At 72.2% G+C, this 113414-nt stretch carries 110 protein-coding genes, 4 tRNA genes, 2 pseudogenes and 1 riboswitch (1 of these 117 only partly in view); of the genes and pseudogenes, 93 read left to right on the forward strand and 23 right to left on the reverse strand.

Features of this window, described 5'->3' with window-relative positions; translation table 11 throughout:
• Positions 1–64: 64 nt before the first annotated feature.
• Positions 65–292 (reverse strand): DUF3107 domain-containing protein, encoded by a 228-nt coding sequence (locus tag ACTMS0_RS10480; protein WP_441154953.1) that lies wholly within the window; start codon positions 290–292, stop codon positions 65–67.
• A gap of 64 nt (positions 293–356) precedes the next feature.
• Positions 357–995 (reverse strand): TetR/AcrR family transcriptional regulator, encoded by a 639-nt coding sequence (locus ACTMS0_RS10485; protein WP_441154954.1) that lies wholly within the window; start codon positions 993–995, stop codon positions 357–359.
• 147 nt (positions 996–1142) lie between these two features.
• Here ACTMS0_RS10485 and ACTMS0_RS10490 point away from each other — a divergent pair, with 147 nt between their 5' ends.
• The 6 genes from ACTMS0_RS10490 (at position 1143) to ACTMS0_RS10515 (ending at position 9326) form a co-directional block, all read left to right on the forward strand.
• Entirely contained in the window at positions 1143–4058 is a 2916-nt protein-coding gene (locus tag ACTMS0_RS10490; RefSeq protein WP_441154955.1) for a hypothetical protein, read from the forward strand.
• A 50-nt stretch (positions 4059–4108) separates the two neighbouring features.
• Positions 4109–5089: an alpha/beta fold hydrolase gene (locus ACTMS0_RS10495; protein WP_441154956.1), complete on the forward strand. Its 981-nt coding sequence runs from the start codon at positions 4109–4111 to the stop codon at positions 5087–5089.
• Positions 5090–5433: 344 nt separating this feature from the next.
• Positions 5434–6222 carry a DUF3152 domain-containing protein gene (locus tag ACTMS0_RS10500; protein WP_441154957.1) on the forward strand — a complete coding sequence of 263 codons (789 nt, stop codon included), beginning with the start codon at positions 5434–5436 and terminating at the stop codon, positions 6220–6222.
• 70 nt (positions 6223–6292) lie between these two features.
• Complete coding sequence (locus ACTMS0_RS10505) at positions 6293–7087, forward strand: DUF3152 domain-containing protein (RefSeq protein ID WP_441154958.1); 795 nt, start codon at positions 6293–6295, stop codon at positions 7085–7087.
• A gap of 74 nt (positions 7088–7161) precedes the next feature.
• On the forward strand, positions 7162–8382 hold the full coding sequence (moeZ, locus tag ACTMS0_RS10510) for an adenylyltransferase/sulfurtransferase MoeZ (RefSeq protein WP_441154959.1): 1221 nt from the start codon (positions 7162–7164) through the stop codon (positions 8380–8382).
• A gap of 113 nt (positions 8383–8495) precedes the next feature.
• Positions 8496–9326, forward strand: coding sequence for a prenyltransferase/squalene oxidase repeat-containing protein (locus tag ACTMS0_RS10515; RefSeq protein ID WP_441154960.1), 831 nt, complete (start codon positions 8496–8498; stop codon positions 9324–9326).
• A gap of 99 nt (positions 9327–9425) precedes the next feature.
• Here the strand turns inward: ACTMS0_RS10515 and ACTMS0_RS10520 are convergent, their stop codons facing one another.
• Both ACTMS0_RS10520 and proB read right to left on the reverse strand, forming a co-directional pair.
• Positions 9426–10667 (reverse strand): glutamate-5-semialdehyde dehydrogenase, encoded by a 1242-nt coding sequence (locus ACTMS0_RS10520; RefSeq protein ID WP_441154961.1) that lies wholly within the window; start codon positions 10665–10667, stop codon positions 9426–9428.
• A 67-nt stretch (positions 10668–10734) separates the two neighbouring features.
• Positions 10735–11844 carry a glutamate 5-kinase gene (gene proB, locus ACTMS0_RS10525; protein ID WP_441154962.1) on the reverse strand — a complete coding sequence of 370 codons (1110 nt, stop codon included), beginning with the start codon at positions 11842–11844 and terminating at the stop codon, positions 10735–10737.
• A gap of 61 nt (positions 11845–11905) precedes the next feature.
• Here proB and ACTMS0_RS10530 point away from each other — a divergent pair, with 61 nt between their 5' ends.
• Positions 11906–12220, forward strand: coding sequence for an MGMT family protein (locus ACTMS0_RS10530; RefSeq protein ID WP_366598220.1), 315 nt, complete (start codon positions 11906–11908; stop codon positions 12218–12220).
• A 372-nt stretch (positions 12221–12592) separates the two neighbouring features.
• On the opposite strand, the gene ACTMS0_RS10535 is transcribed toward ACTMS0_RS10530, so the two are convergent.
• Together ACTMS0_RS10535 and ACTMS0_RS10540 are read right to left on the reverse strand one after the other, a co-directional pair.
• The gene (locus ACTMS0_RS10535; RefSeq protein WP_441154963.1) at positions 12593–13372 is read right to left on the reverse strand and encodes a hypothetical protein; all 780 of its coding nucleotides are present in this window, start codon (positions 13370–13372) and stop codon (positions 12593–12595) included.
• Positions 13365–13916 (reverse strand): RNA polymerase sigma factor, encoded by a 552-nt coding sequence (locus ACTMS0_RS10540; RefSeq protein ID WP_441155165.1) that lies wholly within the window; start codon positions 13914–13916, stop codon positions 13365–13367. The genes ACTMS0_RS10535 and ACTMS0_RS10540 overlap by 8 nt, the downstream gene beginning before the upstream one ends.
• Positions 13917–14087: 171 nt before the next feature.
• On the opposite strand from ACTMS0_RS10540, the gene ACTMS0_RS10545 reads away from it, so the two are divergent.
• Together ACTMS0_RS10545 and ACTMS0_RS10550 are read left to right on the forward strand one after the other, a co-directional pair.
• Positions 14088–14669: an NADH-quinone oxidoreductase subunit B gene (locus ACTMS0_RS10545; RefSeq protein WP_441154964.1), complete on the forward strand. Its 582-nt coding sequence runs from the start codon at positions 14088–14090 to the stop codon at positions 14667–14669.
• Between the two features lie 121 nt (positions 14670–14790).
• A complete protein-coding gene (locus ACTMS0_RS10550; protein ID WP_441154965.1) occupies positions 14791–16107 on the forward strand; it encodes a DUF2252 domain-containing protein in 1317 nt (438 codons plus the stop codon).
• Between the two features lie 20 nt (positions 16108–16127).
• Here ACTMS0_RS10550 and ACTMS0_RS10555 read toward each other — a convergent pair whose 3' ends face one another.
• Positions 16128–17174: a glucose 1-dehydrogenase gene (locus ACTMS0_RS10555; protein WP_441154966.1), complete on the reverse strand. Its 1047-nt coding sequence runs from the start codon at positions 17172–17174 to the stop codon at positions 16128–16130.
• A gap of 195 nt (positions 17175–17369) precedes the next feature.
• Here ACTMS0_RS10555 and ACTMS0_RS10560 point away from each other — a divergent pair.
• Positions 17370–17972, forward strand: a pseudogene (locus tag ACTMS0_RS10560) (NADH-quinone oxidoreductase subunit C); the annotation flags it as partial.
• 344 nt (positions 17973–18316) lie between these two features.
• On the forward strand, positions 18317–19279 hold the full coding sequence (locus tag ACTMS0_RS10565) for a complex I subunit 1/NuoH family protein (protein ID WP_441154967.1): 963 nt from the start codon (positions 18317–18319) through the stop codon (positions 19277–19279).
• A 6-nt stretch (positions 19280–19285) separates the two neighbouring features.
• On the opposite strand, the gene ACTMS0_RS10570 is transcribed toward ACTMS0_RS10565, so the two are convergent.
• The gene (locus tag ACTMS0_RS10570; RefSeq protein ID WP_441154968.1) at positions 19286–20344 is read right to left on the reverse strand and encodes a glutathione S-transferase family protein; all 1059 of its coding nucleotides are present in this window, start codon (positions 20342–20344) and stop codon (positions 19286–19288) included.
• A 146-nt stretch (positions 20345–20490) separates the two neighbouring features.
• On the opposite strand from ACTMS0_RS10570, the gene ACTMS0_RS10575 reads away from it, so the two are divergent.
• The 10 genes from ACTMS0_RS10575 (at position 20491) to ACTMS0_RS10620 (ending at position 30762) form a co-directional block, all read left to right on the forward strand.
• Positions 20491–20928, forward strand: a complete 438-nt coding sequence (locus ACTMS0_RS10575; RefSeq protein ID WP_441154969.1) for an ester cyclase — start codon at positions 20491–20493, stop codon at positions 20926–20928.
• 50 nt (positions 20929–20978) lie between these two features.
• On the forward strand, positions 20979–21629 hold the full coding sequence (locus ACTMS0_RS10580) for a NuoI/complex I 23 kDa subunit family protein (RefSeq protein WP_441154970.1): 651 nt from the start codon (positions 20979–20981) through the stop codon (positions 21627–21629).
• Positions 21626–22210: an NADH-quinone oxidoreductase subunit J family protein gene (locus ACTMS0_RS10585; RefSeq protein WP_441154971.1), complete on the forward strand. Its 585-nt coding sequence runs from the start codon at positions 21626–21628 to the stop codon at positions 22208–22210. Before ACTMS0_RS10580 ends, ACTMS0_RS10585 begins: the two co-directional genes overlap by 4 nt.
• Positions 22207–22578, forward strand: coding sequence for an NADH-quinone oxidoreductase subunit NuoK (gene nuoK / locus ACTMS0_RS10590; protein ID WP_441154972.1), 372 nt, complete (start codon positions 22207–22209; stop codon positions 22576–22578). The genes ACTMS0_RS10585 and nuoK overlap by 4 nt, the downstream gene beginning before the upstream one ends.
• A complete protein-coding gene (locus ACTMS0_RS10595; protein WP_441154973.1) occupies positions 22575–24527 on the forward strand; it encodes an NADH-quinone oxidoreductase subunit 5 family protein in 1953 nt (650 codons plus the stop codon). Before nuoK ends, ACTMS0_RS10595 begins: the two co-directional genes overlap by 4 nt.
• 55 nt (positions 24528–24582) lie before the next feature.
• Positions 24583–26109, forward strand: coding sequence for a complex I subunit 4 family protein (locus tag ACTMS0_RS10600; protein WP_441154974.1), 1527 nt, complete (start codon positions 24583–24585; stop codon positions 26107–26109).
• On the forward strand, positions 26106–27647 hold the full coding sequence (locus ACTMS0_RS10605; protein ID WP_441154975.1) for an NADH-quinone oxidoreductase subunit N: 1542 nt from the start codon (positions 26106–26108) through the stop codon (positions 27645–27647). Before ACTMS0_RS10600 ends, ACTMS0_RS10605 begins: the two co-directional genes overlap by 4 nt.
• A gap of 200 nt (positions 27648–27847) precedes the next feature.
• Complete coding sequence (htpX, locus tag ACTMS0_RS10610; protein ID WP_441154976.1) at positions 27848–28714, forward strand: zinc metalloprotease HtpX; 867 nt, start codon at positions 27848–27850, stop codon at positions 28712–28714.
• A 147-nt stretch (positions 28715–28861) separates the two neighbouring features.
• Entirely contained in the window at positions 28862–30121 is a 1260-nt protein-coding gene (locus tag ACTMS0_RS10615) for an MFS transporter (RefSeq protein ID WP_441154977.1), read from the forward strand.
• Between the two features lie 170 nt (positions 30122–30291).
• Positions 30292–30762 (forward strand): GNAT family N-acetyltransferase, encoded by a 471-nt coding sequence (locus ACTMS0_RS10620; protein WP_441154978.1) that lies wholly within the window; start codon positions 30292–30294, stop codon positions 30760–30762.
• Positions 30763–30868: 106 nt separating this feature from the next.
• On the opposite strand, the gene ACTMS0_RS10625 is transcribed toward ACTMS0_RS10620, so the two are convergent.
• A complete protein-coding gene (locus ACTMS0_RS10625; protein ID WP_441154979.1) occupies positions 30869–31363 on the reverse strand; it encodes a YajQ family cyclic di-GMP-binding protein in 495 nt (164 codons plus the stop codon).
• Positions 31364–31513: 150 nt separating this feature from the next.
• Between ACTMS0_RS10625 and ACTMS0_RS10630 the strand changes: the two genes are divergently transcribed.
• The 44 genes and pseudogenes from ACTMS0_RS10630 to rplO all read left to right on the forward strand — a co-directional run bounded on the left by ACTMS0_RS10630 (position 31514) and on the right by rplO (position 65365).
• Positions 31514–31597: transfer RNA gene (locus ACTMS0_RS10630), tRNA-Tyr, on the forward strand.
• Positions 31598–32171: 574 nt separating this feature from the next.
• Entirely contained in the window at positions 32172–32303 is a 132-nt protein-coding gene (locus ACTMS0_RS10635) for a hypothetical protein (protein ID WP_441154980.1), read from the forward strand.
• Positions 32304–32353: 50 nt separating this feature from the next.
• Positions 32354–34876, forward strand: a complete 2523-nt coding sequence (locus tag ACTMS0_RS10640) for a putative bifunctional diguanylate cyclase/phosphodiesterase (RefSeq protein WP_441154981.1) — start codon at positions 32354–32356, stop codon at positions 34874–34876.
• Positions 34877–34967: 91 nt separating this feature from the next.
• Positions 34968–35040, forward strand: a tRNA-Thr gene (locus ACTMS0_RS10645).
• Positions 35041–35065: 25 nt separating this feature from the next.
• Positions 35066–35138: transfer RNA gene (locus ACTMS0_RS10650), tRNA-Met, on the forward strand.
• A 132-nt stretch (positions 35139–35270) separates the two neighbouring features.
• Positions 35271–35438 carry a 50S ribosomal protein L33 gene (rpmG, locus tag ACTMS0_RS10655; protein ID WP_012184342.1) on the forward strand — a complete coding sequence of 56 codons (168 nt, stop codon included), beginning with the start codon at positions 35271–35273 and terminating at the stop codon, positions 35436–35438.
• 124 nt (positions 35439–35562) lie between these two features.
• Entirely contained in the window at positions 35563–36009 is a 447-nt protein-coding gene (locus ACTMS0_RS10660; protein WP_441154982.1) for an FAS1-like dehydratase domain-containing protein, read from the forward strand.
• Position 36010: 1 nt separating this feature from the next.
• Positions 36011–36403 carry a MaoC family dehydratase gene (locus tag ACTMS0_RS10665; RefSeq protein WP_441154983.1) on the forward strand — a complete coding sequence of 131 codons (393 nt, stop codon included), beginning with the start codon at positions 36011–36013 and terminating at the stop codon, positions 36401–36403.
• Positions 36404–36531: 128 nt separating this feature from the next.
• Positions 36532–36604: transfer RNA gene (locus ACTMS0_RS10670), tRNA-Trp, on the forward strand.
• A gap of 215 nt (positions 36605–36819) precedes the next feature.
• Positions 36820–37203 (forward strand): preprotein translocase subunit SecE, encoded by a 384-nt coding sequence (secE, locus tag ACTMS0_RS10675; protein WP_441154984.1) that lies wholly within the window; start codon positions 36820–36822, stop codon positions 37201–37203.
• A gap of 38 nt (positions 37204–37241) precedes the next feature.
• Entirely contained in the window at positions 37242–37964 is a 723-nt protein-coding gene (gene nusG, locus ACTMS0_RS10680; RefSeq protein ID WP_441154985.1) for a transcription termination/antitermination protein NusG, read from the forward strand.
• Between the two features lie 184 nt (positions 37965–38148).
• The gene (gene rplK / locus ACTMS0_RS10685) at positions 38149–38580 is read left to right on the forward strand and encodes a 50S ribosomal protein L11 (RefSeq protein WP_168004131.1); all 432 of its coding nucleotides are present in this window, start codon (positions 38149–38151) and stop codon (positions 38578–38580) included.
• An 82-nt stretch (positions 38581–38662) separates the two neighbouring features.
• Positions 38663–39379 carry a 50S ribosomal protein L1 gene (rplA, locus tag ACTMS0_RS10690; RefSeq protein WP_441154986.1) on the forward strand — a complete coding sequence of 239 codons (717 nt, stop codon included), beginning with the start codon at positions 38663–38665 and terminating at the stop codon, positions 39377–39379.
• Positions 39380–39757: 378 nt separating this feature from the next.
• Positions 39758–40303, forward strand: a complete 546-nt coding sequence (rplJ, locus tag ACTMS0_RS10695) for a 50S ribosomal protein L10 (RefSeq protein WP_130320445.1) — start codon at positions 39758–39760, stop codon at positions 40301–40303.
• A 53-nt stretch (positions 40304–40356) separates the two neighbouring features.
• Positions 40357–40740, forward strand: a complete 384-nt coding sequence (rplL, locus tag ACTMS0_RS10700) for a 50S ribosomal protein L7/L12 (protein ID WP_441154987.1) — start codon at positions 40357–40359, stop codon at positions 40738–40740.
• 575 nt (positions 40741–41315) lie between these two features.
• A complete protein-coding gene (gene rpoB / locus ACTMS0_RS10705; RefSeq protein ID WP_441154988.1) occupies positions 41316–44747 on the forward strand; it encodes a DNA-directed RNA polymerase subunit beta in 3432 nt (1143 codons plus the stop codon).
• A gap of 84 nt (positions 44748–44831) precedes the next feature.
• A complete protein-coding gene (locus ACTMS0_RS10710; protein WP_441154989.1) occupies positions 44832–48719 on the forward strand; it encodes a DNA-directed RNA polymerase subunit beta' in 3888 nt (1295 codons plus the stop codon).
• A gap of 145 nt (positions 48720–48864) precedes the next feature.
• A complete protein-coding gene (locus ACTMS0_RS10715) occupies positions 48865–49239 on the forward strand; it encodes a hypothetical protein (protein ID WP_441154990.1) in 375 nt (124 codons plus the stop codon).
• 999 nt (positions 49240–50238) lie between these two features.
• Positions 50239–50619 (forward strand): hypothetical protein, encoded by a 381-nt coding sequence (locus ACTMS0_RS10720; protein ID WP_441154991.1) that lies wholly within the window; start codon positions 50239–50241, stop codon positions 50617–50619.
• 495 nt (positions 50620–51114) lie between these two features.
• Positions 51115–51316, forward strand: a pseudogene (locus tag ACTMS0_RS10725) (hypothetical protein).
• A 1-nt stretch (position 51317) separates the two neighbouring features.
• Positions 51318–51788: a 30S ribosomal protein S7 gene (gene rpsG, locus ACTMS0_RS10730; RefSeq protein WP_076466673.1), complete on the forward strand. Its 471-nt coding sequence runs from the start codon at positions 51318–51320 to the stop codon at positions 51786–51788.
• A 72-nt stretch (positions 51789–51860) separates the two neighbouring features.
• Positions 51861–53957, forward strand: coding sequence for an elongation factor G (fusA, locus tag ACTMS0_RS10735; protein ID WP_441154992.1), 2097 nt, complete (start codon positions 51861–51863; stop codon positions 53955–53957).
• Positions 53958–54183: 226 nt separating this feature from the next.
• On the forward strand, positions 54184–55377 hold the full coding sequence (gene tuf / locus ACTMS0_RS10740; RefSeq protein WP_441154993.1) for an elongation factor Tu: 1194 nt from the start codon (positions 54184–54186) through the stop codon (positions 55375–55377).
• A 349-nt stretch (positions 55378–55726) separates the two neighbouring features.
• Positions 55727–56035, forward strand: coding sequence for a 30S ribosomal protein S10 (gene rpsJ / locus ACTMS0_RS10745; RefSeq protein ID WP_007073037.1), 309 nt, complete (start codon positions 55727–55729; stop codon positions 56033–56035).
• Between the two features lie 11 nt (positions 56036–56046).
• A complete protein-coding gene (rplC, locus tag ACTMS0_RS10750) occupies positions 56047–56712 on the forward strand; it encodes a 50S ribosomal protein L3 (RefSeq protein ID WP_441154994.1) in 666 nt (221 codons plus the stop codon).
• Positions 56709–57359 (forward strand): 50S ribosomal protein L4, encoded by a 651-nt coding sequence (gene rplD, locus ACTMS0_RS10755; protein ID WP_441154995.1) that lies wholly within the window; start codon positions 56709–56711, stop codon positions 57357–57359. Before rplC ends, rplD begins: the two co-directional genes overlap by 4 nt.
• Positions 57356–57658 (forward strand): 50S ribosomal protein L23, encoded by a 303-nt coding sequence (gene rplW / locus ACTMS0_RS10760; protein ID WP_076466668.1) that lies wholly within the window; start codon positions 57356–57358, stop codon positions 57656–57658. The genes rplD and rplW overlap by 4 nt, the downstream gene beginning before the upstream one ends.
• Positions 57659–57670: 12 nt before the next feature.
• Positions 57671–58510 carry a 50S ribosomal protein L2 gene (gene rplB, locus ACTMS0_RS10765; protein WP_441154996.1) on the forward strand — a complete coding sequence of 280 codons (840 nt, stop codon included), beginning with the start codon at positions 57671–57673 and terminating at the stop codon, positions 58508–58510.
• A 12-nt stretch (positions 58511–58522) separates the two neighbouring features.
• Entirely contained in the window at positions 58523–58804 is a 282-nt protein-coding gene (rpsS, locus tag ACTMS0_RS10770; protein ID WP_091125151.1) for a 30S ribosomal protein S19, read from the forward strand.
• Positions 58805–58844: 40 nt separating this feature from the next.
• Complete coding sequence (gene rplV / locus ACTMS0_RS10775; protein WP_441154997.1) at positions 58845–59303, forward strand: 50S ribosomal protein L22; 459 nt, start codon at positions 58845–58847, stop codon at positions 59301–59303.
• Entirely contained in the window at positions 59303–60169 is an 867-nt protein-coding gene (gene rpsC, locus ACTMS0_RS10780) for a 30S ribosomal protein S3 (protein WP_441154998.1), read from the forward strand. The genes rplV and rpsC overlap by 1 nt, the downstream gene beginning before the upstream one ends.
• Before the next feature lie 3 nt (positions 60170–60172).
• Positions 60173–60598, forward strand: a complete 426-nt coding sequence (rplP, locus tag ACTMS0_RS10785) for a 50S ribosomal protein L16 (protein WP_441154999.1) — start codon at positions 60173–60175, stop codon at positions 60596–60598.
• A complete protein-coding gene (gene rpmC, locus ACTMS0_RS10790) occupies positions 60598–60834 on the forward strand; it encodes a 50S ribosomal protein L29 (RefSeq protein WP_441155000.1) in 237 nt (78 codons plus the stop codon). The genes rplP and rpmC overlap by 1 nt, the downstream gene beginning before the upstream one ends.
• Positions 60831–61106, forward strand: coding sequence for a 30S ribosomal protein S17 (gene rpsQ, locus ACTMS0_RS10795; protein WP_168003797.1), 276 nt, complete (start codon positions 60831–60833; stop codon positions 61104–61106). The genes rpmC and rpsQ overlap by 4 nt, the downstream gene beginning before the upstream one ends.
• Before the next feature lie 97 nt (positions 61107–61203).
• A complete protein-coding gene (rplN, locus tag ACTMS0_RS10800) occupies positions 61204–61572 on the forward strand; it encodes a 50S ribosomal protein L14 (RefSeq protein ID WP_007465279.1) in 369 nt (122 codons plus the stop codon).
• Positions 61569–61889, forward strand: coding sequence for a 50S ribosomal protein L24 (gene rplX / locus ACTMS0_RS10805; protein ID WP_441155001.1), 321 nt, complete (start codon positions 61569–61571; stop codon positions 61887–61889). The genes rplN and rplX overlap by 4 nt, the downstream gene beginning before the upstream one ends.
• On the forward strand, positions 61889–62458 hold the full coding sequence (gene rplE, locus ACTMS0_RS10810; RefSeq protein WP_441155002.1) for a 50S ribosomal protein L5: 570 nt from the start codon (positions 61889–61891) through the stop codon (positions 62456–62458). Before rplX ends, rplE begins: the two co-directional genes overlap by 1 nt.
• A gap of 1 nt (position 62459) precedes the next feature.
• Entirely contained in the window at positions 62460–62645 is a 186-nt protein-coding gene (locus ACTMS0_RS10815) for a type Z 30S ribosomal protein S14 (RefSeq protein ID WP_007465272.1), read from the forward strand.
• 93 nt (positions 62646–62738) lie between these two features.
• Positions 62739–63146, forward strand: coding sequence for a 30S ribosomal protein S8 (gene rpsH / locus ACTMS0_RS10820; RefSeq protein WP_441155003.1), 408 nt, complete (start codon positions 62739–62741; stop codon positions 63144–63146).
• Between the two features lie 16 nt (positions 63147–63162).
• The gene (gene rplF, locus ACTMS0_RS10825; RefSeq protein ID WP_441155004.1) at positions 63163–63705 is read left to right on the forward strand and encodes a 50S ribosomal protein L6; all 543 of its coding nucleotides are present in this window, start codon (positions 63163–63165) and stop codon (positions 63703–63705) included.
• Positions 63702–64091, forward strand: a complete 390-nt coding sequence (gene rplR, locus ACTMS0_RS10830; protein WP_441155005.1) for a 50S ribosomal protein L18 — start codon at positions 63702–63704, stop codon at positions 64089–64091. The genes rplF and rplR overlap by 4 nt, the downstream gene beginning before the upstream one ends.
• Positions 64092–64125: 34 nt before the next feature.
• Complete coding sequence (gene rpsE, locus ACTMS0_RS10835) at positions 64126–64740, forward strand: 30S ribosomal protein S5 (RefSeq protein WP_091102580.1); 615 nt, start codon at positions 64126–64128, stop codon at positions 64738–64740.
• Complete coding sequence (gene rpmD / locus ACTMS0_RS10840) at positions 64740–64922, forward strand: 50S ribosomal protein L30 (protein ID WP_441155006.1); 183 nt, start codon at positions 64740–64742, stop codon at positions 64920–64922. Before rpsE ends, rpmD begins: the two co-directional genes overlap by 1 nt.
• The gene (rplO, locus tag ACTMS0_RS10845; RefSeq protein WP_441155007.1) at positions 64922–65365 is read left to right on the forward strand and encodes a 50S ribosomal protein L15; all 444 of its coding nucleotides are present in this window, start codon (positions 64922–64924) and stop codon (positions 65363–65365) included. Before rpmD ends, rplO begins: the two co-directional genes overlap by 1 nt.
• Before the next feature lie 253 nt (positions 65366–65618).
• Here rplO and ACTMS0_RS10850 read toward each other — a convergent pair whose 3' ends face one another.
• A complete protein-coding gene (locus tag ACTMS0_RS10850; RefSeq protein WP_441155008.1) occupies positions 65619–66011 on the reverse strand; it encodes a hypothetical protein in 393 nt (130 codons plus the stop codon).
• 704 nt (positions 66012–66715) lie between these two features.
• On the opposite strand from ACTMS0_RS10850, the gene secY reads away from it, so the two are divergent.
• The 12 genes from secY (at position 66716) to truA (ending at position 75298) form a co-directional block, all read left to right on the forward strand.
• Positions 66716–68050 carry a preprotein translocase subunit SecY gene (gene secY / locus ACTMS0_RS10855; RefSeq protein ID WP_441155009.1) on the forward strand — a complete coding sequence of 445 codons (1335 nt, stop codon included), beginning with the start codon at positions 66716–66718 and terminating at the stop codon, positions 68048–68050.
• Complete coding sequence (locus ACTMS0_RS10860; RefSeq protein ID WP_441155010.1) at positions 68051–68704, forward strand: adenylate kinase; 654 nt, start codon at positions 68051–68053, stop codon at positions 68702–68704.
• Between the two features lie 77 nt (positions 68705–68781).
• Positions 68782–69627, forward strand: a complete 846-nt coding sequence (gene map / locus ACTMS0_RS10865; protein WP_441155011.1) for a type I methionyl aminopeptidase — start codon at positions 68782–68784, stop codon at positions 69625–69627.
• Positions 69628–69718: 91 nt separating this feature from the next.
• Positions 69719–70315, forward strand: coding sequence for a DUF1707 SHOCT-like domain-containing protein (locus ACTMS0_RS10870; protein ID WP_441155012.1), 597 nt, complete (start codon positions 69719–69721; stop codon positions 70313–70315).
• A 231-nt stretch (positions 70316–70546) separates the two neighbouring features.
• The gene (gene infA / locus ACTMS0_RS10875; RefSeq protein ID WP_007073013.1) at positions 70547–70768 is read left to right on the forward strand and encodes a translation initiation factor IF-1; all 222 of its coding nucleotides are present in this window, start codon (positions 70547–70549) and stop codon (positions 70766–70768) included.
• Positions 70769–70860: 92 nt separating this feature from the next.
• Positions 70861–70974 carry a 50S ribosomal protein L36 gene (gene rpmJ, locus ACTMS0_RS10880; protein ID WP_012184307.1) on the forward strand — a complete coding sequence of 38 codons (114 nt, stop codon included), beginning with the start codon at positions 70861–70863 and terminating at the stop codon, positions 70972–70974.
• Between the two features lie 268 nt (positions 70975–71242).
• Positions 71243–71623 (forward strand): 30S ribosomal protein S13, encoded by a 381-nt coding sequence (gene rpsM, locus ACTMS0_RS10885; RefSeq protein ID WP_441155013.1) that lies wholly within the window; start codon positions 71243–71245, stop codon positions 71621–71623.
• Between the two features lie 18 nt (positions 71624–71641).
• Entirely contained in the window at positions 71642–72049 is a 408-nt protein-coding gene (gene rpsK, locus ACTMS0_RS10890) for a 30S ribosomal protein S11 (protein WP_441155014.1), read from the forward strand.
• Positions 72050–72063: 14 nt separating this feature from the next.
• Positions 72064–72690, forward strand: a complete 627-nt coding sequence (gene rpsD, locus ACTMS0_RS10895) for a 30S ribosomal protein S4 (protein WP_441155015.1) — start codon at positions 72064–72066, stop codon at positions 72688–72690.
• A gap of 96 nt (positions 72691–72786) precedes the next feature.
• Positions 72787–73809 (forward strand): DNA-directed RNA polymerase subunit alpha, encoded by a 1023-nt coding sequence (locus tag ACTMS0_RS10900; protein ID WP_441155016.1) that lies wholly within the window; start codon positions 72787–72789, stop codon positions 73807–73809.
• A gap of 32 nt (positions 73810–73841) precedes the next feature.
• Positions 73842–74402: a 50S ribosomal protein L17 gene (gene rplQ, locus ACTMS0_RS10905; protein WP_168003793.1), complete on the forward strand. Its 561-nt coding sequence runs from the start codon at positions 73842–73844 to the stop codon at positions 74400–74402.
• A gap of 65 nt (positions 74403–74467) precedes the next feature.
• Positions 74468–75298, forward strand: coding sequence for a tRNA pseudouridine(38-40) synthase TruA (gene truA, locus ACTMS0_RS10910; protein WP_441155017.1), 831 nt, complete (start codon positions 74468–74470; stop codon positions 75296–75298).
• A gap of 63 nt (positions 75299–75361) precedes the next feature.
• On the opposite strand, the gene ACTMS0_RS10915 is transcribed toward truA, so the two are convergent.
• Positions 75362–76444, reverse strand: a complete 1083-nt coding sequence (locus tag ACTMS0_RS10915) for a hypothetical protein (protein ID WP_441155018.1) — start codon at positions 76442–76444, stop codon at positions 75362–75364.
• Positions 76445–76550: 106 nt separating this feature from the next.
• Between ACTMS0_RS10915 and ACTMS0_RS10920 the strand changes: the two genes are divergently transcribed.
• The 3 genes from ACTMS0_RS10920 to ACTMS0_RS10930 are packed head-to-tail and all read left to right on the forward strand — an operon-like array spanning position 76551 to position 79860.
• Positions 76551–77156 carry a class I SAM-dependent methyltransferase gene (locus ACTMS0_RS10920; RefSeq protein WP_441155019.1) on the forward strand — a complete coding sequence of 202 codons (606 nt, stop codon included), beginning with the start codon at positions 76551–76553 and terminating at the stop codon, positions 77154–77156.
• Positions 77157–77195: 39 nt separating this feature from the next.
• Positions 77196–78875: an ABC-F family ATP-binding cassette domain-containing protein gene (locus tag ACTMS0_RS10925; RefSeq protein ID WP_441155020.1), complete on the forward strand. Its 1680-nt coding sequence runs from the start codon at positions 77196–77198 to the stop codon at positions 78873–78875.
• Between the two features lie 16 nt (positions 78876–78891).
• Positions 78892–79860, forward strand: a complete 969-nt coding sequence (locus ACTMS0_RS10930; protein WP_441155021.1) for an aldo/keto reductase — start codon at positions 78892–78894, stop codon at positions 79858–79860.
• Positions 79861–79922: 62 nt separating this feature from the next.
• On the opposite strand, the gene ACTMS0_RS10935 is transcribed toward ACTMS0_RS10930, so the two are convergent.
• Positions 79923–80465 carry a hypothetical protein gene (locus ACTMS0_RS10935; RefSeq protein ID WP_441155022.1) on the reverse strand — a complete coding sequence of 181 codons (543 nt, stop codon included), beginning with the start codon at positions 80463–80465 and terminating at the stop codon, positions 79923–79925.
• A gap of 66 nt (positions 80466–80531) precedes the next feature.
• A complete protein-coding gene (locus tag ACTMS0_RS10940; RefSeq protein ID WP_441155023.1) occupies positions 80532–86381 on the reverse strand; it encodes a ThuA domain-containing protein in 5850 nt (1949 codons plus the stop codon).
• A 322-nt stretch (positions 86382–86703) separates the two neighbouring features.
• A riboswitch (TPP riboswitch) is annotated at positions 86704–86812 on the forward strand.
• Here ACTMS0_RS10940 and thiE point away from each other — a divergent pair.
• The 7 genes from thiE to thiC all read left to right on the forward strand — a co-directional run bounded on the left by thiE (position 86807) and on the right by thiC (position 92653).
• Positions 86807–87433: a thiamine phosphate synthase gene (gene thiE / locus ACTMS0_RS10945; RefSeq protein ID WP_441155024.1), complete on the forward strand. Its 627-nt coding sequence runs from the start codon at positions 86807–86809 to the stop codon at positions 87431–87433. (Overlaps the previous riboswitch by 6 nt.)
• On the forward strand, positions 87427–88572 hold the full coding sequence (thiO, locus tag ACTMS0_RS10950; RefSeq protein ID WP_441155025.1) for a glycine oxidase ThiO: 1146 nt from the start codon (positions 87427–87429) through the stop codon (positions 88570–88572). Before thiE ends, thiO begins: the two co-directional genes overlap by 7 nt.
• Complete coding sequence (gene thiS / locus ACTMS0_RS10955) at positions 88563–88763, forward strand: sulfur carrier protein ThiS (protein WP_441155026.1); 201 nt, start codon at positions 88563–88565, stop codon at positions 88761–88763. Before thiO ends, thiS begins: the two co-directional genes overlap by 10 nt.
• Entirely contained in the window at positions 88760–89536 is a 777-nt protein-coding gene (locus ACTMS0_RS10960; protein WP_441155027.1) for a thiazole synthase, read from the forward strand. Before thiS ends, ACTMS0_RS10960 begins: the two co-directional genes overlap by 4 nt.
• Before the next feature lie 71 nt (positions 89537–89607).
• A complete protein-coding gene (locus ACTMS0_RS10965) occupies positions 89608–90258 on the forward strand; it encodes a thiamine phosphate synthase (RefSeq protein ID WP_441155166.1) in 651 nt (216 codons plus the stop codon).
• Positions 90255–91043, forward strand: a complete 789-nt coding sequence (gene thiD / locus ACTMS0_RS10970) for a bifunctional hydroxymethylpyrimidine kinase/phosphomethylpyrimidine kinase (protein WP_441155028.1) — start codon at positions 90255–90257, stop codon at positions 91041–91043. Before ACTMS0_RS10965 ends, thiD begins: the two co-directional genes overlap by 4 nt.
• 17 nt (positions 91044–91060) lie before the next feature.
• The gene (gene thiC, locus ACTMS0_RS10975) at positions 91061–92653 is read left to right on the forward strand and encodes a phosphomethylpyrimidine synthase ThiC (protein WP_441155029.1); all 1593 of its coding nucleotides are present in this window, start codon (positions 91061–91063) and stop codon (positions 92651–92653) included.
• A gap of 227 nt (positions 92654–92880) precedes the next feature.
• Here thiC and ACTMS0_RS10980 read toward each other — a convergent pair whose 3' ends face one another.
• The 4 genes from ACTMS0_RS10980 to ACTMS0_RS10995 form a co-directional block, all read right to left on the reverse strand.
• A complete protein-coding gene (locus ACTMS0_RS10980; RefSeq protein ID WP_441155030.1) occupies positions 92881–95937 on the reverse strand; it encodes a hypothetical protein in 3057 nt (1018 codons plus the stop codon).
• Positions 95938–96013: 76 nt separating this feature from the next.
• Entirely contained in the window at positions 96014–96316 is a 303-nt protein-coding gene (locus ACTMS0_RS10985; RefSeq protein WP_130320408.1) for a cupin, read from the reverse strand.
• Positions 96313–97263 (reverse strand): LLM class F420-dependent oxidoreductase, encoded by a 951-nt coding sequence (locus ACTMS0_RS10990; protein ID WP_441155167.1) that lies wholly within the window; start codon positions 97261–97263, stop codon positions 96313–96315. The genes ACTMS0_RS10985 and ACTMS0_RS10990 overlap by 4 nt, the downstream gene beginning before the upstream one ends.
• Positions 97264–97265: 2 nt before the next feature.
• Positions 97266–98051: an ABC transporter ATP-binding protein gene (locus ACTMS0_RS10995; RefSeq protein ID WP_441155031.1), complete on the reverse strand. Its 786-nt coding sequence runs from the start codon at positions 98049–98051 to the stop codon at positions 97266–97268.
• Between the two features lie 266 nt (positions 98052–98317).
• Between ACTMS0_RS10995 and ACTMS0_RS11000 the strand changes: the two genes are divergently transcribed.
• Positions 98318–99349, forward strand: coding sequence for an ABC transporter substrate-binding protein (locus ACTMS0_RS11000; RefSeq protein WP_441155032.1), 1032 nt, complete (start codon positions 98318–98320; stop codon positions 99347–99349).
• Positions 99350–99444: 95 nt separating this feature from the next.
• Positions 99445–100311, forward strand: coding sequence for an ABC transporter permease (locus tag ACTMS0_RS11005; RefSeq protein ID WP_441155033.1), 867 nt, complete (start codon positions 99445–99447; stop codon positions 100309–100311).
• Between the two features lie 76 nt (positions 100312–100387).
• Here ACTMS0_RS11005 and ACTMS0_RS11010 read toward each other — a convergent pair whose 3' ends face one another.
• On the reverse strand, positions 100388–101569 hold the full coding sequence (locus ACTMS0_RS11010) for an ABC transporter substrate-binding protein (RefSeq protein WP_441155034.1): 1182 nt from the start codon (positions 101567–101569) through the stop codon (positions 100388–100390).
• A 446-nt stretch (positions 101570–102015) separates the two neighbouring features.
• Here ACTMS0_RS11010 and ACTMS0_RS11015 point away from each other — a divergent pair, with 446 nt between their 5' ends.
• The 4 genes from ACTMS0_RS11015 to ACTMS0_RS11030 all read left to right on the forward strand — a co-directional run bounded on the left by ACTMS0_RS11015 (position 102016) and on the right by ACTMS0_RS11030 (position 106547).
• Positions 102016–105084 (forward strand): nitrate- and nitrite sensing domain-containing protein, encoded by a 3069-nt coding sequence (locus ACTMS0_RS11015; protein ID WP_441155035.1) that lies wholly within the window; start codon positions 102016–102018, stop codon positions 105082–105084.
• Complete coding sequence (locus ACTMS0_RS11020) at positions 105081–105488, forward strand: roadblock/LC7 domain-containing protein (RefSeq protein ID WP_030329975.1); 408 nt, start codon at positions 105081–105083, stop codon at positions 105486–105488. Before ACTMS0_RS11015 ends, ACTMS0_RS11020 begins: the two co-directional genes overlap by 4 nt.
• A gap of 89 nt (positions 105489–105577) precedes the next feature.
• Complete coding sequence (locus ACTMS0_RS11025; RefSeq protein WP_441155036.1) at positions 105578–105943, forward strand: DUF742 domain-containing protein; 366 nt, start codon at positions 105578–105580, stop codon at positions 105941–105943.
• Positions 105924–106547 carry a GTP-binding protein gene (locus ACTMS0_RS11030; protein ID WP_441155037.1) on the forward strand — a complete coding sequence of 208 codons (624 nt, stop codon included), beginning with the start codon at positions 105924–105926 and terminating at the stop codon, positions 106545–106547. Before ACTMS0_RS11025 ends, ACTMS0_RS11030 begins: the two co-directional genes overlap by 20 nt.
• 88 nt (positions 106548–106635) lie before the next feature.
• Here ACTMS0_RS11030 and ACTMS0_RS11035 read toward each other — a convergent pair whose 3' ends face one another.
• From ACTMS0_RS11035 to ACTMS0_RS11055, 5 genes are all read right to left on the reverse strand, one after another.
• A complete protein-coding gene (locus tag ACTMS0_RS11035; RefSeq protein WP_441155038.1) occupies positions 106636–107724 on the reverse strand; it encodes a uroporphyrinogen-III synthase in 1089 nt (362 codons plus the stop codon).
• Complete coding sequence (gene nirD / locus ACTMS0_RS11040; protein ID WP_441155168.1) at positions 107725–108102, reverse strand: nitrite reductase small subunit NirD; 378 nt, start codon at positions 108100–108102, stop codon at positions 107725–107727.
• 26 nt (positions 108103–108128) lie between these two features.
• Positions 108129–110645, reverse strand: coding sequence for a nitrite reductase large subunit NirB (gene nirB, locus ACTMS0_RS11045; RefSeq protein ID WP_441155039.1), 2517 nt, complete (start codon positions 110643–110645; stop codon positions 108129–108131).
• A gap of 151 nt (positions 110646–110796) precedes the next feature.
• A complete protein-coding gene (locus tag ACTMS0_RS11050) occupies positions 110797–112236 on the reverse strand; it encodes an FAD-dependent oxidoreductase (RefSeq protein WP_441155040.1) in 1440 nt (479 codons plus the stop codon).
• Positions 112233–113414 carry the 3' portion of a molybdopterin oxidoreductase family protein gene (locus tag ACTMS0_RS11055; RefSeq protein ID WP_441155169.1) on the reverse strand. Its footprint extends 888 nt past the window's final position, so 1182 of the gene's 2070 nt are visible here — the last part of the coding sequence; the start codon falls outside the window, past its right edge; its stop codon occupies positions 112233–112235. The genes ACTMS0_RS11050 and ACTMS0_RS11055 overlap by 4 nt, the downstream gene beginning before the upstream one ends.

Genomic DNA, 113414 nt, shown 5'->3' on the forward strand with positions numbered 1-113414 from the left:
GGTGGCGGGCACGCGCCGCGGCGTCGGGCCGGTGTGGTCGGTGTGGAGCGGGTGCGCCCGCGGCTCAGCGGACGGTGAACCCGACCGCCCGGGGGGACGCCTCGGCGATCTCCACGTAGGCGACCTTGTCGACCGGCACGATGACCCGCCGGCCCTTCTCGTCGGTGAGGGAGAGCGTGCCGGCGTTGCCGGCGAAGGCGTCGGTCACGATCTGCTCGATCTCGGCCGGCGACTGCGCGCTCTCCAGAACCAGCTCGCGCGGCGCGTACTGCACGCCGATCTTGACCTCCACAGTGCCTCCTCAACTGGGGCGAAAATGCCGCCGTGCGAAGGCTATCCGATCACGTGGGTGACGGTCAGGCTGACTCACCTTGCAGCGGGAAGCTCGCGATGCCACGCCAGGAGAGCGCGGCGACCAGGGCCTCGGCCTCCGCCTTGGCCACCTGCCGGCCACTGGCCAGCCAGAACTGCGCGGCGGTCTCGGCCGCACCGACCAGCCCGGACGCGAGCAGCTCCGCGTGCGCCCGACTCACGCCGGTGTCCGAGATGATCGTGTCGGTGATGGCCGCGATGCAGCCCTGCTCGACCCGCTCGACCCGCTGGCGCACGGCCGGGTCGTTGCGCAGGTCCGACTCGAAGACGAGGCGGAACGCCTCGCTCTCGTGGTCGACGAAGTCGAAGTACGCGCGGACCGAGGCGCCGACCCGCTCCTTGTTGTCGGTGGTGCCGCGCATCGCGTCCTGCACCTTCGCCACGATGGCGTCGCAGTGCGTGTCGAGCAGCGCCAGGTAGAGCTCCATCTTGCCGGGGAAGTGCTGGTACAGCACCGGCTTGGAGACTCCCGCCCGCTCGGCGATGTCGTCCATCGCGGCCGAGTGGTAGCCCTGCGCGACGAACACCTCCTGGGCCGCGGCGAGCAACTGCTTGCGGCGGGCGGAACGGGGTAGGCGGGTGGGCCGGCCGGCGGTGTGTGCACCGTTCCCCACAGCGGTCATGGGAACCTCCGAGTTCTTCGTACGAGCCGGCATTTTTCACCCGAACCGGTCGGGGCTGTTCGCCCGTCGCGGAATTGGCCCGCCGCTGTAACTTATCGCCACTGTCACCACACGGTAGCCTCAGCGGGGGCGACCAAGGAGCGCGCGGTGAGTGAAGCAGGGCAACCCGGTGCCGCCACCCCGGGAGAGCACGGTGATGGGACCGGTCCGCACGAGGACCATTCCCGCTCCGGCGGCGGGTGGATGTCCCCGGCGGCCGGTTGGCCCCCGGAGCCGGCAGCGCCCTGGCGTCGGTCCGACCCGACCCCGGGCTGGGCTGTCTCCTCCCCGCGCCACGGTGACCTGCCCGCTCCGGTGCCCGCCGGTGCCGAGCCGCGGCCCCACGCCAACGGCCACCGGGTCAACGGCTTCCCGCACGCCCCCGCCGAGGCGCCGGCCGCCCGCCAGTCCCCGGTGAGCGCCCCGCCCGGCATTTCCGGCGAGCCGCGCCGGGACACCGACGGTGACCGCCTGGTGGTGCCCTCCCCGCGTCCCGCGCCCGCCGTCGAGCAGCAGCCCGGGCCGGCCGAGCCGGAGTCGGGTCCCGCGCGGCACGCCTCCGAGGAGCCGCCGGTGACGCGCGCGTCCCGGTGGGCCGAGCCCGGACTGCCGACGTCGGCGCCGCCGGCCGTGCAGGTCCCGCCGGTCGGCACGGCCGCGAGCGGCTTCGAGGTGCCGCCCGGCCTCCACGCGCCGACGGCCGACCGGTCGCCGGAGCCGCCGTCCGCCCGGGACGAGCCGCGCGCCTGGGACCCGTCGTACCCGCCCGATCCGGCGCCGCGCGACCCGCGTTCGTTCCCGCCGTCCACCGAGCCCCGCGCCGGTGACGGCGCCGAGCCGCCGACCGCCGGTGACCGCCCGTTCGGCCAGGCTCCGGGGAGCCGCGCCGCGGCCGACGGTCCGGCCGGCGACGGGGAGCCGGCGTACGACGCCGACCGCCCGCGGACCCGGTGGGAGTCCGGCGACCGGGTGTCCGGAATCGACCGCGCGCTCGGCGCCGACGACGCCGACCGCGGTCCGACCAGCTCACGGTTCGGCGCGTCGGCCAGCCCCGCGGAGCCCGGATCGGCCCCGGTGGTCGACCGCCGCGCGGCGCCGCCCGAGCCGGACTGGTCCGGCCCGAGCTGGAACCGGCCGAGCTGGGGGAGCGAGTGGGCACCCCCGTGGGCCCGGGCCGAGCCGGAGGCGTCCGGCCGCCGGGCACGCGACGAGTCCGAGCCGTCCGGGCGTGACGAGCCGGGTGACCGGTGGGAGCCGTCCGGGCGTCGGGTCCGCGACGCGGCCGAGGCCTCGTCGTCCGGTCCGGAGGTGTCCGGCCGCCGGGCCCGCCCGGAGCCCGAGACCCGCGACGCGGAGCCCGGCGCGGGCCGCCGCGCGCGCGACGAGCGGCCCGGCTGGGCGGCCGAGCCGCAGCGGGCGTACGAGCCGGTACGTGCCGACCCGTACCCCGCACCTGCCGAATCGGGCCGCGGGCCCGACATCCGGCCGGTGTACGAGCCGCCGGCCGGCCGGGCGCCGGCAGCGTCCCCGGTCCCGCCGGCCGACCGGTCCGCCTGGGCGCCGGAGCGGCCGGCCAGCGCGCCCCCCGTCGCGGCCGCGGGCACCCCCGACGGAGACGACGCCACCCTGGAGAGCCGCCGGCCGTTCCGCCTCCGCCCGGAGGCGCCCGCTCCGGCGGACCCACCCGCCACCGGAACGACGGCCGCCGGTCCCGCCACGAGCGGTCCGAGCGCCGCGTCCGCCACGAGCGGCGCCGGCGGCCGCGACCGCATCCCCACCGCGCCCGCCCCGACGAGCGCACCCCCCTACGCGGCCCGCCGATCCGCCCCGGAACCGGCACCGACGGCCGGGCCGGTCGGCGACGACCGGCTGCCGGACCCTGCGTCGGCGGTGTTGCCGCAGCGCGTCCCCGCCGAACCGGACGTGCCCGTCGTGCCGGAGCCGCCTGCCGTGGAGCCACCCGCCGAGACCCCGGAACTCGCCCGCATCGCCACCCATCTCCGCCGCGACGACGAGCCGGCCCCCCTGCGCGACCGTCCCGAGGGCTTCGACGTGGACGCCATCCTCGCCGCCGTGCGCGGCGTGGCGGGCGTCCGGGACGCCGAGTTGCGCCGCACCCAGGCCGGTGCGCACAGCCTCCGGCTCGACCTCGCCGACGGTGCCGACGCCGCCGAGGTGAGCCGACAGGTCGCCCGTCTCCTTCAGGAGCGGATGGGCCTCGCCGCCGCCCCGCAGAACGTGCCCGGTATGGCCGCCGAGCCGCCGCCTCCGGTCCGCCGGCGGTCCGCCGAGCCGGCCCGCGCCGAGCCGGCCCGCGCCGAGCCGGCCCGCGCCGAGCCGCGGCCCACCGAGTCCCGGGTGCCCCGCCCGCCGGCCGGACGGGACGCCCTGCCGTCCCGCTCCGAGCGGTGGGAGGCGGCCCTGCCGGAGACCCCGCGGCGTCGCCGGCAGTCCGCCGGGCCGCACCGGGGCCGGGCCACCGTCGACGAGCCGGGCTCGATCGCCGCGCCGGCCGGGCCCACCGGCAGCCCGGTGACGGTCGGCACGTCGTACACCGGGGGGCAGGTCACCACGACGGAGGCGGCGCCGTCCCGCCCGCTCGACACCGGCGGCCGGCCGGGCCCGCGGGTGGTGATCGACCACGTGCAGGTCAGCACGTTCGGGCTCGACGCCACGGTGGAGGTGCGGCTGATGACGGCCGGCTCGCCCGCCGCCGGGTACGCGACCGGCCCGGCGGTCGACGGGTACGTGCTCCGCCTGTGCGCGGTGGCCGCCGCCGCCGCGGTCGACGAGCTGCTGCGCGCGTCCGGGCCGGAGTCGGACCGGGGACGCTGCTTCGTCGAGCACGCGGCGGTGGTGCCGTTCGGCAACTGCGAGGTGGCCACGGTGGTGGTCCTGCTCGTCTGCGACGGCTGGGTCGAGCAGCTCGCCGGCTCCGCGCTGGTCGCCGGCGACCCGCGCCAGGCCGTCGTCCGGGCGACCCTGGCCGCGGTGAACCGCCGCCTCGAGGCGCTGCTGGCCTGACCGCCGCCGGATGAGCTGCCGGTTCCCGCCACCGCGGGCAGACTGGAGCCATGAAGCGCGCCACCCTCTGGCCGGATGACCTGCTTCCCGAACACTCCGTCCCACCCCCCTGGCCCGGTCGGGAGGTACGCCTCGACGGCACCGTCACGTACGTGCGAGACACCCCGCCGACCGCGCCCGGCGCCGAGCCCGCGCTCTACGTCCACGGCCTCGGCGGCTCCTCGCAGAACTGGACCGACCTGGCCGCCCTGCTCGCCGACCGGCTGGACGGGCAGGCCATCGACCTGCCCGGCTTCGGCCGCAGCGAGCCGGGCCGCAGCTACACGATCCGCGCGTTCGCGCAGCGGGTGATCCGCTGGATCGAGCACTCCGACCGCGGCCCGGTGCACCTGTTCGGCAACTCGCTGGGCGGCGCGGTCTCGGTGCAGGTGGCGGCCGTCCGACCGGACCTGGTCCGGACCCTGACCCTGATCTCGCCGGCCCTGCCGTTCCTCGACTTCCGGCGGTCGTTGCAGGGCCGGATGCTGCCGCTGCTGGCGATCCCCCGGGGCGAGCGGCTGGCCGCCTGGCGGCTGGCGCAGATGGCGCCGGAGGTGATGGCCCAGCAGGTGATCGAGGCGTGCGTCGCCGACGTGAGCCGGATCAGCGAGCAGCGCCGGTTGGAGGCGCTGGAGGAGATCCGGGTCCGCTACGAGGCCGCGCACTACGCCGCCGCGTACGTGCGGACGTTCCGGGGACTGGTCTCCTGCTTCCTGCGGTCGTACCTGCCGGGGTCCGGGTCGATGTGGCGGCTGGCCGGCATGGTCCAGGCGCCGACGCTGGTCGTCGGTGGCCGGCACGACCGCCTGGTGGACGTACGCGTCGCGCCGCAGGCCGCGCGGGCCATCCCGGACAGTCGGCTGCTCATGCTGGACGGGGTCGGTCACGTCGCGCAGCTCGAGGTGCCGCGCCTGGTCGCCCGCGCCGTCCTGGCGCTGCTCGCCGAAACCGAAACAGAGGACTCCGCGAAGTGGCCGGACATGGCAGGCTGAGCTGGATGCCCGCCGCCCGTAGCACCGCCAGTTCCTCGAAGCACCCTCGTATCCCCGCCGTCCCGCCGGGCACCCGGGGCGGCCGGGCCGCGGTGCCGGCCTCCCCACCGGCTGGCGGTCGGGCGACCGCACCGGCTGGCGGTCGGGCCACCGCACCGACCGGCGGTCGGGTGACCGCACCGGTTGGCCGGGCCGGGAATCCGCTCGTCCAGCGCTCGGGTGGTCGGGCCGGGACGTCGACTGCCCAGCGGTCCGGGGGCCGTGCGCCGTCCCGTCGGCCCGCCGACGCGGTCCGTGGCCGGCACCGTTGCCGGAGCAGACGGAGCCGGCGGGTCCTGGAGGCGATGGCGCTCGTGCTGGCGGTCGTCGCGGCGGTGGCGGTGGTCGCCGACCAGCGCGGCGCCGACGTCGGTGCGGAGGCCGTCACCGCGCCGAGCCCGGTCCCGACGCCCACGGCGGCGCCCATGTCGGCCGCACCCAGCCCGTCCCCGCCGGCGGTGGTGGCGGAACCGTCGGCGTCCCCGGTGTTCCAGATCGCCGGGCCGGTGCCGTCGGCCGGGCGGGGCACCTTCGGGTACGACGACCGCGTCGGGCCGCTGCTGGGGGAGGCGGGCACGCTGCGGCGGTACCGGGTCGCTGTGGAGAACGGGGCGGAGGAGGACGCGGCCGAGTTCGGCGCCACCGTCGAGGAGGCGCTCGCCGGGCCGGGGAGCTGGGTCGACGGTGGTCGGCTGCGGTTGCAGCAGGTGCCGGGCAACGCCGCCGCCGACTTCACGGTCTACCTGGCCACCGGGCAGACGGCCGGCCGGATGTGCCTCGCGGGCGGGGTGAACATCCGCATCGGCGGCCGCCCGTACACGTCCTGCCGGGCGCCGGGCCAGGTCATCATCAACCTCGACCGCTGGCGCCTGTCCGTGCCGCACTTCGTGGCGATGAAGGTGCCGCTGTCGGTCTACCGGCTGTACGTCGTGAACCACGAGGTCGGGCACCAGTTGGGCAACCGGCACGAGCGCTGCCCCGGCGCCGGCCGACCGGCTCCGGTGATGATGCAGCAGACGCTCTTCCTCGACGGCTGCGTCGCCAACCCCTGGCCGTACGTCGACGGGCGGCGGTACACCGGCCCGCCGGTCTGACCTCGACCGTTCCGGATCGTTTAGCCCCCGGTTGCGGGGCATTGCCCGATTGGTCTGCGACGCTGGGGCCATGGCCACGTCGTCCCCTCCCGGCCCGTCCGCGCGCCCCCCGCAGCGGCCGGGCCCCGTCCGCGTGCGACGCCGGCACCGCCGCGCCGTGTGGCTCGGCCTGGTCCTGCTGCTCGCCGCGGCCGCGTCCGTGGCGCTGGTCCGGGCCGCCGGAGGGCCGGCGGACCGCCCACCCGGCCGCACCTCGTACGGGGCGGCCGAGCGGCCGCAGCCCGGCGGCTACCCGCGCGCCGGGGTGGGCAGCTTCGAGACCGCGACCGGCGACGCCGAGGTCCGGGGCGGCGACGGGCCGCTGTACCGCTACCGGGTGGCCGTGGAGCGCGACATCGGCCAGGACACCGACGCCTTCGCCGCGACAGTCGACGAGGTGCTCGGCGACCCGCGCAGCTGGATCGGCTCCGGAGAGCTGCGCGTGCAGCGGGTCGAGGACGTGGACCTCGCCGACTTCACCGTCTACCTGGCCACCCCGGACACGTCGGAGCGGATGTGCGCCGAGGGTGGGCTCACCACGGAGGGCTACACCTCCTGCCGCCTGCCCGGCCACGTGATCATCAACCTGGCGCGCTGGATGGAGGGGGTGCCCGACTACGGGGCGCCGCTCGCCGTCTACCGCAGCTACGTGATCAACCACGAGGTCGGACACGAGTTCGGCGAGTGGCACGAGGCCTGCCCGGGCCCGGGACGGCCCGCACCGGTCATGCAGCAGCAGACGTACGGGCTGGACGGCTGCGTCGCCAACCCCTGGCCGTACCTGGACGGGCAGCGGTACGCGGGCGAGCCGGTCCCCGGCACGTAGGGCGGCTATTCCCGTTCCCGTACTTCGGGCGACGTGTCCCTCCTCATGGCCGATCGGCCGTCCAGCGAGCGACAATGGCGCGGTTCGCCACCGCCGATCCCGGGGAGTCCACCGTGTCGCTGCCCCCGCTCGTCGAGCCCGCCGCCGAGCTGACCGTTGACGAGATCCGCCGCTACTCGCGCCACCTGATCATTCCGGACGTCGGCGTCGAGGGCCAGAAGCGGCTGAAGAACGCCCGGGTGCTCTGTGTCGGCGCCGGTGGCCTCGGCTCGCCGGCCCTGATGTACCTGGCCGCCGCCGGGGTCGGGACGCTCGGCATCATCGACTTCGACACCGTCGACGAATCCAACCTCCAGCGCCAGATCATCCACGGCGTCTCGGACGTCGGCCGCTCCAAGGCCGAGTCGGCCGCGGCCTCCATCCGCGAGATCAACCCCCTGGTCAACGTGGAGATCCACAACACCGCGCTGGACCGGGACAACGTCCGCGAGATCTTCGCCCAGTACGACCTGATCGTCGACGGCACCGACAACTTCGCCACCCGGTACATGGTCAACGACGCGGCGGTGCTGCTCGGCAAGCCGTACGTCTGGGGGTCGATCTACCGGTTCGACGGCCAGGCGTCGGTGTTCTGGGCCGAGCACGGCCCCTGCTACCGCTGCCTCTACCCGGAGCCCCCGCCGCCCGGCATGGTGCCGTCCTGCGCCGAGGGCGGCGTGCTCGGCGTGCTCTGCGCGTCGATCGGCTCGATCCAGGTCAACGAGGCGATCAAGCTGCTCGCCGGCATCGGCGAGCCGCTGGTCGGCCGGCTCATGGTGTACGACGCCCTGGAGATGACCTACCGCAAGATCAAGGTCCGGAAGGACCCGAACTGCGTTCTCTGCGGCGAGAACCCGACGGTCACCGACCTGCTGGAAGACTACGAGGACTTCTGCGGCGCGGTGTCGGTCGAGGCGCAGGAGGCGGTGGTCGACTCGACCATCACCGCCCTGGAGCTCAAGGAGTGGCAGGACGCCGGCAAGGACGTGTTCCTGGTCGACGTCCGCGAGCCGGCCGAGTACGAAATCGTGCGGATCCCCGGTGCCAGGCTGATCCCCAAGGGCGAGATCATCTCCGGCGACGCGCTGGCGGAGTTCCCGCAGGACAAGCAGATCGTGCTGCACTGCAAGTCCGGTGTCCGCTCGGCCGAGGCGCTCGCCGCCCTGAAGGCGGCCGGCTTCCGGGACGCGGTGCACGTCCAGGGCGGCGTCCTCTCCTGGATCAAGCAGATCGACCCGTCGCTGCCCGCGTACTGAGGTGAGTGAGGAAGGGGTCCACGGGCCCCTTCCTTAACACGCCCGGAGCCGGTGCGGAGGGGTCGCGTCGGGTGGCCGATTCACCGAGGCGGGATCGCGTTTGCACAGGTAGCGTGTCCGCCGTGGTGGACATCGACGCCGCGATCGGCTTCGTGGTGGCGCACGGGGACGTGGTGGACCGTGCCCGGCTCTCCCGGTTGCGCACCGGCACGTCGCCCGGCCCGGAGGTGCTCGACGTGGCCGAGGGCGGGCAGCTGCCGGACGGCGGCTGGCCCGCGTACCTCGAGGGGAAGGTGCCGTCCGTCGACGCCACCTGCTTCCGCCTCGCCGAGCTGGACGACCTCGGCGCGATCGGCCGGCCGGCGGCCCGGCGGGCGCTCGACTGGCTCGCCTTCCGCCAGCTGCCCGACGGCGGCTGGGAGGAGGACGCCGCGCTGGCCGACAGCGCCCCGGAGTGGGCCCGGCCCGGCGACCCCGAGGCGGGGTTCTACCTGACGGCGAACGCCGCGTTCTGGCTGACCGTCGCCGGGCTGGACGCGCGGGCCGCCGGGCCTCTGGACCACCGGGTCGGCGGGGTGTACGCGGGCGTCGTGCACGCCGCCGCGTTGTCGCTGGTCGCCCGGTTGAACCCGGACGGCAGCTGGCCGTCCTTCCTCGCCGCCGGGTGGCTGAGCGCGGGCGTGCTGTTCCGGCAGGAGATGTTCCACGAGTCGGCGCGGATCCAAGTGGCGCTCGCCGAGCGGATTGCCGACATGTCGCCGGCCAACGTCGCCTGGCTGGCCGCGACCCTGCGCCGGGTCGGCGTCGACGACCAGGACTGGATCCTGGTGCGGGCCCGCCGCCGGCTGGCCGAGACGCAGCGCAGCGACGGCAGCTGGGAGAGCGACGACGGGCACCAGTTCGACGTGCACGTGACGCTGACCGCCATCCGCGCCTGCCACTGACGCTCGACGTGCGGCGCTCGGCCCGCCGTGCGGTGTGCGGACGTCAAGAAGGGGCCCCTCCTATCCGCCCGGCGTTGACAAGGGGCCCTTCCTTGCAGTTCAGCGCAGGTGGCCGTCCCCGGTGACCACGTACTTCGTGCTGGTCAGCTCCGGCAGCCCCATCGGGCCGCGGGCGTGCAGCTTCTGCGTCGAGATGCCGATCTCCGCGCCGAAGCCGAATTCGCCACCGTCGGTGAAGCGCGTGGACGCGTTCACCATCACGGCTGCCGCGTCCACCCGGGCCACGAACTCCCGCGCCGCCGACTGCGAGTCGGTGACGATCGCCTCGGTGTGCCCGGTGCCGTACCGCCGGATGTGCGCGACCGCCGCGTCCAGCGAGTCGACGACGGCGACCGAGATGTCCGCCGACAGGTACTCGGTGGCGAAGTCCTCGTCGGTGGCCGGCACCACCGCGTCGGAGTGCCGCGCCACCTCGGCGGTGCCGTGCACGGTCACCCCGGCCTCGGCGAACGCGGCCAGCATCGGCGGCAGGAAGGCGTCCGCGACAGCGGCGTGCACCAGCAGCGACTCGGCGGTGTTGCAGGTCGAGAGGCGCTGCGTCTTGGCGTTCAGCGTGATCGCCACGGCCTTCGACACGTCGGCCGCGGCGTCCACGTAGACGTGGCAGTTGCCGACGCCGGTCTCGATCACCGGAACGGTCGACTCCTCGACCACGGTGCGGATCAGCGACGCGCCGCCACGCGGGATCAGCACGTCGACCAGGCCCCGGGCGCGCATCAGTTCCTTGACCGAGTCGCGGGAGGTGGCGTCGAGCAGCTGCACCGCGTCCGCCGGCAGGCCGGCCCCGGCCACCGCGTCCCGCAGCACCGCGACCAGCGCCGCGTTGGAGTGCGCCGCGGAGGACGAGCCGCGCAGCAACGCGGCGTTGCCGGACTTCAGGCAGATGCCGGCCGCGTCGACGGTCACGTTCGGCCGCGCCTCGTAGATGATGCCGACCACCCCGAACGGCACCCGGACCTGCCGCAGCTCCAGGCCGTTCGGCAGGGTCGAGCCCCGGACGACCTCACCGACCGGGTCCGGCAGCGCGGCCATCTGGCGCAGCGCGTCGGCGATGCCCGCCACGCGCCCCTCGTCGAGGGCGAGCCGGTCCAGCACGGCCGCGCTCAGCTCGGCCTCGCGCCCGGCCGCCAGGTCCGCGGCGTTCGCGGTCAGGATCTCCGGCGTACGCGCCACCAGCGCGTCGGCCATCGCCACCAGCGCGGCGTCCTTGACGGTACGCGTGGCGACCGCGAGGGCCTCCGCCGCAGTCCGGGCCCGGCGCGCCTGCTCGACGACGCTCATCCTGCACTCCTTGACGTGTTAGGAAGGGCCCCTTCTACAACACCAGGCGTTAATAGGGGGCCCCTGCTTACAACAACACCAGGTCGTCGCGGTGGACGACCTCCCGCTCGTACGCCGGGCCGAGCGCCGCGGCGAGTTCCGACGTGGAGCGCCCGAGCAGGCCGGGCAGCTCCACCGCGTCGTAGTTGACCAGCCCCCGGGCCACCGGCGCGCCCTCGGTGTCGACCAGGTCCACCGGGTCGCCGGCGGTGAACGCGCCGTCCACGGCGGTGATCCCGGCCGGCAGCAGCGACTTGCGCCGCCCCACCACGGCCTGCACCGCGCCCGGGTCCAGGTGCAGCCGGCCCCGGGGCGAGGTGGCGTGGGCGAGCCAGAACAGCCGGGCGGCCGGTCGCCGCCGGCTGGGGTGGAAGAGGGTGCCGACCGGTTCCCCGCCCAGCGCCTCGGTGGCCACGCCGGCGGCGGTGAGCACCACCGGGATGCCGAAGCCGGTGGCGATCCGGGCCGCCTCCACCTTGGTCACCATGCCGCCGGTGCCGACCCCGGCCCGGCCGGCGCCGCCGATCGTCACGCCGGACAGGTCGCGGTCGTCGCGTACCTCGGCGATCCGCGCCGAACCCGGGCGGGTCGGGTCGCCGGTCCAGAGCGCGTCGACGTCGGAGAGCAGGACCAGCAGGTCGGCGTCGACCAGTGCGGCCACCAGGGCGGCGAGCCGGTCGTTGTCGCCGAACCGGATCTCCTCGGTGGCGACCGTGTCGTTCTCGTTGACGATCGGCACCGCGCGCAGGTCGAGCAGCTTGCGCAGGGTCCGGTACGCGTTGCGGTAGTGCGCCCGCCGGGTCACGTCGTCGACGGTGAGCAGCACCTGCCCGACGGTGAGCCGGTGCCGGGCGAAGGCCGTCGCGTACCGCCCGATCAGCAGGCCCTGCCCGACACTTGCGGCCGCCTGCTGGGTGGCGAGGTCGCGCGGGCGGCGGGCCAGCCCCAGCGGGGCGAGCCCGGCGGCGATCGCGCCGGAGGAGACCAGCACGACCTCCCGGCCCTGGCCGGCGAGGGCGGCGAGGGTGTCCACGAGCGCGTCGACCCGCCGGTCGTCCAGGCCGCCCGCGGCGGTGGTCAACGAGGAGGATCCGATCTTGACGACCACCCGCCGGGCCGTCGTCACCAAGTCGCGCACCCGCCCATTCTGCGTGGTCGGTCCCGCGCCGCCCGTCCGCGGTCCCATATCGTGGCGCGTCGTGGGACCGGAGGAGTACGTCGAAGCGGTGCTGGAACTGGTCGAGCGCATCCCGCCCGGCCGGGTGATGTCGTACGGGGCGGTGGCCGACGCGCTCGCCGAGCGGTCGGGCCGGTCGTCGGCGCGGCTGGTGGGATCGATCATGGCGCGGCACGGCGGCGGGGTGCCGTGGCACCGGGTGGTGACGTCGTCCGGGCGGCTGCCGCCCGGTCACGAGCGGGAGGCGCGGGCGCGCCTGCTCGCCGAGGGGACGCCGCTGCGGGGTGCCGGCGTGGACATGCGGGCGGCGAGCTGGTCCCCGGAAGAGGGGATGTGACGCGCACCATAACATGAGTAACATTCGGCGCCATGGACGCGCCGCCGGCTGGGACCGGATCGCCCGCCGCCGGCCCGTCCGGCGGCCCCACCGCCGACGCGGCTCCGGTCGGCGCCCCCCGGGCGGCCACCATGGCCGGGCCGGCGATCGGCCCGGCACGGCGGCTCGCCGGCGGGGCCACCCGCGGCGATCTCTCCCGGGGACAGAGCTGGCCGGTCTTCCCCGACCCGCTGACGCCGGCCGCCGGTCCGGTCGTCCAGACGGGGTCGCCGTCAGCCCCCGATTGCTGCCCCGTGCCACCGGGAGAGAGCGCTGTGGCGGTACGGACACGCCCGACCGTCGCCGCCGGTTGCAGCCGGCCGGAAATCGCGGTCAGTCCCGTGCCCCGGGGAAGCGGGTCGGACCGCCCACCTGCGGGAAGGCGGTGCCGTCCCAGCGGTAGCTGCGCCACTGCCGGTGTGACCGCTCCGGCACCTCGCCGTCGCTGTGCACGGCGTCCGTCACCTCGATCCGGATCAGGCCGTCGGGTCGGACGTCCAGCGCGTACAGCCACTCCGGCCGGCCCGGGTCGGAGCGGAAGACCTGGCCGAGGACGACGATCCGGCCGTCCGTGGTGCGGTCGAGGACGACCACCTGCTCGGGGTACATGCCCTCGTCGACCAGGCAGCGGAGCAGGGCCACCGGCTCGGCGACGCCGTCCCGGTCGATGTCGCCGTAGCCCCCCGCGAAGATCGACAGGATGACGTCACCGGGCCGGCCGGGCGGGTCGACCAACCGGGTGGGACCGGGAGGGCACGGTGACCCGGCCGGCCAGTCGGGCACGTCGACCATGGTCGCGAGCAGCTCCGCCCGGCTGATCCGGCCGGCCGGCGACCCGGTCGGGCCGGCGGTCGCCGTGGGCGCGCCGGACGTCGCCGGACCGACGGCGACGGGCGTGTCCGGCGCGTCCCGGGTGAGCTGCCGCCAGGAGGCCAGCGGGACGGTGGCGGCCAGCACTGCCACGGCCGCCGCCAGCACAGTGGCCCGTCGCCGGCGGCGCTGGCGGACCGCCTCCCGGACGGCGTCCGGACCCGCCGGCCGGACCGCCGCCCACAGGCTGTCCCGGTACGCCACGAACTCGCCGTCGAGCCGGTCGTCCTCCCGGTCAGGCATCGTCGTTCACCTCGTCCGCGGGGTTCAGGTGACCGGCCAGGGCCGTGCGGGCGCGGTGGAGCCAGGACTTGACCGTGCCCGTCGCCACCTGCTCCTGCTCGGCGATCTCCGCCACGCTCAGGTCGGCCAGGTAGTGCAGGACCACCGCCCGCCGGTGGCGGGACGGCAGCTTGGCCAGCGCGCTGTGCAGCGCCACCCGGTCGGGGCTCGGGCCGGGGACGTGCTCCTCACGCTGCCGCCGGAGGAAGGACTGGGCGGTACGCAGCCGCCGCCACCGGCTGGTGGCGAGGTTCCAGGCGACCCGCCGCACCCAGGCGACCGGATCGTCGTACCCCGCGATCGTCGACCAGCGGGCGAACGCGCGGCAGAACGCCTCCTGCGTCAGATCCTGGGCCAGCGAGAGGTCGCCCACGTACGCGGTGAGCTGGGCCGCCAGGGGCCGGAAGTGCGCGTCGTACACCGCGTCGAAGCTGGCCGGCCCGTCCGGCCGGTTCCCCGCCCCGGTCTCCGCCGGCCCGACCTCCACCGGATTCACCTCCGCCATCTCCTGCGGAGGGTCGTCGAGCAGCGCGTCGATGGTCACGAACACGGTGCCTCCCCTGGCCGCGGACCCGGCAACTCTTCTCACACGTCCGGGCCCCCCGAGCGGTTGCGGGGACCGTAACGAAATCCTGTGGTTGACTGTCAGGCCGGGGATACGCGAGGGAGGCCCGAGGTGCAGTTGCCGGCGGTGCTCGGGGAGCCGATCCGGTTCGTCCTGAACTGGGGTCGACGCTACTCGCTCTGGGTCTTCAACTTCGGCCTCGCCTGCTGCGCCATCGAGTTCATCGCCACCAGCATGAGCCGGCACGACTTCATGCGCCTCGGGGTGATCCCGTTCGCCCACGGCCCCCGCCAGGCGGACCTCATGGTGGTCTCCGGCACGGTCACCGACAAGATGGCGCCCGCGATCAAGCGGCTGTACGACCAGATGCCCGAGCCGAAGTACGTCATCTCGTTCGGCGCCTGCTCCAACTGCGGCGGGCCGTACTGGGACTCGTACTCGGTGACCAAGGGCGTCGACCAGCTCATCCCGGTCGACGTGTACGTGCCGGGCTGCCCGCCCCGGCCGGAGGCGCTGCTGCACGGCATCCTGCGCCTGCAGGAGAAGATCGCCGCAGAGAGTTCGGGCGTGGGCGGCGTCGCCCGCCCGGACGTGCTCGCCCCGCCGGTCGCCGCCCCACCCGCCGACGGCTCCGCGCGGCGCTCGGCCGAGTCCCTCACCGCCCCGCCGGTCCGCCCGCCCGCGTCGGCCTGACGCCCCCTCCGCGCCGGAGTCCGCGCCGCTCGGTGCGGGAGTCCCGGTGGCCGATCCGGTGAGGTGGACTGGGCGGTCGGCCGACGGTTCGGGGTGGTCCGCGGGCGCTAGCGTGCGCAGCATGACCGACTCCGCGGACCGGCGTTCCGCCTTCATCGTCGACGTGCTCACCGAGGAGTTCGGGGAGTCGATGGCGCTCGACCCGGCGGCGTTCCGCCGCAAGTTCCGCAAGATGGCGGCCTCGCCGTTCGCCTTCTACCGGGGCAGCGCGGCCCTCTTCTACGCCGACCAGCGCGGCGACTTCGCCGACGACGCGTTCCTGGACGGGAGCACCAGCCGGGTGTGGATCCACGGCGACCTGCACGCGGAGAACTTCGGCACCTACATGAACGCCTCCGGGCAGCTCGTGTTCAACGTCAACGACTTCGACGAGGCGTACGTCGGGCCGTTCTCCTGGGACCTGAAGCGCTTCGCGGCGAGTGTGGCGCTGCTCGGGTACGCCAAGGCGCTCTCCGACGACGTGATCAGCGACCTGGTCGGCGTCTTCGCCCGGTCGTACCTGGCCGAGCTGCGCGGCATCGCCACCGGCGGGGACGACGCGATCGGCTCGATCACCCTGGACACCGCCGACGGGGTGCTGCTGCGGGTGCTCCAGCGGGCCCGGCTCAACACCCGGGTCGAGCTGCTGGCCGGGCAGACCACCATCGACAACTTCGAGCGGCGGTTCTCCCTCGCCGACGGGGTCTTCGAGATCGACCGGGACACCCGCGACAAGGTCTGCGCCGCCTACGAGGACTACCTGGACACCCGGCCGCCGTCGGCGGCGAAGCTGCGGCCGGTCGCCGCGCAGATCAAGGACGTGGTGCTCCGCAAGGGCGTGGGCATCGGCTCAGCCGGCCTCCCGTCGTACAACCTGCTGCTGGAGGGGCACACGCAGGCCCTGGAGAACGACGTCGTCCTCTACATGAAGCAGGCGCAGGTGCCGGCGGTGGCGCGGCACATCACCGACGAGACGGTCCGCGGCTACTTCCGGCACCAGGGGCACCGCACGGCCGAGTCCCAGCGGGCCCTCCAGGCGTACGCGGACCCGTGGCTGGGCTTCACCGAGCTGGACGGGGTCGGGCAGCTCGTCGCCGAGGTCTCCCCGTACGCCGCCGACCTGGACTGGGCGGACGTCAACGAGCCGGAGGAGCTGACCAACGTCCTCGGCCACCTGGGTCACGCGGTCGCCCGGATGCACTCGGTCGCCGACGACGAGTCCAGCCACGACCTGGTCGACTACTCCACAGAGGAGGCCATCGTCGCCGCGGTGGGTGACGAGACCGACGCGTTCGTCGCGCACCTGGTCGAGTTCGCCCACGTGTACGGCGCCCGCACCCGGCAGGACCACCAGCTCTTCGTGGACGTGTTCCGCAACGGCCGGCTGCCGGGCATCTGAGCGGGACGGCCCGGTGCCGGTCAGGAGGTGAAGTCCAGCACCACCTTGATGTCCTCGCCCGTGTGCTCGTACGCCATGGCGAAGTGGGACATCGGAACCCGCCGGGTGATCAGCGAGTTGAGCCATGCCTGGTCGGCCTGGGCCAGCGCGTGGGCGGCCTGGTCCCAGTGCCTCCGGTTGGCGTTGACCGAGCCGAAGACCACGTTGTTCTCCAGCACCAGAGCCCGGTTCAGGGCTCCGGCGTCGAAGTCGATGGTGCGGCCGCCGCTGGAGACGCCGGTGAGGCACACGATCCCGGTCGGCCCCACCTTGCACATCGCGTCGAGCACCACCACGGGCGCGCCGGTGCACTCGACCACGACGTCCGGCTCCATGTCCAGCTCGTGCACCGGCACCGAGTGGTACGTGGCGCCCAGCGCCCGGACCAGGTCGGGCTTCGGCCCGGTGGTGTTCCGGTCGAGCACGTGCACGGTCAACCCGCGTTGGGTGGCGAGCAGCGCGGCCAGCAGGCCGATCGGTCCGGCACCGGTGACCAGCACGGTCTGCGGGTTCCACTCGGCGCGGGTACCGATCCGCTCGATGTGGTCCCAGGCCTTGGCGACCACGCTGGCCGGCTCCAGGAGCATCCCCACCGGGGCGAGGACCGGGTCGAGCCGCACCGCGAACTTCTGCTGCACGCGCCACCGGTCCCGCGCGAAGCCGGACAGGCCTTTGATGCCGTGCTCGGTGTACCGCCCGTTGCGGCACATGTCCCACTGGCCCACGGCGCAGTTCGGGCAGGGCACGGGGTCGGGGTGCCGGACCACGCCGGCCACCAGGTCACCGGGTTGCAGGGCGCCGGTCGGGTCCTCCAGCACCCGGCCCAGCGACTCGTGCCCGATGACCAGCCGCTCCTGGCCCGGTGGGGCCTCGCCGTAGTGCCCGGCGATGATCTCCTGGTCGGTGCCGCAGATGCCCACCGCGAGCGCCTCGACCAGGATCGCCCCCTCCTCGGGGGCCGGCTCGGGCCAGTCCTCGACCAGACGCAGCGACTCGGGGACACCGGGAGACACAGTCACAGCGCGCACGCTCCTCATCTTTCCCCGGGCGGCGGCCGTCCGCGCCGGGAATGCGGCAGAAGCCGGCGACGTGGGCGGTTCGCGCCGGGACGCGCTGCTCCCGTCGAACGTTCGAGACCCGCACCGGGGCGTGTCTCCCGGTCCGCCGCCCGGGCCTGGTCTCGGCTCGACGGGATCCCGGATACACGCCATAGGATCAGCGGCATGACTCCGGACGAGGTTGGCCAGCGGCTGGCCGCGCTGCTCGCGCCGGCCGAGGTCAGCACATCGGTCTCCGGCGGCCAGGCGCACGCCCGCGCCACGGTCGACGTACCGCCGGCGAGCTGGCCCGATGCGCTCCGCGCGGCCCGCGACGACACCGCGCTGGCCTGCGACTTCTTCGACTGGCTGTCCGCCGTCGACGAGCTGGCGGGCGGGTTCGACGTGGTCGCGCACCTGTGGTCCACCACGCACCGGCACGGCATCCTGCTGCGCACCCGGGTGCCCCGGGAGGCACCGATTGTCCCCTCGGTGGTCACCGTCTACCCGGGCGCGGCCTGGCACGAGCGCGAGACGCACGAGATGTTCGGCATCGACTTCGCCGGCCACGCCGATCTGAAGCCGCTGCTGCTGCCGCCGGAGTTCGAGGGGCATCCGCTGCGCAAGGAGTTCGTCCTGGCCTCCCGGGTCGCCAAGCCCTGGCCGGGCGCGAAGGAACCGGGTGAGTCGGAGGCCGGGGGCGGCCGCCGCCCGATCCGCCCGCCGGGCGTACCGGCTCCGGGTGAGTGGGGCACCACGCCGGCGCCCGCCGGAGCGGCCGGCGTCGGTGAGGGCCCACGCGGCGGGGTGCCGGCCCGGCCGGCCCGGGAACGACCCGCCCGACCCGCCCCGGGCGCCCGTCCGGCGCGTACCCCTCGCACGGGCGGCGCCGCCGACGGCCCGGCGCCCGCCGACCCGCGCGCGCCCGGCGCCACGGAGCCTACCGCCGGAGCCGGTCCGGCTGAGCCGGCCGCGCGGGGTGACCGGCCGGCCGGGACGGACGCCGGTCCGCTGCCGGGCGCCACGGGCGGCCCGGGGGACGGCCCGGCACGCTCGGGCCCGCCGGCCGACCGGCCGTCGGCGCGGGGCCCGGCGGCGACCGAGCGGGCCGACGACGACGGAGGTACGACCTGATGCCGCTGTGGGTGGAGCTGCTGCTGCGGGTGGGCGGGGTGCTCGTCGCCTTCCTCACCCTGCCGCTGCTCGTCGGCCAGGCCGAGCACAAGGTGATGGCCCACATGCAGGGGCGCCTCGGCCCGATGTACGCCGGTGCGTTCCACGGCTGGGCGCAGCTCGTCGCCGACGGCGTCAAGTTCGTGCAGAAGGAGGACGTGACGCCGCGCGAGGCGGACCGTCCGGTGTTCCGGCTGGCCCCGGTCGTCGCCCTGGTGCCGTACCTGCTGGTGCTGCTGGTCATCCCGCTCGGCCCGGGCGACCTCGTCGGGCAGCCGCTGGACATCGGGCTCTTCTTCGTCCTGGCCGTGGTCGGCGTCGGCGTGGTGGCGGTGCTGATGTCCGCGTGGGCGTCGGCCAACAAGTACAGCCTGCTCGGCGGGCTGCGCGGAGCCGCCCAGCTGCTCGGCTACGAGCTGCCGCTGGTGCTCGCCGCCGCGTCGGTGGCCATGGCGGCCGGCACGCTCAGCCTCTCCGGCATCGTCGAGGCGTGGGAGCCGTGGTGGCTGCTCTGGCAGGCCCCCGCCATGGTCGTCTTCTTCGTCGCCGGGCTCGCCGAGATCCGCCGGCCGCCCTTCGACATGCCGATCGCCGACTCGGAGCTGGTCTTCGGGTACATGACCGAGTACACCGGGCTGCGGTTCGCGTTCTTCCTGCTCGCCGAGTACGTGGGGATCGTGGTGATCGCCGCGCTGACCACGGTGCTGTTCCTCGGCGGCTGGCAGGGCCCGTTCGCCGACGCGCAGCTCGGCTGGCTCTGGACCCTGCTCAAGGTCTTCGCGGTCAGCTTCGTGATCATCTGGCTCCGCGTGAGCTACCCGCGCCTGCGCGAGGACCAGCTCCAGCGCCTCTGCTGGCTGGTCCTGGTCCCCGCGTCCCTGGCCCAGCTGGTCCTCACGGCGGCGGTCCGCGTCGCCCTCTGAGACCGCTCAGCGCAGCGGGGTGTTCGCCGGGTCGACGCGTTCCGCCGCGGGCGGGGGTGGTGGGGGAGTGCCGTCGCCGAAGGGGCGGCCGCCGAGCGCCTCCCGGCCGTGCGGCGTGAGCCAGCCGGACAGGTCGGGGCCGAGCGGGACGACGCCGGTCGGGTTGATGTCGCGGTGCACCTCGTAGTAGTGCCGCTTGATCTGGTCGAAGTCGACCGTGTCGCCGAAGCCGGGCGTCTGGAACAGGTCCCGGGCGTACGCCCACAGCACCGGCATCTCGGTCAGCTTGCTCCGGTTGCACTTGAAGTGCCCGTGGTAGACCGGGTCGAAGCGCACCAGCGTGGTGAACAGCCGCACGTCCGCCTCGGTGATCGTGTCCCCGACCAGGTAGCGCTGCCCGGCCAGCCGATCGCTGAGCCAGTCCAGCCGGTCGAACAGCCGCCGGTACGCCTTCTCGTACGCCTCCTGGCTGCCGGCGAAGCCGCACCGGTAGACGCCGTTGTTGACGTCCCGGAACACCGCGGCGTTGACCTCGTCGATCTCGTCGCGCAGCCGCTCCGGGTAGAGGTCGGGCGCCCCGTCGCGGTGGTACGCCGTCCACTCCGTCGACAGGTCGAGGCTCATCTGCGTGTAGTCGTTGGTCACCACCTGCCCGGTCGGCACGTCGACGATCGCCGGCACGGTGATGCCCCGGTCGTACCCGGGGAAGCGCCGGAAGTACGCCTCCGCCAGCCGCTCGATGCCGAGCACCGGGTCCCGCCCGCCCGGGTCGAGGTCGAAGGTCCAGCTCCGCTTGTCGTGCGTCGGTCCGGCCATTGCCATGGAGATGGCGTCCTCCAGACCGAGCAGCCGCCGCACGACGACCAGCCGACTGGCCCACGGGCAGGCGCGGCTAATTGCCAGCCGGTACCGTCCCGGCTCCACCGGCCACCCGTCGCGCCCGTCGGCGGTGATCCGGGTGGCGATGTAGCGCTGGTCCCGGGTGAACTCACCGCCCGGCTCGACGTACTTCCCGCCGGTGCGCATCAGCACCTCGTCGTTGCTGGCCGTCGTACTCTCGGTCACGCCGCCTCCTCCGAACTCCGCGAGCCCCCGTCCCATCATGGCCGCCCCCGCCCACCCCGCCCCGCCGATTGGGGCTTGTCGTCGCGAGTTGCTCCGATCGCCAACGATCTTCCCTGGATCGACGGGGGTCGGGCTAGGCTGCCGCGATGACCGGTGTGGAGGCGGCGGCGCGGCGCTTCGTCGTGGACGTGTGGAACGCGGGGCGCGAGGAGTCGGCGTACGACCTCGTCGCGCCCGAGTGCCCCGGGCTCGGCGGCACCGGTCCGGAGGCGACGCTGGCCTGGCACCGGGACCGGCGCGCGGCCTTCCCGGACCTGCGCTACAAGATCGTGGACCTGGTGGCGGCCGGTGACCGGGTGGCCGTCCACTGGCGGGCCGCCGGCACCCAGGCCGGCCAGTTCGGTCCGGTGCCGCCGACCGGTCAGGTGGTCAGCTACTCGGGGGCGACGTTCCTGCGCTTCGACGACGCCGGCCGGATCGTCGACGTGTGGAGCTGCAACGAACTGTTCCAGCTCCTTCAACAGCTCGGCGTCGAGATGCTCCCACCCGCTCCGGGCGGGTCGCCCGGTCCGCGCACGCCCTAGGATCACCGACCGCCGGGTGGTGGTCGCGCGCGCCGGGAGCACAGGGCAGGATGGTCCGCATGAGCGACCCCAGCGAGCGCACCGACGCCGGCGAGCGCAGCCTGCCCGGAGCGGGTCTGGTCAAGGGGCTCGCGGTCACGCTGAAGACGATGACCCGCCGCTCGACCACCCAGCAGTACCCGGACGTCGCCCCCGAGCTGCCGCCGCGCTCGCGCGGGGTGATCGCGCTGCTCGAGGAGAACTGCACGGTCTGCATGCTCTGCGCGCGCGAGTGTCCGGACTGGTGCATCTACATCGACTCGCACAAGGAGGAGGTGGCGGTGCCCGGCGCCGCCCGCCCCCGGCAGCGCAACGTGCTCGACCGGTTCGACATCGACTTCTCGCTCTGCATGTACTGCGGCATCTGCGTCGAGGTCTGCCCCTTCGACGCGCTCTACTGGTCGCCCGAGTTCGAGTACGCCGAGTACGACATCAAGGACCTCCTGCACGACAAGGACCACCTCGGCCAGTGGATGGGCAGCGTGCCGCCGCCGCCCGCGCACGACCTGAACGGTGAGCCGGCCAAGGAGGAGACCGCCGCCGCGCGCAAGGCCGCGGTCCCGGCGAGCCCCGCCGCCCGTCCGGCCGCCCCGGCGGTACGCCCCGAGCGCGGTCCCGGCACGGACGCCGCCACCGGCGACGGGGAAGGCGCCCCGTCGTGACCGCCGCGGACGTGCTGCTGCTCGCCCTGGGCGCGGTGGCGGTCGGCTCCGGCGTCCTGGTGGTGGCCACGAAGCACCTGGTCCGGGCCGGCCTCTACCTGGTTGTCTGCCTCGGGGCGGTCGCCGGGATCTACCTGGTGCTCACCGCCGAGCTGGTGGCCTGGGTGCAGGTGCTGATCTACGTCGGCGCCGTCGTGGTGCTGCTGCTCTTCGCGGTGATGCTGACCCGCGCCCCGATCGGCGCCTCCGACGACCTGGACCGGCCGGGCTGGCCGGCCGCCCTGATCGGCGGCGGCACCGGGCTCGGGCTGGCCGCGCTGCTGGTCGACGCGTACCGGTGGTCGTCGGTGGAGCTGCCCACGGCGGGCACGGCGGACCGCATCGGCGACCAGATCTTCCGCAGCTGGGTGCTGCCGTTCGAGGTGCTGTCGGTGCTGCTGCTCGCCGCCCTGGTGGGGGCGATCATCCTGTCCCGGCCGGACATCGGCCGGCCGCCGGGCGCCCGAGCCGCGGACAGTGGCCGTGTCCCGTCGGGCCGCACCGGCGCCGCGTCGGCCACCGGGGACGGGCGGTCGCGATGAGGCCGGTCATCCCGTACGTCACCGCCGCGCTGCTGTTCGGTCTCGGCGTGTACGGCGTGCTCCGCCGCCGCAACGCGGTCCTGGTGCTGATGGCGGTCGAGCTGATGCTCAACGCGGTGAACCTGGTCCTGGTCACCGCCGACACCACGGTCCGGTCGGAGCTGCCGCACGGCGGTCAGGTCTTCGCGCTGTTCGTGATCGTGCTGGCCGCCGCCGAGGTGGGCGTCGGGCTGGCCATCGTGCTCCAGCTCTACCGGCTGCGCGCCAGCGTCGCCGTCGACGAGGTGCCGCTGACCGAGCCGCCGCCGACCGAGCCGCCGGCCACGCTGGCCCCGGCCGGTGCCGGCACGATCGAGGAGAACCGGTGAGCACACCTGTCCTGCTCGGCGCGCTGCTGCCGGTCGTACCCCTGGTGGCCGGCCTGCTCGGCCTCCTCCTCCCGCCCGCGCCGCGCCGTGCCGACACGGGTGAGGCGCCGGCCCGGCGGACGGCGATCGCGCTCGGCGTGGCCGGCGCGGCGGCGGCCCTGGCGCTCGCGTCGGCGCTGCTGGCCACCCTGGACGGGCCGGCCGAGGCCTCCGCGACCTGGATCGACCTCGGCGGGCTGACCGTCACTCTCGGCGTCCGGCTCGACGGGGCGGTGGCACTGGTGGCGGTCGCGGTCACCGCCGTGGCCCTCGCGGTGCAGGTCTACTCGGTCGGCTACCTCAAGCGCGGCCCGCACGACGACGTGGACGTCGACCACCGCTACCCGCCGTACGCGGCGCAGGTCAGCCTCTTCACCGCCGCGATGCTGCTGGTGGTGGTCTCCGGCGACCTGATCCTGCTGCTGGTGGGCTGGGAGGTGATGGGCCTCTGCTCGTACCTGCTGATCGCCCACGACCGCCGGCTGCCGGAGGCGCCCGCCGCCGCGATGAAGGCGTTCCTGGTCACCCGCGTGGGTGACGTCGGTTTCCTGCTCGGCATCGCGCTGCTCGGCGTCTCCGCGGGCAGCTTCCGGATCGCCGACGTGCTCGCCCACGACCACGCCACCGGCACGCTCACCGCGGCCTGCCTGCTGCTGCTCGCCGGGGTGGCCGGCAAGAGCGCCCAGTTCCCGCTGCACACCTGGCTGCCGGACGCGATGGCCGGCCCCACCCCGATCTCCGCGCTGATCCACGCCGCGACGATGGTGGCCGCCGGCGTGTACGTGGTGGCCCGCCTGTTCCCGCTCTTCGCGCGGGTCCCGGTCGCGCTGGCCGTGCTCGGCGTGCTGGCGTCGGTGACGCTGCTGCTCGGCGCGCTCGCCGCCACCGCACAGGACGACCTGAAACGGGTGCTCGCCTGGTCGACGGTCTCCCAGATCGGCTACATGACCGGAGCCCTCGCGGTGGGCGCCCCCGAGGCGGCGCTGTTCCACCTGCTCACGCACGCCGCCTTCAAGGCGCTGCTGTTCCTCGCCGCCGGTGCGGTGATCCACGCGGTGGGCACCACGCTGATGTCCCGGATGGGCGGCCTGCGGCACACGATGCCGGCCACGTTCTGGTGCACCCTGGTCGGCCTCGGCGCCCTGGCCGGTGTGCCGCCGCTCTCCGGCTTCTTCAGCAAGGACGGCGTCCTGTACGTGGCGGAGGAGGCAGCGCTGCACGGTGCCGGCCCGACCGCCGCCTGGGTGGGGTGGCTGGTCTGGCTCACCGGCCTGGTCGGCGTCGCGGTCACCGCCTGGTACGCCACCCGTCTCCTGCTGCGCACGTTCCTCGGCGATCCCCGCACCCCGCTGGTCGAGCCGCACGACCCGCCCGCGGTGATGCGCTGGCCGGTGCTGCTGCTGGCCGTCCCGGCCGCTCTGCTCGGCCTGGCCGGCTTCGCCGGGGCGTTCGCCGAGCGGCTCCGGCCGGTGACCCCGGCCACCCGGGAGCAGCCGTCCGACCTGCTGCCGCCGGAGCCGCTGGTCCACCTCGGCCCGGCGGTGCTGCTGCCGCTCGCCCTGCTGGTGCTCGGAGCCGGGCTCGCCTGGGCGCGCTGGCGGCGCGACCCGGCCGGCGACCCGGCCACCACGCTGGGTCCGCTCCGGCCGCTGTTCGCCCGCGCGTTCCGGCTCGACGACGTCCAGCACGCCCTCGTCGTACGCCCGACGACCGCGCTCGCCGCGACCACGCGTACCGCCGACGAGGTGGTGGTGGACGGCGCGGTCACCGGCAGCGGCCGGGCCGCGTTCGGCCTCGGCGGCGGGCTCGCCGCGCTCCACCGCGCCGCGCTGCCCCGGGCCGCCGCCGGCGTGCTCGCCGGAGCGTTGCTGATCGGCCTGGCCGCCGCCCTGATCGGAGGGGCGCCGTGAGCGCGAGGAGTGAGCCGGGTTTGCGAGCCCCGCAGTCGCGAACAGAGGTGGCGCCGTGAGTCTCGGGGAGTTCCTGCTGGTGGCGGTCCTGGCGGTGCCGGCGCTCGGCGCGGTGGCGGTCGCCGCGACCCCGCACGACCGGGCGGCACGGGTCGTCGGCGTGGTGGCCGCCGCGCTGACCCTGCTCGCGACGCTGCCGCTGCCCGCCGGCCGCGAGCGTGGCTGGTTCGCCTACGCGCCGCTGCCACCCTCGCCGGAGGCCGCAGTGGCCATCCACCCGTGGCACCAGATCGACCTGCCCTGGGTGCCCGGCCTGGACCTGCGCTTCCACCTCGGCGTCGACGGGATCTCCTGGCCGCTGGTGGTGCTCACGGCGCTGCTCACCCTGCTGTGCTGCACCTACACGCTGTGGAAGGTGCCGGAGGGCGGCACCGGCCGGGCCCTGGTCGCGCTGCTGCTGGTGATCGAGGTCGGCATCCTCGGCACCTTCCTCGCCTTCGACCTGGTGCTGTTCTTCGTCTTCTTCGAGGTCGTCCTCCTGCCCATGTACGCGATCATCGCCGGCTGGGGCGGGCCGGACCGGCGGCGGGCGGCGCGGAAGTTCGCCCTCTACACGCTGTTCGGTTCGGTGCTGCTGCTGGTCGGCGTCTTCGTGGTGGTCGCCGCCGCCGGCACCGCCGACATCCTGGCGCTCACCGGCGGCGCCGGGATGTCCCGGGGTACGCAGCTCGCCGCGTTCACCCTGGTGGCGCTCGCCTTCGCGGTGAAGAGTCCGCTGTGGCCGCTGCACTCCTGGCTGCCCGACGCGCACACGCAGGCACCCACCGTCGGCAGCGTGATCCTCGCCGGGGTCCTGCTCAAGATGGGCACGTACGGGCTGATCCGGATCGCGGTCGGTGTCGCCCCCGAGGGCGCCCGCTGGGCCGCGCCGGTGCTCGGCGTCCTCGCCGTGGCGGCGATCCTGGTCGGCTCGCTGGTCTGCCTCGCCCAGACCGAGCTGAAGCGGCTGATCGCGTACTCCAGCGTCGGGCACATGGGCTTCGTGCTGCTCGGGATCGCCACGCTCACCGCCACCGGTCTCCAGGCGGCCCTGATCGGCAACGTCGCGCACGGCGTGATCACCGGCCTGCTGTTCTTCCTCGCCGGTGCCGTCAAGGACCGTACGCACACCGGCGACCTGGGCGACCTGTCCGGGCTGCGGGAGACCGCACCCCGGCTCGCCGGGCTGCTCGGCTTCGCCGCCGTCGCCTCCCTCGGGCTGCCCGGCCTCGCCGGCTTCTGGGGCGAGGCCTTCGCCGTGGTGGCCGCGGTGGAGGTCGGCGGGGCGCTGTGGACCACGCTCGCCGTCCTCGCCGCCGTCGGCGGGGCGCTCACCGCCGCGTACTTCCTCCGGCTGCTGCGCCAGGTCACCCACGGGCGGCCCAGCCCCGCCGTCGCGCGACTCACCCCGGGCCTGGCCGGTGCGGAGCTGGCCGCCTGGGCGCCGCTGGTGCTGCTCGCACTCGCCGTCGGCCTGGCCCCGACGCTGGTGCTCGGCGTCGCCGAGGCCCCGGTCGACGCCCTGTTGGAGGTCCTGCCGTGAGTGTGGTGCAGAGCGTCGACAACGTGGCGCTGCTCCCGGCGTACCTGGCCGCCGGCACCGCCGTGCTGGTGCTGCTCGCCGACCTGCTGATCGCCCGCGCGCGGGTCACCGTCGCGGCCGCCGCGCTCGGCGCCACCGCCACGGTGGTCGGCGCCGTTCTCGTCGGCTCCGGCGGGGAGCGCCGGACGTTCTGCGTCGGCGCCGACTGCTCGTACGTCTTCGACGGCCGGGCCGCCCTGGTCGCCGCGGTCGTCGCGCTGCTGACCCTCGGGGTGCTCGGGCTGTCCGGGCCGTTGCTGCGGGCCGGGACGTCGCCGGCGGGGGAGTACTGCTTCCTGCTCGCCGCCTCGATGACCGGCGGCGTGGTGCTCGGCGCGGCCGGCGACCTGATCACCCTGATCGTGGCCCTGGAGACCCTGACCCTGCCGCTGTACGTCCTGGTCGGGCTGCGGCGGGGGAGCCTGGCCAGCATCGAGGCGGCGGTGACGTTCTTCGTGGTGAGCGTGGTCGCCACCACGCTCACGCTCCTCGGGGCGGCCCTGCTCTACGCGGCCACCGGGGCGCTGCACCTCGGACGCCTCGGCGCGCTGTTCGTCGAGCGGCCGGAGCTGCTGGACCTGCCGCTGACCTCCGCCGCGGTCGCGCTGGTCGTGCTGGGCCTGGCGTTCAAGGTGGCGGCGGTGCCGTTCCACGCCTGGGCGCCGGCCACGTACGACGGCGCGCCGCTGCCGGTGGCCGCGTACCTGTCGACCGCCTCGAAGCTCGGCGGCGTGGTGGCCCTGTTGGCCGTGGTGCAGCGGGCGCTGCCGGCCGAGGTCACCGGCCCGGTGCTCGCCCTGCTCGCGGTGCTCACGATGGCCGTGGGCAACCTGGTGGCGCTGCGCCAGCGGCGCACCGTCCGGCTGCTCGCCTGGTCGTCCGTGGCCCAGGCCGGCTACATCCTCGCCCCGCTCGGCGCGCTGGCCCTCGCCGCGGGCCGCACCGACGACGCCCGGGCCGCCGCGTACGCGGCCGCTGTCGCGTACGCCGTCTTCTTCGTGGTCCTGGAGCTGGGAGCCTTCGCGGCCGTCGTGGCGCTGCGCCCGGCCGGCGCGGACGGCGGCACGCTCGACGACCTGCGCGGCGCGGCCCGCCGGCGTCCCTGGCCGGCGGTGGCGCTCGCGCTGGCGCTGATCGGCCTCGCCGGGCTGCCGCCGGGGCTCGCCGGGCTCTTCGCGAAGGTGACCGTGGTCCGGTCGCTGCTCGACGGGGGTGCCGGCTGGCTCGCCCTGGTGGTGGCGGTCAACGCCGTGATCGGCCTCGCCTACTACCTGAAGATCACCGCCGCGCTCTGGGCCGCTCCGGCGCCCGTCCCCGGTGCGGTCGCCGGGCCGGCGGCGCCGCGGCCCGGCGAGCCGGTGCCGATCGGCACCGCGCCGGCCGCCGCGGCGCCGGTCGGGCGGGCCTGGCCGGTGGCGGCGGTGCTGGTGGCGGCGACAGCGGCAGCCCTGGTGCTCGGCGTCGCACCGCAGCTCGTCCTCGACCTCGCCGCGCGCTGACGCCGGCGCTTCCACCCCGCGGGATGCGGCGTCCGGCGGTCTCCGCGCGACGGGACACCGCAGCCTGCCGCACCCCTGAGCTGGGAGCCCGCTGGCAGCGCTCCCAGCCATTTCACAGCCATACGACGGATGGTTGACGGGTACCGGTGGTGTTGAACCGGTCAGCGGATCCCCGCGATCCGCGCACCGAAGGAGTCATCGTGCATCACAACCGTCTGAAGACGGCCGCGCTGCTCGGCCTGCTCACCGCGTTGATCCTGGCGGTGGGTTACTGGTTCGGCGGCAGCGGCGGACTGGTCATCGCCGTCATCCTCTCGCTGGTGATGAACGGCGTCAGCTACTTCTTTTCCGACAAGCTCGCGCTGCGCGCGATGCGGGCGCAACCGGTCAGCGAGGCACAGTTCCCCGAGCTGTACCGGATGGTGCGGGAGCTGGCCACCGAGGCCCGGCAGCCGATGCCCCGTCTCTACGTCAGCCCGACGGCGCAGCCCAACGCGTTCGCGACCGGTCGTAACCCGCAGAACGCGGCTGTCTGCGTCACCCAGGGGATCGTCGAGATCCTCGACCACCGCGAGCTGCGCGGTGTGATCGGCCACGAGCTGTCACACGTCTACAACCGCGACATCCTCATCTCCAGCGTGGCGGCCGGCCTCGCCGGCATCATCACCGCGCTGGCGAACCTGGCGTTCTTCATTCCGCTCGGCGGCGGGGACGACGAGGACGCCCCGAACCCGGCGGTCCTGCTGCTGACCATCATCCTGGGCCCGATCGCGGCCACGGTGATCCAGCTCGCGATCAGCCGCAGCCGCGAGTTCCAGGCGGACGCCTCCGGCGCCCAGCTCACCCGCGACCCCCTGGCGCTGGCCAGTGCCCTCCAGAAGATCCACCGCGGTACGCAGCTACGGCCGCTGCCGCCTCAGGGCCAGCTCACCAGCACCGCCCACCTGATGATCGACAACCCGTTCAAGGGCGGCGGCGTGGCGGCGCTCTTCTCCACCCACCCCCGGATGGAGGAGCGGGTCGCCCGACTGGAGCGGATGGCGGCCGGCGCCGGGCCGGTCCAGTAACCGCTGACGCACGTCACGTCCGCACCCCGCGCCGCACCCGGCGCGGGGTGCGGACGTGTCCGGGGTAGGCGATAACACGTTTGCCGCCGGGCCCGCCGGCGTTAGGGTCGATACGCTCCCCACTCATTACAGCTCCGGAGGTCGACCGTGGCCGCACTGCGCCAGTACCTGGGCGTCTGGCGGATCCCCGGGGCGCCGATGCTGCTGGTCACCGGCATCCTCGGGCGGCTCGGGATCGGCATGACGCCGCTGGCGCTGCTGCTCGTCGTCGAGCAGGTCACCGGCCGCTACTCCCTCGCCGCCGTCGCCGGCGGCATCTACGCCCTGGCCGGTGCCGCGCTCAGCCCGGTCGCCGGGCGGATCGCCGACCGGATCGGCCCGAGCCCGGTGCTGCTCGGCACCGCCGTCGCTCACCCGCTCGCCCTGCTCGGGCTGCTCTGGGCGGCCCGCACCGAGGCGGGCAGCCTCGCCATCGTGTTCGTCGCCGCCGGCGTGGCCGGCGCCACGTACCCGCCGCTGACGGCCGCGATCCGGGGCGCCTGGAACGACCTCACCGCACCCGCCACCGGCCGGTGGCACCTGCGCAACACCGCCCTCGCGGCCGAGACCACCCTGTTCGAGCTGGTCTTCGTGCTCGGCCCCCTGCTGGTCGCCGCGTTCGTGCTGCTCGCCGACGCCGGCGCAGCCCTGGTCGGCTCGGCCGTGGTCACGTTCGCCGGCACCACCGCCGTGGCGCTCGGCCGGGTCATGCGCGGCTGGCGGCCGCACCCGCACGAGCACCACACGAGAGGCCTCGGGCCGCTGCGCGTCGCCGGCTTCCCGGCCCTGCTGGTCTGCGTGGCGAGCCTCGGTATCGCCTTCGGCGCGGCGGGTGTCATCGTGCCGGCCTTCGCCACCGCCTACACCTCCGACGACCCGGACAGCCTCGCCGGGGTCCTCCTGGCCGTCTGGGGCATCGGCAGCGCCCTGGGCGGGCTGTGGTTCGGCACCCGCCAGCCGGCGAGCAACATGAGCCGCCAGTTCGCGCTGCTGCTCGGGGCCGTCGCGGCCACCTTCGCCGTGTTCGCGGTGATGCCCACCCCGGCCGCACTGGGCACCGCCCTGGTGATCGGCGGCGCCACCATCGCGCCCGCGCTCACCCTGGAGAACACCCTGATCGGGCGGATCTCGCCGACCAGCATGCTGAACGAGGCGTACACCTGGGTGGTGACCATGTCGGTCGGCGCGAGCGCGGCCGGCGGCGCCGTCGCCGGCCTGATCGTCGACCACGCCGGTGGGGTGCCGTGGGCCTTCCTCTTCGCGGGGGCGGCCGTCGCCGTCGGGGCCGTGGTCGCGGGCCTGCCCGCCGGGCCCGTCGCCCGAGCGGAGGCCGACGCGGTACGCGCCGAGCAGCCCGTCCCCGCGTGATTCCCGTCGGGACGGGTACACCGTCCGGATGTTCGTCTTCTTCTCCAACCGGATCGGCTGCCTCGGCTCGCTGCTGATCAGCGCGGTTCTCACGGTGATCCTGCTGCTCGTCTTCGCCCGCTGAGCAGATAGCATCTGCCGCCCGGTCACGGCGGCGGAGGGGATGCGCGGTGGAGTTGACGGCGTTCGAATCGTCCCATGCGGCGAGGGTCGCCGGCTGGGCCCGATCGGCCGAGGAGGCACGGCGCTGGTGCTCGCGGAACGAGGTGACACCCGACGTGGTAAGCGGCTGGTCCGCCGCCTCCGACGTGGTCGCGTACGTCGCGGTAAAGGACGATGAGCCCGTCGCGTACGGCGAGCTGTGGCTCGACGACGACGAGGCCGAGGTCGAACTGGCGCGCCTGATCGTCGCCCCCAGGCACCGCGGCCGGGGGCTCGGCCGGGAACTCGTCGGCCGGCTGACCGCGGCGGCCCTCGGCCACCACCCGGCCGTGTTCATGCGGGTGCACCCCGAGAACCAGCCGGCACTGCGCTGCTACGCCGGGGCCGGGTTCGTGCCGGTGCCCGCCGAGCAGGCGGCGGACTGGAACGCCGGGCAGCCGGTCCCGTACGTCTGGCTCCGCCACGCCGACGGCACCTGACCGCCCCCGGCCCGTGGCCGGCTCCGCTTCCTCCTCAAGCCCGGACGAACGGCGCCGTCCGTGACGACGTTGCCGAGGTCCGACCACCAATTGGGACTATCCGGCCTTACCGGTAGTTGGTGAATTGAAGGGCGACGCCGAAGTCCTCGCCCTTGAGCATCGAGATGACGGCCTGGAGGTCGTCCTTCTTCTTGCCGGTGACCCGGAGCTGGTCGCCCTGGATCTGCGCCTGAACGCCCTTCGGACCCTCGTCGCGGATCTTCTTGCTGATCGCCTTGGCCTTGTCCGAGTCGATGCCCTGGATGACCTTCGCGTCGATCTTGAAGACCTTGCCCGAGGGCCGCGGGTCACCGGCGTCCAGCGACTTGAGCGAGATGTTCCGCTTGACCAGCTTCTCCTTGAAGACGTCCAACGCGGCCCGCACGCGTTCCTCGGTCTCCGCCTGGAGGCTGATCGCCTCCTCGCCCGACCAGGAGATCTCGGCGCCGGTGCCCCGGAAGTCGAACCGCGTCGCGAGCTCCTTCTCCGCCTGGCGGAGGGCGTTGTCGACCTCTTGGCGGTCGACCTTGCTCACGATGTCGAACGACGGGTTGGCTGCCATGCTGATGCTCCTGTTGTCCGGGCGGTCTGTCCTGTTCCGTGCACCACTGACCAGTGGTACGACCCCCTGACGGTACCCGGTTGCACCAGCGGCGGGGGGAGCCGCTATCCTTGCTTCCGCATGCCGCGTCAACGACGCGGCAGGTGCCCTGGCGGGTTGCCCGAGCGGCCAATGGGAGCGGACTGTAAATCCGTCGCGAAAGCTTCAGAGGTTCGAATCCTCTACCCGCCACCAGGCAATGACAAAGGCCCTTGACCTGCGGAAATGCGCGTCAGGGGTCTTTGTCGTTCGCTTCTGCCGATGACCGCCACCACATGCGCCGCGCCTGTCGGTCGGGCTCCCGACGGGCTTGCGCCCGGTTCGCGCCCGTTCGCGTCTCCCGGGGCCTCGGCCGCTCCGGCCCGTCCGGTCATCAGCACGGGAACCGGTCGGCCTGATCCGACCGGTGCCACCGTGGGCAACAGCGATGGTACGGCGGGTGTTCCGGTCCGCTGTGGGCGGGAGTATGGTGGGCGTCGATGTCCTCGGGTCGGCCGCATCAACGAGGGACCACCACGACGCCGGCACACCGCATGATGCAATTTGCGCCGAAGGTCGGAATCGGCGCCAGGTGAAGCGCTGCGCCGGCCGCCACGGCGCTGATCAGGGCCGCCCGACGGCGCGGCTGGGCCGAACGGTGCGACCTACCCAACGCACGGTCGACCCGAAGCTTCCACGGCTTTTTCCCGGCGCCTGCCTTGTGGCACGATCGTGGAACCCACCATCCCGTGACACTCACTCGACAGGAGCACTCATGTCTGGTCGAAGGTTGGGCCGACTGCTTGGCTCGCTCCTCGTCCTCGCCGCCGTCGCCGCCGGCGGGGTGATCGGTGTCGACGTCCTCCCGACCCAGGAGGCCAAGATGGCAGACGTCATCTGGTCGATGGGCGCGTCGCGCTGACCGCGTAGCCGTCCCTCGGCCTCGCGACGACGTCTTTCGTAGGGAGTGGCATGGCCAGCCGAGATCGGCGACGCAGGTCCACGGAAGACGCCTGGTTCGTCACCGCGCCGCTGGCTCTGCTCGCGATCGCCTTCAGCACCGCGGTAGCGCTGCTCTCCGACGGTCCCGTCGGCGACTGGGGGCTCGCTCTCCTGCTCTTCCTGGTGATGGCGGGCACGAGCATCCCGGTCCTGAACGTCGTCGTCCGTCGGCAGGCGGTCGGGGTGACCCTGACCGAGGTGCCGCTGATCGTGGCCCTCTTCTTCCTGCCGCCGCTCACGGTCGTCCTCATCTACACGCTGTCCCACGTCGCATCGAGCGTCTGGCACCGCTTCTCGCCGACCAAGCTGTGGTTCAACGTCGCCAAGGCCGCGGCGGCCACGTCCCTGGCCGGCCTGATCCTGCTCGCCCTCCCGCCGCTGGAAGGGGTGGGGCCGGGCACGTGGGGCAGCCTCTTCCTGGCCGTCGTGAGCATCACGCTGGTCAGCCTCGTGTCGGTGGTCTGCGTACACGTGCTGATCCAGGGCTGGCCGGTCGGCCGCGAGGCGCTCCGCTCGACCCCGTCGGTGCTCCTGACCACGTCGATCAACGCTTCGGTCGGTCTGCTCGTCCTCATCGCGCTGCGGGAAACCTGGTGGTCGGTGCTACTGCTGGGGGCGCTCTTGGTGGCGCTCGCGCAGGTCTACCGCTCGTACTCGCAGTTCTTCCGCCAGCACCGCACCCTCACCGGGATGTACGACCTGGCCCGCCTCATGACGACCAGCACCGAAGGGGCGCTGGCCGACGTCCTGCTCGACCGGGTCCGGGCCATCATGCAGGCCGAGTACGCCACGCTCTGGCTGCCGGCACAGGGACGGCACCCCGAGGTGCTGCTGACCGCCCGGGTCGACACGTCCGGCCTGCTGGACGTGGCGCCCACTCCGGCGGTCCTCCGGGAGCAGGCCCGTGACCTCGGGCAGACGGTCGCGATCGGGCGGTTGCTCGGAGACGAGACGGCGCTGCGCAAGCAGGTGAGCGCGAAGCAGGTCAAGGACGCGATCGTCGTGCCCCTGCGTTCGGGGCAGGCGGTCATCGGGACGCTGGAGGTCACCAACCGGCTCAGCGACGTCGGCCACTTCACCTCCGCCGACATCCCCGTCTTCGAGACCGTCGCGGCGCACGCGGCGGTGGCGCTGGAAAATACCCGGCTGGTCGACCGCCTGCGGCACGACGCGTACCACGACTCCCTGACCAAGCTGCCCAACCGCCGACGTGTCACCGGCGCGCTCGAGGAGGCGGTCAAGATCAGGGCGCCGGGCGAGGTGGTGGCGCTGCTGCTCTTCGACGTCGACCGGCTGCGCGAGGTCAACGAGTCGCTCGGGCACGCCGCCGGCGACAAGGTCCTCGTCGAGGTCGCCGAGCGCCTGCGGTCGTGCGCCCCGTCGTCGGCCCTCGTCGGCCGGATCGGCGGCGACGAGTTCCTGGTGACGCTGCGGCTGGAGAGCGCCGACGCCGCACTGGAGATGGCGGCGCGGATGCGTGAGCAGATCCGCGCCGAGATGGTCTTCGACGCGCTGACCCTGGACGTCGACACCGCGGTGGGCGTCGCCGTGCATCCCGACCATGGCAGTGACCCGGCCGTGCTGCTCCAACGGGTCGACCTGGCGGCGACGGCGGCCAAGTCCGTGCCGGGGAGTGTCCAGCTGTTCAACGCGGCCCTGGAGTCCCGGTCGCTGCGGCGCCTCGGTCTCGCCGGCGACCTGCGGCGGGCGTTGGACGACGGGGGGCTCGAGGTCTACTTCCAGCCGAAGGTCACCCTGCGGGACCGCCGGCTGGTCGGCGTCGAGTGCCTGGCCCGGTGGGAGGATCCGGCGCACGGGACGGTCTCGCCGGAGGACTTCGTGGCGGTCGCGGAGCACACCGGCCAGCTGGGCCGGCTCACGGAGTTCGTGCTGCGGGAGGGCCTGCGGCGCAGCCGGGACTGGGCGCACGGGGGCCACCCGCTCTCCGTCGCGGTCAACCTCTCCCCGCGTACGCTGACCGACCCGCACTTCCCGGCCCGCGTGGCCGAGCTGCTCGACGAGTACGGCGTACCGCCGCAGCGGCTCACGCTGGAGATCCGGGAGTCCGGGGTCCTGGACGGCACCGACCGCCCGATACCGACCCTGCGCCGCCTACGGGACCTGGGCGTACGCCTCTCCGTGGACGACTTCGGCACCGGTGACTCCTCGTTGGCGCACCTGCGGCGACTTCCGGTGCACGAGGTGAAGGTCGACCGCTCGTTCGTGCAGGGCATGGCCACCGACCCGGGTGACCTGGCGATCGTGAACGCCGTGGTCACGCTCTCCCAGCAGTTCGGGCTGGCCGTGGTGGCCGAGGGCGTGGAGAGCGAGCTGACCCTGGAGCTTCTGCAGGACATCGGCTGTGAGATCGGCCAGGGCTTCCTGTTCAGCCGGCCGCTGCCGTACGAGCGGCTGGAGGCCTGGTTCGGCGCCCAGGTCGACCCCGAAGCAGTCCCCGCCGGGGAGCTTCCCCGTCTCCGCGTTGTGCCCTGAGCTGGGGTACGTGTCACAGGGGGATCCGATTTCACCTCGGCGAGCCGGCCGTGTACTCTTACCTCTGCGCGACCACCGAGTGATCGTGCAGGCCCCCTTAGCTCAGTCGGCAGAGCGTCTCCATGGTAAGGAGAAGGTCTACGGTTCGATTCCGTAAGGGGGCTCAGAGGGTCCGGCTGGACCCGCCACGGCGGTGTAGCTCAGATGGCAGAGCAAGCGGCTCATAATCGCTGTGTCGCCGGTTCAAGTCCGGCCACCGCTACTCTCGTCCACCGGGCTGCTCCCGGCGGTCGGTGGGATGGGCGCCCCGGGCGCCCACTTTGCATGTGCGCGTAATCAGCGCGTAGGCTGATGCGCCGTAGTTGTCACCCATTAGCGAGGAAGGCACTCCGCCGTGGCGAAGGCGACCGATGTCCGGCCGAAGATCACTTTGGCGTGTGTGGAGTGCAAGGAGCGCAACTACATCACGCGCAAGAACCGTCGTAACGACCCGGACCGCATCGAGCTGAAGAAGTTCTGCCCGCGCGACGGCCGGCACACGATCCACCGCGAGACCCGCTGACCTGCGGCCGGCCCTGCCGGCCCGGTCCTGAGCACGTCCGATCGCCGATCCGCCAGTCCCGGCGTGGCCCCGAGCCACCGCCGGCCGGGCGGATCGGCGATCGTGTTTCCGGTAGGTTCGCGGCATGTCCCTGGACCCGTCCTTCGTCGGCCGGACGTACCCGCCGACCGCCCCCTACCAGGTGGGCCGAGAAAAGATCCGCGAGTTCGCGACGGCGATCGGCGCCACCGACCCGGCCCACCACGACCCGGAGGCCGCCCGCGCGCTCGGCCACCCGGACGTGGTCGCGCCGCCGACCTTTCCCGTGGTGCTCACCATGGCCGCCAGCCGGCAGATCATCGAGGACCCGGCCCTGGGCGTCGACTACAGCCGGGTCGTGCACGGCGACCAGCGCTTCGCGTACACCCGCCCGGTGATCGCGGGTGACGAGCTGATCTGCGCCAACACCATCGAGGACGTCAGCAACCGGGGTGGGCACGGCTTCCTGACCACCCGGACCGAGGTCACCACGGCCGCCGGCGAGCCGGTGGTCACCGTCTGGTCGAAGATCGTCGTACGCGGGGAGGGCTGAGATGGAGCTGCCGGCCAGGACGTTCCGGGTGACGCGCGCGGACCTGATCCGCTACGCGGGCGCCTCGGGCGACTTCAACCCCATCCACTGGAGCGACCGGATCGCGACGAAGGTCGGGCTGCCCGGCGTGATCGCCCACGGCATGTTCACTATGGCGCTGGTCGGCCGGGCGGTGAGCGAGTGGGCCGGTGCTCCGGACGCGGTGGTCGACTACAGCGTCCGGTTCACCCGTCCGGTGGTGGTCCCCGACGACGACCAGGGCACCGAGATCGAGGTGACCGCCGTGGTGCGCGAGGTCACCGAGGACGGTCTGACCAGGCTCGACGTCACCGCCACCTGCCTGGGGGAGAAGGTGCTGTCGCAGGCGAAGGCGACCATCCGCACCCCCGCCTGAGCGATCTCGCGACGCGCGAGGGGTGGACCGGTTGGGAAAGTCGTGGCACTACCCGTACACTGGTCCGCCGTGGGGCTCGTGACCCCTGCCCGGCCGAATGTGGCGGGGTGGGGCGATCGTCGCCGCACAGGGGTGTAGCTCAATTGGCAGAGCAGCGGTCTCCAAAACCGCAGGCTGCAGGTTCAAGTCCTGTCACCCCTGCGCCTCAGGCCTGACCGTTCCCGTGGGTCGCGCCGCCGTCCGGCGGCGTCCGGCCCGTGGTGGTGGCATCGACGGGGTGGTTCCGAGGCAACTCGGGCCCTCCGGTTCGATCCGCCGGCCGCGGCCCGTCGCGGGACGGTCGGGCCGGCCGGCGTGACCAGGCGCCGCGCACGCTGCGACGGCGTGCGAACCGACATCCCGCGACGGAGGGCGAAGTGGCCGACAACAAGCGGCGCGGCGAGGACGCCGACGACGAGCGTCTGGACGACGAGTTCGACGCCGCCGGCGACGACGCCGAGGACGCCGAGGAGCCGGTCTCCCGGGGCGGTACCGCGACCCGGTCGCGGGCCCGGGCGGAGTCGGCCGACCGGCCGAAGACCCGCACCGAGACCGAGAAGGTCGGGCTGTTCGGGCGCATCGCCCGATTCATCCGCGAGATCGTGGCCGAACTGCGTAAGGTCATCTGGCCAACTCGCAAGGAGCTGCTGACCTACACCGCCGTGGTGGTGGTATTCGTTACGGTGGTTACCGCCCTCGTCGTCGGCTTCGACTACGTGTTTGCCAAGGGCGTGCTGTGGGTCTTCGGCAACCCCAGCTGACCGGCGAGACCTGCCGATAGTGACGGAAGTGAGCGAGCGTGCCTGAGTACGACGAGACCGCCGGACCCGCGGACGAGCAGTCCACGGTCGCGACGGCGGCTGGTGACGAGTCGATCGGGGCCGCCAGCGAGCCGGAGCTCCCCACCAGCGGGGCCGCCGAGGAGGAGGAGTTCGACCCGGTCGCCGAGCTGCGCCAGAAGCTGCGCTACGCGCCGGGCGACTGGTACGTGGTGCACTCGTACGCCGGCTACGAGAACAAGGTCAAGACCAACCTCGAGACCCGGATCACGTCCCTCGACATGGAGGACTACATCTACCAGGTCGAGGTCCCGACCCGGGAAGAGGTCGAGGTCAAGAACGGCAAGCGGTCGCAGGTCCAGGCCAAGGTCTTCCCGGGCTACATCCTGGTCCGCATGGAGCTGACCGCGGAGTCCTACTCCTGCGTACGCAACACGCCGGGCGTGACCGGGTTCGTGGGCGCCACCGACCGGGCCGACCGCCCGGCGCCGCTGAGCCTCGACGAGGTGCTCAAGTGGCTGGCGCCAACCGTCGAGGCCGAGCAGAAGAAGGCCAAGCCCGAGGTCAAGGTCCTCGACTTCGAGGTCGGCGACTCGGTCACCGTCACCGACGGGGCCTTCGCGTCCCTCCCGGCGACGATCAGCGAGATCAACGCGGACCAGCAGAAGCTCAAGGTGCTGGTGTCGATCTTCGGCCGGGAGACGCCGGTCGAGCTGAACTTCAACCAGGTCGCCAAGATCTGACATCCGGTACGCCGGCGGCGGGTGCCAGCCCACCGCCGGCGTACGCGTTTCCGCCCCCGGCCGGACCTCGGCGGACGGGATGGTGGAGCGCTGCGCTACCCTAGGACGTCGCCGTCTTCGCGGCGCGCTGACCGTGCGCGTCCACTGCCGGTGCGAATCCCCGATCCAAGTCCCAGGAAGAGACATGCCTCCGAAGAAGAAGCTCGTCAAGACGTTCACGCTTCAGCTGCCGGCGGGCCAGGCCACCCCGGCGCCGCCGGTCGGCCCCGCGCTCGGCCAGCACGGCGTGAACATCATGGAGTTCTGCAAGTCCTACAACGCGCAGACCGAGTCGCAGCGGGGCGACATCGTCCCCGCCGAGATCAGCGTCTACGAGGACCGCACGTTCACCTTCGTGCTGAAGACCCCGCCCGCCGCCCGGCTGCTGATCAAGGCCGCCGGCGTGCAGAAGGGCTCGGGCGTCCCGCACAAGGAGAAGGTCGGCCAGGTCACCCGCGCCCAGGTGCGGGAGATCGCCGAGAAGAAGATGTCGGACCTCAACGCCAACGACCTCGACCAGGCCGAGAAGATCATCGCCGGCACCGCCCGGTCGATGGGCCTGAACGTCGTCGACTGATCTGTCGGCCCACCAGCCGATCCCGTTCGTGGGAGGGCACGCGAGCGTTGCGGCCCGCCATCAACCACAGGAGTTACCACAGATGCAGCGCAGCAAGAACTACCGCAAGGCCGCCGATGTCATCGACCGGTCGAAGCTCTACACCCCGGCCGAGGCCGTGAAGCTGGCCAAGGAGACCACCTCCCTCAAGTTCGACGCCACGGTCGAGGTCGCGATGCGCCTCGGCGTCGACCCCCGCAAGGCGGACCAGATGGTCCGCGGCACGGTCAACCTGCCGCACGGCACCGGTAAGACCGCCCGCGTGATCGTGTTCGCCGCCGGCGCGAAGGCCGAGGAGGCCGCCGCCGCCGGTGCGGACGAGGTGGGCACCGACGAGCTGGTCGCCCGGATCCAGGGCGGTTGGCTCGACTTCGACGCGGCGATCGCCACGCCGGACCAGATGGCCAAGATCGGCCGGATCGCGCGGATCCTGGGCCCGCGCGGTCTCATGCCGAACCCGAAGACCGGCACGGTGACCATGGACGTCACCAAGGCCGTCTCGGACATCAAGGGCGGTAAGATCACCTTCCGGGTGGACAAGCACTCCAACCTGCACCTGATCATCGGCAAGGCCTCGTTCTCCGAGGCCCAGCTGGTCGACAACTACGCGGCGGTCCTCGACGAGGTCCTCCGGGCCAAGCCGTCGGCCGCCAAGGGCAAGTACCTGAAGAAGGTCACCCTCACCACCACGATGGGCCCGGGCGTCCCGGTCGACCCGAACGTGGTGAAGAACCTGCAGGAGACCTCGGCCGAGGGCTGAGCACGACTGCGCCGACGGGGCCCCGCCACGGTGTGGCGGGGCCCCGTCGTCTGTCTTCCGGTCCCGGGTGAGCGGGCGCACTCCGGGGCGATTTGGTGGTTACGGCGGGTGTCGCGTAACCTTGGCGCGAAGTTCCACCCAGAGACCGCTGGTCACCGTGCTCTGGCACGGTCGAAGGTCCCGCGACGACGGGCGACCCGCGCAGGGCGGTAAGCGAAAATCGGCTCTTCCTGTGGTCCGCCGACCATGGTGATCGTGCCGGCCCTCGCCCCGTGCGCCCTGCGCCGGGGCTTTTCTCGTTGCCGCGGATTCCTCCGCCCCGTCGACGGCTCACGGCCGACGACGGTGACCAGCCTGGAGCAACGAGAGAGGAGGGACATGGCGGACAAGCCGATCCGGGCCGACAAGGCCACGGCCGTCGCCGAGCTGACCGAGAGCTTCCGCAACGCGGGCGCGACCGTGCTGACCGAGTACCGCGGTCTGACGGTCTCCCAGCTCACCCAGCTGCGGCGCTCGCTCGGCAAGGAGACCAGCTACACGGTCGCCAAGAACACGCTGGCCAAGCGTGCTGCGGCGGACGCGGGCATCTCCGGCCTCGACGAGCTGTTCACCGGTCCTACCGCGCTGACTTTCGTTTCGGGCGACGTCGTCGAGGCGGCGAAGGGGCTTCGCGACTTCGCGAAGGCCAACCCGAAGCTCGTCATCAAGGGCGGCGTCTTCGAGGGCAAGGCCATCTCTGCGGCCGAGGTCACGAAGCTCGCCGACCTGGAGTCCCGCGAGGTGCTGCTGGCCAAGCTGGCCGGCGCCATGAAGGGCAACCTGAGCAAGGCCGCGGCCCTGTTCCAGGCTCCGCTCGCCAAGACCGCCCGCCTGGCGGCCGCCCTGCAGGACAAGCGCGAGAAGGAGGGCGCCGAGGCGGCCTGAGGCCCTCCCGGCGCACCACGTTCTTAGTCACCATTTGAGAAAGGACGCCAGACATGGCGAAGCTCAGCACCGAAGAGCTGCTCGACGCGTTCAAGGAGATGACGCTGATCGAGCTCTCCGAGTTCGTGAAGCAGTTCGAGGAGACCTTCGAGGTCACCGCCGCCGCCCCGGTCGCCCTGGCCGCGGGTGCCCCGGCCGCCGCCGCCGCCGAGGCCGAGCCGGAGAAGGACGAGTTCGACGTCGTCCTCGACGCCGACGGTGGCAAGAAGATCCAGGTCATCAAGGTCGTGCGTGAGCTGACCGGCCTGGGCCTGAAGGAGGCCAAGGACCTGGTCGAGGCCGCGCCGAAGCCGGTCCTGGAGAAGGTCAACAAGGAGACCGCCGAGAAGGCCAAGGCGAAGCTCGAGGGCGAGGGTGCCAAGGTCACCCTCAAGTGACCTGAGGTACGACCTGGCGCGCGTCCGGCTCACGTGAGCCGGGGCACACCGCGTCACGGCGGGCGGCGATCCGGGAAGCGGATCGCCGCCCGCCGCGTTGGTGGCACCGGCGGCAGCGCACGTGACCTGGGCGGTCGGCGTCCGGTGTGGCGGGCCGCCGGGGCGCCGGGCGGTGACCCGGTGGTGGGAAAGGCACGGCGAGCCGGACGCGAGCCCTTGACGCGGCCCGTGCCCGACAGGCACGCTGACACCAGCAAGACCTTCCGCGCTTGCAACGGCCACCACTTGGGTAATGGCAGCGGCGAAGCCGTCATCTGCAACACCTGAGTGGCCCGGCGGGAACGTCGCGTTCCGAGCGGCCCGGTGCGACCCGTACGAGGGGTCCCGAGGCACGTTCCGCGACGACCTGCGGGGTGGGCTGGACAGCGGTTAGCCTCTCGGCTACACTGCTAGTTTGCGCTGCCTTCCGACTTGACCCCTGCTCGGAAATGTCCGTTTGTGGATATTTCTGGTGGGGTCATTGGAGTGCACGCGTACCAGCCGTTCTGCAGCACCGGTCCTCGGAAGGACGCATCTTGGCAGCTTCCCGCCCTGCGAAGACCAGTCGTACGTCGAGCGCTTTCGCTCCCCGCCGAGTTTCCTTCGGCCGGATCACCGAACACCTCGAGGTCCCCAACCTCCTCGCCATCCAGACCGAGTCCTTCGACTGGCTGGTCGGCAACGAGGCGTGGCAGGGCCGGTCGGCCGACGACCCGCACGCACGCTCGGGTCTCGCGGAGATCCTCGAGGAGATCAGTCCCATTGAGGACTTCTCCGGCACCATGTCGCTCTCCTTCTCGGCTCCGCGCTTCGACGAGGTCAAGGCCTCGATCGAGGAGTGCAAGGAGAAGGACCTCACCTATTGCGCCCCGCTCTTCGTGACCGCGGAGTTCACCAACAACACCACCGGCGAGATCAAGAGCCAGACGGTGTTCATGGGTGACTTCCCGATGATGACGCCGAAGGGCACCTTCATCATCAACGGCACCGAGCGGGTCGTCGTCAGCCAGCTCGTCCGGTCCCCGGGCGTGTACTTCGACAAGCAGCCGGACAAGACCTCCGACCGCGACCTCTCCAGTGTCAAGGTCATCCCGAGCCGGGGTGCCTGGCTGGAGTTCGACATCGACAAGCGCGACACGGTCGGCGTCCGCATCGACCGCAAGCGCCGGCAGGCCGTCACGGTGCTGCTCAAGGCCATCGGATGGTCGGCCGAGCAGATCCGCGAGAAGTTCGGCTGGTCCGAGCTGATGATGACCACGCTCGAGAAGGACCACATCGCCGGCCAGGACGAGGCGCTGCTCGACATCTACCGGAAGCTCCGCCCTGGCGAGCCGCCGACCCGTGAGAACGCCCAGACCCTGCTCGACAACCTCTTCTTCAACCCGAAGCGGTACGACGTCGCCAAGGTCGGGCGCTACAAGTTCAACAAGAAGCTCGAGGTGGACGTGCCGATCACCACGGGCACGCTCACCGAGGACGACATCGTCGCCACCGTGGAGTACCTCTGCCGGCTGCACGCCGGTGAGGAGGGCTACGAGGCCGACGACATCGACCACTTCGGCAACCGACGCCTGCGTACCGTGGGCGAGCTGATCCAGAACCAGGTCCGGGTCGGCCTGTCCCGGATGGAGCGCGTCGTCCGTGAGCGGATGACCACCCAGGACGTCGAGGCGATCACGCCGCAGACCCTGATCAACATCCGTCCGGTGGTGGCGGCGATCAAGGAGTTCTTCGGCACGTCGCAGCTGTCCCAGTTCATGGACCAGACCAACCCGCTGGCGGGCCTGACCCACCGGCGCCGGCTGAGCGCGCTCGGCCCGGGTGGTCTGTCCCGGGAGCGGGCCGGCTTCGAGGTCCGTGACGTGCACCCGTCCCACTACGGCCGGATGTGCCCGATCGAGACGCCGGAAGGCCCGAACATCGGTCTGATCGGCGCGCTGTCCACCTTCGCCCGGGTCAACCCGTTCGGCTTCATCGAGACGCCGTACCGGAAGGTCGTCGACGGTCGGGTCACCGACCAGATCGACTACCTGACCGCGGACGAGGAGGACCGCTTCGTCAAGGCGCAGGCCAACGCGCCGCTGAAGGCGGACGGCACGTTCGCCGAGGACCGCGTCCTCGTCCGCCGTAAGGGCGGCGAGACCGAGGACGTCCCGCCGGCGGCCGTGGACTACATGGACGTATCGCCGCGGCAGATGACCTCGGTCGCGACGGCGATGATCCCGTTCCTCGAGCACGACGACGCCAACCGCGCGCTCATGGGCGCGAACATGCAGCGCCAGGCCGTGCCGCTGGTCAAGGCCGAGGCGCCGCTGGTCGGCACCGGCATGGAGTACCGGGCCGCGGTCGACGCCGGTGACGTCGTGGTCGCCGAGGTCGGCGGTGTCATCGAGGACCTGTGCGCCGACTACATCACCGTCCACCAGGACGACGGCCACCGCCGGACGTACCTGCTGCACAAGTTCCGCCGCTCCAACGCCGGCTCCTGCGTCAACCAGAAGCCGGTCGTCTTCGAGGGTGACCGGGTCGAGGCCGGCCAGGTCATCGCCGACGGTCCCTGCACCGACGACGGCGAGATGGCGCTCGGGCGCAACCTGCTCGTGGCGTTCATGACCTGGGAGGGCCACAACTACGAGGACGCGATCATCCTGTCGCAGCGCCTCGTGCAGCAGGACGTGCTCACGTCGATCCACATCGAGGAGCACGAGGTCGACGCGCGGGACACCAAGCTCGGCCCGGAGGAGATCACCCGCGACATCCCGAACGTCAGCGAGGAAATGCTCGCCGACCTCGACGAGCGCGGCATCATCCGGATCGGCGCCGAGGTCGTCCCCGGCGACATCCTGGTCGGCAAGGTCACGCCCAAGGGTGAGACCGAGCTGACCCCGGAGGAGCGGCTGCTCCGCGCGATCTTCGGCGAGAAGGCGCGCGAGGTCCGGGACACCTCTCTGAAGGTGCCGCACGGCGAGACCGGCACGGTCATCGGCGTCCGGACGTTCTCCCGCGAGGACGGCGACGAGCTGCCGCCGGGTGTCAACGAGCTGGTCCGGGTCTACGTCGCCCAGAAGCGGAAGATCCAGGACGGTGACAAGCTCGCCGGCCGCCACGGCAACAAGGGCGTCATCTCCAAGATCCTGCCCGTCGAGGACATGCCGTTCCTCGAGGACGGCACGCCGGTCGACATCGTGCTGAACCCGCTCGGCGTTCCCTCCCGGATGAACATCGGCCAGGTGCTGGAGACGCACCTCGGCTGGGTGGCCAAGACCGGGTGGAAGGTCGACGGCGAGGACGCCGACTGGAAGCGTCAGCTCCAGGCGATCGGCGCGGACGAGTCCGAGCCGGACACCAACGTGGCCACTCCGGTCTTCGACGGTGCCCGCGAGGAGGAGATCTCCGGTCTGCTCTCGTCGACGCTGCCCAACCGGGACGGCAAGCAGCTGATCGGCTCGTCCGGTAAGGCGCAGCTGTTCGACGGTCGCTCCGGCGAGCCGCTGCCGGACCCGATCGCGGTCGGCTACATCTACATCCTGAAGCTCAACCACCTGGTCGACGACAAGATCCACGCCCGGTCGACCGGCCCGTACTCGATGATCACGCAGCAGCCGCTGGGTGGTAAGGCGCAGTTCGGTGGTCAGCGCTTCGGTGAGATGGAGTGCTGGGCGATGCAGGCGTACGGCGCCGCGTACGCCCTGCAGGAGCTGCTGACGATCAAGTCCGACGACGTCCTGGGCCGGGTGAAGGTCTACGAGGCGATCGTCAAGGGCGAGAACATCCCCGAGCCGGGCATCCCGGAGTCGTTCAAGGTGCTGCTCAAGGAGCTGCAGTCGCTGTGCCTCAACGTCGAGGTGCTCTCCAGCGACGGTGTGGCCCTGGAGATGCGCGAGACCGACGACGAGGTGTTCCGGGCTGCGGAGGAGCTGGGCATCGACCTGTCCCGGCGCGAGCCGAGCTCGGTCGAAGAGGTCTGAGGTGAGCGGTCGGGAGCCGGCTCGCCGCCGGCTCCCGACCCCACCCACTAGCTAAGCAGTACAGACGACGACATAGGGGACATAGTGCTCGACGTCAACTTCTTCGACGAGCTGCGCATCGGCCTCGCCACCGCTGACGACATCCGTCAGTGGTCCCACGGCGAGGTCAAGAAGCCTGAGACGATCAACTACCGCACCCTGAAGCCGGAGAAGGACGGGCTCTTCTGCGAGAAGATCTTCGGTCCTCAGCGGGACTGGGAGTGCTACTGCGGTAAGTACAAGCGGGTCCGCTTCAAGGGCATCATCTGCGAGCGCTGCGGCGTCGAGGTGACCCGGTCCAAGGTCCGTCGTGAGCGGATGGGGCACATCGAGCTGGCCGCTCCGGTGACCCACATCTGGTACTTCAAGGGCGTGCCGAGCCGGCTGGGCTACCTGCTGGACCTCGCCCCGAAGGACCTCGAGAAGATCATCTACTTCGCCTCGTACGTCGTGACGAGCGTGGACGCCGAGGCGCGTCACCGTGACCTCTCGACGATCGAGAACGAGATCCTGGCCGAGAAGCGGCAGGCCGAGAACAGCCGCGACTCGGAGATCGAGAAGCGGGCCGCCAAGCTCGAGGCCGACCTGGCCGAGCTGGAGGCCGAGGGTGCCAAGGCGGACGTCCGGCGCAAGGTCAAGGAGGGCGGAGAGCGCGAGATGCGCCAGATCCGCGACCGGGCCCAGCGCGAGATCGACCGCCTGGACGAGGTGCTGGACACCTTCCGCAAGCTGGAGCCGAAGCAGCTGGTCACCGACGAGCTGCTCTACCGGGAGCTGCGCGACCGGTTCGGTGAGTACTTCACCGGCGGCATGGGCGCCGAGGCCATCAAGGCGCTCGTCCAGAACATGGACCTCGACGCCGAGGCGGAGAGCCTGCGGGAGACCATCCGCACCGGCAAGGGGCAGCGGAAGATCCGGGCGCTCAAGCGGCTCAAGGTCGTCGCGGCATTCCTGAACACCCGCAACTCGCCGCTCGGCATGGTGCTGGACTGCGTCCCGGTCATCCCGCCGGACCTGCGGCCGATGGTGCAGCTCGACGGTGGCCGCTTCGCGACCTCCGACCTGAACGACCTGTACCGCCGTGTCATCAACCGGAACAACCGCCTCAAGCGGCTGATCGACCTCGGTGCGCCCGAGATCATCGTCAACAACGAGAAGCGGATGCTCCAGGAGGCCGTCGACGCGCTGTTCGACAACGGCCGCCGTGGCCGGCCGGTGACCGGCCCGGGCAACCGTCCGCTCAAGTCGCTGTCCGACATGCTCAAGGGCAAGCAGGGCCGGTTCCGCCAGAACCTGCTGGGCAAGCGCGTCGACTACTCCGGCCGTTCGGTCATCGTGGTCGGCCCGAAGCTCAAGCTGCACCAGTGCGGCCTGCCCAAGCAGATGGCGCTGGAGCTGTTCAAGCCGTTCGTGATGAAGCGGCTGGTCGACCTCAACCACGCGCAGAACATCAAGTCCGCCAAGCGGATGGTCGAGCGGCAGCGGCCGGTCGTGTGGGACGTGCTGGAAGAGGTCATCGGCGAGCACCCGGTGCTGCTCAACCGGGCGCCGACCCTGCACCGGCTGGGTATCCAGGCCTTCGAGCCGCAGCTGGTCGAGGGCAAGGCCATCCAGATCCACCCGCTGGTCTGCACCGCGTTCAACGCCGACTTCGACGGTGACCAGATGGCGGTCCACGTGCCGCTGTCCGCCGAGGCCCAGGCCGAGGCGCGGATCCTGATGCTCTCGTCGAACAACATCCTCAAGCCGGCCGACGGCAAGCCGGTGACCATGCCCACCCAGGACATGATCATCGGTCTCTACCACCTCACCCACCTCACCGCCGGTGAGCGTGGCGAGGGCCGGGCGTTCAGCTCGGACGCCGAGGCGCGGATGGCGTTCGACAACGGCGAGCTGCACCTGCAGGCTCCGGTGAAGATCCGGCTGCGCGGGCTCGTCGGCGTCGACAACGGCCCCGGCGTCGAGGCGTGGACCGCTCCCGAGGGCTGGGTCGAGGGTGACGCGGTCACCGTGGAGACCACGCTCGGCCGGGTCCTGTTCAACGAGACGCTGCCCCCGGGCTACCGCTTCGTGAACTACGAGATCCGCAAGGGCCAGCTCTCCGCGATCGTCAACGACCTCGCCGAGCGCTTCCCGAAGGTGGCCCTCGCGGCCACCCTGGACGGGCTCAAGGAGGCCGGTTTCCACTGGGCCACCTGGTCCGGCGTGACGATCGGCATGGAGGACGTCATCGCTCCGCCGCGCAAGCGGGAGATCCTGGAGCGGTACGAGAAGGAAGCCGACCGGATCGACAAGCAGTACCAGCGTGGTCTGATGACGGCCGAGGAGCGCCGTGGCGAGCTCATCGAGATCTGGACCAAGGCGACCAACGAGGTCGCCAAGGAGATGGACACCGCGCTGCCGCAGGAGAACCCACTGTGGAAGATGATCAACTCGGGTGCCCGCGGTAACCTGCTCCAGCTCCGGCAGATCGCGGCGATCCGTGGTCTGGTGGCCAACCCGAAGGGCGAGATCATCCCGCGGCCCATCAAGGCCAGCTACCGGGAGGGTCTGTCCGTGCTGGAGTACTTCATCTCCACGCACGGTGCCCGGAAGGGTCTCGCGGACACGGCGCTGCGTACCGCCGACTCGGGTTACCTGACCCGCCGTCTGGTGGACGTCTCGCAGGACGTCATCATCCGCGAGGAGGACTGCGGCACCGACCGCGCCATCCCGATGCAGATCGGGCAGCGGCGGGACGGCCAGCTGATCGTGCACGAGCACGCCGAGACCAGCGTGCACGCCCGTACCCTGGCCGACGACATCAAGGGGCCGGACGGCACCGTCGTCGCCGAGCGGGGCGCGGACATCAACTCGATCCTGGTCGACAAGATCGTCGCCGCCGGGGTGGAGACCGTCCGGGTGCGCAGCGTGCTCACCTGCGAGTCGAAGCTGGGCGTCTGCGGTGCCTGCTACGGCCGCTCGCTGCCGACCGGCAAGACGGTGGACGTCGGCGAGGCGGTCGGCATCATCGCCGCCCAGTCGATCGGTGAGCCCGGTACGCAGCTGACCATGCGTACCTTCCACACCGGTGGTGTCGCCGGTGAGGACATCACCCAGGGTCTGCCGCGTGTCCAGGAGATCTTCGAGGCCCGCGTGCCCAAGGGCAAGGCGCCCATCGCCGACACCCCGGGTCGCGTCCGCATCGAGGACGGCGAGCGGTCGCGGAAGATCATCGTGGTGCCGGACGACGGCAGCGACGAGATCGTCTACGACAAGATCTCGAAGCGGGTCCGGCTCCTGACCAATGACGGCGACCACGTCGAGGTCGGCGAGAAGCTCACCGTGGGTACGGTCGACCCGCACGAGCTGCTGCGCATCCTCGGCCCGCGCGCGGTCCAGGTCCACCTGACCCAGGAGGTTCAGGAGGTCTACCGCTCGCAGGGTGTGCTCATCCACGACAAGCACATCGAGATCATCATCCGCCAGATGCTCAAGCGGGTGACGGTCATCGACTCCGGCTCGACCGAGTTCCTGCCGGGCGTGCTGGTCGACCGGGCGCTGTTCGAGTCGGAGAACCGCCGGCTCGTGTCCGAGGGCGGCGAGCCCGCCGCCGGTCGCCCGGTGCTGATGGGTATCACCAAGGCCTCGCTGGCCACGGACTCTTGGCTGTCGGCGGCCTCCTTCCAGGAGACCACCCGGGTGCTGACGGACGCGGCGATCCACGCCCGCAGCGACTCGCTGATCGGCCTCAAGGAGAACGTGATCATCGGTAAGCTCATCCCGGCCGGTACGGGCATCAGCAAGTACCGCAACGTCCGGGTCGAGCCGACCGAGGAGGCGAAGGCCAAGGTCTACTCGATGACCGGCTACCCGGAGACCGACTACGGCTTCGGGCCGGCCAGTGGCCAGGCGGTCCCGCTGGACGACTTCGACTTCGGGTCGTACCGCTAAGGAACGCACGCACGAGGCCCCCGGCATCCGCCGGGGGCCTCGTCGCGTCTCCGGAGACCGCCGGTGCGGCCCGAGGGGGCGCGGGCATGCCGGAGAGTCCGCCGCGCAAGGTCGACACCGACGTGATCGAGGCATGATGGAGGGCATGACCACCGCTCCCGGGCCCGCGCCGGTCGCTCCGCTCGCGGGGCCGCCACGGCATCCGCTCGACCCGGATCCGACCCGGGCCACGAAGGCGCGGGCGGTTTTCGCGCTGGGCCTGATCGGTGCGCTGACCGGCCTGTTCATCGGGGGAGTGGTGCCGGCGACGGTGGCCCTCCACCTCGCGCGGCAGGCGCGCCGTGAGGCGTACGCCTCGGGGGGTTTCCTCACCGGCGCGGCCTGGCTGCGGCGGGGGGAGCACCTGGCCTGGACGGGCCTGGTGCTCGTCGCGGTCGCCGTGTTCGCCGCGGTGGTGGTCGGCGTGATCCGGCTCGCCGAGGCGCCCTACGGGCAGGATTTCGCGCCGAACGTGAACTGACCGGCCGAGGGAACCGCCCGCGCCGGGCGTCGCCGACTCGCCCGACGGCGGTAGCCTGGCCGGTGTCCGTCGCCCGTGCGTGGACGCCGACTCCCGACAGGAGGACCTGTGACCGACCCGGCGCGCCCGCAGGGCACCGACCCGACGACGCCCGGTTGGCCGGCCGCCCCCTCCGCGTCGGACGGGTGGGCGCGCCCGCACGGTTCACCGGCGTCTCCGGCACCGACCTCCGACCCCTGGTCCCGACCCGCGGCCGGCGGCTCCGCAAGCCCGAGCGCCACGCCGGCCAGCCCGGTCGCCACGCCAGGCAGCCCGGCCGCGACGCCGGCCAGCCCCGCCGCGACACTAGGCAGCCCCGCCGCGACGCCAGGCAGCCCGGCCGCCGCGCCCGAGGGCGTCCCGAGTCTGCGGTCGGCGTACCCGCTGCCCGCGCCCGACCCGTGGGCCCGGCCCCCGGCCGGCGACCCGAGCGGCCGGACCGCCGCGACGGGCACTCCGCCCGGCCCCCCTTCGGGGTACGCGATGGCGGCGTCCGACCCGTGGGCGCGCCCGCCGGCCGGCTCCGCCGATCCGTCCGGCCCACCCGCCACGCCCGCCAGTCCACCGGCGTCACCGGCCTCGCAAGGCGGTCCGGCCGGCTCGCCCGCCGGGTCGCCGTCGGGTCCGTCATCTGGTCCGGCGAGCCCGCCCGCCGGTCCACCCGGCTCGCCCGCCGGTTCACCCGCCTCACCGGGGTCACCCACCTCACCCGCCGCTCCACCCGCGTCACCGGCCTTCCCGGCCGTCTCGCCGGCCTCACCCGCCACGCCCGTCGGCCCGGCCGCTGGACCGACGAGTCCGCCGGCCGGGACTCCGACAGCTGCCGGGACGGTCTCCGGAGCGGGGTGGGGCGTCCCCACGGGGCCGGGCGGCACGCCGCCGACGACCGCGCCCGGATGGGGGTCGCTGCCCGCCGCGCCGCCGCCCCCGCCGCGGGACGCGATGGGGCGCCCGCGAAGGGTGGACCCGGTGCCCGGCACACCCTTCGCTGTGGTGCACCTCGACGTGCCTCCGGTCACCTCCGGCCTGGCGGTGGGTTCGCTGGTGGCCGGTATCGTCTCGATCCTGGTCTCGCTGCTGGTGATCTGCTTCGGGGCGGTGGGGCAGGACTGGGACGGCGTCTGGGCCGCCGGCGCCTTCACCGTGCTCGGCGTCCTGGCCGGGGCGGGCGCCATCGGTGCCGGTCTGCTCGGGCTGCGGCAGATCCGTCGGCCCGCGGCGCCGCCGGCGGTCCGGTTCACGGGGCGCGGCCTGGCCATCTCGGGCGTCAGCTGCGGCGGCGCCGGGCTGCTGCTGAGCCTGCTCGGGCTGGGGCTGGCGTTGCTGGTGTCGCTGGCGTGACCAACGGGGCGACGGCCGGGCGGGAGCCCGAGGGAACCCCGGGGCCGAGGGGCCACTTCCCGGTGCAGCCGGTACACTTGTGTCCGTAGGTGCCCATCGCGGGCGCGCAGGCAGCACGGTTCCGATCGGCGGGCGCTGAGACGCTCCGCCGGACGCCCCGTTTTGACCGGCGCGGTTGTGGTAGGTACTCTTTCCCCTTGTGCCCGGGCCAGCCCGGGCAACTCGTGCGTGCGCTGGATCCGGTCAGCCGGTGGTCCTGCGGCAGCGCGACGAAGCCAGAAGATCCGGCGCACGGCCTGCCGCGTGCCGGTGACACACCCCCCGGGTTCCGCGCGAGCGACGATCCGGGAACCGTGAGCCGGGCGACACGCCCGACCGCGGGTGCTGGGACCCCGTCAGGTGGCCCTGGTTGGAATGTAGGAGAGCCGTCCATCAGGCCGGCTAGAGCAGACGGCGCGGTCGCCTCGCAGCGGCCGAAGGGAGCGGAGAAACCCGGTGCCCACCATTCAGCAGCTGGTCCGAAAGGGCCGCCAGGCCAAGACGACCAAGACCAAGACCCCGGCGCTCAAGGGGTCTCCCCAGCGGCGCGGCGTGCGGCGTGCGGTACAAGATCGTTCGCGGCTCGCTGGACACCCAGGGTGTCCGCAACCGCAAGCAGGCGCGCAGCCGCTACGGCGCGAAGAAGGAGAAGAGCTGACATGCCGCGTAAGGGACCCGCTCCGCGGCGGCCGCTGGTCGCTGACCCGGTGTACAACTCGCCGCTGGTCACCCAGCTGGTGAACAAGATCCTGCTGCGCGGCAAGCGTCAGCTCGCCGAGAGCATCGTGTACGCGGCCCTCGAGGGCTGCCGCGAGAAGTCCGGCACCGACCCGGTCGTCACCCTGAAGCGGGCGATGGACAACGTCAAGCCGACCCTCGAGGTGCGCAGCCGCCGTGTCGGTGGCGCCACCTACCAGGTGCCGGTCGAGGTGCGCCCGGCCCGCGCGACCACCCTCGGTCTGCGCTGGCTGGTCACCTACTCCCGCGCGCGGCGCGAGAAGACCATGGTCGAGCGGCTGATGAACGAGCTGCTGGACGCGAGCAACGGCCTCGGTGCCGCCGTCAAGCGCCGCGAGGACACCCACAAGATGGCCGAGTCCAACAAGGCCTTCGCGCACTACCGCTGGTAACACCCTGGTTCCGGCGCCCACGAGGCGCCGGAACCGCCAGTTGTGTCGAGACGACGATAAGTAGGGATTGAAGTGGCCGCCGCAGACGCGCTCGCCAACGTACGCAACATCGGCATCATGGCGCACATCGATGCCGGTAAGACCACTACCACCGAGCGGATCCTGTTCTACACCGGCATCACCTACAAGATCGGTGAGGTCCACGAGGGCGCTGCCGTCATGGACTGGATGGAGCAGGAGCAGGAGCGCGGTATCACCATCACTTCCGCCGCCACGAAGTGCGAGTGGAAGGGCCACACGATCCAGATCATCGACACGCCCGGCCACGTCGACTTCACGGTCGAGGTCGAGCGGTCGCTGCGTGTTCTGGACGGTGCGGTCGCGGTCTACGACGGTGTCGCCGGCGTGGAGCCGCAGACGGAGAACGTCTGGCGTCAGGCCGACAAGTACAACGTCCCCCGGATGTGCTTCGTCAACAAGCTCGACCGGACCGGTGCCGACTTCTTCCGCTGCGTGCAGATGATGATCGACCGGCTCAACGCCACGCCGCTCGTGCTGCAGATCCCGATCGGGACCGAGGGTGACCACATCGGTGTCATCGACCTGATCGGCATGCGCGCCCTCACCTGGCGCGGGGAGACCCAGAAGGGTGAGGACTACGCGATCGAGGAGATCCCGGCCGACCTGGCCGACTCCGCGGCCGAGTGGCGCGAGAAGCTGATGGAGACCCTGGCCGACGTCGACGACTCGGTGATGGAGAAGTACCTGGAGGGCGAGGAGATCTCCGTCGAGGAGATCAAGGCCGCCATCCGTCGGGCCACCATCACCGGCAAGGCCAACCCGGTCCTCTGCGGCTCCGCGTTCAAGAACAAGGGCGTCCAGCCGATGCTCGACGCCGTGGTCGACTTCCTGCCGTCGCCGCTGGACATCCCGGCGATCGAGGGCACCGCGACCGACGGCGAGACTTCGCTGCAGCGGAAGCCGTCCACCTCGGAGCCGTTCTCCGGCCTGGCCTTCAAGATCCAGACCGACAAGCACCTCGGTAAGCTCACCTACGTCCGGGTCTACTCCGGCGTGGTCGAGTCCGGGTCCCAGGTGGTCAACTCCACCAAGGACCGCAAGGAGCGGATCGGCAAGATCTACCAGATGCACGCCAACAAGCGGGAAGAGCGCAGCTCGGCCAAGGCTGGCGACATCATCGCGGTGCAGGGTCTCAAGCAGACCACCACCGGTGACACGCTCTGCGACCCGGCGAACCCGGTCATCCTGGAGTCGATGACCTTCCCGGAGCCGGTCATCGAGGTCGCGATCGAGCCGAAGACCAAGGCCGACCAGGAGAAGCTCAGCACCGCCATCCAGCGGCTGGCCGAGGAGGACCCGACCTTCCGCGTCAAGCTGGACGAGGAGACCGGCCAGACGGTCATCTCCGGCATGGGCGAGCTGCACCTGGACATCCTGGTGGACCGGATGCGCCGCGAGTTCAACGTCGAGGCGAACATCGGCAAGCCGCAGGTGGCGTACCGCGAGACCATCCGCCGCAAGGTGGAGAAGATCGAGTACACCCACAAGAAGCAGACCGGTGGTTCCGGCCAGTACGCCCGGGTGATCATCAGCCTGGAGCCGCTGCCGCTGGGCAACGACGCCCCGACCTACGAGTTCGCGAACGCCGTCACCGGTGGCCGTATCCCCCGGGAGTTCATCCCGTCGGTGGACGCGGGCGCGCAGGACGCCATGCAGTACGGCATTCTCGCCGGCTTCCCGCTGGTAGGTGTCAAGCTGACGCTGCTGGACGGTCAGTATCACGAGGTCGACTCGTCCGAGATGGCGTTCAAGATCGCCGGCTCGATGGTGCTGAAGGAGGCGGCCCGCAAGGCCGACCCGGCGCTGCTCGAGCCGATGATGGCCGTTGAGGTCACCACTCCGGAGGAGAACATGGGTGACGTCATCGGCGACCTCAACTCCCGCCGCGGCATCATCCAGGCGATGGAGGAGCGCGGCGGTGCCCGCGTCGTCCGCGCCCTGGTGCCGTTGTCGGAGATGTTCGGCTACGTCGGCGACCTGCGGTCGAAGACCCAGGGCCGGGCTAGCTACAGCATGCAGTTCGACTCCTACGCCGAGGTTCCGGCCTCGGTGGCCAAGGAGATCATCGCCAAGGCGACTGGTGAGTGACGCTCGCCTGAGCTGATCCGATGAGTCGGGTGTGGTCGCGGGAGGGCCGTTCTCCCGCCCGCGGCCACCTCGGTCGGGTTGTGTGAATCCGGGCCTGTAGGCTTCATCGCCGCAGAACCCACAAAAGGCTCTCCGGCCGTCAGGTCGGAAAGGCTGTCGACAGAGTCCTAAGCGCCGACCGGCGCGCCGGGGCGAACGAACCAAGAAAGTCCACAGGAGGACACCAGTGGCGAAGGCGAAGTTCGAGCGGACTAAGCCGCACGTCAACATCGGCACCATTGGTCACATCGACCACGGTAAGACGACGCTGACGGCGGCCATCACCAAGGTCCTGCACGACCAGTTCCCGGACCTGAACCCGTACACGCCGTTCGACGAGATCGACAAGGCGCCGGAGGAGAAGGCCCGCGGCATCACGATCTCGATCGCGCACGTCGAGTACCAGACCGAGGCGCGGCACTACGCGCACGTCGACTGCCCCGGTCACGCCGACTACATCAAGAACATGATCACCGGTGCCGCCCAGATGGACGGCGCGATCCTGGTGGTCGCGGCGACCGACGGCCCGATGCCGCAGACCCGCGAGCACGTGCTGCTGGCCCGTCAGGTCGGCGTGCCGTACATCGTCGTGGCGCTCAACAAGAGCGACATGGTGGACGACGAGGAGCTCCTGGAGCTCGTCGAGCTCGAGGTCCGCGAGCTGCTCTCGGCTCAGGAGTACCCGGGTGACGACCTGCCGGTCGTGCGGGTGTCGGCGCTGAAGGCCCTCGAGGGTGACCCCGAGTGGACCGGCAAGCTCCTGGACCTGATGACCGCGGTCGACACCGCGATCCCGCAGCCGGAGCGCGAGACCGAGAAGCCGTTCCTGATGCCGATCGAGGACGTTTTCACGATCACCGGTCGTGGCACCGTCGTCACCGGTCGCGCGGAGCGCGGCATCCTCAAGCCGAACGAGGAGGTGGAGATCGTCGGTATCCGCGAGAAGTCGCAGAAGACGGTCTGCACCGGCATCGAGATGTTCCGCAAGCTGCTCGACGAGGCCCGCGCGGGTGAGAACGTCGGTCTGCTGCTGCGTGGCATCAAGCGCGAGGACGTCGAGCGCGGCATGGTCGTCATCAAGCCGGGCACCACGACCCCGCACACGGAGTTCGAGGCGACGGTCTACATCCTCTCCAAGGAGGAGGGCGGCCGGCACACCCCGTTCTTCCAGAACTACCGTCCGCAGTTCTACTTCCGGACCACGGACGTCACCGGTGTCGTCACGCTCCCCGAGGGCACCGAGATGGTCATGCCGGGCGACAACACCACGATGAGCGTCAAGCTCATCCAGCCGATCGCGATGGAGGAGAACCTCAAGTTCGCGATCCGCGAGGGTGGTCGTACGGTTGGCGCGGGTCGCGTCACCAAGATCATCAAGTGAGCTGGGTAACCCCGATTAGACCCGCCGCCGGTCGTGCGGCATACTAGTCAGGTTGCGTAACGACGGTTCCACCGCCTGCGTTCGGCTTTAGCCGAACCTCCGGGTGGGAGGACCGGTCGGGCGTAGGGTGGTTGGCGGCCAGTCCGCCAACCACCCTCGCACGGCGTTCAGATCGCGGTAGCGATCGACGCCATGACCCACCGCACGGTCAGAATCGCTCCGGAGTCCCGGGGCGGAGCCTGGCCCGAGGGCGCGACACGCCCGACCGCGGGGGTCGGCGAAGGGGCCTGTGCCAGCCGGTTCAGGCACCCGCAACACAGCGGCATCGAGAGAAGGAACAGAAGCCACCATGGCGGGACAGAAGATCCGCATCCGGCTCAAGGCCTATGACCACGAGGTCGTCGACTCCTCGGCTCGGAAGATCGTCGAGACGGTGACGCGCACCGGGGCGCAGGTCGCCGGCCCGGTGCCGCTGCCCACGGAGATCAACCGTTTCTGCGTTATCCGCTCGCCGCACAAGTACAAGGACTCGCGCGAGCACTTCGAGATGCGCACGCACAAGCGGCTGATCGACATCATCGACCCGACCCCGAAGACGGTCGACTCGCTCATGCGCCTCGACCTGCCGGCTGGCGTCGACATCGAGATCAAGCTGTAGGGATCGGACAAATGGACAGGCAAGTCAAGGGGATCCTGGGCGCAAAGCTCGGCATGACCCAGGTCTGGGACAACAACCGTGTTGTTCCGGTGACCGTGGTGCAGGCCGGCCCGTGCGTCGTCAGCCAGGTTCGTAGCGCCGAGAAGGACGGCTACGCGGCGGTCCAGCTGGCGTACGGCGTCATCGACCCGCGCAAGGTCAAGAAGCCGATCAGCGGCCACTACGCGAAGGCCGACGTCGCGCCGCGGCGCCACATCGTCGAGCTGCGTACGGCCGACGCCACCGAGTACTCGCTCGGCCAGGAGGTCACGGTCGAGCAGTTCCCGGCCGGCGTCTCGATCGACGTGACCGGCAAGACCAAGGGCAAGGGCTACGCCGGCCCGATGAAGCGGCACGGCTTCCACGGTCTGCGCGCCAGCCACGGTGTGGAGCGCAAGCACCGCTCGCCGGGCTCCATCGGCGCCTGCGCCACCCCGGGTCGTGTCTTCAAGGGCACCCGGATGGCCGGCCGGATGGGTGGCGTGCGCTACACCGTCCAGAACCTGACCGTCCAGGCGGTCGACACCGAGAACAACCTCCTGCTCGTCCGTGGCGCCATCCCCGGCCCCAAGGGCGCGCTGGTCCTGGTCCGTACCGCGGCCAAGACCAAGGCGAAGAAGGGCGGTGCGGCCAAGTGACCACCGTTGACGTCCTCACCGTCGAAGGCACCAAGAGCGGCTCGGTCGAGCTGCCCGCCGACATCTTCGACGCGCAGGCCAACGTCGCGCTGATGCACCAGGTCGTGGTGGCCCAGCTTGCGGCCGCCCGGCAGGGCACGCACAAGGTCAAGACCCGCGGCGAGGTCGCCGGCGGCGGCAAGAAGCCGTACAAGCAGAAGGGCACCGGTCGTGCCCGGCAGGGCTCGATCCGCGCGCCGCAGTTCGCCGGCGGTGGCGTGGTGCACGGTCCCGTGCCGCGCGACTACAGCCAGCGGACCCCGAAGAAGATGAAGGCCGCCGCCCTGCGTGGCGCCCTCTCCGACCGGGCCCGCGCCGGCAAGGTGCACGTCGTCGAGGCGTTCGTCTCGGGCGAGAAGCCGTCGACCAAGGCCGCGCTGGCCACGCTGACGAAGCTGACCGACGCCCACCGGGTGCTGGTCGTGCTGAGCAGCACCGACGAGCTGAACTGGGTGTCGCTGCGCAACGAGCCGCGGGTGCACCTGATCGAGGCCGGCCAGCTCAACACGTACGACGTGCTGGTGGCCGACGACGTGGTCTTCACCAAGGAGGCCCTGGACGAGTTCCTGGGCGTTCCCGCTGAGACCACCGAGGAGGGTGGCAAGTGAGCACGATCGCGGACCCGCGCGACATCATCGTGGCGCCGGTCGTCTCGGAGAAGAGCTACAGCGAGCTGAACCGCAACTGGTACACCTTCCTGGTGCACCCGGACGCGAACAAGACGGAAATCAAGATCGCTATCCAGCAGATCTTCAACGTCCGCGTCCTGACGGTCAACACGCTCAACCGTGAGGGCAAGCGCAAGCGGACCCGCACCGGGTTCGGTAAGCGCAAGGACACCAAGCGGGCGATGGTGAAGCTGGCTGACGGTGACCGCATCGAGGCCTTCGGCGGCCCGGTCAGCTGAGGGGTGTAGACAATGGCTATCCGTAAGTACAAGCCGACGACGCCGGGCCGGCGTGGCTCGAGCGTTGCCGACTTCGCCGAGATCACCCGGTCGACGCCGGAGAAGTCGCTGCTGGCCCCGCTGCCGAAGAAGGGTGGTCGCAACGCCCACGGCCGGATCACCACCCGGCACCACGGTGGCGGCCACAAGCGGCAGTACCGGATCATCGACTTCAAGCGGGTCGACAAGGACGGCGTGCCGGCGAAGGTCGCGCACATCGAGTACGACCCGAACCGCACCGCGCGGATCGCGCTGCTGCACTACGCCGACGGCGAGAAGCGTTACATCATCGCGCCGAAGGACCTGAAGCAGGGCGACACCGTCGAGTCGGGTCCGAGCGCCGACATCAAGCCGGGCAACAACCTGCCGCTGCGCAACATCCCGGTGGGTACCACGATCCACAACGTGGAGCTGCGTCCGGGCGGCGGCGCCAAGCTGGCCCGTTCGGCCGGCGTCGGCATCCAGCTGCTCGGCCGTGAAGGCGCGTACGCGACCCTGCGTATGCCGTCCGGTGAGATCCGGCGCGTGGACGTGCGCTGCCGCGCCAGCGTCGGCGAGATCGGCAACGCCGACCAGTCGAACATCAACTGGGGCAAGGCCGGCCGCATGCGCTGGAAGGGCAAGCGCCCGACCGTCCGTGGTGTCGCCATGAACCCGGTCGACCACCCGCACGGTGGTGGTGAGGGTAAGACCTCCGGCGGTCGCCACCCGGTCAACCCGCAGGGTAAGCCCGAGGGCCGCACCCGTCGTAAGGGCCAGCCGAGTGACCGGCTGATCGTCCGCCGCCGCTACGCCACGCGTAAGCGCGGCTGAGGGAGATAAGACATGCCTCGCAGCCTGAAGAAGGGCCCGTTCGTCGACGACCACCTGATCAAGAAGGTGGAGACGCAGAACGACAAGGGCACCAAGAACGTCATCAAGACCTGGTCGCGGCGCTCGACGATCATCCCGGAGATGCTGGGTCACACGATCGCCGTGCACGACGGACGCAAGCACGTCCCCGTGTTCGTGACCGAGGCGATGGTCGGGCACAAGCTCGGCGAGTTCGCGCTGACCCGCACGTTCAAGGGTCACGAGAAGGACGACCGGAAGAGCCGCCGGCGCTGACGCCGCGGGCATACGGATAGAGGAACAAGGGGTTACAGCGATGCCAGGAAAGGGCGACGCTCCGGTGCTTCCGGGCGCGCGGGCGATTGCGCGGCACGTGCGCATCTCGCCGATGAAGGCGCGCCGGGTGGTCAACCTCGTCCGCGGCCTGCCCGCGAAGGAGGCGCTCACGGTGCTGCAGTTCGCGCCGCAGGCTGCGAGCGAGCAGGTGTACAAGGTGCTCGCGAGCGCGATCGCCAACGCGGAGAACAACGAGCGGCTGGACCCCGACGCGCTGCTCGTCAGCGAGGCGTACGTGGACGAGGGCCCGACCATGAAGCGGTTCCGGCCGCGGGCGCAGGGCCGGGCGTACCGGATCCGCAAGCGCACCTGCCACATCACGGTCGCGGTCGAGGCGGTCGCCCCGGCGGCGCCGAAGAAGTCGGCGGCGAAGAAGGCGGCCCCGGCGAAGCAGGCCGCGCCGGTCGAGACGCAGAGCACGACGGAGGGTGCGGAGTAATGGGTCAGAAGGTTCACCCGCACGGGTTCCGGCTCGGCATCTCGACCGACTGGAAGTCCCGCTGGTTCGCGGACAAGCTCTACAAGGACTACATCGGCGAGGACGTCAAGATCCGCCGCATGATGTCCAAGGGCCTCGAGCGCGCCGGGATCTCCAAGGTCGACATCGAGCGCACCCGGGACCGGGTCCGCGTCGACATCCACACCGCCCGGCCGGGCATCGTCATCGGCCGTAAGGGTGCGGAGGCCGACCGGATCCGCGGCGAGCTCGAGAAGCTGACCGGCAAGCAGGTCCAGCTCAACATCATCGAGGTGAAGAGCCCCGAGTCGGACGCGCAGCTCGTCGCGCAGGGCGTGGCCGAGCAGCTGTCCAGCCGGGTCAGCTTCCGTCGGGCGATGCGCAAGGCCATGCAGTCCGCGATGAAGAACCCGGTCTGCAAGGGCATCCGGGTCCAGGTCTCGGGCCGTCTCGGCGGCGCCGAGATGAGCCGGACCGAGTTCTACCGCGAGGGTCGGGTTCCGCTGCACACGCTGCGGGCCAACATCGAGTACGGCTTCTTCGAGGCCCGTACCACCTTCGGCCGGATCGGCGTGAAGGTCTGGATCTACAAGGGCGACGCGGTGCCGGGTCGGGAGACCCCGGCCGAGGCTCCGTCGCGCCCGCGCCGTGACCGCGGTGACCGCCCCGAGCGGCCGCGCCGTGGCCGGTCGGGTTCGTCGGGCACGACCGCCGGTGGCACCGAGGCCGGCCGGGCTGCCGCGACCACCATCGCGCAGCAGGCCGAGACGCCGAGCGGCGAGCCGGTTGACGCCGGCGCCGTCGCCGCGGCCGCCACTCAGCCGGCAGAAACGCAGCAGGAGGGCTGACAGATGCTGATGCCGCGCAAGCCCCCAAAGGGCTTCCGCAAGCCGCACCACCCGCAGCGCAGTGGCGCGTCCAAGGGTGGTAACCGGGTGGTGTTCGGCGAGTTCGGGATCCAGGCTCTCGAGCCGGCGTACGTGACCAACCGCCAGATCGAGTCGGCGCGTATCGCGATGACCCGCCACATCAAGCGTGGCGGCAAGGTCTGGATCACGATCTTCCCGGACCAGGCCCTCACCAAGAAGCCGGCCGAGACCCGGATGGGTTCCGGCAAGGGTTCGCCCGAGTGGTGGGTCGCGAACGTGAAGCCGGGGCGGGTGCTCTTCGAGATGTCCTTCCCCAACGAGCAGATCGCGCGTGAGGCGATGCGCCGCGCGATCCACAAGCTCCCGATGAAGTGCCGGATTGTTACGCGCGAAGTGGGTGAATCCTGATGGCAGCGGGCGTTAAGGCCTCCGAGCTGCGTGAGCTCTCCGAGGAGGAGCTGGTCACGAAGCTGCGCGAGGCCAAGGCGGAGCTGTTCAACCTCCGCGTGCAGGGCGCAACCGGGCAGCTGGACAACAACCGGCGGCTGCAGGTCATCCGTCGGGAGATCGCCCGGATCTACACGATCATGCGTGAGCGCGAGCTGGGGCTCTCGGCCGCGCCGACTGAGGTGACTGCAGGATGAGCGAGAACACCACCGCCAGCGCGCGGGCCCGTCGCAAGGTGCGTGAGGGCCTCGTGGTCAGCGACAAGATGGAAAAGACCGTCGTCGTCGAGGTCGAGGACCGGGTCAAGCACGCGCTGTACGGCAAGATCATGCGCCGGACCAGCAAGCTCAAGGTCCACGACGAGCAGAACGCCGCCGGCATCGGCGACCGGGTCCTGATCATGGAGACCCGGCCGCTGTCCGCCACCAAGCGGTGGCGGCTCGTGGAGATCCTCGAGAAGGCCAAGTAGCGAAGGCTCAAGCTCGGCCGACATCGGTCGGGCGCAGGTTCCGCCAGGCTCCGGCCGCCTCGTGCGGCCGGAGAACCGGCAGACATAGGAGATAGACGTGATTCAGCAGGAGTCGCGACTGCGCGTCGCCGACAACACGGGTGCCCGGGAGATCCTGTGCATCCGGGTGCTCGGTGGCTCCGGTCGGCGCTACGCGAGCATCGGCGACGTCATCGTGGCCACCGTCAAGGACGCGATCCCCGGTGCCGGTGTGAAGAAGGGCGACGTCGTCAAGGCGGTCGTCGTTCGCACCGCCAAGGAGAGGCGGCGGCCGGACGGCTCGTACATCCGCTTCGACGAGAACGCCGCCGTCATCATCAAGGACGGTGGGGACCCGCGCGGCACCCGTATCTTCGGCCCGGTGGGCCGGGAGCTGCGGGACAAGCGGTTCATGAAGATCATTTCTCTCGCGCCGGAGGTGTTGTGACCGTGAAGGTCAAGAAGGGCGACACGGTCGTCGTCATCGCCGGCAAGGACAAGGGTGCCAAGGGCAAGGTCATCGCGGCCTACCCGCGGCAGGACAAGGTCCTGGTCGAGGGCGTGAACCGGGTCAAGAAGCACACCCGCATCAGCACCACCCAGCGTGGCGCCAAGACCGGTGGCATCGTCACCCAGGAGGCCCCGATCCACGTCTCGAACGTGATGGTCGTGGATTCCGACGGCAAGCCGACCCGCGTCGGCTACCGGGTCGACGAGAACGGCCAGAAGGTCCGCATCGCGCGTAGCACCGGTAAGGACCTGTGATGACCACGGCTACCGAAACCAAGACCATGCCGCGCCTCAAGGAGCGGTACCGCAACGAGATCGTGGGCCAGCTGCGCGAGCAGTACAACTACGGCAACCCGATGCAGGTGCCGCGGATGGTCAAGATCGTCGTCAACATGGGTGTCGGCGAGGCCGCCCGGGACGCCAAGCTGATCGAGGGCGCCGTCCGCGATCTGGCGACCATCACCGGCCAGAAGCCGCAGGTGCGGCGGGCGACCAAGTCCATCGCGCAGTTCAAGCTGCGCGAGGGCATGCCGATCGGCGCGAAGGTCACCCTGCGCGGCGACCGGATGTGGGAGTTCCTGGACCGGCTGCTGTCGATCGCGCTGCCGCGTATCCGTGACTTCCGCGGCCTCGACGGGCGCAAGCTCGACGGGAACGGCAACTACACGTTCGGTCTGACCGAGCAGTCGGTGTTCCACGAGATCGACCAGGACAAGATCGATCGCCAGCGGGGCATGGACATCACGGTGGTCACCACCGCCACGACCGACGACGAGGGCCGGGCGCTGCTCAAGCTCCTGGGCTTCCCGTTCAAGGAGAACTGAGATGGCCAAGAAGGCGCTGATCATCAAGGCGGCCGCGAAGCCGAAGTTCTCGGTTCGCGCGTACACCCGCTGCCAGCGGTGCGGGCGTCCGAAGGCGGTCTACCGCAAGTTCGGTCTCTGCCGGGTCTGCATCCGGGAGATGGCCCACCGCGGTGAGCTGCCCGGCGTGTCCAAGGCTTCCTGGTAACAGCCCGGCGCGCTCCGCGCGTCAGCTGCACTGTCTCTTCGCCGTAGGCCCGGGAGGTCTCGGGAACCCCGGCGAGAAAGGTTGACGAGTTTAATGACGATGACCGACCCGATCGCAGACATGCTCACGCGTCTGCGTAACGCCAACCAGGCGTACCACGACCAGGTGAAGATGCCCTACTCGAAGATCAAGGCGAACATCGCCGAGGTCCTCAAGACCGAGGGTTACATCGCCACCTGGTCGGTCGAGGAGCCCGAGGAGGGCGCCGTCGGCAAGCGACTGGTCGTCGAACTGAAGTACGGCCAGAACCGGGAGCGGAGCCTGGCCGGCATCAAGCGCGTGTCCAAGCCCGGTCTCCGGGTGTACGCCAAGTCGGACGGGCTCCCGCGGGTGCTCGGCGGGCTGGGCGTGGCGATCATTTCGACGTCCCAGGGGCTGCTCACCGACCGGCAGGCCCGCAAGCGGAGCGTTGGCGGGGAAGTCCTCGCCTTCGTCTGGTAACGGGAGACAGGTAGAAATGTCGCGTATTGGACGTAAGTCGATCCCGGTGCCAGCCGGCGTCGACGTCACGATCGAGGGCCAGACCGTCAAGGTCAAGGGCCCCAAGGGCGAGCTCTCGCACACCCTGGCCGAGCCGATCACCATCGAGCGGGCCGAGGACGGGCAGCTGAACGTCGCCCGCCCGAACGACGAGCGCAAGGCCAAGGAACTGCACGGCCTGAGCCGTACCCTGGTCGCCAACATGATCGTCGGCGTCACCGAGGGCTACCGCAAGAGCCTGGAGATCGCGGGTACCGGTTACCGGGTCACCGCCAAGGGCAAGGACCTGGAGTTCGCGCTCGGGTTCTCGCACCCGGTCCTGGTGCAGGCGCCGGAGGGCATCACCTTCACGGTGGAGAGGCCGACGCTGTTCCACGTGGCCGGCATCGACAAGCAGCTGGTCGGCGAGATCGCCGCGAACATCCGGAAGATCCGCCCGCCGGAGCCCTACAAGGGCAAGGGCGTGAAGTACCAGGGCGAGGTCATCCGCCGCAAGGCTGGAAAGGCAGGTAAGAAGTGAGCGCCACGCTGCTCAAGCGCCGCCGCGGCGTCGCCGCCAAGCGCGCCGTCGGGCGTGCGCGCCGGCACTTCCGGGTCCGCAAGAACATCAGCGGTACGGCCGAGCGTCCCCGCCTGGTCGTCACCCGCTCCCTGCGGCACATCGTCGCCCAGATCGTGGACGACACCAAGGGTCACACCCTGGCGTCGGCCTCGACCCTGGACGGCTCGCTGCGGGGCGCCGAGGGCGACAAGAGCGCCCTGGCCGGCAAGGTCGGTGCGCTGCTCGCCGAGCGCGCGAAGGCCGCCGGCATCTCCAAGGTCGTCTTCGACCGCGGTGGCAACCGGTACGCGGGGCGGGTCGCCGCGCTTGCCGACGCCGCCCGCGAAGCCGGGCTCGAGTTCTGACAAACCCCGTCACGAGAGAAAAGGAAGGCTGCTGATGCCAGGTCAACAGCGCCGTGGCGGCGGGTCCGGTGGCAACGAGGGTGGTCGCCGCGACAACCGCCGTGAGGGCGGCCGCGGAAACGCGCCCGTCGAGAAGACCCCGCACCTCGAGCGGGTCGTCGCGATCAACCGCGTCGCCAAGGTCGTGAAGGGTGGTCGTCGCTTCAGCTTCACCGCCCTGGTGATCGTGGGCGACGGCGACGGCACCGTCGGCGTGGGCTACGGAAAGGCCAAGGAGGTGCCCGCGGCGATCGCCAAGGGCGTCGAGGAGGCCAAGAAGCACTTCTTCAAGGTGCCGCGGATCGGCCAGTCGATCCCGCACCCGGTGCAGGGCGAGGACGCCGCCGGCGTCGTGCTGCTCAAGCCGGCCTCGGCCGGTACGGGCGTCATCGCCGGTGGGCCGGTGCGCGCCGTGCTGGAGTGCGCGGGCATCCACGACGTGCTCTCCAAGAGCCTCGGGTCGTCCAACCCGATCAACATCGTGCACGCCACGGTGGCGGCGCTGAAGGGGCTGGAGTCCCCCGAGGCCGTCGCCGCCCGTCGTGGCCTGCCGGTCGAGGACGTTGCGCCGGCCGCGATGCTGGCGTCGCGGGCGGGGGTGGCGTCCTGATGGCTCGCCTGAAGGTCACCCAGGTCCGGTCCGAGATCGGGGCCAAGCAGAACCAGCGTGACTCGCTGCGTTCGCTCGGCCTCAAGCGGATCAACGACGTGGTGGTCAAGGAGGACCGTCCGGAGATCCGCGGCATGATCTTCGCGGTCAACCACCTCGTGAAGGTCGAGGAGGTCGAGTAATGACGATCAAGGTCCACCACCTGCGTCCGGCGCCCGGTGCCAAGACCGCGAAGACCCGTGTGGGTCGCGGTGAGGGCTCCAAGGGCAAGACCGCCGGCCGCGGTACCAAGGGCTCGAAGGCCCGCAAGAACATCTCGGCGGCGTTCGAGGGTGGGCAGATGCCCATCCACATGCGCCTGCCGAAGCTGAAGGGCTTCAAGAACAAGTTCAAGGTGACCTTCCAGGTGGTCAACCTGGACCGGCTCGCCGAGCTGTTCCCGAACGGCGGCCAGGTCGGTCCGGTCGAGCTGGTCGAGGCCGGCGCGGTCCGCAAGGGCCAGCCGGTCAAGATCCTCGGCACCGGCGACCTCGGTGGGGTGGCGCTCCAGGTGTCGGCGCACGCGTTCAGTGCGTCGGCCAAGGAGAAGATCGCCGCCGCCGGCGGCTCGGTCACCGAGCTGTAAGTTCACAACACCCGTGTGGCGCTCGATCTGTCGGACCGACGAACGAGCGCCATACGGGTTTCCACAGGGTGAATGGGCTTCGAGCACTGCCGAAGTGTGACTGCATCCTTGCTTGGCGCGCCTCCGCGGCGATGGCGTTGGCCGCTCGGTCGACACTCGTACGGGCGCTAATAGGCATTCGGTGCAGCCAGAACCTACGAACTGGGAGCGTTATGCCATTGGCATAACGCTCCCAGTCAAAGAAGATGAATTCTTAGCAGGTGACCCGGATCTTGTTAGATGCCTTGGTCTTGTACGCACCGCCAATTGTCTTGCCGGTAATCAGCGTGCGATAGGTTTGAGTGCCGGTTCCCTTGCAGTTGTAGTAGATGTACTTGTCGTATCCCGAGCCGGTGAAGGTCACCGAACTGCCAACCTGGCTCCAGCAGTCCCAGCAGGTCTCCTTCTGGATTTTGAGCGTGGCCTGGCCGCTGCCGCAGTTCGCCATGCTCCCATATCCGACGATCTGGCTTCCACTCTTGTAGGTCGTTCCGATGTGCACGTCGCAGGTCGCGGCGGAAGCTGCTGACCCGGGAGCTACGGCAAGACCGGCTAGAGCGAGTGCTACTGCTGCCGCAATTCTGACCAACGTACGCGTGAGGTTCACCCCGTGTCCTCTCTTCATGACGGACAGTCACGAAGGACGCTACGACGGTCCTCGATGGCCGTCAACCCCATGCGTCGATTGTGGTCTTTCACGCTTCTCATTGAGTTGTGGGCTTTCAAGGAGTAGGCGTGGCCGATATCGCCGATCCTTGGGCGCCAGCAGATGCCAGTTCGGCGACGTATGCAGGGGTTGTTCGTGCGCGATACCGGAAAACTGCTGTGACTGCCGGCGCCGAATGGAGCTGAGGGCCGGGTGGCCGTCGGCGTCGTGGTGATGAGCTCTACCGGGTCTGGCATCGGCCGGATCGCCGTCGCTACCGCAGCGGTGGGGCGCTGTGATGACGGATGGGGTTGCCGGCCATTCGAACCTCGCCGTTACGGTGTCATGGTCGAGGCGGAAACGGCGACGGCTGCCGGTCCCGTCTTCGAGAAGTTCAGCGGCTGGGCCGGCGCTGGCCGGCCAAGACATCTGGCTGTCGGAGCGGCCTCGACCTTGCCGACGCCGTCCCTCCGGTGACGGCCCTCGACGTGTCCTCTGAGTAGGGCTGCTTCCGCAGCTCTGCGAGCGGCGGGGCAACCCGTGGCGTGGTAGCGGACCGGACTGTTAGTGTGTCTCCTCGGCGACTTCGTGCTGTCGCCGGTTCGATGGCGCCCCCCGGTTGCTGGTAGGCGAGCCGGGCGGGCCTTCTGCGCAGGAGGATCCAGTTGTTGTCCGCCTTTATCAGTGCGTTCCGTACGCCTGACCTGCGCAAGAAGCTGCTGTTCACAGTTGGCATCATCGCGATCTACCGGCTCGGCGCCACGCTGCCCAGCCCGGGTGTGTCGTACGGCAACGTGCAGAAGTGCCTGGACACCTTGGAGAACGGCTCCACGGGCGTCCTGAACCTGCTCAACCTCTTCTCCGGTGGTGCGCTCCTGCAGCTGTCGGTCTTCGCGCTGGGCATCATGCCCTACATCACCGCGTCGATCATTCTGCAGCTGCTGACCGTGGTGATCCCGCGGCTGGAGCAGCTCCGCAAGGAGGGTCAGGCCGGCCAGGCGAAGATCACCCAGTACACCCGCTACCTGACCCTGGGGCTGGGTGTCCTGCAGGCGTCGGCGTTCGTCGCGCTGGCCCGCTCCGGTCAGCTCTTCCAGAACCAGTGCGACCAGTTCCCGATCATCCCCGAGGGGACCGGGGTCCCCGACTGGCTGACGCTGACCATCCTGGTCATGACGATGACGGCCGGCACCGGCGTGGTGATGTGGCTCGGCGAGCTGATCACCGACAGGGGCGTCGGCAACGGCATGTCGGTGCTGATCTTCACCTCGATCGCGGCCCGGCTCCCCGCCGAGGGCTGGCAGATCAAGCAGAGTGACAACGGCGGCTGGGGCAAGTTCCTCCTGGTCATCGCGCTGGTCCTGGTCGTCATCACCGCGGTCACCTTCATCGAGCAGGCGCAGCGCCGGATCCCGGTGCAGTACGCCAAGCGGATGATCGGCCGGCGGATGTACGGCGGCACCTCGACCTACATCCCGCTCAAGGTCAACCAGGCCGGTGTCATCCCGGTGATCTTCGGTTCGTCGCTGCTCTACCTGCCGCAGCTGGCCCTGCAGTTCTTCGACCAGACGGACCCGGGCAAGACCCAGGCGTGGATTCAGAACAACCTGGTCGACCCGACCAGCCCGATCTACATCTCGGTCTACTTCCTGCTGATCATCTTCTTCACGTACTTCTACGTCTCGATCACGTTCAACCCGACCGAGGTCGCGGACAACATGAAGAAGTACGGCGGCTTCGTGCCGGGCATCCGCCCCGGCAAGCCGACCGCCGACTACCTGGACTTCATCCTCAGCCGGATCACCCTGCCGGGCGCTCTCTACCTGGGCATCATCTCGATCCTGCCGAACTTCTTCTTCATCTGGCTGGACCGCCAGCAGTACCTGAACTTCCCGTTCGGCGGCACCGCTGTGCTGATCATGGTCGGCGTCGGTCTGGAGACAACCAAGCAGATCGAGAGCCAACTGATGCAGCGGAACTACGAAGGGTTCCTGCGGTAGATGAGACTCGTTCTGGTTGGCCCGCCGGGGGCGGGCAAGGGCACGCAGGCAGAGTTCATCGCCGCGCACCTCGCGGTGCCGAAGATCTCGACCGGAGACATCTTCCGCTCCAACGTGTCGCAGGGCACCCCGCTCGGCGTCGAGGCGAAGCGGTACATGGACGCCGGCGAGCTGGTGCCGGACGAGGTGACCATCAACATGGTGCGGGACCGGCTCGCCGAGCCGGACGCGAGCGAGGGCTTCCTGCTCGACGGCTTCCCGCGTACGACGCCGCAGGCCGCCGCGCTGGACAAGCTCCTCGCCGACCTCGGCACCGCGCTGGACCTGGTGCTGGAGCTGGTCGTCGACGACGACGAGGTGATCCGGCGGCTCTCCGGCCGGCGCACCTGCCGCGGCTGCGGCAAGATCTGGCACGTCGAGTTCGACGCCCCCAACCGGGAGGGCATCTGCGACCGGTGCGGCGCCGAGCTGTTCCAGCGGGACGACGACAAGCCGGAGACCATCGCCACCCGCCTGCGGGAGTACGCCGACAAGACCGCGCCGCTGGTCGACTACTACGGCGCACAGGGCAAGCTCGTGGGCATCGACGCCACGGGCCCGGTGGAGGACGTCACCGTCCGCGCCATCGACGCCCTGCGCTCGTACGGCGGCTGATCCTCCGGCGGATAGAGTGCGAAGAGCGGGGTACGCGACGACGTACCCCGCTCTTCGGCAGGAAAGGTAACGACCCGATGCGCCGTCCCCAGCTGGACATCCAGCTGAAGACCCCTGAACAGATCGAGAAGATGCGGGCCGCGGGGCTGGTGGTGGCCGAGGCGCTGCGTCGGATGCGCGAGGCCGTCGCGCCCGGCGTCAGCACCGCCGACCTGGACGCCATCGCCGAGTCGACCATCCGCGAGGCCGGGGCCGTCCCCTCCTTCAAGGGCTACCACGGCTTCCCCGCCTCGATCTGCTCCTCGGTCAACGAGCAGGTGGTGCACGCCATCCCGTCCCCCCGGCAGGTGCTCCGGGACGGCGACCTCATCTCCATCGACTGCGGGGCGGTGCTGGACGGCTGGCACGGCGACGCGGCGATCACCGTCGGCGTCGGCGACGTGAACCCGGCGCTGCTCAAGATGGCCGCGGTCGCCGAGGACGCGATGTGGGCCGGCATCGCCGCAGCCGCCCGCGGCGCTGCCAGCGGCAAGGGCCGGCTCACCGACATCTCCCACGCCGTCGAGACGGCGGTCCGCAAGGGCGGGCGGTACGGCATCGTCGACGGGTACGGCGGCCACGGCATCGGCACCGAGATGCACCAGGACCCGCACGTGCTCAACCACGGGCGCCCGGGCAAGGGGCCCCGCCTGGTACCCGGCATGGCCCTCGCCATCGAGCCGATGATCACCCTGGGGTCGCCCCGGACGGTGGAGCTGGCCGACGGCTGGACGGTGGTGACCCGGGACGGGTCGATGGCCGTGCACGTCGAGCACACCATGGCGCTGCTGCCCGACGGGGTGTGGGTGCTCACCGCACCGGACGGCGGCCGGGAGCGCCTCGGCGACCTGGTCACCGCCCGCCAGTCCGCGCCGGCCGCCTGACCCCCCGCGCCTGACCGTCTCCGCCGGCCCGCACCGGCTCCGCCGGACGCGGGACCGCGGCCGGTGGCGCGCCGGTGGCATGCTGGGACCCATGCAGGGGCGGGACGGGATGCGCGCCGCCGATGTCGACCGGCAGGCGGTGGCCGACCGGTTGCGGTCGGCCGTGGACGAGGGGCGTCTGGACCTGCACGAGTACGACGAGCGCCTCCAGCAGGCGTACGCCGCCCGCACGTACGGCGAACTCGACGCGCTGCTCGCGGACCTGCCGGCGCCGGCCGGCGCGGCGGCCTCGGCGCTCGCCGTCCCGGACGGGAGCGCTCTCGCTCCGACGGGCGGGCCGACCACGCCGTCCTGGGTGCCGGCGGTCGGAGCCCGACCGGTCGTCGCCCGGTGGCTCGCCGAGGTGTGGGAGCCGTGGCTGAAGGTCGTTCCGATCGTGGTCGCGATCTGGGCGGTGACGTCGCTGATGTCCCGGGACGCCCTCTACTTCTGGCCCGGCTGGGTGGCGGGCCCGTGGGGGGCCGTGCTGCTGGTCCGCACTGTGCTCGGGATCACGTCGGGGGAGCCGGCGCGCTGGGCGGACGAGCGGGAGCGCCGCCGGCAGCGGCGGCGGGAGAAGCGGGCCCGCAGGCGGGAGCGCACGGCCGCGCGGCGGGAAAGTCGGGAACTTCCGGGCGAATCCGGCTGAACGTCCGGTTTCTTCTGTTCGTGTCGCCGGTGATGGACGGTCGGTTTGGCGGCGGCGTGCAGGCGGGCGTACACTTTCTGATCGGCGCACAGCGTCCACTCCGGCATGCCCACCCTGCGCTTCGGTGGGCGTCGGAGCCGCGGCTGGCGCGGGCCATCTGATCTCGATCAGTCATCCCGTGTAAGACGTTGTGGGCCGTCCGGAGAAACCGACGTCAGGACAGCGGAGGACATGCCGAAAAAAGACGGAGCCATCGAGATCGAGGGCCGGGTCATCGAGCCCCTGCCGAACGCCATGTTCCGCGTGGAGCTCGCGAACGGTCACAAGGTGTTGGCTCACATCAGCGGCAAGATGCGGCAGCACTACATCCGCATCCTGCCGGAGGACCGGGTCGTCGTCGAACTCTCGCCGTACGACCTGACCCGAGGGCGCATCGTCTACCGCTACAAGTAAGCCTGACGACGGCCGGGTGAGTCCCGTGTCCGTCTTCGTCGCCCGGAGTCGCGAGCACCGCGTCGCCGGGCCAGATGGGAAGTAAGGCAACCGTGAAGGTCAAGCCGAGCGTCAAGCGGATCTGCAACAAGTGCCGGGTGATCCGCCGGCACGGCCGGGTCATGGTCATCTGCACCGACCCGCGCCACAAGCAGCGCCAGGGCTGAACCAGTTCCGACCGGTCGCGACACCGCGGCCGGTCGACAACCGGTCCGGGCCGCAGATCCTGACAACACATCACAGCTCGTCCCAGCCGCGGGAGTGCGCATCGCGTACCTCATCGTGGTTGACCCCCGGTCGGAGGCCGGGGCCCGCTCGGGCAGCGACCGATCCCGGTCGCCGGCGCTGACAGGCGCCGGAAGGACAGGGGCCGGTCGGTAGCGGGGTGGGACGGGTCCACACCTCCGCACGACATCACGAGGAGTACGCCCGCACATGGCACGTCTAGCCGGCGTCGATCTCCCCCGCGAGAAGCGGATGGAGATCGCGCTCACCTACATCTTCGGCGTGGGTCGCACCCGCGCCCTGGAGACGCTCGCCGCCACCGGCATCTCGCCGGACAAGCGCGTTCGGGACCTCACTGACGAGGAGCTGGTCCAGCTCCGCACTCACATCGAGGGCAACTACAAGGTTGAAGGCGACCTGCGCCGCGAGGTCGCCGCTGACATCCGCCGCAAGGTCGAGATCGGCTGCTACGCCGGCATCCGGCACCGCCGGGGCCTGCCCGTGCGTGGCCAGCGGACCAAGACCAACGCGCGGACCCGCAAGGGCCCGAAGCGGACCGTCGCCGGCAAGAAGAAGCCCGGCAAGAAGTAACTAGGAGCGCACAGACTTATGCCACCGAAGGCTCGTGCCGGAGCCGCCGCCAAGAAGGTCCGGCGCAAGGAACGCAAGAACGTCGCCCACGGGCAGGCGCACATCAAGAGCACCTTCAACAACACCATCGTGTCGATCACCGACCCGACCGGTGCGGTCATCTCCTGGGCCTCCTCGGGCCAGGTGGGCTTCAAGGGCTCCCGCAAGTCGACCCCGTTCGCCGCGCAGCTGGCCGCCGAGGCCGCCGCGCGTCGGGCGATGGAGCACGGCATGCGCAAGGTCGACGTGTTCGTCAAGGGCCCCGGCTCCGGCCGGGAGACCGCCATCCGTTCGCTGCAGGCAGCCGGGCTCGAGGTCGGTCAGATCGCCGACGTCACCCCGCAGCCGCACAACGGTTGCCGTCCGCCGAAGCGTCGCCGGGTCTGAGAGGTTAGAGAGAGATGGCTCGTTACACCGGTGCTGACTGCCGCCGTTGCCGGCGGGAGAAGATGAAGCTGTTCCTCAAGGGCAGCAAGTGCGATGGTCCGAAGTGCCCGTTCGAGTCCCGGCCGTTCCCGCCCGGGCAGCACGGCCGCGGCCGCACGAAGGAGACGGAGTACCTGCTCCAGCTCCGTGAGAAGCAGAAGGCCCGTCGTGTCTACGGCGTGCTGGAGAAGCAGTTCCGCGGTTACTACGAAGAGGCCGTGAGCAAGAAGGCCAAGACCGGCGAGGTCCTCCTGCAGATCCTCGAGTCGCGGCTGGACAACGTGGTCTACCGGGCCGGCTACGCCGGTTCCCGGGACATGGCCCGTCAGCTGGTCAAGCACGGTCACTTCACGGTGAACGGCAAGAAGGTCGACATCCCGTCGTACCGCGTCAAGGAGCACGACATCATCGAGGTCCGGGGCAAGAGCAAGGAGCTCACCCCGTTCCTGGTGGCGCAGGCTCAGGCCGGTTCGCGGTCGGTTCCGGCGTGGCTGGAGGCCATCCCGAGCCAGATGAAGATCCTCGTGCACTCGCTCCCGGCCCGCCAGGTGATCGACACCCAGGTCCAGGAGCAGCTGATCGTCGAGCTCTACTCCAAGTAAGGGCTCGTTGCGGTGGCCCGCCCTGCGGGGCGGGCCACCGGAACAGTTTGTGTCGTGGGCGTCATATAGCGGGCGCCCCGGAAGAGAAGAGAAGACATGCTCATCAGCCAGCGACCGTCTCTTTCCGAAGAGTCGATCAACGAGACCCGCTCCCGGTTCACCATCGAGCCGCTGGAGCCGGGCTTCGGCTACACCCTGGGCAACTCGCTGCGCCGGACGCTGCTGTCGTCCATCCCCGGTGCGGCGGTGACCTCGATCAAGATCGACGGTGTGCTGCACGAGTTCACCACGATCCCCGGGGTCAAGGAGGACGTGGTCGAGCTCGTCATGAACATCAAGGAGCTGTGCGTCAGCTCCGAGCACGACGAGCCGGTCAGCATGTACCTGCGCAAGCAGGGCCCGGGCGACGTGACCGCGGGTGACATCCAGCCCCCGGCCGGCGTCTCGGTGCACAACCCGGACCTGAAGCTCGCCACCCTCAACGGCAAGGGCCGGCTCGACATGGAGCTGACCGTCGAGCGGGGTCGCGGCTACGTGACGGCGGCGCAGAACAAGCAGGCGGGCGCCGAGATCGGCCGGATCCCGGTCGACTCGATCTACTCGCCCGTCCTGAAGGTGACCTACCGCGTCGAGGCGACCCGTGTCGAGCAGCGGACCGACTTCGACCGGCTGATCATCGACGTCGAGACCAAGGCGTCGATGGGCCCGCGTACCGCGCTGGCCTCCGCCGGTTCGACGCTGGTCGAGCTCTTCGGCCTGGCCCGGGAGCTGGACGAGACCGCCGAGGGCATCGACATCGGGCCGTCCCCACAGGACGCCCAGCTGGCGGCGGACCTGGCGCTGCCGATCGAGGAGCTGGACCTGACCGTCCGCTCCTACAACTGCCTCAAGCGCGAGGGCATCAACACCGTTGGTGAGCTCATCGGGCGTACCGAGGCCGACCTCCTCGACATCCGCAACTTCGGCCAGAAGTCGATCGACGAGGTCAAGATGAAGCTCGCCGGGATGGGTCTGGGGCTGAAGGACTCGGCTCCGAACTTCGACCCGGCGCACGTCGTGGACGCCTTCGGTGAGGCCGACTACGACACCGAGGACTACCGCGAGACTGAGCAGCTGTAAGCGCGGCTGAGGATTAACGAGGAGCACCGAGAATGCCCACGCCCACCAAGGGTCCCCGCCTCGGCGGCAGCCCGGCGCACGAGCGGCTGATGCTGGCCAACCTGGCCACGTCGCTGTTCCAGCACGGCAAGATCCAGACCACCGAGACCAAGGCCCGGCGGCTGCGTCCGCTCGCGGAGCAGCTGATCACCAAGGCCAAGCGCGGTGATCTGGCCTCCCGGCGTCGGGTGCTCGCCGTCGTCAAGGACAAGGACGTGGTCTACGCCCTGTTCGACCAGATCGCGCCGCGGTACGCCAACCGCAACGGTGGCTACACCCGGATCGTGAAGACCGGTCCGCGCAAGGGTGACGCCGCGCCGATGGCCATCATCGAGCTGGTCGAGGAGCTGCAGGTCGCCGAGCCGAAGGCGAACAAGAAGACCGCCGCCCGCAAGGCCGCGCAGCAGGACAAGGTCGAGGCGCTCGCCCCCGCCGAGGAGGCCCCGAAGTCGGCCGACAACGACCAGGACGCTGAAGCGCCCGTGTCGGCGTCGGGTGACACCGCGGCCGCTCGCGAGGACAGCGACGAGGCCGGCGAGAACGACAAGGCCTGATCCAGGCCACGATCGGGCCCGGCACCCCACCAGGGGTGCCGGGCCCGACCCGTCAGGAGGTACGAGTGGACGAGCGCACCCGGCTGCGGCTGGACGTCTCGTACGACGGCACCGACTTCTCGGGGTGGGCCGCGCAGCCGGAGCGGCGTACCGTCGCCGGGGTCCTCGCGCAGACCCTCGACCTGGTGCTCGGTGCCGGGACCGCGATCGGTCTGACCGTGGCCGGCCGGACCGACGCCGGGGTGCACGCCACCGGGCAGGTCTGCCACGTCGACCTGCCGACCGTCGTCTGGCGGCAGCACGAGGGGAGGCTGCTGCGCCGGCTCGCCCGGCTGCTCCCCACCGACGTGCGTGTCCGGGCGATGACCGAGGTGCCGGTCGACTTCGACGCGCGGTTCTCGGCGACCTTCCGGCGCTACGAGTACCGCGTCACCGACGCGCCCTGGGGCGCGGAGCCGCTGCGCCGGCACGACACCCTCGCCTGGCCGAGGCCGCTCGACCTGGCGACGCTGACCGCCGCCGCCGCGGGACTGGTGGGAGAGCACGACTTCGCCGCGTACTGCCGGCGGAAGGAGAACGCCACCACGCTGCGCGAGGTGACCCGGCTGGACTGGCGGCGGGATCCGGACGGGATCCTCGTCGCCACCGTCCAGGCCGACGCGTTCTGCCAGGCGATGGTGCGCAGCCTGGTCGGCGCGATGCTGACCGTCGGGGACGGCCGGCGGCCGGCCGGGTGGCCGGCCGGCCTGCTCAGTCGCCGCGAGCGCGCCAGCGAGGTGACCGTCGCCCCCGCGCACGGGCTCACCCTGGTCGCCGTCGGCTACCCCGAGGACCCGACCGAGTACGCCCGCCGCGCGGACCTCACGCGCCGGCTGCGCGTACCCCTGGAGGGCTGAGCGCCTTCGGAAGACGGGCGGGTGCGCGGCCGGCCGGCCGCGCACCCGCGGTGGTGTCGGTCGTCAGTCCTGGCTGTCGTTCTGCGAGCCGGTGTCGTCGTCGGGGCCGGCGGTGGGTTGGCCGGCCACGCCGCCGTCCGCCCTCCGCTCCAGCACCCCCTGGTTGAGGTGCAGTTCGATCATGTCGAAGAGGATCTCGCGGACTTTGGTGTCGCCGGACCGGATCGACTCACCGTCGGTCCGGGCCACCAGGGCGTACGCGAGGTAGTGGCCGCGTACCTGCCAGCCGACCCGGGCGGGGGCGGTGGCGATCGCCTCGGAGCCCTCGTCGGCGGCCATGCCCCGGAACCGGCCCTGGCGCTCGTCGAGTATCTGCCGGATCCGGTCGCGGGCGCGTTCGGCGCTGGCCCGGTCGGTGAGGTTGAACAGCCCGGCGGTGACCACGTGGTCGCCGTCCCCGGTGCGCAACGTCGCCCGGACCACCTGGTTGCAGCCGAGGCGGACCAGCAGCTCGGCCACTTCGCCGGTGGCGGCGACGGCGCAACTGCCGCTCGACTGTGTCTTCAGCAACCGGTACGCCGGCTGCCCCTCGGCGACGACGAGCTGCTTGGCCGGGAAGACCTCCTTGGCGCTCAGCGGCGCCTGGTCGGTGTCCCGGGAGTCGAGGTCGTTCGCCTTCGGCTCGGCGCTCTCCGCCGCCGGCTGGTTCGTCGGCGGGGTGATGAGGTCGTTGCCGCGCTCGCCGAGCAGGGCGGCTGAGCCGAGCCCGCAGAGCGCGAGCAGGACGAGGACCGCCGCGCCGCCGACCACCACCTGCCACATCCGGCCGCCGCCCCGCCGGGGCGGCGGCGCGACCGGCGCGGCCGACGAGTAGTCGTGCGGGTAAGGCGGCTCGGAAGCCGGGTCGACGGCCGGTCGGGGCGCCGGTTCCGCCGGTGCCGGGGGCGCCGGTTCCACGACCGGCCGGGCCCCCGGTTCGGCGGGTGGCACGGCCATCCGGGTGGTCCGGGGCAGGGACGGGGTGGGGAAGCGGGACGGTGAGGGCCCTGCCGGGGGAGGCGAACCGGGGCCGAGCACCGACAGGTCGGACTCGTGCTCCGGGTACTCCACGAATGCGTCCTCATCGGACTCGTACCGATACACCATGTTGCCCAGAGTAGGAGCTTCTGTCCCTTTAGGGGATAATAATGGGAAATTGTGATGACGCGGGGTGTCGCCGTGCCCTCCGCCGGCCGGTGAGAGAATCGCGCGTGTGACCGGCGACCACTACTTCACCGCTGAACCCACGACCGCCGCACACCCGCGCGAGGTCGAGTTCTCCGTCGCCGGACGCGACTACGCCCTGGCCTCCTCCGGCGGGGTCTTCTCGGCCGCCCGCCTCGACCCCGGCACCGCGGTGCTGCTGCGCAAGGCGGAGCTGCCGTCTCCCGGCACCACCGGCGACCTGCTCGACCTCGGCTGCGGCTTCGGACCGATCACCTGCGTGCTCGCCACCTCGGCACCGTCGGCCACCGTCTGGGCGGTGGACGTGAACGAGCGGGCGCGCGAGCTCACGGCGGCCAACGCCGCCCGGGTCGGCGCGGCGGACCGGGTTCGCGTCGCGCCGCCGGACGGCGTACCGGCCGAGGTGACCTTCGCCGAGATCTGGTCCAACCCGCCGATCCGGATCGGCAAGGAGGAACTGCACCAGTTGCTGCTGCGCTGGCTGCCCCGGCTCGCCCCGGACGGCGTCGCCTGGCTGGTGGTCGCCCGCCACCTCGGCGGCGACTCCCTGCACCGCTGGCTCACCGAGCAGGGCTGGCAGGTCGGGCGGCACGCCAGCCAGAAGGGCTTCCGGGTGCTGCGGGTCACCAGGTAATCGGTTGGCCCCCGCCGGGCGCTCGGGCAGGATGCCGGCGTGGGATACGTGGACGTGGCGGCGGTCGGGCACATCCTGCCCGACGGCCGGGAGCTTTTCGCCGACGTGTCGTTCCGGGTCGGCGAGGGCGCCAAGGTCGCGCTGGTCGGGCCGAACGGCGCGGGCAAGACGACGCTGCTGCGGATGATCGCCGGTGACCTGCCGGTGCAGCGCGGCGCGATCGCGCGTACCGGTGGGCTCGGCGTGATGCGTCAGTTCATCGGGATGATCGGCGACGAGTCCACCCTCGCGGACCTGGCCCTCTCGCTCGCCCCGCCGGCCCTGCGCGACGCCGGCCGCCGGCTCGCCGAGACCGACGCGGCCATGCGGGCGGCCGAGGTGCGCGGCAAGTACAGCACCGCCGCCGGCAAGGCCCAGCTCGCGTACGCGGACGCGCTCGCCGCCTGGGGCGAGGTCGGCGGGTACGACGCCGAGGTGCTCTTCGACACCGTCGCCACCATCGTGCTCGACCTGCCGTGGGACACCGCGCGGGACCGTCCGGTCCGGACGCTCTCCGGCGGCCAGCAGAAGCGTTTCGCCCTGGAACTGCTGCTGCGCGGCCCCGACGAGGTGCTGCTGCTGGACGAGCCGGACAACTTCCTCGACGTGCCGGGCAAGCGCTGGCTGGAGGCGCGGCTGCGCGAATCCGGCAAGTCGGTGCTGTACGTCTCGCACGACCGGGAGCTGCTGGCCCACACCGCCGACCGGGTCGTCGCCGTCGAGGGCGGGAGCGCCTGGGTGCACCCGGGCGGGTTCGCCAGTTGGCACGAGGCACGGGTCGCCCGGCACGACCGCCTGGACGAGCTGCGCAAGCGGTGGGACGAGGAGCACCAGAAGCTCCGTGAGCTGATGCTGATGTACAAGCAGAAGGCCGCGTACAACTCCGGGATGGCCTCCCGCTACCAGGCCGCCCAGACCCGGTTGCGCAAGTTCGAGGAGGCCGGGCCGCCGCCCGTACCCCCGAAGGACCAGGACATCCGGATGCGCCTGACCGGCGGGCGGACCGGGAAGCGCTCGGTGATCTGCGAGCAGGTGGAGCTCGACGGCCTGACCTACCCCTTCGACCTGGAGATCTGGTACGGCGACCGGGTCGCGGTGCTGGGTGCCAACGGCACCGGCAAGTCGCACTTCCTGCGGCTCCTCGCCCGCGGCGGCACCGACCCCGACCCGGCGAACGGGCCGGTGGGCGGCGCGGAGGCCCTCGCGCCGGTCGCGCACGACGGGGTGGCTCGGCTCGGCGCCCGCGTGCGGCCGGGGCACTTCTCCCAGACGCACGACCGGCCGGAGCTGATGGAGAAGACGCTGGTCGACATCCTGTGGCGCGGCGACGAGCACCGCGCCGGCATGGACCGGCACGCGGCGATGGCGGCGCTGTCCCGGTACGAGCTGGCCGGCCAGGGCGACCAGCGCTTCGGCACCCTGTCGGGCGGGCAGCAGGCCCGCTTCCTGGTGCTGCTGCTGGAACTGTCCGGGGCGACCCTGCTGCTGCTCGACGAACCGACCGACAACCTGGACCTGGCGAGCGCCGAGGCGCTGGAGGCAGGACTGGCCGCCTTCGAGGGCACCGTAGTGGCGGTGACGCACGACCGTTGGTTCACCCGCTCGTTCGACCGGTTCGTGCTGTTCCGGGGCGACGGTGAGGTGGTGGAGACCCCCGAGCCGGTCTGGAACGTGGCCTGATCCGGGCCGGAATAGGGTGGATCTCGTGACTGAGATGACGTACCGCCGGCTGGGCGACTCCGGGCTCGTGGTGTCCGTGATCGGCATCGGCTGCAACAACTTCGGCCGCAAGCTCGACCTCGACGGCACGCGTGCGGTGGTCGACGCCGCGTTCGACGCGGGGATCAACTTCTTCGACACCGCCGACATCTACGGCGAGCCGCAGGGCGGCTCCGAGGAACTGCTCGGCCAGGCGCTCAAGGGGCGCCGCGAGGACGTGGTCGTCGCCACCAAGTTCGGCATGGACATGCACGGCGCCAACGGGCCGGACCACGGTGCCCGGGGCGCCCGGCGCTACATCATGCGCGCCGTGGAGGCGTCGCTGCGCCGGCTCGGCACCGACCACATCGACCTGTACCAGATGCACGAGCCCGACCCGGGCACCCCGATCGACGAGACACTCGCCGCCCTGGACGACCTGGTGACCGCCGGCAAGGTGCGCTACCTGGGCAACTCCAACTTCGCCGGCTGGCAGATCGCCGACGCCGACTGGACCGCCACCTCGCAGGGGCGTACCCGGTTCATCTCCGCGCAGAACCACTACTCGCTGCTGGAGCGCGGCGTGGAGGCGGAGGTCATCCCCGCGTGCGAGCGGTTCGGGCTCGGCATGCTGCCGTTCTTCCCGCTCGCCAACGGGCTGCTCACCGGCAAGTACAAGCGGGACGAGGCGCCCCCGGCCGGCAGCCGTCTCGCCGGCGGCGGCCGGTACGCGCAGCGTCTCGCCGCCGCCGACTGGGACACCATCGAGGCGATCGAGGCGTACGCCGCCGAGCGGGGTCTCACGCTGCTCCAGGTGGCGATCGGCGGGCTCGCCGCCCAGCCGGCGGTGACCTCGGTGATCGCCGGCGCCACCACACCCGAGCAGGTGCGCGCCAACGCCGAGGCGGGCGTCTGGCAGCCCGACGACGAGGACCTGGCCGCTCTGCGCGCGGTGCTCGACCGGTAAGCGGGAACGGCCCGGCACCCCGCCGACGGACGGTGGGGTGCCGGGCCGCGGCGCGAGCGGGCCTACGACCGGTCGCGCCGCCGCCGGCCCCGCAGTGGCGCGGCCAGCGCCACGACGACGAGCACGGCGACGCCGACCGCGACCGCCCGCCACCAACCGGGTGCGTCGCCACCGCCGGCGGACCGGTCCGCCCGCGCCGACGACGCGTCCCGGGCGACCGGGGCCAGCGACGGGGTCTGCGCCGCTCGCGCCTCCACCTGCGCGGTCGCGGTACCGGAGTACGCCGCGGGCGCCGTCACCCGCACTTTCCAGGTGCCGGGGGAGAGGACCGGGCCGGTGGTGTAGAAGCCCTGGCCCTCGGCCGCCGGTTCGAGTTGCAGCGGGCCGACCGTCCGCCCGCCGGAACCGGAGGCGGTGAGGGTCAGCCGGACCACCTTGTCGAGGCGGTGGCCGTCGGCGTACGTGGCCTGGATGGTGACTCCACCGGCCCCGTCACCAGCCACCGTCAGCTTGAGCTTCGTGCTGTGCGCCGTGGCCGGGGCCGCGGCGAGGAACGCCAGGACCAGGCCGGCGAGCGTGGCGGCAACGGCCTTCCCGATTCGCATCGTCAGGTTCCTCCTCACTCGGGCTGAGGGGCCCCGCCCGGTCGGTGCCGGGCGGGGCCCCGTCGGTCACAGGCGACGGCCGGGAGCGATCCGGGTGGGATCACCGCCGAGCCGACCGGTGCCGGTCACCGGCTCACCGTCGTTGGCCCGTACACCCGCCGTGCTGGCCGCGCCGCCGAGCCGGACGATCATGGCGTCGGCGTCCCGGACCAGCACGTCCCGGACCTCCGCCTCACCGACCAGCGAGGCGTCGGCGGCGAGGGTGCGGAACGCGGTCAGGTGCTTGACCGCACGGTCGTCCTTGCCGGCTGCCTCCGCCTTCCGGGCGTCGGAGAGCTTGGCTGACAACTGCGTGTGCGCCTTGGCCGAGAGCCGCCCGGTCGCCTTGAACCGGTCCAGCAGGTTCTGCATGTCCCGGAACGAGGTGGTGACGAAGAACCGGACCGCCGTCGTGGTGGCGTTGCCCGCCTTGTCGGTCGCGGTCACCGTCAGCTCGTGCAGGCCCAGCGGCAGCTCGTACATCGCCTGGAGCGTGCCGCTGGCGTACGCCCGGCCGTCCAGCTCGCCGACCACGGTGGCGATGCCCGAGGTCGGGTCGACCGCCTGCCAGGACACCCGGACGTCCTGGCTGTCCCCGTAGAGCTGGCCGTCGGCGATGCCGGAGACCAGCAGGGTCGGCTTGACGCCGTCGATCCGCACCACCGCCGACTTGAGCGTCTCGGCGTTGCCCGCGGTGTCGGTGGCCCGGTAGAGCAGCTCGTGCGAGCCGTCGCCGGTGATCTCCACCGGTGCCGTGTACGGCGTCCACGCGCCGCCGTCCAGCGACCATTCCAGCAGCTTCACCCCGGAACCGGCGTCGCTCGACGTCAGCACCACGGGAACGGTGCCGTCGTGCCAGCCCTCGTCGTTGGCCGGAGCGAACGCGGCGGTGCTGACCGGCGCCGTGGCGTCGATCTTGACGGTTACCGTCCTCGTCGCCTCCACGTTGCCGGCCTCGTCGACCGAGCGGAACCGCAGCCCGTGCTCGCCGTCCCCGGTCACCGCGACCGGAGCGGTGTACGCCGTCCAGGCGGTGGCGGTGTCGAGCTGGTACTCCGTGCGGGCCACCCCGCTGCCGCCGTCCTCGTCGACGGCGGTCAGCGCGACCGTGACCGGCCCGGTGTGCCACCCCTCGACCGGTGCGCCGGACACGGTGGCGGTGGTCACCGGCGCGGTGTCGTCGACCGGCCCGGTGGTGAGCCGGAAGTAGTCGAACGACGCCGTCTTCGAGGCGGTCTGGTTGGCGCCGAGGGTGAACAGACCCACCTTCGGGGTCGCCCCGACCGCCGCGTTGGTCAGCTCCGTCAGGGTGGTCCAGGTGGTCCCGTCCGCCGAGTACGAGGCGGTGAACGTGTTGCCGCTGCGGGCCAGCCGCAGGTGCCACACCGAGCCCGTCAGGTTCTCCGCCTGGGGTTGCGGGTTCTGCACCGCCCCGCCGATCTCACTGCGGAACTCGATCCGCCGCGCCACCGGTTGGCCCGGCTGGTTGTCCACGATGTAGTCGAACTTCAGGTAGTTGTCGTCGTCGGCGTGCACGATCAGGCCGGCCTGCTGGTACTGCTCGTTCAGCAGGCTGCCGTCGACCTTCGTCTCCAGGGTCCAGTCGCCGGCCGGCGCGGTCTGGAGGATGAAGTTCGCCGGCCCGGAGTTGCCGGAGCCGTAGATGTCGCCGTTCGGCACGTCGATCCGCAGCGCGCCGCCGGTGACCCGGTAGCCGTTCGGGTTCTCCCGGAGGATCGCGTTCCACCGGCACTTGTCCAGCCCGTCACCGGTGAACCCGTCCGACGGGTCGACCGGCCCGGCCGGTACGTCCGGCGTGACCTGGAACCAGTCGAACGCCGCCTCCACCACCGGCGCGTCCGTGCCGCCGTTGAGGGCGAAGAGCCCGATCCGCGGGTTGGTGATCCCGGCGAGCGCGGCCGGCCGACCGACCGGGGTGAAGGCCTGGCCGTCGGCCGAGACGGCCGCGGTCAGGTTCGTCCCGTCACTGGTGAGGCGCAGGTGCAGGGTGTCGCCGGCCGGCGCGGCGATGCTGTCGGCGGCCTCGTTGCGTGGCGCGCCGGCGGTCTCCCGGATGAACTCCACCCGCCGACTGCCGCCGTACAGCAGGTCCAGCTTGGCGTAGTTCTCGTCGTCGCCGTACACCAGTAGGCCGGCCTGCTGGTAGTTGGCCGTCACCGGCAGGGTGACCCGGGTGGTCACCTGCCAGGCGCCGGCCGGCGCCGGCTGGAGCACCAGGTTGGTCGCGTCGTTGCGACCGCCGTACAGGTCGCCGACCGCGGTGGGCAGGCGCAGCGCCCCGTCGGAGACCGACAGGAGCTGGTTCTCCCGCACCACACTGCTCCACCGCTCCCGGTTGAGGGCGCTGCCGGTGAAGTCGTCCGAGCGCGCCCCGAAGCAGGACGTGTTCGGCGCGTCGACCCGTACCGGCACGGTGGTGTACGCCCGAGCGCCCCGGCTGTCGGTCACCGTCAGCGTGGCGGTGAAGGTGCCGGGCGCGGTGTAGGTGTGGGTCGCGTCGAGCGTCGTCGCCGTACCACCGTCACCGAAGTCCCACGCGTACGTCAGCGGGGTGTCCCCCTCGGCGTCGGTGGCCGTGCCGTCGAAGGCGACGGTGACCGGCACGGTGCCGGTGGCCGGGGTGGCGGTGGCGGTCACGGCCGGGGGCCCGTTCTCGGTGACGCCCCGGCCGAGGAAGTCCGCCCAGTTGACGTTGAACAGCGACCCCGCGCCGGCGGCCGGGTCCTGGGCCACGAAGTACAGGGTGCCGCTCGCCGGGCCGGTCACCGGCGCCGTCACGTCGGTGTACGTCTGCCAGGCGCCGGTACCCGGCACGGTGGCCTGGGCGACCACCGGTCCGTCGACCGCGCCGGCCCGGACCTCGATCACGCCGCCGCTGGTCGCCGAGGCGACCCGGAACCGGATCGAGGTGATGTTGGTCAGGTCGGCCGGCACGAGCGACCACCAGTCACCGTCCTCGATGAAGCCGATGTTCTGGCCGCCGCCGGCGGTGTCGCCGGTGGTCTCCTTCTGCACGCCCGGGTCGCCGCCGCCGGTGCTCCCCGGTGCCCGGCCGGTCGCGGTGTAGAACTCGGCCTGCTTGCGCTTGGGCTGGAGCTGCTCGATGTCCCGGCCGGTCAGCGGGGCGGCCCCGCCGGCCCCGCCGTCGTCGGTGTAGGTGGCCTCGAAGACGGTGAACACGTCGGCCTCGGCGCCGTGCCCGGAGGCGAGCGACGTCTGGACCGTGCCGGTGCAGCCGGTGTGCTGCTCCAGCGGGTGGGCGTGCTCGTCGTGGCCGAGCAGGACCTGGAGTCGCACCCGGTCGCAGTCGATCGTGCCGTCCTCCGGGTCGGTCACCGTGATCGTGTAGCGGACCTGGTCGCCCCAGTCGAAGAATCCGCCGTCCGGCGGGAACTCGAGCTGCACGGTCGGCGCGGTGTTGCCCACCGTGACCGGCACGTTCGCCACCGCCGTACGGCCCTTCGGATTGGTGACGGTGAGCTGGGCGGTGTAGTTGCCGGGCGACGCGTACGTGTGGGTGGGGTTGGCCGCCGTCGAGGTCTGCCCGTCGCCGAAGGCCCACGCGTACGTCAGCGCGCCGCCGTCCGGGTCGCGTGACCCGGCGCTGGAGAACGCCACGGTCAGTGGCGCCGGCCCGGAGGTCGGCTCGGCGTCGGCCACCGCGATCGGGGCGCGATCGGCGGCGATGTAGTCGATCCGGTAGACGCCGGAGTTGTCGTTGTTGCCGCCGAAGCCGCTGCCCCACTCGATCAGGTAGAGCGCGCCGTCCGGGCCGAACTCGAAGTCCATCGGCCGGAGGAAGCTCATCCCGGCGAGCAGCTGGTTGATGTCGACCAGCGACTTCCCGTCGGCGGTGACCTGCATCGTGTACATCTTCGACTGGTTCCACTCGCCGAACATCGCCTTGCCGTCGTAGTACGCCGGCCACTTGCGGTCCGAGTCGAGGTCGGCGTCGTATCGGTAGACCGGGCCACCCATCGGGGCGCCGCCGCCACCGATCTCCGGGAAGCGCGGGTTGCCGCCGTAGTCGTAGTCCACGGTCGCCGGAACGGCCGGCGGGAGGTCGGTCAGGCCGGTGTTGTTCGGCGAGTCGTTCACCGGTGCGGCGCAGTCGAACTTCGCGTCGCTCGGGCCGGACGGGAACTGGTAGTCGTTGTAGGCGTAGTTCGCGCCGGTGCAGTACGGCCAGCCGTAGTTGCCGGGGGTGGCGACGATGTTCCACTCCACCGTCCCCTCCGGTCCCCGGTTGGGGTTGGCCGAGGCGGCGTCCGGCCCGTAGTCGGCGACGTAGAGCGTGTCGGTGCCCGGGTCAACGCCGATCCGGAACGGGTTACGGAAGCCCATGGCGTAGATCTCCGGCCGGGTCTTCGCGGTGCCCGGCGGGAAGAGGTTCCCCGCCGGCACGGTGTACGTCCCGTCGTCCTCGGGGTGGATCCGGATGACCTTGCCGCGCAGGTCGTTGGTGTTGCCGGAGGTGCGCTGCGCGTCGTAGTCGGCCCGCCCCGGACGCTCGTCGATCGGGGTGTACGCGTCGGACTGGAACGGGTTGGTGTTGTCGCCGGTGGCCAGGTAGAGATTGCCGGCCCGGTCGAAGGCCATGCTGCCGCCGGCGTGACAGCAGGTGTTGCGCTGGGTGTCGACGCGGAGGACCTGCTTCTCGCTGGCCGGGTCGATCGTGTCCCCGGTCACCGTGAACCGGGACAGCAGGTTGCGCGCCACCCCGTCGTTCGGGGCGTAGTACAGGTACACCCACCGGTTGGTGGCGAAGTCCGGGTCGAGCCGGATGCCGATCAGGCCGTCCTCGTTGCCGGTGAACACGTCGAGGTCGAGGGCGGTGACCGTGCTGCCGGTGTCCGGCTTGACGATCTGCACCCGGCCGTCACGCTCGATGTAGAAGACCCGGCCGTCGGGGGCGACGTCCAGCTCCATCGGGTTGCTGGTGTTGCTGTCCAGCGTCACCTTCTCGAAGCTCTCGGTCAGCGACGCGCCGCAGTCGGCGTCCTGCACCCCGGCGGCGGTGCGGATGCCGCCGAGCAGGTGCGCGAGGAACTCCGGCTCGGCGTACGACTCGCGGGTGTGCCCGCCGCCGGTGTACCAGGCCCGCCCGCCGTCGAAGTCCTGGCACCAGGCGATCGGGTGGTCGTGACCCATCGCACCCGCACCCGGGGAGTAGCTGGTCTCGTCGAGGGTCGCCAGCACGTGCACGTCGCCGCGCGGGTTGGACTGGTAGTTGTACCACTCGTCGAACCGGGACCAGCGCTCCGGCAGGTGGGCGGTGGACTCGTGCGCGTGGTCCTCCACCTTGACCGTGGCCTGCTGGTTGGCCGGGTGGCTGGCGAAGTAGGCGCCCACCAGCTCCCCGTACCAGGACCAGCTGTACTCGGTGTCGGAGGCGGCGTGGATGCCGGCGTACCCGCCGCCGGCGCGGACGTAGCGCTCGAACGCCGCCTGCTGGTCGGGGTCGAGCACGTCACCGGTGGTGGAGAGCCAGACGACCGCCCGGTACCGGGCGAGGTTCTCGTCGGTGAACGCGGCGCCGTCCTCGGTGGTGTCGACGGTGAAGCCGTGCTCCGCGCCGAGCTGCTGGATCGCGGCGATACCGGTGGGGATGGAGTCGTGCCGGAAGCCGGCGGTCTTGGAGAACACCAGGACCGAGAAAGGGTCGTCGGCGGCGGCGTTCGGGGCGGGAGCCGCGACCGGCGCGACCGGCGCGGTGGGGGCGGCCTGGGCAACAGGGGCGGCCTGGGCAACAGGGGCGGCCTGCGCGGTGGGCGCGGCGACGAGCATGGTCGCGGCGAGCCCGAGGGTGAGCAAGGTGGCGGTGACGGGTACGCGGGCACGGCGTGGTCGGGACACTCCGGTCTCCTTTGTCCTGACTGGACAGGGGTCGCGGGGGCCGGCTCGCCGAAGACCGTCCCGGATGGAGCCGGTCGGGACGCCGTGCCAGGGCGCCGTTCCGGCATTATGTCGACTCGCTGAACAAACTAGTTCGGTTGGCTCAGTTCTTAGCAAGGCTTCGATGGATAACGTTTCGGCAACGGCGGACGTCAATCCAGCCAGGACAGTGCAAACCGACCGTCGGGGCGGGCGGAACCGGCTCCGGTTAGCACATCCACCGGCGGCACTCCGCCGAAACCGCGCCTTGGCAGCCCGGCACATCTGCCGTACGGTGACAGGCAAGTGACCCACGGGAGCCCGGTGGACCGGGCTGAGAGGGGGGCTGTGAGCCCCCGACCGTCGAACCTGATCCGGGTAATGCCGGCGCAGGGAGGAGTGTTGCCGTGCCGTCCCTCGGGCGACTGCATCTCATCACCGACACCCGTCCCGGGCGGAACCCGCTCGCGGTGCTCCGGGCCGCCCTGCCGGTGGCCCGTGCCGAGCTGGTCGTCCAGGTCCGGGTGACCGACGACGCGACCGACCGGGAGGCGTACGACCTGGCCCGCCGGGCCGTCGTCCTGTGCGCGCGGTACGGGTCGACCTGCCTGGTGAACGACCGGCTCCACGTGGCGCTGGCGGTCGGTGCCGACGGTGGGCACGTGGGCGCCGACGACCTGCCGGTCGGTGCGGCCCGTGCGGTGCTGGGATCGGCGGCCGTCCTCGGCGCCACGGCACGTGACCCGGGCACCGCCGCCGAGGCGGTCGCCGCCGGGGCCAGCTACCTGGGGGTCGGGCCGTACCGGCCCACCTCGACGAAGGACGGGCTCCCGACGGCGATCGGCGTGGCCGGTGTCCGGGCGGTCGCCGCGGCGGTCAGCGTGCCGGTGATCGCCATCGGGGGAGTGACGGCGGAGGACGTGCCCGCCCTGCGGGGGGCCGGCGCGTACGGGGTGGCGGTGATCGGCGCGCTCTCCGGGGCGGCCGACCCCGCCCGCGCCACCACCGAGCTGCTCAAGGCGCTGACGTGTTAGGAAGGGACCCTTTTACTACCGCAGGCGTTAAGAAGGGGCCCTTCCTTCCCGACGTGGCGGTGGTGGGGGCCGGGCCGGTCGGGCTGGCGATCGCCTGGCGGTGCGCCGCGCGCGGCCTGCGGGTCGTCGTGCACGACCCGGCGCCCGGGTCGGGTGCCGCGCACGTCGCCGCCGGGATGCTCGCACCGGTCGCCGAGGCGTACTTCGGCGAGCACGAGCTGACCGGCCTGCTCACCGCCTCGGCCGCCCGCTGGCCGGCGTTCGCCGCCGAGCTGGCCGACGCCTCCGGCGCCGACCTCGGCTACCGCGCCGACGGCACGCTCATGGTCGGGCTCACCGCCGACGACCTGGCCGAGGCACGACGGTTGTGGGCGTACCAGCAGGGGCTCGGCCTGCCGGTGACCGTGCTGCGCCCCTCTGAGCTGCGGGACCGCGAGCCCGCGCTCGCGCCCCGCGTGCGCGGCGGCGCCCTCGCCGCCACCGACCACCAGGTGGACCCCCGGCGCCTGGTGCCGGCGCTGCGGACCGCCGCCGAGCGGGCCGGCGCGACGCTGGTGGCCAGCCCGGTCCGCCGGCTGTCCGACGTGGCCGCCGGCGTCACGGTGGTCGCGGCCGGTTGCGGCGCCGCCGCGCTGACCGGGCTGCCGGTCCGCCCGGTGAAGGGCCAGGTGCTCCGGCTCCGCGCGCCCGGCGGCGTCGCGCCGGGCTTCCGGCACGTGATCCGGGGGTACGCGGACGGCGAGCACGTCTACCTCGTCCCCCGGGGCGGCGGGGAGGTGGTGGTCGGGGCGACCGTCGAGGAGCGCACCGACACGACGGTGTCCGCCGGAGCGGTGCTGCGCCTGCTCCGCGCGGCCGTCGACCTGGTGCCGGAGCTGGGCGAGTACGACCTGGTCGAGACCCTCGCCGGCCTCCGCCCCGGCACGCCGGACAACGCGCCGATCCTCGGCCCGCTGCCGGGCCGGCCGGACGTGCTCGCCGCCACCGGGCACCACCGTCACGGGATCGTGCTCACCCCGGTCACGGCCGACCTGATCACCGACCTGATCGTCACCGGCGAGCCGGATCCGCTGCTCGCCCCCTTCGCCCCGGACCGCTTCGCCCCGACAGGCTCTGAGGAGGGACACCCGTGGAACTGACCGTGAACGGGGCCGGGCGTACCCTGCCCGGCGGCTCGACCGTCGCCGACCTCGTCCGCGACGTCACCGACCAGGAGCGCGGCCTCGCCGTCGCCGTCAACGGCGAGGTGGTGCCGCGTGGCGGCTGGTCGGCGACCCTGCTTGGTGACGGCGACCGGGTCGAGGTGCTCAGCGCCGCGCAGGGCGGGTGAGCGCCGTGGGCTTCGAGCTGGGCGGCGTCACGTTCACGTCGCGGCTGGTCCTCGGCACCGGCGGGGCGGCCAACCTGCACGTGCTGGAGCAGGCGATCCGGGCGTCCGGCACCGAGCTGGTCACCCTCGCCCTGCGCCGGGTCGACACCTCCGGCGGCTCGGGTGGCCTGCTGGACCTTCTCGACCGCTGCGGGGTGCGGCTGCTGCCCAACACGGCCGGCTGCTACACGGCCGGCGAGGCGGTGAAGGTGGCCCACCTGGCGCGGGAGGCGTTCGACACCGACTGGGTCAAGCTTGAGGTGATCGGCGACGAGCGCACGCTGCTGCCCGACGGGGTGGAGTTGCTGCGCGCCGCCGAGGAACTGGTCGGCGACGGGTTCACCGTGCTGCCGTACACCTCGGACGACCCGATCCTGGCCCGCCGCCTCGCCGACGTGGGCTGCGCGGCCGTGATGCCGGCGGGGTCGCCGATCGGGTCCGGGCTGGGGGTGTCCAACCCGCACCACATCCGGCTCATCCGGCAGAGCGTGGACGTGCCGGTGATCCTGGACGCCGGCATCGGCACCGCGTCCGACGCGGCCCTCGCCATGGAGCTGGGCTGCGACGCGGTGCTGCTGGCCAGCGCGGTGACGCGCGCCGCCGACCCGGTGGCGATGGCGACGGCGATGCGGTACGCGGTCGAGGCGGGCCGCCTGGCATACGGGGCCGGCCGGATCCCCCGTCGCTTCCACGCCCTCGCCTCCACGCCGGACGAGGGCAGGCCGGACCTGTGACCGCGTCGCCGGGCCTGGGCACCCGAGATCTTGGCGGATTCCGGCCCCTCCAAGGGCCGTTTCCTTCCAAGATCTCGTCGGCTGCCGGCGCGACGCCGACGGGCGTCGTGCTGCTCACCGACCGCCGCGTGGCGCGATCGCCGCTCGTCGACGTGGTCGCGGGCGCGGTGGCCGGGGGAGTGCGGTGGGTGGTGCTGCGGGAGAAGGACCTGCCCCGCCCCGAACGGGCCGCTCTCGCCGCCGACCTGCGCGCGATCCTCGCCGACGTCGGCGGCACCCTGATCGTCGCCGGCCCGGATCCGCTCGACGGGGACGGCGTCCACCTGCCCGCCGCCGGCCCGTACCCGCCGCCGCCCCTCGGCCTGGTCGGCCGGTCCTGCCACGACGAGGCGGAGCTCACCCGACTCACCACCGAGGACTACGCCACCCTCTCACCCGTCTACCCCACGCGGACCAAACCCGGCTACGGCCCACCCCTGCGCCCGGACGGGCTGCGCAGGCTGATCGAGGTCAGTCCGGCGCCGGTCCTCGCACTGGGTGGTGTGGAGACCCCGCAGCAGGTGCACGACTGTGTCGAGGCGGGAGCGGCAGGGGTCGCGGTGCTGGGTGCGGTCATGCGAGCCGACGACGCCGCCGAGGCGGCCGCCACGCTCACTCGCGCCTTCGCCCGGGCCCATGGTCGGCCGCGGCCCTCAAACGCAACCACGGAGAGAGCACAGTGACCCCGTACACCATCCTCACGATTGCCGGCTCCGACTCGGGCGGCGGCGCCGGCATCCAGGCCGACCTGAAGGTCTTCGCGGCGCTCGGGGCGTACGGCACCAGCGTCCTCACGGCTGTCACCGCCCAGAACACCCGCGGTGTCGACGCCGTCCTGCCGCTGCCGCCGCGCACGGTCACCGACCAGTTGGACAGCGTGCTCGCCGACTTCGCCGTCCGGGCGGTCAAGACCGGCATGCTGGGCACCCCGGCGATCGCCGACGTCGTCGCCGACGCGGCGAAGGACGGCCGGCTGCCGCACCTCGTCGTCGACCCGGTGCTGGTCGCGACGAGTGGACACGCACTGGGCGTGGTCGCTGCGGTGGAGCGGCTGCTGCCGTACGCGAAGGTGGCGACGCCGAACTGCGCGGAGGCCGCGGCCATCACCGGACGCCCGGTGTCCACGGTCGAGGAGATGGTGGCCGCCGCCGAGGCCCTCGCCGCGGGCGGCCCGGAGCACGTCGTGGTCACCGGCGGCGACGTGGACGCGGACGGCGAGGCGGTCGACGTGCTGCACGGCGCCGGCGTCACCACCCTGCTCCGCGCGCCCCGGGTGCCGACCCGGCACAACCACGGGACCGGATGTTCGTTCTCGGCGGCCGTCGCCGTCCGGCTCGCGCTGGGCGACCCGGTGCCGGCGGCGGTCGCCACCGCCAAGGAGTACGTCACCCGGGCACTGACCGGTGCCCGGGACTGGGAGTTGGGCGCGGGACGCGGACCGCTGGATCACTTCGGCTGGTCCGCTTGACCGACAGGGAGGCTGTCATGCAGGCACGTCGCAAGGTCTACGTCGAGGGTTCACGGCCGGACGTCCAGGTGCCGTTCGCCGAGGTCGACCTCACCGGTGACAACCCGCCGGTGCGGCTCTACGACACGTCCGGGCCGGGTTCGGATCCGGAGGTCGGGCTGCCGCCGCTGCGCGGACCGTGGATCGCGTCACGCGGGGACGTCGCCCCGGTGCGCGGTGCGGGTACTCCACTGGCCGGAGTGGATGGGAAACGGCCGACGCAGCTCGCGTACGCCCGGGCGGGCGTCGTCACGCCGGAGATGGAGTTCGTCGCGATCCGGGAGGGCATGGCGCCGGAGTTCGTACGCGACGAGATCGCGGCCGGCCGGGCGGTCCTGCCGTTGAACGTCAACCACCCGGAGTGCGAACCGGCGATCATCGGCAAGGCGTTCCTGGTCAAGGTCAACGCCAACATCGGCACCTCGGCGGTCACCTCGTCGATCGCCGAGGAGGTGGAGAAGCTGACCTGGGCGACGCGGTGGGGCGCGGACACCGTGATGGACCTGTCGACCGGCAAGCGGATCCACGAGACGCGCGAGGCGATCGTGCGGAACTCGCCGGTGCCGATCGGCACGGTGCCGATCTACCAGGCGCTGGAGAAGGTCGGTGGTGACCCGGTGAAGCTGAGCTGGGAGGTGTTCCGGGAGACCGTCATCGAGCAGGCCGAGCAGGGCGTCGACTACATGACGGTGCACGCGGGTGTGCTGCTGCCGTACGTGCCGCTGGCCGTCGGTCGGGTGACCGGCATCGTGTCGCGGGGCGGCTCGATCATGGCGGCCTGGTGCCTGGCCCACCACGAGGAGAACTTCCTCTACACGAACTTCCGGGAGCTGTGCGAGATCCTGGCCCGGTACGACGTGACGTTCTCACTCGGCGACGGCCTGCGGCCCGGCTCGATCGCGGACGCCAACGACGAGGCGCAGTTCGCGGAGCTTCGCACTCTCGGGGAGCTGACGAAGGTGGCGTGGGAGTACGACGTCCAGGTGATGATCGAGGGTCCGGGGCACGTGCCGATGCACAAGATCAAGGAGAACGTGGACCTCCAGCAGGAGTGGTGCCATGAGGCGCCGTTCTACACGCTCGGTCCGCTGACCACGGACATCGCGCCCGCGTACGACCACATCACGTCGGCGATCGGCGCGGCGATGATCGGCATGTTCGGCACGGCGATGCTCTGCTACGTCACGCCGAAGGAGCACCTCGGGCTGCCGGACCGGGACGACGTGAAGGCCGGTGTGATCGCGTACAAGATCGCGGCGCACGCGGCGGACCTGGCCAAGGGCCACCCGGGCGCGCAGGCGTGGGACGACGCTCTGTCGAAGGCGCGGTTCGAGTTCCGGTGGGAGGACCAGTTCAACCTCTCGCTGGACCCGGAGACCGCGCGTGCGTACCACGACGCCACGTTGCCCGCCGAGCCGGCGAAGACGGCGCACTTCTGCTCGATGTGCGGGCCGAAGTTCTGCTCCATGAAGATCACCCAGGAGCTCAAGGAGTACGCGGCCCGCGGCATGAAGGACAAGTCCGAGGAGTTCGTGGCGGCGGGCGGCCGCGTCTACCTACCCCTGGCGTGACCCGCCGCCCGGCCGCCCGGTGACGGGCCAGCCTGCTGCCCGCTCGCGGTCGATCATGACATTGTCGGCACTGTCGCCGCCCGGCGTGTCCCGCCGACAGAGTCATGATCGATGCGGTCGGTCAGCCGGCGGCATGGGCCCCTTTGCTCTGCTTCAACCGGCGCAACGACGTCAGGCGGCGTCTGTTGCGTCGGTTGACGCAGAGCAAAGGAGGGCAGGTGGGGGGCTCAGTCGCGGTGGTGGCGGCCGGTCGAGCGCAGGGAGCGGCGGGCAGTCTCCTGCTCCGGCTCGTTGTCCGGCAACGGCTTGCTCAGGCCGGTGACCCAGTCGACGAACTCCTCGTCCTGCGCCGGCAGTGGCTCCGCGTCCGCGGATGCGTCGGCCTGGTCGGCCCGGGACCGGTTTCGCCGGAACAGGCCGCGCCGCTTCGGCTCCGGCCGCTCCTCGGATCCGCCGTGACTGGCCGACGCGGAATCGCCGGCGACCTGCCCGGCCGAGGGTGACGAGGGCCCGCCCGCGGCCCGGCCGTCGGCACCCGCGAACGCGGCGGCCGGCCGGTCGGCGACGGACGGGCTGGAGTCGCCTCCGGCCGTCGTGCTCACCGGCACCGGGCCGGTTGCGTCTCCCGGCGTCGGCCCGGTCGCGTCTCCCGGCGTCGGCCGGGTTGCGTCTGCCGGCGTCGGCCCGGTTGTGTCTCCCGGCGTCGGCCGGGTTGCGTCTGCCGGCGTCGGCCCGGTTGTGTCTGCCGGCGTCGGCCCGGTTGTGTCTCCCGGCGTCGCGTCGCCACCGGTCACCGAATCTCCGGCCAACGCGTGGCCCGAGGCCGTGCCTGCGGTCATCGGGCCCTCTGCGGTCGATGCGGTTCCTGACGTCGGGCGGCTCTCCGTCGGGCGGCTCTCCGTCGGGCCGGCGCGCCGGGCCGTGGCGAGGGCGTCCCAGGTGTTCGCGCTGTTCAGGTCCGGCAGGGGAGCCCGGTGCCGTGGCCGGGGAATCACCTCGGCCGTCCCGTCGTCGCCCGGGCGTGCGGACCCCCGCGCCGGCGGGGTGAACGGATCCGGGGCGACGGGACGTGGCGCGGGCTGCGCCGGCGTCAGTGGCGGCAGCGCGGCGAACGGCTCCGGACCGACCGGGGTGGGGGTGGGGCGGGGTGGCGTGACCGGGGTGGGAGCGGGCCGGGACGACGTGAACGGGTCCGGCCCGACCTGCGTCGGCGCCGGTCGTGCCGGGGTGGTGGGAGGCGGCGCGGGGAGGGGCTCGGACGGTACGGGTGCACGCGCAGCGGCCGGTGCCGGATCGCTCCAACCGGCATCGACGGAGTCCGGTGCCGGCGAGCCGTCGGTCGGTGCCGGGCCCGAGACTGCGGGTAGGACCCTCGCCCGGCCGGCGACCGACGGCGGGGCGTCCGAGGGTGCGGTCTTCGGCCGGTCGGCGGCCGTAGTGGCGGCGGCTGCCGGCCCGTCCGTGGTGCGGGAAGCGGCACCGGTCGCCTTGGCCGGCGCGGCCTTCGTGCGACGAGCACGGCGGGGCCGGGGAGCGGTCCCGCCCCCTGCCGGCTCCGCGCCCGGCTCGTCCGCCGGGGCCGAAGCCACCCGATCCGCGGCCTTCGTCCGATCCGTGGTCTGCGCAGGATCCCTGGCCGGCACGACCGACCTGGCCGCGTCGTCCGTTGACCCGGACGGCCCGTCCACTCCGTCCTCCGGCGTGCCCGGCCGGGCCACTCCGTCCTCCGACGTGCCCGGCCCGGCCGTGCCGGCCGCACGCGTGGCCGGCTTGGCTGCCCCGGCCACCGGCGCGGCCGGCTTGGCTGCCTCGGCCATCGGCGTGGCCGGCCCGGCTGCATCGTCGGCAGGCGCTGCCGGCCTCGCTGCTCCGTCCGCCAACGTCGCCGGCCTGGCTGCTCGGGTCCGCCTCGCGGACGGACCCGCCGGCGCCGCGGCGGCCGATCGGGTCGGGTCGGCCGCTTCGGCTTTCGAGGCACCAGACGACGTGGCGTCGCTGCCGGCCACCTCCACGGAGGAGGCGGGCACCGGTGCTGAGGCGCGGTGCCGGTCGGTCCGGATGTCCCCGGCGAGCGGCTCGGGGTCGACCGGAGTGGAGACGGGCGTGCCGGTGAGACCGGCCGTGGCCGCTGCGACGGCTGCGCCGGAGGCACCGGCGGAGGTACCGCCCGGTGTCGGCCAGTCCCAGTGAGCCGGAGTGGGACCGCCGGGCGTCTCCGGTGTCCGTCCGCCCCACCTGGTGTCCGGAGCGTCGCCGCCGGCCGGCGTACCGGTGTCGTCGACCGGGCGCCCGGCGTCGCCCGCCGTCCCGGCGGACGGTGTGGTCCCGTCGGTCTGCGGTAGGGGCGGCCCGGCCGGCAGCGGGCGCAGGATGTGGGTGGGCTCGATCGCCCGGGCGGCGGCCGGGGTGTCCCCGTTCCCCGCCGCCGGGCGCTCCACGAGCGGCCAGCGCAGCAGGGCCGCGGCGGCCGAGCCGAGGGCGCCCGCGGCCACGGCGAGCAGGGCTCCGTAGTACGGCGTGGTCTGGTAGCGGTCGACGCCGCCGCCGGGCCCGGCGGTCAGGTAGGCGAACGCGAGCAGCACCGGCCCGGCCACCCCGGTCAGGCCGCCGATCAGTGGAGGGTGCCCGCGCCAGCGGGCGAGGGCGCTGGTGGCCGCCCCGGCCAGCAGCGCCACGAGGGGCAGGATCACCATCGCCAGGCGCTGCGCCGCCGCGGTGTTCAGCCACGCCGGCTCCAGCACCCCGAGCCGTGCGGTGGTCAGCGGGCCGGTGGCGGCGAGCGACGGTACGACCGAGACCAGGGCCAGCAGCCAGACGGCGCCGGCGACCAGCGCCATGTTCCAGCCCAGCGGCGGCCGGACCAGAACGGCGAGCGCGGCCCCCGCGCCGACCACCGCACCGAGGACCGTGCAGATGGCGACGGCCCAGACCGGGTCCACGGAGATCAGGTCGGCGGCCCGGGCCGGTTGCATGCAGAGTGGTGCGACGACAGTGGCGCCCAGCGCGGCGGCGCCCGCGACGCCGAGTTGCCGGCCGGTGCCGGTCAGCGGTCCGTCCCGGCGGGCCAGGCGTTCGGTGACGACGGCGCCGACGACGGCGGCGTTCGCCGCGAACCAGCCGACCCAGGCGAGCTGGGCCGGCCACTGGTCGACGGTGCCGCCGGTGAAGACACCGGTGAGCCGAACGACGCCGAGACCGAACGCGATGCCGAGCTGGCCCGCTCCGGCCAGCAGGCTCACCCCGAGTGCCGTGAGCAGCAGTTTGCCCCAGGTCCGAAAGGCCATGTCCGGCACGTTACGGTCCGGTGCGCGCGATCGCCACCGGCACGCCGTGCGGTACGACGCCCCGCCGGCGGCGGGTCTACTTGAGTTCGACCAGCCGGGCCAGGTACGTCGTGTCGCCCACGTTGGTGAGCATGTGCACCGCCCCGGGGTCCCGGTAGACGACGCCGCCGGTCGGCTCGTCGGCGTCGATGCGGGTGCCGTCGACGGTCTGCACCACGTTCTTCGCGCCCTGGATCGCCACCACCAGGTACGGGTGGTCGTGCCGGTGCAGCGGCTGCCGCTCGCCCGGCTCCAGCTTGATGTGCCAGACCCGGACCCGGTCGTTCTCGTACACGATCTCCTGGCCCACCGGGCCGAGCTCGAGGTCGGTGTCGGTCATCGGAGTCCGTCCAGTTGGGGGAGCACCTCGGCGGCGATGAGCTCCAGGTGGTCGAGGTCGGCGAGGTCGATCAGACGCAGGTGGACGCGGCCGGCGCCGATCGCGGCGAACTCGCCGATGCGGTCGACGAGCTGCGCGGGCGAGCCGACGACCGGGTCCTCCGGCGGAAGCGCGCTCGGCACGTGCAGGGGCGCGGCCCGGTGCCGGGCCTCGGCGTCGGTGCGGCCGATCGCCACCACGATCCCGGCGGAGAACACCAGCGGCGCGCGGCCGGACTCGGCCCGTCCGACCCGGTCGCACGCCTCGCGGACCCGCTCGTACGCGGCCGCCGTCTGGGGGACGGAGGTGAACGGCATGTTGAACTCGTCGGCGTACCGGGCGGCCAGCTCGGGGGTGCGCTTCGGGCCGCGCCCGCCCACGATGACCGGCGGGCCGGGCACCTGCACCGGCTTCGGCAGCGCGGGGGCGTCGACCAGCCGATAGTGGTCGCCGGTGTAGCTGAAGGTGTCGCCCGCCGGCGTGCGCCACAGCCCGTTGACGATCTCGAGCTGCTCCGCCAGCCGGTCGAAGCGCTCACCGACACCGGGGAACGGGATGCCGTACGCGGTGTGCTCGCGTTCGTACCACCCCGCACCGATGCCCAGCTCGACCCGGCCGCCGCTCATCTGGTCCACCTGGGCCACCATCACGGCCAGCGGCCCGGGCAGCCGGAACGTGGCCGAGGTGACCAGCGTGCCGAGCCGGATCCGGCTGGTCTCCCGGGCCAGGGCGGCCAGCGTCAGCCAGGCGTCGGTGGGGCCGGGGAGCGCGGGCTCGTCACCCATCGACCGGTAGTGGTCGGCGCGGAGGAAGCCCTCGTACCCGCAGTCCTCGGCCCGACGCGCGAACCGGAGCTGGTCGTCGTAGCTGGCACCCCGGTGCGGCTCCGTGAACACGGACACCCGCATGGTCATCGTCCCTCCACCGGAGCCGGCTCCGGCACGTCCTTCTCCATCAGCAGTTCGTGCAGGTCCGCGCTGACCCCGGCGACGTCCGCCAGGTGCGCGTTGCGGCCGAGGGTGCGCGGCCGGGGGATGGTCACGTCGACGATGCTGCGGATCCGGCCGGGACGGGGGCTGAGCACCACCACCCGGTCGGCGAGCAGGACGGCCTCGTCGATCGAGTGGGTGACGAAGACGACCGTCGCCGACGTCTCCATGTGCACCCGTTGCAGCTCGCCGGAGAGCTCCTCCCGGGTGAGCGCGTCGAGCGCCGAGAACGGCTCGTCCATGAGCATGACCCGGGGCTCGCCGATGAGGGAGCGGCACAGCGCCACCCGCTGCTGCATCCCGCCGGAGAGCTCGTGCGGCAGCCGCTTCTCGAACCCGGCCAGGCCGGCCAGCTCCAGCAGCTGCCGGGCCCGGTCGCGGTGCTTCGCCCGCTTCCACCCGAAGATCTCGACCGGGAGCAGCACGTTGTCCAGCACGGTGCGCCAGGGCAGCAGCGCCGGTCGCTGGAAGAGCATGGCCACGTCCCGCCGGGGCCGGGTGATCGGGCTGCCGCCGACCGTGACCTCGCCGGCGCTGACCGGCAGCAGGCCGGCGACCAGTCGGAGCAGGGTGGACTTGCCGCAGCCGGAGCGGCCGACGACGGCGACGAACTCGCCCTCGGCGACGTCGAGATCGATGCCGCGCAGTGCCTCGACCCGACCGGCCCGGCCCTCGAAGGTGCGGGAAACGCCGGACAGACGGATCATCCCGCGGGCCTCCCTGAGTCGGCGGTCAGCAATCCGCGGGACAGAGTATCCGTCTCGTGCCTCAATCGCACCGTCCGGGGTGGACGTCAGGTTGTTTCCGTTCGGCAACCCGATATGCCTGGCGTCGCAAAGGTGGAATTCTCGTACGCTGTGCCCGCGAAGAGTCCCCTCACGCCGGTGGCGCCGGCCACCCCCCTCCCGCCGGTGCCGCCCGACAACCCCTCCGGAGGCCCGCCGGCCCCGGTCGGAAAGGACATGGTGCACTGATGAGAAGGCTGACCCGTACGGTCGCCGCGGCCACGATGGCCGCCAGCCTCGCGCTCGTCGCGGCCTGCAGCAGCGGCTCGGATTCGACCGACGACGCCAAGGGCGGCAACGGCGGATCCGTGGAGAAGGTGACGTACCTCACGTCGTTCGGCAACTTCGGCCGTGACTCCTACGCCTGGGTGGCGAAGGAGAAGGGCTTCTTCACCGAGGCCGGCTTCGACGTGGAGATCAAGCCCGGCCAGGGCACCGGCAGCGTCATCCAGACGGTCGTCGGCGGTCAGGCGCAGTTCGGCCCCATCGACCTCACCGGTGGTCTGCTCCAGCTCGGCAACGGCCAGGCCAAGGACTTCGTCGCGGTCGCCGCGATCCAGCAGCGCACCATGGCCGCCATCGCGAGCGTCGAGGGCAAGGGCATCGCCTCCCCGAAGGACCTGGAGGGCAAGAAGCTCGCCGACACCCCCGGCTCCGTGGTCCGCAACCTCTTCCCGACGTACGCGAAGATGGCCGGCGTCGACGCGAGCAAGGTGACCTGGGTCAACGGCGAGGCGCAGACGCTGATGGGAACCCTGGCCTCCGGCACGGTGGACGGCATCGGGCAGTTCGTCGTCGGCCAGCCGACGATCGAGACGGTCACCAAGAAGAAGGCGGTCCTGCTGCCATACAGCAACGTGATGCAGGACCTCTACGGCAACGTGCTGATCACCTCCTCGAAGATCGCCAAGGAGAACCCGGAGATGGTCAAGCGGTTCGCCGGCGCCCTGCTCAAGGGCCTGGAGTACGCGCTGGCCCACCCGCAGGAGGCCGCCGACATCCTGAAGAAGAACGTGCCGGCCGCGGTCCCGGCAGCGGCCAAGGCGGAGCTGGAGCTGATGGCCGGCTACGTCCGGTCCAGCAACACCGGCACCCAGATCGGCACGCTGGACAGCGGCCGGGTCGCCAAGAGCATCGCGATCCTCCAGGGCGCCGGTGCGCTCAAGCAGAACATCACGCCCGACCAGATCATCGACTTCAGCCTCGCGCCGAAGGCCTGATCGCCCACCCGGTCGGGGGTGCGGCCCACGGACCACTTCCGGGGGCCGCACCCCCGTCGCGTGCCGGCCGACAGCCGGCAGAACAGGAGGATCCGGTGACCGAGGCGACCGGTACCCGGCCCGAGCGGCGTCCGCCGGAGGATCCCGTCGAACCGCCCCCGGTTCCCGCCACACCGCCGGTCGCCGGCCGGTGGCGCGGGCCGCAGCCGGCGAACGTCGGTCTGCCGTTGCTGGGGTTGGTGATCGCGCTGGGTTTCTGGTGGCTGGTCACCTCGGGGCTCGGCCTCGTACACCCCGCGTCGCTGCCGCCGCCGCAGACCGTGTGGAACTCCCTGACCCTGTCCAGCGACGTGCTGCTGCCGGCCCTCGGCATCACGACACTGATGACGGTGCTCGGCTTCCTGATCTCGACCGTCGCCGGGGTGTTGATCGGGATGACCCTGGCCGCCTCGCGGCGCGCCGAGCGGATGTTCGCCCCGCTGCTCGTGGCGGTCAACGCGGTGCCGAAGATCGCGCTCGGCCCGCTGCTGGTGGTGTCGGTCGGCTGGGGCGAGAAGCCGATCCTCACCATGGTGTTCCTGCTCTGCTTCTTCCCGATCGTGCTCTCCACGGCGACCGGCCTCACCACCACCCCGGCGGACCTGGCCGAGCTGGCCCGGTCGTTGAACGCCTCGTGGTGGCAGTCGTTCCGCAAGGTGCGCTTCCCGGCCGCGCTGCCGCAGATCTTCGTCGGGTTGAAGGTGGCGATGCCGCTGGCGGCCATCGGTGCGGTGATCGGCGAGTTCTACTCGGACAAGCCGGGTCTGGGGTACCAGATCCTCCAGTACAACGGCGTGGGGGACACCGCGACGGCGTGGGCGGCGATCGTGCTGATCGCCGCGATGAGCATCGCGCTCTACTCGGCGCTCTCCTTCGTCGAGCGCCTCGCCCTGCCGTGGGTACGCGCGACCACGGCCCGGTGAGCCGACGCGCACCGGGCCCGTGAGCCAACCCCTACCGGCCCGGTGAGCCGACGCCCACCGGGCCGTACGGCGGCGGTCAGCCGGCCAGGCGCCAGCGGCCGTTGCGCGCGACCAGGGTGGTCAGCGCCTGCGGCATCAGGCCGGAGTGGTTGTCCGGGGTCATCCGGATCGGACCCGACAGACCGTCCAGTTGGGACGTCTCCAGCACGTCGCGGATGCCGTCCCGGTTGACCGCGCCGGGATCCCCGCCCGCCCGCAGCGCGGCGTCGGCGATCAGCTGGACCGCGTCCGCGGCGAACGAGGACGAGCCGTGGTAGCCGCCGAACCGGGCGGTGTAGTCCTGGAACCACTGCCGCCGCGCGGCCTTCGCCGGCGTGGTGGCGATGACGTCGTCGATCACCATGGTCTGCGTGAAGACCAGCGTGGCGCGTTCGGTGGCCCGCGCCGCCCCGCCGAGGAAGAGGTCCCCGGCGGCCGAGGCGTCCAGGAAGAGCGAGCCGCGGAAACCGGCCGCCTGCGCCGCCACGGCCGCGAGGCGCGCCTGCTCCGGGGGCGTCCAGAGCACCAGGGCGTCAGGGTTGCCGGTGGTCACCGAGGTGACCTGACGGGTGACGTCGGTGTCGGTGGCGCGGACCCGCTCCACCCGGCGTACCTTCACGCCCGCCTTGGCGAACTCGCGCTGGAGCGCCGCGAGCCCCTCCCGGCCGTAGTCGTCGTCGCTGTGCAGCAGGCCGACCTCGCGGGCGCCGCCGCGCCGCAGTTCAGCCGTGAGGGTGGCGGCGTTGTCGGCCGCGTTCGGGGACAGCTTGAACACGTACCGGCGCTGGCCGACCGGGTTCGTGACGGCGCCGGAAGGGGCCAACGCGATGGTGGGTACCCGCTTCTCGTCGATGGTGCGGACGGCCCCGACGGCGCATTCGTTGCAGCCGCCCATGATGATCGCGCTGACCCGGGAGTCGTCACTGAAATCGTTGATGTTCCGCAAGGACTCACTCGCGTCGGAACGATTGTCCTTGACCCTGAGTTCGACGCGCCGGCCGTTCAGCGCGCCCGAGGAGTTCAGTTGCTCGACCTTCAGTTCCAGGGCTCGCTGGTACGCCTTGCCGACGGTCGCGGAGGCCCCGGAGAGTTCGAGGTCCGCGGCGATGACGATTGGGCTGGTGTCCCGCTCCTCCCCGCCGAACTGGCAGGCGGTGAGCGTGGTGGCCAGGACGGCCGAGGCGAGCGCCGCGACGGTCGCGGAGCGGATGGGGCTCAACGTTGTCCTCCAGGTGGACGTGGGCGCGGCCCGGGCACCGCCGGAATCGACCGTCCTCGGTAAAGGACGGATCTGTTTCTGCCGTACGGTGAGCGCGAAAGCCTGCAAAACCTTGCCAATGTCGGGCTCTGCGGTCAAGCGGGCAGTGGGGAGACGTTTCGGGACGCGGATCCCACATGTTGAGGTAACACAAAGTTTGCAAACGGTCACCGATTCGGCACGGCTCGCCACGCACTGTCAACAATGCCTGTTCAGAGCGTCGGGGAATCGGCGGCACCGGAGGGTCCCAGCGCCTGTTCGGTGCCGTCCGACCGTTTCCTGCCCCACTGCGGCTTCCCAAACCACATCCCGTCTGATGAAATCGCGGCCGTGCCGCGCGTGGGCTGTCCGCTGTACCAGGCACGGGTCGGCGGGTCAGGCGTGGAAGAAACGACGGAGGCGATGTCGTGAGCACCGGACCGACGACCCTGCCCGCAGGCGGCGACAGCGACCAGCCGGGGCGTCGTCGCCTGCCCCGGCTCCGCGACGCCCGGATCCGGTCCAAGCTGGCGCTGATCCTGGTCGTGCCGGTCGCCGCGGTCATCGCGTTGGCCACGGTCCGCCTGGTCGCCGTCGGTGCGGACGCGTACGACGCCACCCGCGCCACGGCGCTCACCGAGCTCTCCGTGGACGTCTCCGCGCTCACCCAGGACCTGCACGCCGAGCGCATGGCGGCGTCCGCCTATCTGGCGGTGCCGCAACAGGGTGCCGACGCGTACAACCTGCGGGTGCGCAGCACCGACGAGCGGGTGAAGGCCTACCGGGAGGAGCGCGACCGCGTCGGCGACGCGCCGGCCGCGGTCCGCGACCGCCTGGCGGCCATCGACGACCACCTGGAGACCCTCGACGCGACCCGCCAGCAGGTGCTGGACCGACGGCAGATGGCCGTCGCCGAGGCGTCGCTGCGGTACGGGGTCGTCCTGACCGACCTGGTCGCGTACGGCGACGGCCTGGCCCAGCTGCCGGGCGAGGAGCAGCTGGCGGACGCCCGTCGTGCGGTCGCCGCCTTCGCCCGCGCCAAGGCGGCCGTCGCCGAGGAGGAGTCGGTCGCGTACACGGCGCTGAGCGCCGGCCGGATCGACGACGAACAGTTCTCCTCCTTCGTGGCGACCCTGACGAGCCAGCAGGAGGCGCTGCTGGCCTTCTCCCTGGCGGCCGACCCGACGCAGCGCGCTCTGGTCGACAGCACCGTCTCCGGTGACGCGGTCACGCTGGCCGACCGGGTCGCCGCCGACATCACCCGCTCGGTCGGGCAGCAGCCCCTGGTCGGCGCGCGCGACGCGAGCGCCGCGATCGGCGCGGTCAACGACCTCATGCGGTGGGCCGAGATCCGGCTCCAGGACGAGCTGCTGGCCCAGGCCGAGCAGGCCCGCGCGGACGTCCTCCGGCAGGCCGTGGTCGAGTCGCTGCTGGTGTTGCTCACGCTCCTCATCGCGGTCACCCTCGCTGTGGTGCTGGCGCGTTCGCTCAACCACTCGCTGTACCGGCTGCGTGAGGGCGCCCTCGCGGTGGCCAACCACGACCTGCCGGAAGCGGTGCGCCGGCTCCAGAGCATGGAGACCGTGGGCGACGGCGGCGTCGACGAGATCGTCCAGCAGGTACGCGACCCGATCCGGCTCGCCAACCGCGACGAGGTCGGCCAGGTCGCGCTCGCCTTCAACGTGGTCCACCGGGAGGCGGTCCGGGTCGCGGCCGAGCAGGCCGCCCTGCGGACCAGCGTCTCGGCGATGTTCCTCAACCTGGCCCGTCGCAGCCAGACGCTGGTCGACCGGATGATCGGCGAGCTGGACGCGATCGAACGTGGCGAGGAGGACCCGAAGCGGCTGGCCCGGCTGTTCGAGCTGGACCACCTCGCCACCCGGATGCGCCGCAACGACGAGAACCTGCTGGTCCTCGCGGGTGCCGACTCGGCCGTGCCGCGCCGGGAGGACGCCCTGCTGGTGGACGTGCTGCGCGCCGCGCAGTCCGAGGTGGAGCTGTACAACCGGATCGAGTTCGGCACGGTCGACACCGACGTCTCGGTGGCCGCCCACGCGGTCAACGACGTCGTCCGGCTGGTCGCCGAACTGCTCGACAACGCCACCCGGTTCTCGCCGCCGAACACGACGGTGGTCGCCGACGCGCGGCGGATCCGCGACTATGTGCTGATCCAGGTCGAGGACCGCGGCCTCGGTCTCTCCGACGAGCAACTGGACTCGCTCAACCGGCGGCTCGCCGAGCCGCCGACCGTCGACGTCGCGGCGTTCCGGCTGATGGGTCTGGCCGTGGTGAGCCGGCTCGCCGCCCGCTACGGCATCCGGGTCGAGCTGCGCCGCAACGTCGAGGGCGGCACCGTCGCCCAGGTGACCCTGCCGACGGCCACGGTGGTCCTGCCCGCCCGTGGGCGGGAGCCGATCACCCGGCCGCGCCAGCCGCTCGCCGTGGAGCAGACCCCGCTGACCCCCGTCGGCCTCGGCGGACCGCTGGTCGGCGCGGCGCGGACCGCCACCCTGCCGGACCCGTGGCGCACCGACCAGGCGCCGCCGGCGCCGTGGCAGGCGCCGGAGCAGGCTCGCGACACCACGTCGCCGGTGCAGGCGGGCGGCCTGACCGGGGCGCAGCCCATTGTCGCCCCGACGCGGCCCGCGTACGCCGGCGGATTTTCCACGGGCACCTCGACCGCCGCGTACGCGACGGTGGATCCACTGCCGCGGCGTACCGCCGCCGACGCCCCCGCCGCGACGTCCACGGGCGCCTACCCCACCGTCGAACCGGGCGCCGCGACCGGCGCCGCCTCCGGGGCCGTGCCGACGGCCGGGGGCGGGTTCACCGGTGGGCTCGGCGCCGGACTGGCGGCCACCGCGTCCCTGGCGCCGACCCCGTCGATCACCCGGCCCGTGGACCTGCCGGCGGAGGCACCGATCTTCCGCGAGATGGAGGCGGTCTGGTTCCGGTCGCACGGCGACGACGCCACCGCCATCTTCGCCCGGCCGGACTTCGGCCCACCGGCCGCGTCCGCCGGCGACCGTCCGGCCGGGGACCGCCCGGCGGAGGCGCCACCGGCCCGGCCGAAGCTGCCCACCCGGGTTCCCAGCACGTCGGCGGCACCGCCGACCGCTCAGCCGCCGCCTCCGTCGTACACACCGCCGGTCGCGACGACCGGTCAGCCGCCCGCCGCCGACGCGACGGCGGCCACGGAGACGCCCGCGCCGCCGGCCGACGTGGACGCGTGGCGGACCTCGGCCGACGAGGGCTGGTCCCGGGCCAGCCGGGCCGCCGAGCCGGCCACCGACGGCACCACCCGCTCCGGCCTGCCGAAGCGGGTACCGCAGGCGCAGCTCGTGCCCGGCGGCATCGAGCCCCGGGCCCAGGAGCGCACCCGGCGTACGCCGGACGACGTACGGGGTCTCCTGTCGGCCTACCACCGCGGTGTTCAGCGCGGGCGGGCGGCCGGCACGGACCTGAACAGTACCTCTACCAAGGAGACGAGCCGATGAACAGGCCAGCGGCCATGCAGGACATGGGTTGGCTGCTCACCAACTTCGCCGACAGCGTGGCGGGCATCGCCCACGTGGTGGCGGTGTCCGCCGACGGGCTGCTGCTCGCCTCCTCACGGGACCTGCCGGCGGACCGGGCGGACCAGCTCGCGGCGATCACCTCCGGTGTGGTGAGCCTGACCGAGGGCGCGGCCCGGATGTTCAGCGCCGGCGGCGTGCTCCAGACGGTCATCGAGATGGACAGCGGCTACCTGTTCCTGATGTCGATCAGCGACGGCTCGTCGATGGCCGTGCTCGCGGCCCGCAGCTGCGACGTCGGCCAGGTGGGGTACGAGATGGCGCTCCTGGTGGAACGGGTCGGCGCCGCGCTGGTGCCGCTGCCCCGGGACGCGGTGCGTTCGTAGCCCGGGTGCGGCGCTCAGGCTCGCGCCGACCAGGGACAGGTGATCCGGCGTCGGAGGGCTCCGGACCGGCAGAGAGGAGGTGACCGCGGATGGATCACCGGCGTGCGGACCCGCGTGGCGAGCTGGTACGCCCCTACGCGGTCACCCGGGGCCGGACCGAACCGCGGCAGTACATCGCCCTGGAGGCGGTGCTGTCCGCGAGTGCCACCGCGCTCGCCGAGTCACGCTTCGCGGGGCACGACAAGCACCGCATCGCGACGGTCTGCGAGGGCCGGGCGCAATCGCTGGCGGAGATCGCCGCGTACACCCGGATGCCGCTGGGCGTCACCCGGGTGCTGGTCGCCGACATGGTGGCCGAGGGCCTGCTGACGCTACACACCGCCGCTCCCGCCGTGGGGTACGAGGAGCGGATGAACCTGCTTGGAAGGGTGCTAAGTGGACTTCGCGAACTATGACCCCGCCGGGGCGAGCCGCAGCCGGGAGATCATCTCCGCGAAGATCGTCATCGCGGGTGGCTTCGGGGTCGGCAAGACGACGCTGGTCGGCGCCATCTCGGAGATCACCCCGCTGACCACCGAGGCCGTCATGACGGCGGCGGGCGTCGGCATCGACGACCCGTCCAAGGTGCCCGGCAAGGAGACCACCACCGTCGCCATGGACTTCGGCCGGATCACGATGGCGCAGGACCTGATCCTGTACCTGTTCGGCACGCCCGGCCAGACCCGGTTCTGGTTCATGTGGGACGAGATCATCCGGGGCGCGGTGGGCGCGGCGGTCCTGGTGGACACCCGCCGCATCACCGACGCGTTCGCGCCGCTGGACTACTTCGAGAACCGCAACCTGCCGTACGTGGTGGCGCTCAACAGGTTCGACGACGCTCCCGAGTACGAACTGGAGGAGGTGCGGGAGGCGCTCGCCATCCCGGCGGACGTGCCGCTGGTCATGACCGACGCCCGGCATCGGGACGCCGTCAAGCAGGTGCTCGTGACCGTCGTCGAGCACGCCATGGCGCGCCTGCAGTCCGAGCACGACCGGGGCCACCCCGCACCGGTCGGCTGACCGCCCGGCGCAGGACCGCCTGTGCGGCGGCGTTAGCAAGGGGCCCTTCCTCTACCGCAGGCGTTAGGAAGGGTCCCTTCCTTACCCCTCAGTCGACGCGGAGGCGGTAGCCGCGCTTCACCACGGTCTGCACGACCCGGGGGGCCTTCAGGCCGGCGCGCAGCCGCGCCACCGCCATCTCCACCGCGTGCTCGTCCGCGCCGCGTGGCAGCGTCCGCAGCAGGGCGGTCCGGGACAGGACGCGGCCCGGGGAGGCCGCCAGCGCCCGCAGCACCGCCATCGGGGCGGGCGCCAGCGGGCGCAGGTCCCCGTCCACGACGGCCGCGTGCCCGCGCAGGGTGAGCAGGTGACCGGCGACCTTCAGGGTGACCGTACGGCGGGGCAGCTCGTCGACGATCGTGCGGACCAGGGCGCCGAGCCGCGCCCGGTTCGGCGCGCTGACCGGGACCCCGCGCCGCAGCAGCGGCTCCGCGGTCACCGCGCCCACGCAACTGGCCAGCACGTCGCTGCGGAGGGCGTCGAGCACCGCGTCGGTGCGGTCCCCGGCGGCCCGCAGCAGCGCCTCGGCGGCCGGGGCGGAGGTGAACGTCACCGCGTCGACCAGCCGGCCGGCGACCAGGTCGATCAGCCGGTGCAGCGGCGCCGGGTCGGTGGGCGGCGCCCAACGGTAGACCGGCACCTCGATCACGGTCGCCCCGGCGGCCTCGAGCGCCATCGTGCACTCGGGCTGCCGCTCGCCGTGCAGCTGCATCGCGATCACCTGCCCCGCCACGCCGCGCCGGCGCAGGTGGTCGACCACTTCGTCACAGCTCTCCGAGGCCGGGGACCACTGGTCGTGCAGGCCGGCGGCGCGGATCGCGCCCCGCGCCTTGGGGCCGCGGGCCACCACGTACGCCTCGCCGAGCACCGAGCGCAGCGGCTCGGCCAGCCCCCAGCCCTCGGCCGCCTCCAGCCAGCCGCGCATCCCGATGCCGGTGTTGGCCATCAGAATGTCCGGCGGCCGGTCCAGGCAGGCCCGGGTCGCCTCGCGCAGCTCGGTGTCGTCCGCCAGCGGCACGATCCGCAGGGCGGGGGCGAGGACCACCCGCGCGCCCCGCCGCTGGAGCAGCGCCGCCAGCTCGTCCCGTCGCCGGTCGGCGGTCACCCCGATGGTGAAGCCGGCCAGTTCGTCGCGCATTCACCCCTCCTGTCTCAGCCGCACCTCGACCAGCCCGTCCCGGCAGCGCACGTCGTGCGATCGGACGGCCACCCCCGGAAGGTCCAGGCAGTGCCCGGTGCTCAGGTCGTACACCTGCTTGTGCAGCGGTGAGGCCACCGTGGGCACCCCGCCCCGGCTGCCGACGATCCCGCGCGAGAGCACGTACGCCCCGGAGACCGGGTCGCGGTTGTCGATGGCGAACAGGCCGTCGGCGGTGCGGAACAGCGCGACCTGCACGCCGTCGACCAGCGCCGCCACGCCCCGGTCCGGGTCCAGGTGGTCCACCGGGCAGACGGCGGTCCAGTCCGGCAGGGTCGCGGTGCTCGTCCGCGCGACCCCCACGGTCGCGGTGTTCATCGGCGTACCTCCCACGGTCGCGGTGCTCATCGGCGTACCTCCGGCATCCCCAGCGCGACCGGCTGCCGGCTCGCGGCCGCCGGTGCGCCGCCGACCGGGACCGGCTGGCCCCGCTCCTCGGTGAAGGTGATCGAGGGGTCCGGAACGTCGGGTGCGTTGACGAAGGACGTGAACCGGCGCAGCCGCACCGGGTCCTCGAGGACGTCCCGCCACTCGTCGGAGTACGACGCGACGTGCCGGGCCATCGCCTCGTCCAGCTCGGCGCAGAGGCCGAGCGAGTCGTCGACGATGACCGCGCGGAGGTGGTCCAGCCCGCCGTCCATCGCCTCGATCCAGGCGGCGGTGCGTTGCAGCCGGTCCGCGGTGCGGATGTAATACATCAAGAATCTGTCGATTAGCAGAATCAGCGCTTCTGTGGATAGATCGGAGGCGAACAGGTCGGCGTGCCGGGGCCGGAAGCCGCCGTTGCCGCCGACGTAGAGGTTCCAGCCGGTCTCGGTGGCGATGATGCCGAAGTCCTTGCTGCGGGCCTCGGCGCACTCCCGGGCGCAGCCGGACACCGCCGACTTGATCTTGTGTGGGGCGCGCAGGCCCCGGTAGCGCAGCTCCAGCGCGACGGCCAGCCCGACCGAGTCCTGCACCCCGTACCGGCACCAGGTGGACCCCACGCACGACTTCACCGTGCGCAGCGCCTTGCCGTACGCGTGGCCGGACTCGAAGCCGGCGTCGACCAGCCGGCGCCAGATCTGCGGCAGCTGCTCGACCCGCGCGCCGAACAGGTCGATCCGCTGCCCGCCGGTGATCTTCGTGTAGAGCTGGAAGTCCCGGGCCACCTCGCCGATCACGATCAGTTTCTCCGGGGTGATCTCGCCGCCGGGGATCCGGGGCACCACCGAGTAGCTGCCGTCGCGTTGCAGGTTGGCCAGGAAGTGATCGTTGGTGTCCTGGAGGGACGCCTGCTCGCCGTCGAGGATGTGCCCGCTGCCGAGGGAGGCGAGGATCGAGGCCACCGCCGGCTTGCAGATGTCGCAGCCGCGGCCCCGGCCGTGCTCCGCGATCAGCCGGGAGAACGTGCGGATGCCGCGTACCCGGATGATGTCGAACAGCTCCTGGCGGCTCGCGTCGAAGTGCTCGCAGAGGGCGGTGGACTGCTTCACCCCGGCGGCGTCGAGCAGCTGCTTGAGCATCGGCACGCAGGAGCCGCAGCTGGTGCCGGCCCGGGTGCACGCCTTGAGCGCCGGCACGTCGGCGGCACCGTCCGCGATCGCCGCGTCGATGTCGTCGCGGGTCACCGCGTTGCAGGAGCAGACCTGCGCCGAACCCGGCAGCGTCGTCGCCCCGGCGCCGGCTCCGGCGGGCGCGAGCAGTGCCAGCGGGGGAGCGGGCAGCGGCCCGCCGACACTCGCGCGCAGCGTCGGGTACGCGCTCGCGTCGCCGACCAGCACACCGCCGAGCAGCGTGCTCGCGTCGTCGGAGAGGACCAGCTTCGCGTACACGCGGGTGGCGGGGTCGGTGAACGTCACGTCGAGGCAGCCCTCGGTGGTGCCGTGCGCGTCGCCGAACGAGGCGACGTCCACCCCGAGCAGCTTGAGCTTGGTGGCGGTGTCCGCGCCGGGGAAGGTCGCCGCACCGCCGACCAGCCGGTCGGCCACGACCTCGGCCATCGCGTACCCCGGCGCGACCAGGCCGTGGCAGGTCCCGTCGACCGCCGCGCACTCGCCGACCGCCCAGATCCGCTCGTCCTCCGTCCGGCAGGTGTCGTCGACGAGCACCCCGCCGCGGGGACCGAGCGGCAGGCCGGCGGCCCGGGCCAGCTCGTCGCGCGGTCGGATGCCGGCGGCGACGACGACGAGGTCGGCGTCGACCCGGCCGCCGTCGGTCAGCTCCAGCGCGGCCACCGACCCGTCCGGGCCGGCGTGCAGGGCGCTCGTGGCCACCCCGAGGTGGCAGGTCACACCCAGGTCCTCGACGTACCGCCGGAGCATCGCGCCGCCGGCGGTGTCCACCTGCACCGGCATCAGCCGTGGCGCGAACTCCACCACGCTGGTGGCGAGCCCCAGCAGCCGCAGCGCGTTCGCCGCCTCGAGACCGAGCAGGCCGCCACCGATCACCGCGCCGGTGCGCCGGCCCCGGGCGTGCTCGCGGATCGCCGCCAGGTCGTCCAGGGTGCGGTAGACGAAGACCCCCGGCAGGTCCGTTCCCCCGACCGGTGGGACGAAGGCGTACGACCCGGTGGCCAGCACCAGCGCGTCGTACGCGTACTCGCCGGCCGCCGTGGTGACCACGCGCCGGGCCCGGTCGATCGCCGTGACCGCCTCGCCGAGGCGCAGCTCGACGCCGTCGTCGGGGGTGTGCAGGTTCAGCTCGTCCTCGCCCGCCCCGTCGAAGAACGCCGAGAGCCGCACCCGGTCGTACGCCGGTCGCGTCTCCTCGCCGAGCACGGTCACCCGCCAGCGACCGGCCGTGTCGCGGGCGCGCAACGCGTCCACGAACCGCTGCCCGACCATGCCGTTGCCGACGACGACCAGCCTGCCGGCGCTCATGACGGCACTCCGCTTCGCCGAACGGTCCGAGCCCCGGCCGCGCCGGCGCACCCGGCAGCGTCGAGGGGACCTCGGCCGGGGATCGGACTGTTTGCAGTGCCGTCATGAGGCACCGTCGCACTGAGCCTGCTGATTCGCTCGCTTCGCTCGCTCATCGCGCCACCTCCACCGAATCCACGCTGGACAACCATTCGACGATCCCGGCGACCGCGTCCCGGCACCCGCCGCAGCCGGTACCGGCCCGGGTCCCGGCCACCACGGCGTCGACCGTCCGGGCCCCGGAGCGCCAGCAGCTCACCAGCGCTCCCTTGCTGACGTTGTTGCACTGGCAGACCGTCGCCGCGTCCGGCATCAGCGCCGGCGTCGCGGCCGGCTCGGCCGGTGCCGCGCCGAACGCCCGGCCGAGCAGCAGGGACCGCCGGTCGGCGGGGACCGGCTGGCCACGGTCGAACAGCTGGATGACCGTGCCGACGGCCGGGTTGTCGCCGAGCAGGATCGCGGCGGTCAGCCGCTCGTCGTGGATGCGCAGCCGGGCGTACGTGCCCCGGGCCGGGTCGGTGAAGGTCAGCTCCTCACCGGGCCCGTCGCCGGCGGGGTCGCCCATCGCGGCCAGGTCGATGCCGGCCGCCTTGAGCCGGGTCACCATCGGCTTCGGCCGGTAGCGGGCCAGCGGGTCCTCGCCGCTGAGCACCTGCGCCAGCACGCGCGCCTGCGCCCACGCCGGGGCGACCAGGCCGGTCAGCGCGCCGTCGTGCTGGACGCAGTCGCCGATCGCCGAGATGCGCCGGTCACTCGTGCGCAGCCGGTCGTCCACCAGCACGCCCCGCTCGACCGCCAGCCCGGCCGCCGCGGCGAGCGCGGTGTCGGGGCGTACCCCGCAGGAGATCACCAGCAGGTCGGCGTCGAGCGACCGGCCGTCGGCGAGATCGAGGCGTACGCCGTGGGCGTCGGCGGCCACCGCGGTGGCGGAGACCGCCAGGTGGGTGGTCACGCCGAGGCCGGCGAGCGTGCGCGCGAGGACGGCGGCGCCCGCCGGGTCGAGTTGCCGCTCCATCAGGTACGGCACGGGGTGCACCACCGCCACGTCGAGCCCCCGGGCGGCGAGCCCGCGGGCCGCCTCCAGCCCGAGCAGCCCGCCACCGAGCACCAGGACCCGGCGGGCCCCCTCGGCGACGGCGAGGATCCGGCGGCAGTCGTCCAGGGTGCGGAAGGGCACCACGCGCTCCGGCAGCTCCGGGCCGTCCAGCCCGGGCAGCGGCGGCACCAGCGCCCGGCTGCCGGTGGCGAGCACCAGGTGGTCGTACGGGATCCGGTCGCCGTCGTGGGTGCGGACCGTGCGGTCCGCCCGGTCGATCGCCGTCACGGTCACCCCGGTCCGCAGGTCGACGCCCTGCCCGGCCACCTCCGCCAGCTCCACGTCCGGCTCGCCGATCTTCCCCGCGAGCAGCGTGGAGAGCATGATCCGGTTGTACGCCCGGTGCGGCTCCGCCCCGAGCACGGTGACTTTCCGGTCCCCGTCGCGCGCGTGCAGCTCGCCGGCGAGGCGCGCCCCGGCCATCCCGTTGCCGACGATCACGATCCGTTCGGTCACGGCGCGTCCACCCTCTCGACTCGTACGGCGCAGATCTTGAACTCCGGCATCCCGGAGACCGGGTCGACGGCGTCGTTGGTGACCGAGTTGGCGCGGGCCGCGCCGCCCCAGTGGAACGGCGCGAAGACGGTGTCCGGCCGGATCGCCGGGCTGAGCCGGGCCGGTGCGACCATCTCGCCCCGGCGGGAGACCACCCGGACCGGCTCGCCGTCGGCCACTCCCAGCCGCCCGGCCAGGTCCGGGTGCAGCTCGACGAAGGCCTCCGGAGCGGCTCGGCGCAGCGCCGGCACCCGTCGCGTCTGGGTGCCGGACTGGTACTGGGCGAGCACCCGGCCGGTGGTGAAGTGCAGCGGGTACGCGGCGCTGACCTCCTCGGCGGCGGGCCGGTGTTCGACCGCGTGGAACCGGGCCCGCCCGTCCGGGGTGGGGAAGCGCTCGGCGAACAGTCGGGGCGTGTCCGGCCCGTCGGGATCCGGGCAGGGCCAGTACGCGCCGTCGTGCGCGTCGATCCGCTCCCACGTGATGCCCGCGTAGTCGGCGATCCCGCCGGCCGACGCCCGCCGCAGCTCCGTGAAGACCGCCGCCGGCTCCGGCGAAAGGAAGGGCCCCTTGTTAACGCCTGGTGACTGTGAAGGGTCCCTTCCTTGCATCTCTGACAGGCGGGCCGCGAGGTCGGCGAGGATCTCCAGGTCGGTCCGGACACCGGGCGGCGGCTCGCGCAGCGCGCGGCGGCGCAGCACCCGGCCCTCCAGATTGGTCATCGTGCCGTCCTCCTCGGCCCACTGCGCCGTCGGCAGCACCACGTCGGCGAGGGCGGCCGTCTCGGAGAGCAGGAAGTCGGCCACCACCAGCAGGTCGAGGTCCCGCAACCGGCCCTCGATCCGGGCCGCCCGGGGCGCGGAGACCACCGGGTTGGAGCCGAAGACGAGCATCGCCTTCGGCCCGTCCGGGGTGCCCAGCGAGTCGAGCAACTGGTACGCGGGCACGCCTGGCCCCGGCAGGTCGTCGGCCGGTACGCCCCAGACCCCGGCGACGTGCGCGCGGGCGGCCGGGTCGTCGATGCGCCGGTAGCCGGGGAGCTGGTCGGCCTTCTGCCCGTGCTCCCGGCCACCCTGCCCGTTGCCCTGCCCGGTCAGGCAGCCGTACCCGGAGCCGGGGCGGCCCGGCAGGCCGAGGGC

The organism is Micromonospora sp. H33, assembly GCF_052068455.1.
Lineage (GTDB): Bacteria > Actinomycetota > Actinomycetes > Mycobacteriales > Micromonosporaceae > Micromonospora.

What these genes read in the sequence shown, in the direction of transcription:
- rpsS (WP_091125151.1), top strand. Translation starts at nt 58,523, where the DNA reads ATGCCTCGCAGCCTGAAGAAGGGCCCGTTCGTCGACGACCACCTGATC.
- ACTMS0_RS10665 (WP_441154983.1), top strand. Translation starts at nt 36,011, where the DNA reads ATGGAGCTGCCGGCCAGGACGTTCCGGGTGACGCGCGCGGACCTGATC.
- ACTMS0_RS10980 (WP_441155030.1), bottom strand. Translation starts at nt 95,937, where the DNA reads ATGGCCTTTCGGACCTGGGGCAAACTGCTGCTCACGGCACTCGGGGTG.
- rplV (WP_441154997.1), top strand. Translation starts at nt 58,845, where the DNA reads ATGCCAGGAAAGGGCGACGCTCCGGTGCTTCCGGGCGCGCGGGCGATT.
- thiC (WP_441155029.1), top strand. Translation starts at nt 91,061, where the DNA reads ATGCAGGCACGTCGCAAGGTCTACGTCGAGGGTTCACGGCCGGACGTC.
- ACTMS0_RS10520 (WP_441154961.1), bottom strand. Translation starts at nt 10,667, where the DNA reads ATGAGCGTCGTCGAGCAGGCGCGCCGGGCCCGGACTGCGGCGGAGGCC.
- ACTMS0_RS10625 (WP_441154979.1), bottom strand. Translation starts at nt 31,363, where the DNA reads ATGGCAGCCAACCCGTCGTTCGACATCGTGAGCAAGGTCGACCGCCAA.
- rpsC (WP_441154998.1), top strand. Translation starts at nt 59,303, where the DNA reads ATGGGTCAGAAGGTTCACCCGCACGGGTTCCGGCTCGGCATCTCGACC.
- rplO (WP_441155007.1), top strand. Translation starts at nt 64,922, where the DNA reads ATGACGATCAAGGTCCACCACCTGCGTCCGGCGCCCGGTGCCAAGACC.
- ACTMS0_RS10715 (WP_441154990.1), top strand. Translation starts at nt 48,865, where the DNA reads ATGACCACCGCTCCCGGGCCCGCGCCGGTCGCTCCGCTCGCGGGGCCG.
- rplE (WP_441155002.1), top strand. Translation starts at nt 61,889, where the DNA reads ATGACCACGGCTACCGAAACCAAGACCATGCCGCGCCTCAAGGAGCGG.
- ACTMS0_RS10660 (WP_441154982.1), top strand. Translation starts at nt 35,563, where the DNA reads ATGTCCCTGGACCCGTCCTTCGTCGGCCGGACGTACCCGCCGACCGCC.
- rplL (WP_441154987.1), top strand. Translation starts at nt 40,357, where the DNA reads ATGGCGAAGCTCAGCACCGAAGAGCTGCTCGACGCGTTCAAGGAGATG.
- rpsK (WP_441155014.1), top strand. Translation starts at nt 71,642, where the DNA reads ATGCCACCGAAGGCTCGTGCCGGAGCCGCCGCCAAGAAGGTCCGGCGC.
- ACTMS0_RS10565 (WP_441154967.1), top strand. Translation starts at nt 18,317, where the DNA reads ATGCCGCTGTGGGTGGAGCTGCTGCTGCGGGTGGGCGGGGTGCTCGTC.
- rplB (WP_441154996.1), top strand. Translation starts at nt 57,671, where the DNA reads ATGGCTATCCGTAAGTACAAGCCGACGACGCCGGGCCGGCGTGGCTCG.
- ACTMS0_RS10550 (WP_441154965.1), top strand. Translation starts at nt 14,791, where the DNA reads ATGACCGACTCCGCGGACCGGCGTTCCGCCTTCATCGTCGACGTGCTC.
- rpsQ (WP_168003797.1), top strand. Translation starts at nt 60,831, where the DNA reads ATGAGCGAGAACACCACCGCCAGCGCGCGGGCCCGTCGCAAGGTGCGT.
- ACTMS0_RS10505 (WP_441154958.1), top strand. Translation starts at nt 6,293, where the DNA reads ATGGCCACGTCGTCCCCTCCCGGCCCGTCCGCGCGCCCCCCGCAGCGG.
- ACTMS0_RS10575 (WP_441154969.1), top strand. Translation starts at nt 20,491, where the DNA reads ATGACCGGTGTGGAGGCGGCGGCGCGGCGCTTCGTCGTGGACGTGTGG.
- rplK (WP_168004131.1), top strand. Translation starts at nt 38,149, where the DNA reads ATGCCTCCGAAGAAGAAGCTCGTCAAGACGTTCACGCTTCAGCTGCCG.
- ACTMS0_RS10935 (WP_441155022.1), bottom strand. Translation starts at nt 80,465, where the DNA reads ATGCGAATCGGGAAGGCCGTTGCCGCCACGCTCGCCGGCCTGGTCCTG.
- ACTMS0_RS11035 (WP_441155038.1), bottom strand. Translation starts at nt 107,724, where the DNA reads ATGCGCGACGAACTGGCCGGCTTCACCATCGGGGTGACCGCCGACCGG.
- rplA (WP_441154986.1), top strand. Translation starts at nt 38,663, where the DNA reads ATGCAGCGCAGCAAGAACTACCGCAAGGCCGCCGATGTCATCGACCGG.
- rpsD (WP_441155015.1), top strand. Translation starts at nt 72,064, where the DNA reads ATGGCTCGTTACACCGGTGCTGACTGCCGCCGTTGCCGGCGGGAGAAG.
- rplF (WP_441155004.1), top strand. Translation starts at nt 63,163, where the DNA reads ATGTCGCGTATTGGACGTAAGTCGATCCCGGTGCCAGCCGGCGTCGAC.
- ACTMS0_RS10580 (WP_441154970.1), top strand. Translation starts at nt 20,979, where the DNA reads ATGGTCCGCATGAGCGACCCCAGCGAGCGCACCGACGCCGGCGAGCGC.
- rpsJ (WP_007073037.1), top strand. Translation starts at nt 55,727, where the DNA reads ATGGCGGGACAGAAGATCCGCATCCGGCTCAAGGCCTATGACCACGAG.
- rplC (WP_441154994.1), top strand. Translation starts at nt 56,047, where the DNA reads ATGGACAGGCAAGTCAAGGGGATCCTGGGCGCAAAGCTCGGCATGACC.
- ACTMS0_RS10870 (WP_441155012.1), top strand. Translation starts at nt 69,719, where the DNA reads ATGCAGGGGCGGGACGGGATGCGCGCCGCCGATGTCGACCGGCAGGCG.
- nirD (WP_441155168.1), bottom strand. Translation starts at nt 108,102, where the DNA reads ATGAACACCGCGACCGTGGGGGTCGCGCGGACGAGCACCGCGACCCTG.
- ACTMS0_RS10640 (WP_441154981.1), top strand. Translation starts at nt 32,354, where the DNA reads ATGGCCAGCCGAGATCGGCGACGCAGGTCCACGGAAGACGCCTGGTTC.
- ACTMS0_RS10535 (WP_441154963.1), bottom strand. Translation starts at nt 13,372, where the DNA reads ATGCCTGACCGGGAGGACGACCGGCTCGACGGCGAGTTCGTGGCGTAC.
- rpmC (WP_441155000.1), top strand. Translation starts at nt 60,598, where the DNA reads ATGGCAGCGGGCGTTAAGGCCTCCGAGCTGCGTGAGCTCTCCGAGGAG.
- ACTMS0_RS11000 (WP_441155032.1), top strand. Translation starts at nt 98,318, where the DNA reads ATGAGAAGGCTGACCCGTACGGTCGCCGCGGCCACGATGGCCGCCAGC.
- ACTMS0_RS10540 (WP_441155165.1), bottom strand. Translation starts at nt 13,916, where the DNA reads ATGGCGGAGGTGAATCCGGTGGAGGTCGGGCCGGCGGAGACCGGGGCG.
- ACTMS0_RS10990 (WP_441155167.1), bottom strand. Translation starts at nt 97,263, where the DNA reads ATGCGGGTGTCCGTGTTCACGGAGCCGCACCGGGGTGCCAGCTACGAC.
- nuoK (WP_441154972.1), top strand. Translation starts at nt 22,207, where the DNA reads ATGAGGCCGGTCATCCCGTACGTCACCGCCGCGCTGCTGTTCGGTCTC.
- rplJ (WP_130320445.1), top strand. Translation starts at nt 39,758, where the DNA reads ATGGCGGACAAGCCGATCCGGGCCGACAAGGCCACGGCCGTCGCCGAG.
- ACTMS0_RS10495 (WP_441154956.1), top strand. Translation starts at nt 4,109, where the DNA reads ATGAAGCGCGCCACCCTCTGGCCGGATGACCTGCTTCCCGAACACTCC.
- moeZ (WP_441154959.1), top strand. Translation starts at nt 7,162, where the DNA reads ATGGCGCGGTTCGCCACCGCCGATCCCGGGGAGTCCACCGTGTCGCTG.
- rplP (WP_441154999.1), top strand. Translation starts at nt 60,173, where the DNA reads ATGCTGATGCCGCGCAAGCCCCCAAAGGGCTTCCGCAAGCCGCACCAC.
- nirB (WP_441155039.1), bottom strand. Translation starts at nt 110,645, where the DNA reads ATGAGCGCCGGCAGGCTGGTCGTCGTCGGCAACGGCATGGTCGGGCAG.
- ACTMS0_RS10900 (WP_441155016.1), top strand. Translation starts at nt 72,787, where the DNA reads ATGCTCATCAGCCAGCGACCGTCTCTTTCCGAAGAGTCGATCAACGAG.
- ACTMS0_RS10860 (WP_441155010.1), top strand. Translation starts at nt 68,051, where the DNA reads ATGAGACTCGTTCTGGTTGGCCCGCCGGGGGCGGGCAAGGGCACGCAG.
- ACTMS0_RS10995 (WP_441155031.1), bottom strand. Translation starts at nt 98,051, where the DNA reads ATGATCCGTCTGTCCGGCGTTTCCCGCACCTTCGAGGGCCGGGCCGGT.
- infA (WP_007073013.1), top strand. Translation starts at nt 70,547, where the DNA reads ATGCCGAAAAAAGACGGAGCCATCGAGATCGAGGGCCGGGTCATCGAG.
- ACTMS0_RS10985 (WP_130320408.1), bottom strand. Translation starts at nt 96,316, where the DNA reads ATGACCGACACCGACCTCGAGCTCGGCCCGGTGGGCCAGGAGATCGTG.
- rpsE (WP_091102580.1), top strand. Translation starts at nt 64,126, where the DNA reads ATGCCAGGTCAACAGCGCCGTGGCGGCGGGTCCGGTGGCAACGAGGGT.
- ACTMS0_RS10815 (WP_007465272.1), top strand. Translation starts at nt 62,460, where the DNA reads ATGGCCAAGAAGGCGCTGATCATCAAGGCGGCCGCGAAGCCGAAGTTC.
- rpmD (WP_441155006.1), top strand. Translation starts at nt 64,740, where the DNA reads ATGGCTCGCCTGAAGGTCACCCAGGTCCGGTCCGAGATCGGGGCCAAG.
- ACTMS0_RS10915 (WP_441155018.1), bottom strand. Translation starts at nt 76,444, where the DNA reads ATGGTGTATCGGTACGAGTCCGATGAGGACGCATTCGTGGAGTACCCG.
- rpsH (WP_441155003.1), top strand. Translation starts at nt 62,739, where the DNA reads ATGACGATGACCGACCCGATCGCAGACATGCTCACGCGTCTGCGTAAC.
- ACTMS0_RS10500 (WP_441154957.1), top strand. Translation starts at nt 5,434, where the DNA reads ATGGCGCTCGTGCTGGCGGTCGTCGCGGCGGTGGCGGTGGTCGCCGAC.
- ACTMS0_RS11025 (WP_441155036.1), top strand. Translation starts at nt 105,578, where the DNA reads ATGGATCACCGGCGTGCGGACCCGCGTGGCGAGCTGGTACGCCCCTAC.
- rplQ (WP_168003793.1), top strand. Translation starts at nt 73,842, where the DNA reads ATGCCCACGCCCACCAAGGGTCCCCGCCTCGGCGGCAGCCCGGCGCAC.
- rpsG (WP_076466673.1), top strand. Translation starts at nt 51,318, where the DNA reads ATGCCGCGTAAGGGACCCGCTCCGCGGCGGCCGCTGGTCGCTGACCCG.
- ACTMS0_RS10485 (WP_441154954.1), bottom strand. Translation starts at nt 995, where the DNA reads ATGACCGCTGTGGGGAACGGTGCACACACCGCCGGCCGGCCCACCCGC.
- ACTMS0_RS11020 (WP_030329975.1), top strand. Translation starts at nt 105,081, where the DNA reads ATGAACAGGCCAGCGGCCATGCAGGACATGGGTTGGCTGCTCACCAAC.
- map (WP_441155011.1), top strand. Translation starts at nt 68,782, where the DNA reads ATGCGCCGTCCCCAGCTGGACATCCAGCTGAAGACCCCTGAACAGATC.
- rpsM (WP_441155013.1), top strand. Translation starts at nt 71,243, where the DNA reads ATGGCACGTCTAGCCGGCGTCGATCTCCCCCGCGAGAAGCGGATGGAG.